This is a genomic window from Pelomonas sp. Root1217 (genome assembly GCF_001425705.1).
Classification (GTDB): domain Bacteria; phylum Pseudomonadota; class Gammaproteobacteria; order Burkholderiales; family Burkholderiaceae_C; genus Pelomonas.
Map to the genome: position 1 here is coordinate 130,804 of NZ_LMDC01000028.1, position 114,252 is coordinate 245,055.

103 protein-coding genes, 1 tRNA gene and 2 pseudogenes (2 of these 106 cut by a window edge) are annotated in these 114,252 nt (G+C 66.9%); 43 read left to right on the forward strand and 63 right to left on the reverse strand.

The features are described 5' to 3' along the window. The 14 genes from nuoH to rpsO form a co-directional block, all read right to left on the reverse strand. Positions 1-1,076 carry the 5' portion of an NADH-quinone oxidoreductase subunit NuoH gene (nuoH, locus tag ASC95_RS20675; protein WP_057299610.1) on the reverse strand. The gene continues 22 nt to the left of window position 1, outside the view, so only the first 1,076 of its 1,098 coding nucleotides appear in the window; it begins with the start codon at positions 1,074-1,076; the stop codon falls past the left edge of the window. Positions 1,077-1,090: 14 nt separating this feature from the next. Next, positions 1,091-3,397 carry an NADH-quinone oxidoreductase subunit NuoG gene (gene nuoG / locus ASC95_RS20680; protein ID WP_057299611.1) on the reverse strand — a complete coding sequence of 769 codons (2,307 nt, stop codon included), beginning with the start codon at positions 3,395-3,397 and terminating at the stop codon, positions 1,091-1,093. A 20-nt stretch (positions 3,398-3,417) separates the two neighbouring features. Then, entirely contained in the window at positions 3,418-4,758 is a 1,341-nt protein-coding gene (gene nuoF / locus ASC95_RS20685) for an NADH-quinone oxidoreductase subunit NuoF (protein WP_057299612.1), read from the reverse strand. 8 nt (positions 4,759-4,766) lie between these two features. Continuing rightward, positions 4,767-5,267 (reverse strand): NAD(P)H-dependent oxidoreductase subunit E, encoded by a 501-nt coding sequence (gene nuoE, locus ASC95_RS20690; RefSeq protein ID WP_057299613.1) that lies wholly within the window; start codon positions 5,265-5,267, stop codon positions 4,767-4,769. Beyond that, on the reverse strand, positions 5,264-6,517 hold the full coding sequence (locus ASC95_RS20695; RefSeq protein WP_057299614.1) for an NADH-quinone oxidoreductase subunit D: 1,254 nt from the start codon (positions 6,515-6,517) through the stop codon (positions 5,264-5,266). The genes nuoE and ASC95_RS20695 overlap by 4 nt, the downstream gene beginning before the upstream one ends. 3 nt (positions 6,518-6,520) lie before the next feature. Further along, positions 6,521-7,117, reverse strand: a complete 597-nt coding sequence (locus tag ASC95_RS20700) for an NADH-quinone oxidoreductase subunit C (protein ID WP_057299615.1) — start codon at positions 7,115-7,117, stop codon at positions 6,521-6,523. A 10-nt stretch (positions 7,118-7,127) separates the two neighbouring features. Then, entirely contained in the window at positions 7,128-7,604 is a 477-nt protein-coding gene (locus ASC95_RS20705) for an NADH-quinone oxidoreductase subunit B family protein (protein WP_046113908.1), read from the reverse strand. Positions 7,605-7,634: 30 nt separating this feature from the next. Continuing rightward, positions 7,635-7,994 carry an NADH-quinone oxidoreductase subunit A gene (locus tag ASC95_RS20710; RefSeq protein WP_057299616.1) on the reverse strand — a complete coding sequence of 120 codons (360 nt, stop codon included), beginning with the start codon at positions 7,992-7,994 and terminating at the stop codon, positions 7,635-7,637. A gap of 228 nt (positions 7,995-8,222) precedes the next feature. Further along, a tRNA-Leu gene (locus ASC95_RS20715) sits at positions 8,223-8,307 on the reverse strand. Positions 8,308-8,419: 112 nt separating this feature from the next. Next, on the reverse strand, positions 8,420-8,800 hold the full coding sequence (gene secG, locus ASC95_RS20720) for a preprotein translocase subunit SecG (RefSeq protein WP_057299617.1): 381 nt from the start codon (positions 8,798-8,800) through the stop codon (positions 8,420-8,422). 287 nt (positions 8,801-9,087) lie between these two features. Further along, positions 9,088-9,831: a triose-phosphate isomerase gene (tpiA, locus tag ASC95_RS20725; protein ID WP_057299618.1), complete on the reverse strand. Its 744-nt coding sequence runs from the start codon at positions 9,829-9,831 to the stop codon at positions 9,088-9,090. A 10-nt stretch (positions 9,832-9,841) separates the two neighbouring features. Then, positions 9,842-10,828 (reverse strand): NAD(P)H-quinone oxidoreductase, encoded by a 987-nt coding sequence (locus ASC95_RS20730; RefSeq protein ID WP_057299619.1) that lies wholly within the window; start codon positions 10,826-10,828, stop codon positions 9,842-9,844. Between the two features lie 11 nt (positions 10,829-10,839). Then, positions 10,840-12,990, reverse strand: coding sequence for a polyribonucleotide nucleotidyltransferase (gene pnp / locus ASC95_RS20735; RefSeq protein WP_057300442.1), 2,151 nt, complete (start codon positions 12,988-12,990; stop codon positions 10,840-10,842). Between the two features lie 209 nt (positions 12,991-13,199). Beyond that, complete coding sequence (rpsO, locus tag ASC95_RS20740; protein WP_057299620.1) at positions 13,200-13,466, reverse strand: 30S ribosomal protein S15; 267 nt, start codon at positions 13,464-13,466, stop codon at positions 13,200-13,202. Between the two features lie 368 nt (positions 13,467-13,834). Between rpsO and ASC95_RS20745 the strand changes: the two genes are divergently transcribed. Then, complete coding sequence (locus ASC95_RS20745; protein ID WP_057299621.1) at positions 13,835-14,230, forward strand: Hsp20/alpha crystallin family protein; 396 nt, start codon at positions 13,835-13,837, stop codon at positions 14,228-14,230. Here the strand turns inward: ASC95_RS20745 and tsaD are convergent. The 9 genes from tsaD to uvrB all read right to left on the reverse strand — a co-directional run bounded on the left by tsaD (position 14,227) and on the right by uvrB (position 22,863). After that, the gene (gene tsaD, locus ASC95_RS20750; protein WP_057299622.1) at positions 14,227-15,270 is read right to left on the reverse strand and encodes a tRNA (adenosine(37)-N6)-threonylcarbamoyltransferase complex transferase subunit TsaD; all 1,044 of its coding nucleotides are present in this window, start codon (positions 15,268-15,270) and stop codon (positions 14,227-14,229) included. The two genes, ASC95_RS20745 and tsaD, sit on opposite strands and share 4 nt — an antisense overlap. Further along, the gene (gene fdx / locus ASC95_RS20755) at positions 15,267-15,605 is read right to left on the reverse strand and encodes an ISC system 2Fe-2S type ferredoxin (protein ID WP_057299623.1); all 339 of its coding nucleotides are present in this window, start codon (positions 15,603-15,605) and stop codon (positions 15,267-15,269) included. Before fdx ends, tsaD begins: the two co-directional genes overlap by 4 nt. Before the next feature lie 12 nt (positions 15,606-15,617). Continuing rightward, positions 15,618-17,462 carry a Fe-S protein assembly chaperone HscA gene (gene hscA, locus ASC95_RS20760; protein ID WP_057299624.1) on the reverse strand — a complete coding sequence of 615 codons (1,845 nt, stop codon included), beginning with the start codon at positions 17,460-17,462 and terminating at the stop codon, positions 15,618-15,620. Positions 17,463-17,468: 6 nt separating this feature from the next. Further along, positions 17,469-17,987: a Fe-S protein assembly co-chaperone HscB gene (hscB, locus tag ASC95_RS20765; protein WP_057299625.1), complete on the reverse strand. Its 519-nt coding sequence runs from the start codon at positions 17,985-17,987 to the stop codon at positions 17,469-17,471. Positions 17,988-18,046: 59 nt separating this feature from the next. Further along, entirely contained in the window at positions 18,047-18,370 is a 324-nt protein-coding gene (gene iscA, locus ASC95_RS20770) for an iron-sulfur cluster assembly protein IscA (RefSeq protein ID WP_057299626.1), read from the reverse strand. Positions 18,371-18,374: 4 nt separating this feature from the next. After that, positions 18,375-18,767 (reverse strand): Fe-S cluster assembly scaffold IscU, encoded by a 393-nt coding sequence (iscU, locus tag ASC95_RS20775; RefSeq protein WP_057299627.1) that lies wholly within the window; start codon positions 18,765-18,767, stop codon positions 18,375-18,377. 19 nt (positions 18,768-18,786) lie between these two features. After that, positions 18,787-20,007 (reverse strand): IscS subfamily cysteine desulfurase, encoded by a 1,221-nt coding sequence (locus tag ASC95_RS20780; protein WP_057299628.1) that lies wholly within the window; start codon positions 20,005-20,007, stop codon positions 18,787-18,789. Positions 20,008-20,035: 28 nt separating this feature from the next. Next, on the reverse strand, positions 20,036-20,569 hold the full coding sequence (gene iscR, locus ASC95_RS20785; RefSeq protein ID WP_025563988.1) for a Fe-S cluster assembly transcriptional regulator IscR: 534 nt from the start codon (positions 20,567-20,569) through the stop codon (positions 20,036-20,038). Between the two features lie 185 nt (positions 20,570-20,754). Then, positions 20,755-22,863 (reverse strand): excinuclease ABC subunit UvrB, encoded by a 2,109-nt coding sequence (gene uvrB, locus ASC95_RS20790; RefSeq protein ID WP_057300443.1) that lies wholly within the window; start codon positions 22,861-22,863, stop codon positions 20,755-20,757. Between the two features lie 147 nt (positions 22,864-23,010). Between uvrB and ASC95_RS20795 the strand changes: the two genes are divergently transcribed. From ASC95_RS20795 to ASC95_RS20830, 8 genes are all read left to right on the forward strand, one after another. Beyond that, positions 23,011-24,198, forward strand: a complete 1,188-nt coding sequence (locus ASC95_RS20795) for an amino acid aminotransferase (RefSeq protein WP_057299629.1) — start codon at positions 23,011-23,013, stop codon at positions 24,196-24,198. Between the two features lie 131 nt (positions 24,199-24,329). Then, positions 24,330-25,649, forward strand: a complete 1,320-nt coding sequence (locus tag ASC95_RS20800; protein ID WP_057299630.1) for a polyhydroxyalkanoate depolymerase — start codon at positions 24,330-24,332, stop codon at positions 25,647-25,649. Between the two features lie 7 nt (positions 25,650-25,656). Continuing rightward, positions 25,657-26,301: an electron transport complex subunit RsxB gene (gene rsxB, locus ASC95_RS20805; protein ID WP_057299631.1), complete on the forward strand. Its 645-nt coding sequence runs from the start codon at positions 25,657-25,659 to the stop codon at positions 26,299-26,301. A gap of 10 nt (positions 26,302-26,311) precedes the next feature. Further along, a complete protein-coding gene (gene nth / locus ASC95_RS20810; RefSeq protein WP_056196885.1) occupies positions 26,312-26,953 on the forward strand; it encodes an endonuclease III in 642 nt (213 codons plus the stop codon). 13 nt (positions 26,954-26,966) lie between these two features. Further along, on the forward strand, positions 26,967-27,176 hold the full coding sequence (locus ASC95_RS20815; RefSeq protein ID WP_025563979.1) for a hypothetical protein: 210 nt from the start codon (positions 26,967-26,969) through the stop codon (positions 27,174-27,176). Continuing rightward, positions 27,173-27,460 (forward strand): cell division protein ZapA, encoded by a 288-nt coding sequence (locus tag ASC95_RS20820; RefSeq protein ID WP_056196881.1) that lies wholly within the window; start codon positions 27,173-27,175, stop codon positions 27,458-27,460. Before ASC95_RS20815 ends, ASC95_RS20820 begins: the two co-directional genes overlap by 4 nt. Positions 27,461-27,679: 219 nt before the next feature. Then, the gene (locus tag ASC95_RS20825) at positions 27,680-28,138 is read left to right on the forward strand and encodes an EVE domain-containing protein (RefSeq protein WP_057299632.1); all 459 of its coding nucleotides are present in this window, start codon (positions 27,680-27,682) and stop codon (positions 28,136-28,138) included. Next, a complete protein-coding gene (locus ASC95_RS20830) occupies positions 28,135-28,947 on the forward strand; it encodes a sulfite exporter TauE/SafE family protein (protein WP_057299633.1) in 813 nt (270 codons plus the stop codon). The genes ASC95_RS20825 and ASC95_RS20830 overlap by 4 nt, the downstream gene beginning before the upstream one ends. Here the strand turns inward: ASC95_RS20830 and ASC95_RS20835 are convergent. Beyond that, positions 28,944-29,957, reverse strand: a complete 1,014-nt coding sequence (locus ASC95_RS20835) for a sensor domain-containing diguanylate cyclase (RefSeq protein ID WP_157256436.1) — start codon at positions 29,955-29,957, stop codon at positions 28,944-28,946. The genes ASC95_RS20830 and ASC95_RS20835 overlap by 4 nt on opposite strands. 214 nt (positions 29,958-30,171) lie before the next feature. On the opposite strand from ASC95_RS20835, the gene ASC95_RS20840 reads away from it, so the two are divergent. The 6 genes from ASC95_RS20840 to ASC95_RS20865 all read left to right on the forward strand — a co-directional run bounded on the left by ASC95_RS20840 (position 30,172) and on the right by ASC95_RS20865 (position 35,086). Continuing rightward, positions 30,172-31,389, forward strand: a complete 1,218-nt coding sequence (locus ASC95_RS20840) for an NAD(P)/FAD-dependent oxidoreductase (RefSeq protein WP_057299634.1) — start codon at positions 30,172-30,174, stop codon at positions 31,387-31,389. A gap of 165 nt (positions 31,390-31,554) precedes the next feature. Beyond that, on the forward strand, positions 31,555-31,767 hold the full coding sequence (gene rpsU / locus ASC95_RS20845; RefSeq protein WP_056196873.1) for a 30S ribosomal protein S21: 213 nt from the start codon (positions 31,555-31,557) through the stop codon (positions 31,765-31,767). A 108-nt stretch (positions 31,768-31,875) separates the two neighbouring features. Continuing rightward, positions 31,876-32,322 (forward strand): GatB/YqeY domain-containing protein, encoded by a 447-nt coding sequence (locus ASC95_RS20850; protein WP_057299635.1) that lies wholly within the window; start codon positions 31,876-31,878, stop codon positions 32,320-32,322. Between the two features lie 9 nt (positions 32,323-32,331). Then, complete coding sequence (locus ASC95_RS20855) at positions 32,332-32,673, forward strand: TIGR01244 family sulfur transferase (protein WP_057299636.1); 342 nt, start codon at positions 32,332-32,334, stop codon at positions 32,671-32,673. 137 nt (positions 32,674-32,810) lie between these two features. Continuing rightward, the gene (locus ASC95_RS20860; protein ID WP_057299637.1) at positions 32,811-33,407 is read left to right on the forward strand and encodes a TRAP transporter small permease subunit; all 597 of its coding nucleotides are present in this window, start codon (positions 32,811-32,813) and stop codon (positions 33,405-33,407) included. Continuing rightward, positions 33,407-35,086, forward strand: coding sequence for a TRAP transporter large permease subunit (locus tag ASC95_RS20865; RefSeq protein ID WP_057300445.1), 1,680 nt, complete (start codon positions 33,407-33,409; stop codon positions 35,084-35,086). The genes ASC95_RS20860 and ASC95_RS20865 overlap by 1 nt, the downstream gene beginning before the upstream one ends. Before the next feature lie 78 nt (positions 35,087-35,164). On the opposite strand, the gene ASC95_RS20870 is transcribed toward ASC95_RS20865, so the two are convergent. Then, positions 35,165-36,247, reverse strand: coding sequence for a TRAP transporter substrate-binding protein (locus ASC95_RS20870; protein ID WP_057300446.1), 1,083 nt, complete (start codon positions 36,245-36,247; stop codon positions 35,165-35,167). Positions 36,248-36,354: 107 nt separating this feature from the next. After that, entirely contained in the window at positions 36,355-37,722 is a 1,368-nt protein-coding gene (gene pmbA / locus ASC95_RS20875; RefSeq protein ID WP_057300447.1) for a metalloprotease PmbA, read from the reverse strand. Between the two features lie 58 nt (positions 37,723-37,780). Here pmbA and yjgA point away from each other — a divergent pair, with 58 nt between their 5' ends. Together yjgA and mog are read left to right on the forward strand one after the other, a co-directional pair. Beyond that, entirely contained in the window at positions 37,781-38,317 is a 537-nt protein-coding gene (gene yjgA / locus ASC95_RS20880) for a ribosome biogenesis factor YjgA (protein ID WP_057299638.1), read from the forward strand. Next, positions 38,310-38,876 carry a molybdopterin adenylyltransferase gene (gene mog, locus ASC95_RS20885; RefSeq protein ID WP_057299639.1) on the forward strand — a complete coding sequence of 189 codons (567 nt, stop codon included), beginning with the start codon at positions 38,310-38,312 and terminating at the stop codon, positions 38,874-38,876. The genes yjgA and mog overlap by 8 nt, the downstream gene beginning before the upstream one ends. Here the strand turns inward: mog and ASC95_RS20890 are convergent. The 3 genes from ASC95_RS20890 to ASC95_RS20900 form a co-directional block, all read right to left on the reverse strand. After that, positions 38,873-42,070 (reverse strand): ligand-binding sensor domain-containing diguanylate cyclase, encoded by a 3,198-nt coding sequence (locus ASC95_RS20890; RefSeq protein ID WP_162250821.1) that lies wholly within the window; start codon positions 42,068-42,070, stop codon positions 38,873-38,875. The two genes, mog and ASC95_RS20890, sit on opposite strands and share 4 nt — an antisense overlap. A 190-nt stretch (positions 42,071-42,260) precedes the next feature. After that, positions 42,261-43,037, reverse strand: a complete 777-nt coding sequence (gene cysE, locus ASC95_RS20895) for a serine O-acetyltransferase (RefSeq protein WP_057299641.1) — start codon at positions 43,035-43,037, stop codon at positions 42,261-42,263. 40 nt (positions 43,038-43,077) lie between these two features. Further along, positions 43,078-43,815 (reverse strand): RNA methyltransferase, encoded by a 738-nt coding sequence (locus ASC95_RS20900; RefSeq protein ID WP_082567984.1) that lies wholly within the window; start codon positions 43,813-43,815, stop codon positions 43,078-43,080. Positions 43,816-43,923: 108 nt separating this feature from the next. Between ASC95_RS20900 and ASC95_RS20905 the strand changes: the two genes are divergently transcribed. Together ASC95_RS20905 and ASC95_RS20910 are read left to right on the forward strand one after the other, a co-directional pair. Then, a complete protein-coding gene (locus ASC95_RS20905) occupies positions 43,924-44,859 on the forward strand; it encodes an inositol monophosphatase family protein (RefSeq protein ID WP_057299642.1) in 936 nt (311 codons plus the stop codon). 226 nt (positions 44,860-45,085) lie between these two features. Beyond that, positions 45,086-45,400 carry an energy transducer TonB gene (locus ASC95_RS20910; protein WP_057299643.1) on the forward strand — a complete coding sequence of 105 codons (315 nt, stop codon included), beginning with the start codon at positions 45,086-45,088 and terminating at the stop codon, positions 45,398-45,400. Between the two features lie 70 nt (positions 45,401-45,470). On the opposite strand, the gene ASC95_RS20915 is transcribed toward ASC95_RS20910, so the two are convergent. Continuing rightward, positions 45,471-46,541: a porin gene (locus tag ASC95_RS20915; RefSeq protein WP_162250822.1), complete on the reverse strand. Its 1,071-nt coding sequence runs from the start codon at positions 46,539-46,541 to the stop codon at positions 45,471-45,473. Positions 46,542-46,706: 165 nt separating this feature from the next. Next, positions 46,707-47,702 carry a hypothetical protein gene (locus ASC95_RS20920; protein ID WP_235537998.1) on the reverse strand — a complete coding sequence of 332 codons (996 nt, stop codon included), beginning with the start codon at positions 47,700-47,702 and terminating at the stop codon, positions 46,707-46,709. A gap of 155 nt (positions 47,703-47,857) precedes the next feature. On the opposite strand from ASC95_RS20920, the gene mutS reads away from it, so the two are divergent. The 12 genes from mutS to ASC95_RS20980 all read left to right on the forward strand — a co-directional run bounded on the left by mutS (position 47,858) and on the right by ASC95_RS20980 (position 62,046). Continuing rightward, complete coding sequence (mutS, locus tag ASC95_RS20925; RefSeq protein WP_057299646.1) at positions 47,858-50,419, forward strand: DNA mismatch repair protein MutS; 2,562 nt, start codon at positions 47,858-47,860, stop codon at positions 50,417-50,419. 5 nt (positions 50,420-50,424) lie between these two features. After that, on the forward strand, positions 50,425-51,243 hold the full coding sequence (locus tag ASC95_RS20930; RefSeq protein ID WP_057299647.1) for an ABC transporter substrate-binding protein: 819 nt from the start codon (positions 50,425-50,427) through the stop codon (positions 51,241-51,243). 119 nt (positions 51,244-51,362) lie between these two features. Beyond that, on the forward strand, positions 51,363-52,166 hold the full coding sequence (locus ASC95_RS20935; protein WP_057299648.1) for an alpha/beta fold hydrolase: 804 nt from the start codon (positions 51,363-51,365) through the stop codon (positions 52,164-52,166). A 58-nt stretch (positions 52,167-52,224) separates the two neighbouring features. Then, on the forward strand, positions 52,225-53,856 hold the full coding sequence (locus ASC95_RS20940) for a CTP synthase (protein WP_057300449.1): 1,632 nt from the start codon (positions 52,225-52,227) through the stop codon (positions 53,854-53,856). Between the two features lie 12 nt (positions 53,857-53,868). After that, entirely contained in the window at positions 53,869-54,726 is an 858-nt protein-coding gene (gene kdsA, locus ASC95_RS20945; protein ID WP_057299649.1) for a 3-deoxy-8-phosphooctulonate synthase, read from the forward strand. Positions 54,727-54,731: 5 nt separating this feature from the next. Further along, a complete protein-coding gene (locus tag ASC95_RS20950; protein ID WP_057299650.1) occupies positions 54,732-55,019 on the forward strand; it encodes a DUF1330 domain-containing protein in 288 nt (95 codons plus the stop codon). Positions 55,020-55,024: 5 nt separating this feature from the next. Continuing rightward, a complete protein-coding gene (locus ASC95_RS20955; protein ID WP_057299651.1) occupies positions 55,025-57,685 on the forward strand; it encodes a DUF2339 domain-containing protein in 2,661 nt (886 codons plus the stop codon). Next, positions 57,666-58,928 (forward strand): DUF3999 family protein, encoded by a 1,263-nt coding sequence (locus tag ASC95_RS20960; protein WP_162250823.1) that lies wholly within the window; start codon positions 57,666-57,668, stop codon positions 58,926-58,928. Before ASC95_RS20955 ends, ASC95_RS20960 begins: the two co-directional genes overlap by 20 nt. A gap of 98 nt (positions 58,929-59,026) precedes the next feature. Further along, the gene (gene eno / locus ASC95_RS20965) at positions 59,027-60,313 is read left to right on the forward strand and encodes a phosphopyruvate hydratase (RefSeq protein WP_057299653.1); all 1,287 of its coding nucleotides are present in this window, start codon (positions 59,027-59,029) and stop codon (positions 60,311-60,313) included. A gap of 182 nt (positions 60,314-60,495) precedes the next feature. After that, entirely contained in the window at positions 60,496-60,789 is a 294-nt protein-coding gene (locus tag ASC95_RS20970; protein ID WP_057299654.1) for a septum formation initiator family protein, read from the forward strand. Then, positions 60,789-61,397 carry a nicotinamide riboside transporter PnuC gene (pnuC, locus tag ASC95_RS20975; protein WP_057299655.1) on the forward strand — a complete coding sequence of 203 codons (609 nt, stop codon included), beginning with the start codon at positions 60,789-60,791 and terminating at the stop codon, positions 61,395-61,397. Before ASC95_RS20970 ends, pnuC begins: the two co-directional genes overlap by 1 nt. A gap of 133 nt (positions 61,398-61,530) precedes the next feature. Continuing rightward, the gene (locus ASC95_RS20980) at positions 61,531-62,046 is read left to right on the forward strand and encodes an AAA family ATPase (protein WP_082567986.1); all 516 of its coding nucleotides are present in this window, start codon (positions 61,531-61,533) and stop codon (positions 62,044-62,046) included. Positions 62,047-62,049: 3 nt separating this feature from the next. Here ASC95_RS20980 and ASC95_RS20985 read toward each other — a convergent pair whose 3' ends face one another. The 4 genes from ASC95_RS20985 to ASC95_RS21000 form a co-directional block, all read right to left on the reverse strand. After that, positions 62,050-62,511, reverse strand: a complete 462-nt coding sequence (locus tag ASC95_RS20985; protein ID WP_057299657.1) for a hypothetical protein — start codon at positions 62,509-62,511, stop codon at positions 62,050-62,052. A gap of 188 nt (positions 62,512-62,699) precedes the next feature. Then, positions 62,700-66,290 (reverse strand): hypothetical protein, encoded by a 3,591-nt coding sequence (locus tag ASC95_RS20990; RefSeq protein WP_157256438.1) that lies wholly within the window; start codon positions 66,288-66,290, stop codon positions 62,700-62,702. Between the two features lie 141 nt (positions 66,291-66,431). Then, positions 66,432-67,391, reverse strand: coding sequence for an Hsp33 family molecular chaperone HslO (locus ASC95_RS20995; RefSeq protein ID WP_057299659.1), 960 nt, complete (start codon positions 67,389-67,391; stop codon positions 66,432-66,434). Beyond that, entirely contained in the window at positions 67,388-67,912 is a 525-nt protein-coding gene (locus ASC95_RS21000; RefSeq protein ID WP_057300450.1) for a gamma carbonic anhydrase family protein, read from the reverse strand. The genes ASC95_RS20995 and ASC95_RS21000 overlap by 4 nt, the downstream gene beginning before the upstream one ends. 50 nt (positions 67,913-67,962) lie before the next feature. Here ASC95_RS21000 and ASC95_RS21005 point away from each other — a divergent pair, with 50 nt between their 5' ends. The 9 genes from ASC95_RS21005 to ASC95_RS21045 are packed head-to-tail and all read left to right on the forward strand — an operon-like array spanning position 67,963 to position 76,270. Beyond that, positions 67,963-68,745 carry a ferritin-like domain-containing protein gene (locus ASC95_RS21005; protein ID WP_057299660.1) on the forward strand — a complete coding sequence of 261 codons (783 nt, stop codon included), beginning with the start codon at positions 67,963-67,965 and terminating at the stop codon, positions 68,743-68,745. Further along, positions 68,742-69,659, forward strand: a complete 918-nt coding sequence (locus ASC95_RS21010) for a DMT family transporter (protein ID WP_057299661.1) — start codon at positions 68,742-68,744, stop codon at positions 69,657-69,659. The genes ASC95_RS21005 and ASC95_RS21010 overlap by 4 nt, the downstream gene beginning before the upstream one ends. A gap of 36 nt (positions 69,660-69,695) precedes the next feature. Next, the gene (locus ASC95_RS21015) at positions 69,696-71,012 is read left to right on the forward strand and encodes an aspartate aminotransferase family protein (protein ID WP_057299662.1); all 1,317 of its coding nucleotides are present in this window, start codon (positions 69,696-69,698) and stop codon (positions 71,010-71,012) included. 55 nt (positions 71,013-71,067) lie between these two features. Next, positions 71,068-72,228 (forward strand): esterase-like activity of phytase family protein, encoded by a 1,161-nt coding sequence (locus ASC95_RS21020; RefSeq protein WP_057299663.1) that lies wholly within the window; start codon positions 71,068-71,070, stop codon positions 72,226-72,228. Next, positions 72,228-73,115, forward strand: a complete 888-nt coding sequence (locus ASC95_RS21025) for a DMT family transporter (protein ID WP_057299664.1) — start codon at positions 72,228-72,230, stop codon at positions 73,113-73,115. The genes ASC95_RS21020 and ASC95_RS21025 overlap by 1 nt, the downstream gene beginning before the upstream one ends. Before the next feature lie 9 nt (positions 73,116-73,124). Beyond that, positions 73,125-73,976: a PIG-L deacetylase family protein gene (locus ASC95_RS21030; RefSeq protein WP_057299665.1), complete on the forward strand. Its 852-nt coding sequence runs from the start codon at positions 73,125-73,127 to the stop codon at positions 73,974-73,976. Then, on the forward strand, positions 73,973-74,950 hold the full coding sequence (locus ASC95_RS21035; protein ID WP_057299666.1) for a succinylglutamate desuccinylase/aspartoacylase family protein: 978 nt from the start codon (positions 73,973-73,975) through the stop codon (positions 74,948-74,950). Before ASC95_RS21030 ends, ASC95_RS21035 begins: the two co-directional genes overlap by 4 nt. 4 nt (positions 74,951-74,954) lie before the next feature. Beyond that, entirely contained in the window at positions 74,955-75,851 is an 897-nt protein-coding gene (locus tag ASC95_RS21040; protein ID WP_057299667.1) for a transporter substrate-binding domain-containing protein, read from the forward strand. Then, positions 75,851-76,270, forward strand: a complete 420-nt coding sequence (locus ASC95_RS21045; RefSeq protein WP_057299668.1) for a DUF2809 domain-containing protein — start codon at positions 75,851-75,853, stop codon at positions 76,268-76,270. The genes ASC95_RS21040 and ASC95_RS21045 overlap by 1 nt, the downstream gene beginning before the upstream one ends. Here the strand turns inward: ASC95_RS21045 and ASC95_RS21050 are convergent. The 6 genes from ASC95_RS21050 to ASC95_RS21075 form a co-directional block, all read right to left on the reverse strand. Continuing rightward, on the reverse strand, positions 76,254-76,592 hold the full coding sequence (locus ASC95_RS21050; protein WP_057299669.1) for a hypothetical protein: 339 nt from the start codon (positions 76,590-76,592) through the stop codon (positions 76,254-76,256). The genes ASC95_RS21045 and ASC95_RS21050 overlap by 17 nt on opposite strands. Positions 76,593-76,628: 36 nt before the next feature. Further along, on the reverse strand, positions 76,629-77,258 hold the full coding sequence (locus ASC95_RS21055) for a glutathione S-transferase family protein (protein ID WP_057299670.1): 630 nt from the start codon (positions 77,256-77,258) through the stop codon (positions 76,629-76,631). Next, complete coding sequence (gene yghU, locus ASC95_RS21060; RefSeq protein ID WP_057299671.1) at positions 77,255-78,130, reverse strand: glutathione-dependent disulfide-bond oxidoreductase; 876 nt, start codon at positions 78,128-78,130, stop codon at positions 77,255-77,257. The genes ASC95_RS21055 and yghU overlap by 4 nt, the downstream gene beginning before the upstream one ends. Before the next feature lie 191 nt (positions 78,131-78,321). After that, positions 78,322-79,935: a sensor domain-containing diguanylate cyclase gene (locus tag ASC95_RS21065; RefSeq protein WP_057299672.1), complete on the reverse strand. Its 1,614-nt coding sequence runs from the start codon at positions 79,933-79,935 to the stop codon at positions 78,322-78,324. Continuing rightward, entirely contained in the window at positions 79,932-80,378 is a 447-nt protein-coding gene (locus ASC95_RS21070; RefSeq protein ID WP_057299673.1) for a hypothetical protein, read from the reverse strand. Before ASC95_RS21070 ends, ASC95_RS21065 begins: the two co-directional genes overlap by 4 nt. Positions 80,379-80,382: 4 nt before the next feature. After that, complete coding sequence (locus tag ASC95_RS21075; RefSeq protein ID WP_235537999.1) at positions 80,383-81,690, reverse strand: hypothetical protein; 1,308 nt, start codon at positions 81,688-81,690, stop codon at positions 80,383-80,385. Positions 81,691-81,822: 132 nt separating this feature from the next. Here ASC95_RS21075 and ASC95_RS21080 point away from each other — a divergent pair, with 132 nt between their 5' ends. After that, a complete protein-coding gene (locus tag ASC95_RS21080; RefSeq protein WP_057299675.1) occupies positions 81,823-82,482 on the forward strand; it encodes a DsbA family oxidoreductase in 660 nt (219 codons plus the stop codon). Between the two features lie 95 nt (positions 82,483-82,577). Continuing rightward, positions 82,578-83,570, forward strand: coding sequence for a recombination-associated protein RdgC (locus tag ASC95_RS21085; protein WP_057299676.1), 993 nt, complete (start codon positions 82,578-82,580; stop codon positions 83,568-83,570). A 100-nt stretch (positions 83,571-83,670) separates the two neighbouring features. Here ASC95_RS21085 and ASC95_RS21090 read toward each other — a convergent pair whose 3' ends face one another. The 21 genes and pseudogenes from ASC95_RS21090 to rimP all read right to left on the reverse strand — a co-directional run. Further along, a complete protein-coding gene (locus ASC95_RS21090) occupies positions 83,671-84,741 on the reverse strand; it encodes a type II asparaginase (RefSeq protein WP_200960200.1) in 1,071 nt (356 codons plus the stop codon). A 200-nt stretch (positions 84,742-84,941) separates the two neighbouring features. Then, entirely contained in the window at positions 84,942-87,011 is a 2,070-nt protein-coding gene (locus ASC95_RS21095; RefSeq protein ID WP_057299678.1) for a TonB-dependent receptor, read from the reverse strand. Between the two features lie 115 nt (positions 87,012-87,126). Beyond that, on the reverse strand, positions 87,127-87,681 hold the full coding sequence (locus tag ASC95_RS21100; protein WP_057299679.1) for a hypothetical protein: 555 nt from the start codon (positions 87,679-87,681) through the stop codon (positions 87,127-87,129). A 106-nt stretch (positions 87,682-87,787) separates the two neighbouring features. Beyond that, entirely contained in the window at positions 87,788-90,997 is a 3,210-nt protein-coding gene (locus ASC95_RS21105; protein WP_157256439.1) for a response regulator, read from the reverse strand. An 8-nt stretch (positions 90,998-91,005) separates the two neighbouring features. Continuing rightward, a complete protein-coding gene (locus ASC95_RS21110; protein WP_200960184.1) occupies positions 91,006-92,601 on the reverse strand; it encodes an ABC transporter substrate-binding protein in 1,596 nt (531 codons plus the stop codon). Positions 92,602-92,790: 189 nt separating this feature from the next. Further along, on the reverse strand, positions 92,791-95,262 hold the full coding sequence (locus ASC95_RS21115) for a TonB-dependent receptor (protein WP_082567988.1): 2,472 nt from the start codon (positions 95,260-95,262) through the stop codon (positions 92,791-92,793). A gap of 196 nt (positions 95,263-95,458) precedes the next feature. Further along, entirely contained in the window at positions 95,459-95,947 is a 489-nt protein-coding gene (locus tag ASC95_RS21120; RefSeq protein WP_057299682.1) for a CYTH domain-containing protein, read from the reverse strand. Positions 95,948-95,950: 3 nt separating this feature from the next. Then, positions 95,951-97,183 (reverse strand): DEAD/DEAH box helicase, encoded by a 1,233-nt coding sequence (locus ASC95_RS21125; protein ID WP_057299683.1) that lies wholly within the window; start codon positions 97,181-97,183, stop codon positions 95,951-95,953. Positions 97,184-97,189: 6 nt separating this feature from the next. Beyond that, on the reverse strand, positions 97,190-97,780 hold the full coding sequence (locus tag ASC95_RS21130) for a methylated-DNA--[protein]-cysteine S-methyltransferase (protein WP_235538000.1): 591 nt from the start codon (positions 97,778-97,780) through the stop codon (positions 97,190-97,192). Further along, positions 97,755-98,696, reverse strand: coding sequence for an MBL fold metallo-hydrolase (locus ASC95_RS21135; RefSeq protein WP_162250824.1), 942 nt, complete (start codon positions 98,694-98,696; stop codon positions 97,755-97,757). Before ASC95_RS21135 ends, ASC95_RS21130 begins: the two co-directional genes overlap by 26 nt. Before the next feature lie 44 nt (positions 98,697-98,740). Further along, positions 98,741-99,742 carry a tRNA dihydrouridine(20/20a) synthase DusA gene (dusA, locus tag ASC95_RS21140; RefSeq protein ID WP_082568106.1) on the reverse strand — a complete coding sequence of 334 codons (1,002 nt, stop codon included), beginning with the start codon at positions 99,740-99,742 and terminating at the stop codon, positions 98,741-98,743. A gap of 72 nt (positions 99,743-99,814) precedes the next feature. Then, entirely contained in the window at positions 99,815-100,393 is a 579-nt protein-coding gene (locus ASC95_RS21145; RefSeq protein WP_057299686.1) for a C-type lectin domain-containing protein, read from the reverse strand. Positions 100,394-100,479: 86 nt separating this feature from the next. Continuing rightward, positions 100,480-101,595, reverse strand: a complete 1,116-nt coding sequence (locus ASC95_RS21150) for an enoyl-CoA hydratase/isomerase family protein (RefSeq protein ID WP_057299687.1) — start codon at positions 101,593-101,595, stop codon at positions 100,480-100,482. Next, entirely contained in the window at positions 101,592-102,461 is an 870-nt protein-coding gene (locus tag ASC95_RS21155; protein WP_057299688.1) for a DMT family transporter, read from the reverse strand. The genes ASC95_RS21150 and ASC95_RS21155 overlap by 4 nt, the downstream gene beginning before the upstream one ends. 105 nt (positions 102,462-102,566) lie before the next feature. Then, a complete protein-coding gene (gene typA / locus ASC95_RS21160) occupies positions 102,567-104,390 on the reverse strand; it encodes a translational GTPase TypA (RefSeq protein WP_057299689.1) in 1,824 nt (607 codons plus the stop codon). 24 nt (positions 104,391-104,414) lie between these two features. Beyond that, positions 104,415-105,371 carry a tRNA pseudouridine(55) synthase TruB gene (gene truB / locus ASC95_RS21165; protein WP_057299690.1) on the reverse strand — a complete coding sequence of 319 codons (957 nt, stop codon included), beginning with the start codon at positions 105,369-105,371 and terminating at the stop codon, positions 104,415-104,417. Beyond that, positions 105,364-105,744, reverse strand: a complete 381-nt coding sequence (rbfA, locus tag ASC95_RS21170; RefSeq protein ID WP_057299691.1) for a 30S ribosome-binding factor RbfA — start codon at positions 105,742-105,744, stop codon at positions 105,364-105,366. Before rbfA ends, truB begins: the two co-directional genes overlap by 8 nt. Before the next feature lie 101 nt (positions 105,745-105,845). Beyond that, the coding region (gene infB, locus ASC95_RS32035) for a translation initiation factor IF-2 (RefSeq protein WP_235538001.1) at positions 105,846-107,270 on the reverse strand (1,425 nt) is incomplete at its 5' end. A 1-nt stretch (position 107,271) separates the two neighbouring features. Next, positions 107,272-108,907: pseudogene (locus ASC95_RS32040) on the reverse strand (translation initiation factor IF-2 N-terminal domain-containing protein); the annotation flags it as partial. Positions 108,908-108,954: 47 nt separating this feature from the next. Continuing rightward, positions 108,955-110,433, reverse strand: coding sequence for a transcription termination factor NusA (nusA, locus tag ASC95_RS21180; protein ID WP_057299692.1), 1,479 nt, complete (start codon positions 110,431-110,433; stop codon positions 108,955-108,957). Positions 110,434-110,561: 128 nt separating this feature from the next. Continuing rightward, positions 110,562-111,068: pseudogene (gene rimP, locus ASC95_RS21185) on the reverse strand (ribosome maturation factor RimP); the annotation flags it as partial. A 259-nt stretch (positions 111,069-111,327) separates the two neighbouring features. On the opposite strand from rimP, the gene fabI reads away from it, so the two are divergent. Continuing rightward, positions 111,328-112,113 carry an enoyl-ACP reductase FabI gene (gene fabI / locus ASC95_RS21190; protein ID WP_057299693.1) on the forward strand — a complete coding sequence of 262 codons (786 nt, stop codon included), beginning with the start codon at positions 111,328-111,330 and terminating at the stop codon, positions 112,111-112,113. 70 nt (positions 112,114-112,183) lie between these two features. Here fabI and ASC95_RS21195 read toward each other — a convergent pair whose 3' ends face one another. Beyond that, a protein-coding gene (locus ASC95_RS21195) for an arginine/lysine/ornithine decarboxylase (protein ID WP_057299694.1) crosses the window boundary here: on the reverse strand, positions 112,184-114,252 show its 3' portion. Its footprint extends 199 nt past the window's final position; only the last 2,069 of its 2,268 coding nucleotides appear in the window; its start codon lies beyond the right edge, outside the window; its stop codon occupies positions 112,184-112,186.

Consider the following 114,252-nt stretch of genomic DNA (forward strand, 5'->3'; position numbering starts at 1 on the left):
GTCTGCATCCAGGCACCGACAACGACCAGCCAGATCAGCGTGATGGGAATGAAGATCTTCCAGCCCAGACGCATGATCTGGTCGTAGCGGAAGCGCGGGAACGTGGCGCGCACCCACAGGAACGTCGTGACGACGAAGAAGGTCTTGCCGAACAGCCAGGCCCAGTTCCAGAACGCCATCGTGTGCTGGATGAAGGCGGGCGTCTCGATGCCGAACAGGCTCCAGGAGATCGGTGCGCTCCAGCCGCCCAGGAACATGAGGACGGCCAGCGCCGACACCAGGATCATGTTGGCGTACTCGGCCAGGAAGAACATCGCGAACGACATGCCCGAGTACTCGATCATGTGGCCGGCCACGATTTCCGATTCGCCTTCGACGACGTCGAACGGATGGCGGTTGGTTTCGGCCAGGCCCGAGATGAAGTAGACGATGAAGATTGGGAACAGCGGCAGCCAGTTCCACGACAGCAGCGGCACGCCGTGGGATGCAAACCAGCCGCGCTCCTGCACCTGCACGACCTCGGTCATGTTCAGGCTGCCCGTCACCATCAGCACGACGACCAGCGCAAAGCCCATCGCGATCTCGTAGGAGACCATCTGGGCCGAGGCGCGCAACGCGCCGAGGAAGGCGTACTTCGAGTTGGACGCCCAGCCGGCGATGATGACGCCGTAGACCTCAAGCGAGGTGATGGCCATCAGGTAGAGCAGGCCGGCATTGACGTTGGCGGCGGCGGCATCCGGGCCGAAGGGCACGACGGCCCAGGCGGCCAGCGCCGGCATGATGGTCATGACGGGGCCGAGGAAGAACAGGCCCTTGCTGGCGGCTGTGGGCTTGATGATCTCCTTGAAGATCAGCTTGACCGCGTCAGCGATGGGGGTCAGCAGGCCATAGGGGCCAACACGGTTCGGGCCCGGGCGGATCTGCGACCAGCCGATGGCCTTGCGCTCCCACAGCGTCAGGTAGGCGACGCAGATCATCAGCGGCGCGACGACTGCGATGATCTTCATCAGGCTCCACACCAGGGGCCACAGGGCCCCCAGCAGCGAGGCGCCGTTCTGGTAGAGGGTGTCGATCATTCTTGTCAGCTCCCTCAGACCTTGCTGATGTTGAGCGTGCCGAAGGCAGCACCCAGTGCGGCGGTTTGTGCGAGGCCGGCGGGCACGCGGGCCACGCCTTGCGGCAGGCCGGCTTCGAGGCGGGCGGGCAACTGGGCTGCGCCGCCGTCCTGCACGACGCGAACCTGGTCGCCGTCTTGCAGGCCAAGCTGTTGCCACAGGCTGCTGGGCAGCCCGACCGTGGCGGCTTCGCGGCCGTCGGTGGTCAGCTGCAGCGAGGTCGAGTTGCGCACCAGTGCGTCGGTCGCGTAGATGGGCAGGTTGCCGAAGCGTTCGATGCCCTCGCCCTTGGCCGCGACTTGCGGTGCGGCGGAGGTGACGTTGGACAGGCGGGCGGCGATGTCACCACCCAGGGCCTGTTCGCGGACCTGCTCGGAGCTGTCCTGGTCGAAGCCCGGCAGGCCCAGCAGATTGCCCAGCACGCGCAGCACCTTCCAGGCCGGACGCGTCTCGGCCAGCGGGCGCACGACGCCGACAAAGCTTTGCAGGCGGCCCTCTGCGTTGACGAAGCTGCCGGAGGTCTCGGTGAACGGAGCGACGGGCAGCAGCACGTCGGCGTACTCGAGGCCGGACTTGAACGGGCTCAGCACGACGACCATCTCGGCCGCGTCCAGCGCCTTGGCGGCGGCCGCGGCGTTGGCGGAGTCCAGCACCGGGTCGGTGTTCAGCAGCAGCGCCGCCTTCAGCGACGTGCCGTTCAGCATCTGGCCGGCGTTCAGGCCGTCGATCTGCGGCTGCGCCTTCACCAGCTGAGCGCCGACCGTGTTGGCGGCGGCGGTCAGGTAGCCGACGCTGGCGCCGGTCTGCTGGCCAATCCACTGCGCCAGCGCCAGCAGGCTGGCGGCCTGCGGGTGTTCAGCAGCGGCGTTGCCCAGCAGCACGGCCTTGGCTCGACCAGACTGCAGGCTGGCGGCGATGGCCTTGGCTTCATACGTTGCCGTGCCAGCCAACGGCGCACCAGCACCAATGGCGGCAGCCACATCGGCCAGGGCTTGCACCCAGCCCGAGGGCATCACGGATTGCGAAGCTGCGAGCGGCATCAGCCAGTCATCGTTGTTCACGCCAACGCGATGCACGGCGGCACCGCGGCGCGCGGCGTGGCGCAGGCGGGCGGCGAACAGCGGGTGATCCTTGCGCAGGTTGGAGCCGACGACCAGGGCGCGGTCCAGCTCGGACAGGCTCGCGATGCTGGTGCCCAACCAGTGCGCCTGGCCAGCCGAAGCGGCATTACCGAAGTCGCTGTGGCGCAGACGGTGGTCGATGTTGTCGCTGCCCAGGCCGCGCACGAGCTGTGCGAGCAGGTGCAGCTCTTCCACCGTGCTGTGGGCCGAGCCCAGCGCGCCGATGGCCGCCGCGCCGTGGTCGGCTTTGATGGTCTTCAGGCCGTTGGCGATGTATTCCAGCGCCGTCGTCCAGTCGACCTGCTTCCAGGCGCCGCCCTGCTTGATCATGGGCGCGGTCAGGCGGGCGTCGCTGTTCAGGGCCTCATAGCTGAAGCGGTCGCGGTCGGCGATCCAGCATTCGTTGACGTCTTCGTTCTCCAGCGGAACGACGCGCAGGACCTGGTGGTTCTTGACCTGGACGATCAGGTTGGCACCGGTCGAATCGTGGGGGCTGACGCTCTTGCGGCGCGACAGCTCCCAGGTGCGGGCGCTGTAGCGGAAGGGCTTGCTGGTGAGCGCGCCGACCGGGCAGATGTCGATCATGTTGCCCGACAGCTCGGAGTCCACCGTGCGGCCGACAAAGGTCTGGATCTCGCTGTGCTCGCCACGGTGGGCCATGCCCAGTTCCATCTGGCCGGCGATTTCCTGGCCGAAACGCACGCAGCGAGTGCAGTGGATGCAGCGGCTCATCTCTTCCATCGAGATCAGCGGGCCGACGTTCTTGTGGAAGACGACGCGCTTCTCTTCGGAGTAGCGGCTCTTGCCAGCGCCGTAGCCCACGGCCAGGTCCTGCAGCTGGCACTCGCCACCCTGGTCGCAGATGGGGCAGTCCAGCGGGTGGTTGATCAGCAGGAATTCCATGACGCCCTGCTGGGCCTTGATCGCCTTGTCGCTCTTGGTGCGGACGATCATGCCCTGCGTGACCGGCGTCGCGCAGGCGGGCATGGGCTTGGGCGCCTTCTCCACGTCCACCAGGCACATGCGGCAGTTGGCCGCGATGCTGAGCTTCTTGTGATAGCAGAAATGCGGGATGTAGGTGCCGGCCTTCTCGGCGGCATGCATGACCATGCTGCCTTCCTGGACCGAGACCTTCTGACCGTCGAGTTCGATTTCAACCATGGTGGTGTTTCTCTGGGCGCTCAGGTCGGAGCCACCAGGGGCTTCTTGTGTTCAATCAGGTGCACGAACTCGTGCTTGAAGTGCTTGATCATGGCGCGCACAGGCATCGCGGCAGCGTCGCCCAGCGCGCAGATCGTGCGGCCCTGGATGTTGTCGGCCACGGAGTTCAGCAGGTCCAGGTCTTCTGCCCTGCCCTCGCCGTGGTAGATGCGTTCCAGCACACGGTGCATCCAGCCCGTGCCTTCGCGGCAGGGCGTGCACTGGCCGCAGGACTCGTGGGCGTAGAAGTAGGACAGGCGCAACAGGCTCTGCACCATGCAGCGCGAGTCGTCGATAACGATGACGGCACCCGAACCCAGCATGGAGCCGGCCTTGGCGATGGAGTCGTAGTCCATCGTGCACTGCATCATCACGTCGGCCGGCAGCACCGGCGCGGACGAGCCGCCGGGAATGACGGCCTTGAGCTTGCGGCCCTTGCGCACGCCACCGGCCAACTCGAGCAGCGTCTCGAAGGACGTGCCCAGCGGCACCTCGAAGTTGCCGGGCTTCTCGACGTCACCCGACACCGAGAACAGCTTCGTGCCGCCGTTGTTCGGCTTGCCGATCTCGAGGTAGGCCTGGCCGCCGTTGCGGATGATCCAGGGCACCGCAGCAAACGTCTCGGTGTTGTTGATGGTGGTGGGCTTGCCGTACAGGCCGAAGCTGGCCGGGAACGGCGGCTTGAAGCGCGGTTGGCCCTTCTTGCCTTCCAGCGATTCCAGCAGTGCGGTTTCCTCGCCGCAGATGTAGGCGCCGAAGCCATGGTGGCCGTGCAGCTGGAAGCTGAACTCCGAGCCCATGATCTTGTCGCCGAGATAGCCCGCGGCGCGGGCTTCCTCCAGGGCCGCTTCGAAGCGCTCGTAGACCTCGAAGATCTCGCCGTGGATGTAGTTATAGCCCACCGTGATGCCCATCGCGTAGGCAGCGATGGCCATGCCTTCGATGACCTGATGCGGGTTGAACATCAGCAGGTCGCGGTCCTTGCAGGTGCCCGGCTCGCCCTCGTCGGAGTTGCAGACGAGGTACTTCTGACCCGGGAACTGGCGGGGCATGAAGCTCCACTTCAGGCCCGTGGGAAAACCGGCGCCGCCGCGCCCACGCAGTGCCGAGGTTTTCACTTCAGCGATGACCTGATCAGCGGTCAACCCTTCGCCACCGTCCTTGCCGAGGATCTTGCGCAGGGCCGCATAGCCACCACGGGCTTCGTAGTCCTTGATCGACCAGTTCTTGCCGTCCAGGTCCGCATAGATCTGCGGGCTGATGTGGCGGCCGTGAAAGCATGTCTCGGCGCCGGTGGCTTGGAATTTGGAAAGGTCCAGCATCGTCGTCCTTAGGCCTTCGCTGCTTCAGACCGCAGCACGTCGACGAGCTCGTCCAGACGCTCCATCGTCATGAAGCTCAACATCTGGCGGTCGTTGACCAGCATCACCGGCGAGTCGGCGCATGCGCCCAGGCACTCGCTCTTCTGCACGGTGAACAGGCCGTCGGCCGTCGTGCCGCCCTGCTCGATGCCGAGCTTGCTGCACAGGTGGTCCAGCGCCTTCTGGCCGTCGCGCAGCTGGCAAGGCAGGTTGGCGCAGACGTTCAGCTTGAACTTGCCAACCGGCTTCTGGTTGTACATGTTGTAGAAGGTCGTCACCTCGTACACGGCGATGGGCGCCATGCCGAGATGAGCAGCGATCGCATCTTCCGCTGCGCGGGACACGAAGCCCTCTTCCTGCTGCACGATGGCCAGGCAGGCCATGACGGCAGACTGGCGCAGCTCGTAGGGGTACTTGGCAACCTCGCGGTCGAAGCGAGCGCGGGTGGCGTCAGAGAGTTGGTAGCTCATCGATCAATCTCGCCGAACACGATGTCCATGGTGCCGATGATGGCGACGGCGTCGGCGATCATGTGGCCGCGACCCATCTCGTCCAGCGCTGCCAGATGGGCAAAGCCCGGCGGGCGGATCTTCAGGCGGTAGGGCTTGTTGGCTCCGTCGCTGACCATGTAGATGCCGAACTCGCCCTTGGGGTGTTCGACGGCCGCATAGGCCTCGCCCTCGGGCACGTGGAAGCCCTCGGTGAAGAGCTTGAAGTGGTGGATCAGCTCTTCCATGTTGGACTTCATGTCCACGCGCGAAGGCGGCGCCACCTTGTGGTTGTCGGTGATGACCGCACCGGGGTTGGCACGGAGCCAGGCCGAGCACTGCTGGATGATGCGGTTGGACTGGCGCATCTCTTCGACACGCACGACGTAGCGGTCGTAGGTGTCGCCGTTGGTGCCGATGGGGATGTCGAAGTCCAGCTTGTCGTAGACGTCGTAGGGCTGCTTCTTGCGCAAGTCCCAGGCGATGCCGGAGCCGCGCAGCATGGGGCCGGTGAAGCCCAGGTTCAGCGCGCGCTCGGGCGACACGACGCCGATGCCGACCGTGCGCTGTTTCCAGATTCGGTTGTCGGTCAGAAGCGTTTCGTAGTCGTCAACGTTCTTCGGGAAGCGCGCGGTGAAGTCATCGATGAAGTCCAGCAGAGAGCCTTGGCGATTCTCGTTGAGCCTGTCGATGGCCTTGGCATTGCGGATCTTGCTGGCCTGGTGCTTCGGCATCGTGTCCGGCAGGTCACGGTAGACGCCACCCGGCCGAAAGTAGGCCGCGTGCATGCGTGCGCCCGAGACAGCCTCGTACATATCGAACAGGTCTTCGCGCTCGCGGAAGCAGTAGATGAGCACATTCATCGCACCGCAGTCCAGGCCGTGCGCGCCGAGCCACATCAGGTGATTCAGCAGCCGCGTGATCTCCGCGAACATCACGCGGATGTATTGCGCGCGGATTGGCACTTCCAGCCCCAGCATCTTCTCGATGGCCAGGCAGTAGGCTTGCTCGTTGGCCATCATCGACACGTAGTCGAGGCGGTCCATGTAGGGCAGCGACTGGATGTAGGTCTTGCTCTCGGCAAGCTTCTCGGTCGCGCGGTGCAGCAGGCCGATGTGTGGGTCGGCGCGCTGGATGACTTCGCCGTCCAGCTCCAGCACCAAACGCAGCACGCCGTGGGCGGCCGGATGCTGGGGACCGAAGTTCAGCGTGTAGTTCTTGATTTCGGCCATTGCTTACAACCCGCCGTACTTGTCTTCACGAATGATGCGCGGCGTGATCTCGCGCGGCTCGATGGTCACCGGCTGGTAGATGACTCGCTTCTGCTCGGCGTCGTAGCGCATCTCGACATGCCCCGACACCGGGAAGTCCTTGCGCATCGGGTGGCCGATGAAGCCGTAGTCCGTCAGGATGCGGCGCAGGTCGTTGTGGCCGTCGAAGATGACGCCATACATGTCGAAGGCTTCGCGCTCAAACCAGTTTGCCGAGCTCCACACCTCGGTGACCGAGGCCACGACGGGAAAGTCGTCATCGGTGGCGAACACCTTCAGGCGCAAGCGCCAGTTTTTGCTGATCGACAGCAGGTGGCTGACGATGGCGTAGCGCTGGCCTTCCCAGGCGCCATCGCCATAGCTGCTGTAGTCGACACCGCAGAGGTCGATCAGCTGCTCGAGCTTGAGCTCGGGGTGATCGCGCAGCGTCGTCGCGACTTCGAGATAGTCGGCCGCACGAACCGTGAGCGTCAGTTCGCCCAGGGCGTTCTTCAGCTCCACGACGCGCTCGCCGAGGACGGCACCAACTTGCTGGGCCAGGGTTTCGAGATTCAGGCTCATACCTTGGCGCTCAGCGTGCAATGGTGTTTTCGCGGCGGATCTTGGCCTGCAGTTGCAGGATGCCGTAGAGCAGCGCCTCGGCCGTCGGCGGGCAGCCGGGCACATAGACGTCCACCGGCACGATGCGGTCGCAGCCGCGCACGACGGAATAGCTGTAGTGGTAGTAGCCGCCGCCGTTGGCACAGGAACCCATCGACAACACCCAGCGCGGCTCGGCCATCTGGTCGTAAACCTTGCGCAGCGCCGGCGCCATCTTGTTGCACAGCGTGCCGGCCACGATCATCAGATCGGACTGGCGCGGGCTCGGGCGGAACAGCATGCCGAAGCGGTCAATGTCGTAACGCGCGGCACCCGCATGCATCATCTCGACGGCGCAGCAGGCCAGACCAAAAGTCATCGGCCAGAGTGAGCCCGTCTTGGACCAGTTGATGAGCTTGTCGACCGAGGTGGTGACAAAGCCCTCTTTCAGGACGCCTTCAATACCCATTTGGAATTCCCAGCTTGTGTCGGCGGACGGTCATTCCCAATCGAGGGCGCCTTTTTTCCACTCGTAGGCGAAGCCGACGACCAGAATGCCGAGGAAGATCATCATCGCCCAGAAGCCCGTCGCACCGATCTCTCTGAGCGCCACGGCCCAAGGGAACAGGAAGGCAATTTCCAGGTCGAAAAGAATGAACAGAATGGCGACGAGGTAGTAGCGCACATCGAATTTCATGCGCGCGTCTTCAAAGGCCTCGAAGCCGCATTCGTAGGGGGAGTTCTTGGCCTGATCTGGCCGATTGGGGCCCAGCAGAGCGCCGAGCACCTGGGGTGCAATCCCGACCACTGCGCCGACCAAAATGAAGAGGATGACGGGCAGGTATTGTTCGAGATTCATCTTGGCTTTCCCGGGTCGACTTCAACGTCTTCGTCCACTTGGGCCGCTACGCAAGCCGACCACAAAAGCAAACAGGCGCGCCACCAGCGAATCGAAAGATCTCGCTCGCGGATCGCGCCCGCCTTGAACCTTGCTTCAATCGCCCCAGCTCAAGGCCGGGCGACGTCGGCGACAGGCCGCTCTGGCTGATTCCCGCATCAGGACCAACGGGAATCCTAGCCGATGTTCTGGTGCCGTCGGCGAGACTCGAACTCGCACAGCTTTCGCCACTACCCCCTCAAGATAGCGTGTCTACCAATTTCACCACGACGGCAGGTACTCAAATTTGCCTGGCAGCTAGTGAGGGTTTGCGTGCCAGACAGCCTCGAATTCTATACCGGGAATTAGGGGTCTCCCGATGAGGAAGCGAGGTTTTTAGTCGGACTTCAGTTGGTCGCGGCAGACCCAGCGGCCGAGGCCGTTGCAGCCGGCGCAACGACGGCGCCAGGGATAGCGGCAGCGCCCGACGCGGCGGGGGCGACGACGGCGGCGCGGTCCAGCACGCTGTCGGCAGTCGGTGCGGCTGTGCGGCCGTTGGACAGGAAGGCCAGGCCCAGCGTGCAACCGAAGAACAGCGTGGCGGCGACGGCCGTGCTGCGCGACAGGAAGTTGGCACTGCCAGTGGCACCGAACAGGCTACCCGAAGCGCCGCTTCCGAAGGACGCACCCATGTCGGCGCCCTTGCCGTGCTGCACCAGCACCAGACCGATGATCACCAGGGCCGAGAGCAACTGAACGATCAACACCAGATTCGCAAAGAACTGCATTCCAAACACTCCATCAAAACTCAATGACGCCGCCGCTCCATGCGACAGGCGCCGGGATACTTCACCTATTTCCGGGTCGAGCGCTGGGCCTGCCATGGGCCAGAGGCCCAGGCGTTCCGTAGGCACAAGCAGTCCGCAGGGACTGCTTGTGTCCGACTCCACCTCGCCGAGCCGGCCCGCCTGAGGCTGCTTGCAGCTCAATGCCGCAAGCAGCCTCGTCCCCGTGGGGGACCGACCAGGTTGGCGCGCGTTCAGCGCCGCAAGACTGGGCGAGGGGCAGCTTCATTTCAGTGGGCCGCGGCCAGGCAGATGGCGGCGAAGTCCGCCACCTTCAACGACGCGCCGCCAATCAGGCCGCCGTCGATGTCGGGCTGCGAAAACAATTCGGCCGCGTTGTCCGCCTTGACGCTACCGCCGTAAAGGATGCGCATGATGCCGGAACGGTCAGTCGCCGCATGAAGCTGGGCGCGCAGCACGGCATGCACTGCCTGCGCTTCAGCGGGCGTGGCAGTCAGGCCGGTACCGATGGCCCAGACGGGTTCATAAGCGACGACCATCTCGCCGCAGCAATGTCCGAGCGTGTGGATGACAGCCGCCAGCTGGCGCTTGACGACGGCCTCGGTGTGGCCGGCCTCGCGCTCGGCGCGGGTTTCACCGACACAGACGATGGGCGTCACGCCGTGGGCCAGTGCGGCCTTGGCCTTGTCGGCGACAAGCTGGTCGCTCTCCGCGTGGTAGGCGCGGCGCTCCGAGTGGCCAACGATGGCATAACGACAACCCACATCGGCCAGCATCGCGCTCGACACCTCGCCGGTGTAGGCGCCCTGCTCGTGCGAGGAGCAGTCCTGCGCGCCATAGACGATGGTCGTGCCAGTCAACGCAAGCGCTGTTTCGGCAATGTAGAGGAAAGGCACGCAGACGGCGACGTCGGCGTTCCACGGGCCGGCCTCCTTGAGGCCAGCCAGCAACTGGGCATTGGCAGCGCGGCTGCCATGCATCTTCCAGTTGCCCACGACGAGTTTTCTTCTCATGTCAGCTCCGTCACCAGTTCAGCACGATCTTGCCAATGTGCTCATTCGATTCCATCAGCGCATGCGCTTCGGCGGCCTTGGCGGCCGGCAGTTCGCGGTAAACCACGGGCTTGATGCGACCTGCCTCGATCAGCGGCCAGACCTTGTCGCGCAGCGCGCGCGCCAGGCTGGCCTTGAAGGCCGCAGACCGCGGGCGCAGCGTCGAGCCGGTGATCGTCAGGCGTTTGCGTAGCACCAGGCCGGCGTCGATCTCCGACTTCACACCGCCCTGCACGGCGATCAGCGCCAGCCGGCCGTCCTCCGCCAGCGCCTGCACGCCGCGGCCGATGTAGTCGCCGGCCACCATGTCCAGGATCACGTCGACACCGCGCCCGCCGGTGGCGGCCCTGGCTTCGGCGACGAAATCCTGTTCGCGGTAGTTGATGGCCACGTCGGCGCCCAAGGCCTTGCAGGCCTCCGCCTTGTCGGCACTGCCCACCGTCACGAGCACGCGGGCACCCAGCGCCTTGGCAATCTGGATGGCCGTCACGCCGATGCCGCTGGAGCCACCGTGGATCAGCAGCGTCTCGCCCGGCTGCAGAGCCGCGCGCTCAAAGACATTGGCCCAGACGGTGAAGCTGGTCTCCGGCAAGGTCGCGGCTTGCGCCAGCGTCCAGCCTTTGGGCACCGGCAGACATTGGCCGACCGGCGCCGTGCACAGCTCGGCATAGCCGCCGCCGTTGACCAGCGCGCAGACCTGGTCGCCCAGCTTGAAGCCACGCGCAGCCAAAACGCCAGCGTCACCGGCGACGATCTCGCCCGCGACTTCCAAGCCCGGCAATTCGCTCGCACCCGCCGGCGGCGGGTAGGCGCCCTTGCGCTGCAGCACGTCCGGGCGGTTGATGCCCGAAGCTGCAACACGGATCAGGCACTCACCCAGGCCCGCGACTGGATCCGGCCTGTCGGCCAGCTCCAGCACCTCGGGCCCGCCGGGGCCGGTGATCGCGATGGCTTTCATCGCTGCAGCAATTACTCCGCGGCCGGCGGAGTGTCGTCAGCGGCCGGCGCGGCCGGAGCCGGCGCGGCGTCGCGGTCGATCAGCGCCTTCATCGACAACTTGATGCGGCCCTTCTCGTCGGTCTCGAGCACCTTGACCTTGACGATCTGGCCTTCGCTCAGGAAGTCGGTGACCTTCTCGACGCGCTGGTGGGCGATCTGGCTGATGTGCAACAGGCCGTCCTTGCCGGGCAGCAGGTTCACGAGGGCGCCGAAGTCCAGGATCTTGGTGATCGGGCCTTCGTAGACCTTGCCAACTTCGACTTCGGCCGTGATCTCCTGGATGCGCTTCTTGGCCAGTTCGGCCTTGTCGGCGTCCGTCGACGCGATCGTGATCGTGCCGTCTTCGCCGATGTCGATGGTCGTGCCGGTCTCTTCGGTCAGCGCACGGATGGTCGAGCCACCCTTGCCGATGACGTCACGGATCTTCTCCGGGTTGATCTTCATCGTGTACAGGCGGGGTGCGAACTGCGACACCTCGGTGTTGGCCGTGCCCATGGCTTCGACCATCTTGCCCAGGATGTGCAGGCGGGCTTCCTTGGCTTGCGCCAGGGCGACCTGCATGATTTCCTTGGTGATGCCCTGGATCTTGATGTCCATCTGCAGGGCGGTGATGCCGGTCGTCGTGCCGGCCACCTTGAAGTCCATGTCGCCAAGGTGGTCCTCGTCACCGAGGATGTCGGTCAGCACGGCGAAGCGGTTGGCGTCCTTGATCAGGCCCATGGCGATGCCGGCCACGTGGGCCTTCATCGGCACGCCGGCGTCCATCAGCGCCAGGCAGCCGCCGCAGACCGAAGCCATCGACGACGAGCCGTTGGACTCGGTGATTTCCGAGACGACGCGCAGCGAGTAGGGGAAGTCTTCCTTGCTCGGCAGCGCGGCGATCAGCGCGCGCTTGGCCAGGCGGCCGTGGCCGATTTCGCGGCGCTTCGGGCTGCCGACACGACCCGTCTCGCCGGTGGCGAAGGGGGGCATGTTGTAGTGCATCATGAAGCGGTCTTCGAACTCGCCGTCCAGCGCGTCGATGCGCTGGGCGTCGCGGTCCGTGCCCAGCGTGGCGATGACCAGCGCCTGGGTTTCGCCACGCGTGAACAGCGCCGAGCCGTGGGTGCGCGGCAGGATGCCGTTGCGGATCTCGATGGGGCGCACGGTGCGAGTGTCGCGGCCGTCGATGCGCGGCTCGCCGGCGAGGATCTGGCTGCGCACGATGCGGGCTTCGATCTCGAACAGCAGGCCTTCGACCTCGACCTTGTCGAACTCGACGCCTTCGCCCTTCAGCGCGGCGAAGACGCTGGACGTCACGCTGCGGCAGGCTTGCGTGCGGGCTTGCTTGGAGCGGATCTGATAAGCCTCGCGCAGCGGACCTTCGGCTAGGCCGTTGACCTTGGCAATGAAGGCCTCGTCCTTGGCGGGCGCGGTCCAGGTCCAGGTCGGCTTGCCGGCGTCACGCACCAGATCGTTGATGGCGGCGATGGCGACATTGCCCTGCTCATGGCCGTAGACGACGGCGCCGAGCATGATTTCTTCGGACAGGCCAGCGGCTTCGGACTCGACCATCAGCACGGCAGCTTGCGTGCCGGCGACGACGAGGTCCATCTGACTGTTGGCCAGTTCGGACTTGCTGGGGTTGAGCACGTATTCGCCATTGACATAACCGACGCGGGCAGCGCCGATCGGGCCGTTGAACGGGATGCCGGAGATGGCCAGCGCAGCGGACGTGCCGATCAGCGCGGCGATGTCGGCCTGCACTTCGGGGTTCAGGCTCACCACGTGGATGACGACCTGGACTTCATTGAAGAAGCCTTCGGGGAACAGCGGGCGGATCGGGCGGTCGATCAGGCGGCTGGTCAGCGTCTCGTGCTCGCTCGGGCGGCCCTCACGCTTGAAGAAGCTGCCGGGGATCTTGCCGGCGGCATAGGTCTTCTCGAGGTAGTCGACGGTCAGCGGGAAGAAGTCCTGACCGGCCTTGGCTTCGGTCTTGGCGACAACGGTGGCCAGCACGACGGTGCCTTCGATGTTGACGAGGACGGCGCCGGTGGACTGGCGGGCGACTTCACCCGTTTCCAGCACGACGTTGTGGCGACCCCATTGGAAGGACTTCGTGACCTTGTTGAAAATGGACATGCTCATCTCCTGGTTGTGGCGGGTGCGGGGGCACCCTGGGGGAACCGGGAACGAGACTGGGTTTGGTCCAGATGCCATTCCAGGGCGGTTCGGTGAAGAGCCGTCTTGGAATGATCCGACACCACGTCAGCTCGGTTCCGGTAGTTAAATGGACAAAGAGCCTGTACTGGGCGAATGGACCAGACAGGCTCCTCGTGGAAGGAAGCGAATTACTTGCGCAGACCCAGCTTGGCGATCAGCGCGACATAACGGCTGGAATCGACGCGCTTCAGGTAGGCCAACAGGCTCTTGCGAGTGTTGACCATCTTCAGCAGACCGCGGCGGCCGTGGTGGTCCTTGGCGTGGGTCTTGAAGTGGGGGGTCAGATCGTTGATGCGGGCAGTCAGCAGGGCGACCTGGACTTCCGGCGAGCCGGTGTCATTGGCGCTGCGGGCATTGGCCTTGACGATCTCGGCCTTCTTTTCGGCGATGGACATTTGTTTTCCAAAAGGTTTCGGAAGTCCGGCCGGGCGAGACGCACTACTGGAGCGCTGCCGCAGACGGTTTCCGGGTTGACTTGCGGACACGGGGGAAACCGCCCCGAGCCGTGCTTGACGTTCTGCTTGCGCAAAACCAGCGGATTCTAGCCTAAAGCGCCAGAAGTCCCCAACTTGCTGCAGACCAAGCGGGCGGACGTGGGGCTCTCCCAAGGGGTTTCAAGAGACCAGGCCGCCCTGCCCTGCGAATGCGTGACTTCTCTGCATCAACTCGAGAAAGGCTCTTGAAGCGCTGCCTCGCCGCCACATCTCCGGGTCATCGGGTGCTGCTCCCGACCGGTTCAGCAGCGCAACCACTGGAGTTACCCATGTTCTATCTGACTCATCCCCGCCAAGTCGTCCGCGCCCTGCGCCAGTTCGATGCCGACAGCAACGCTGCCCGTACCCCGGCGCTGGACGTCTCCGAGGACGACAAGGCCTACCGCGTCACCGTCGACATGCCTGGCGTGGCCAAGGAAGCCGTCAAGGTTCGCGTTGAAGGCCGCCGCGTCAACGTCGAGACCGTCACGCCGGAAAGCGAAGCCGCCACCGACGGCTCGCGCCTGCTGTACAGCGAGCGCCGCGCCGCCCGATACGCCCGCAGCTTCTCGCTGCCGGTCGAGATCGACCAAGGTCAATCGGAAGCCCGCTTCGAGAACGGCGTGCTGACCTTGAACCTGGTCAAGCGTGTCGCCGAAAACGGTGGCCAGCTGACCGTCCTCTAAGCCGCAGACAGATCCCAGCGGGGGCGGACTGCAAAGCCGCCGTCCTGGCTGGGATGGGCCAGGCCGCGCTGCACGCGCAGCGCGGCGGCCATTGCGATCATGGCGCCGTTGTCGGTGCAAAGAGCCAGCTCGGGGTAGTGCACGCGCACGCCCCGTTTGGCGCATGCAGCGTTCAACTGCTCACGCAGCTTCGCGTTGGCACCGACGCCACCGGCGACGACGAGGCGCTTCAGGCCGGTCATCTTCAAGGCCAGCAGCGACTTCTTCACCAGCACTTCGACGATGGCTTCCTGCGTCGCCGCAGCGAGGTCGGCCTTGGTCTGCTCGCAGGGCGAGTCACCGATCTTCTTGACCTGCGTCAGCACCGCCGTCTTCAGGCCGGCAAAGCTGAAATCCGGCTTGCCGCTGTGCAGCAGCGGGCGCGGCAGCGCAAAGGCTTCCGGGTTGCCGAACTCGGCCATGCGCGCCAGATGCGGGCCGCCGGGATAAGGCAGGCCCAGCAGCTTGGCGCTTTTGTCGAAGGCCTCGCCCGCGGCGTCGTCGATGGTCTCGCCCAGGATCTCGTAGCTGCCGACGTCGCCCACCCGCATCAGCTGCGTGTGGCCGCCGCTGACGAGCAGCGCGACGAAGGGAAACTCCGGCGGATCGGCCGACAGAAAGGGCGACAGCAGATGCCCTTCAAGGTGGTGAATGGGCAGGGCCGGCACATCCAATGCCGCAGCCAGCGACACCGCCACGCCAGCGCCCACCAGCAGCGCGCCTGCAAGGCCCGGGCCTTGTGTGTAGGCGATGAGGTCGACGTCCTGCAGCGACAGGCCGGCCTGCGACAGCACCAGTCGCGTCAGCGGCAGCACGCGGCGCACGTGGTCGCGCGAGGCCAGCTCGGGCACGACGCCGCCGTAGGCCTGGTGCATGGTGATCTGGCTGTGCAGCGCCTGCGCCACCAGCCGCGGCGGCGCATCGCCTGCCACCTCGACAAGCGCCACCCCGGTCTCGTCGCAGGACGACTCGAAACCCAGGATGCGCTGAACGGCTGTCACTTGCCTTCCTTGGCGTGGTTGATCGAGTACTTGGGAATCTCGACCGTGACGTCCTGCTGGCGCAGCAGCGCCTGACAGGACAGGCGCGAGTCGGGCTCCAGCCCCCAGGCGCGGTCCAGCATGTCCTCTTCATCTTCTTCCATCTCGCTCAGCGAACGGCCGCCCTCGCGCACGATGACGTGGCAGGTCGTGCAGGCACAGACCTGGTCGCAGGCATGCTCGATGTGGATGTCGTTGGCCAGCAGCGCTTCGCAGATCGACGTGCCGGGGGCTGCGGTGATGCTGGCGCCGTCGGGGCAGTACTCGGCGTGCGGGAGGATCTTGATGACGGGCATGTCGTTGTTCTCTTAAAGGGCCGAGACGTTGCGGCCGGTCAGCGCGCGGGCGATGGAACGGTTCATGCGCTCGGCGGCAAAACCTTCGGTCGCCTCGGCCAGCGCCCTGACGGCCGCATCGATGGCATCGGCATCGCCGTCCATCCTTGCCAGGGCAAACAGGCGCGCCTCTAACTCCTCACGCTCGGCTGCGGGCAGCAGATCGCCGTCGGCGGCCAACGCGCTGCGTGTGGCGAGGACCATGCGCTCGGCCTCGACCTTGGCCTCGCGCAACTTGCGCGCCGCCATGTCGCCCTCGGCGCTGGCAAAGCCGTCCTTCAGCATGTTGGCAATTTCATCATCACCGAGGCCGTAGCTGGGCTTGACGGTGATGGCCGCCTGCACGCCTGAAGTCAGCTCCTCGGCAGACACGTTCAGCAGCCCGTCGGCATCGACCTGGAAGCTGACGCGGATGCGCGCCGCACCGGCCACCATGGGCGGGATGCCGCGCAGCTCGAAGCGCGCCAGCGAACGGCATTCGCTGACCAGCTCGCGCTCGCCCTGCACGACATGGATGGCGAGCGCGGTCTGGCCATCCTTGAAGGTCGTGAAGTCCTGGGCCTTGGCGACCGGGATGGTCGAGTTGCGCTCGATGACGCGCTCGACCAGGCCACCCATGGTTTCGAGCCCCAGCGACAGCGGGATCACATCTAGCAGCAGGATCTCGCCGTCGGAGGCATTGCCGGCGAGCTGGTTGGCCTGGATAGCGGCGCCCAGCGCAACGACCTCATCCGGGTTCAGGTTGGTCAGCACCTCGCGGCCGAACAGCTCGCTCACCGCGCTGCGAACGATGGGCATGCGCGTGGAGCCGCCGACCATGACCGTGCCCACCACGTCGGCCGCCTTGACCTTGGCGTCGCGCAGCACGCGCTTCACCGAAGACAGGGTCCTGGCGATCAACGGCTGGGCGAGCTCTTCGAATTGAGCGCGGGTGACGGTCACACGCAGTTCGCCGGCATCCAGCGCGGCCACCAGTTCGGTCGAGTCCGCGTCAGACAGGGCCTCCTTGGCGGCACGCGCCGCGACGAGGACAGCGCGCTTGTCGTGGGCCGATTCCATGGCACGGCCCGCGAGCGCCCAGTCGGCCAGCACGCGATCGAAGTCGTCGCCCCCCAGGGCCGCATCGCCGCCCGTCGCGACAACCTCGAACACGCCGCGCGTCAGGCGCAGCAGCGAGATGTCAAAGGTGCCGCCGCCCAGGTCGTAGACGGCGTAGAGGCCTTCGCTAGCGTTGTCCAGGCCGTACGCAATCGCGGCGGCGGTAGGCTCGTTGATGAGGCGCAGCACCTTCAGGCCGGCCAGCTCGGCAGCGTCCTTGGTGGCCTGGCGCTGGGCATCGTCGAAATAGGCGGGCACCGTGATCACGGCGCCGAACAGGTCATCGGCGAAGCTGTCCTCGGCGCGGAAACGCAGCGTCGCGAGGATTTCGGCAGATACCTCGACCGGGCTCTTCACGCCATCACGCGTGGCGATGGCCAGCATGCCGGGGCGGTCCTCGAACTGATAGGGCAGGTGTTCGCGGTTGGCCACGTCAGCCAGGCCACGGCCCATGAAGCGCTTGACCGAGACGATGGTGTTCTCGGGATCCTCGGCCTGGGCAGCAAGCGCATCGGCGCCGATCTGGCGGCGGCCTTCGGGCAGGTAGCGCACGGCGGACGGCAGGATCACGCGGCCTTGCTCGTCGGGCAGGCATTCGGCCACGCCGTGGCGGACGGCCGCGACGAGGGAATGCGTCGTGCCGAGGTCGATGCCGACGGCGATGCGGCGCTGGTGCGGGTCGGGTGACGCGCCGGGTTCGGAGATCTGAAGGAGGGCCATTTTTTTTTAGGCGTCAAGCGCGGCGAGGCGTTGATCGATATCGGCGCGGAAGCGCTGGATGAACATCAGCGCGCGGACCTGGGATGCAGCGGCCGGCGCGTCGCCAGCCTCGTCGAGCAGGCGTTGCACAGCTGCCAGTGCAGCGGCTTGCGCATGGGCCGCCTCGTCATCAAGGGCCGTCAGCGCGCCCTCGTCGCTGGCGTCGTCCAGCGCCTCACGCCATTCCATCTGCTGCATCAAAAAGGACGACGGCATGGCCGTGTTGTTTTCGGCCTGCAGGGGTGCGCCGCGCAGCTCACAAAGGTAGGCGGCGCGCTTGAGCGGGTCCTTCAGGCGCTGGTGGGCCTCGTTCACGCGCATGGCCCACTGCATGGCCAAACGCTGGGCGGCAGCGCCTTCAGAGGCGAAGCGGTCCGGGTGGACTTCGGCCTGCAGCGACTTCCAGCGCGCGTCGATGTCGGCGCGGACCTGAGCCTGCTGCTCAGGCAGGCCGAAGAGTTGGAAGTCGTTGTCGGTGAGGCGCATGGCGGGTGGAAAAGCAAAAGGCGCGGTTCACACCGCGCCTGTCGTCGAGTCAGCGGGTTTCAGACACGGAAGGACTCACCGCAGCCGCACTTGTCCTTCTCGCGCGGGTTGCGGAACTTGAAGCCTTCGTTCAGGCCTTCGCGGACGAAGTCCAGCTCGGTGCCGTCGAGGTAGGGCAGGCTCTTGGGGTCGATGAGGATCTTGACCTCATGGCCTTCGAAGACCACATCCTCGGGCGCCACGTCGTCGGCGTACTCCAGCTTGTAGGCCAGGCCCGAGCAACCCGTCGTCTTCACGCCCAGGCGAACGCCCACGCCCTTGCCGCGCTTGGCGATGTAGCGCTTCACGTGGCGGGCGGCGGCTTCGGTGAGGGTGACGGACATGGACTCAGGCGACGCTTGCGTGCTTGGCGCGGTAGTCGTCCACCGCGGCCTTGATGGCGTCTTCGGCCAGGATGGAGCAGTGGATCTTGACCGGCGGCAGGGCCAGTTCTTCAGCGATGTGCGTGTTCTTGATCGTCAGCGCCTCATCCAGGCTCTTGCCCTTGACCCATTCGGTCACGAGCGAGCTGGAGGCGATGGCCGAACCGCAGCCATAGGTCTTGAACTTGGCGTCCTCGATCAACCCCGTGGCCGGGTTGACCTTGATCTGCAGCTTCATCACGTCGCCGCAGGCCGGGGCGCCGACCATGCCGGTGCCGACGTCATCGTCGCCGTTGTCGAACTTGCCGACGTTGCGGGGGTTCTCGTAGTGGTCAACGACCTTTTCGCTGTATGCCATGGTGTTCTCCTTGCCGCGCTCAGTGAGCGGCCCACTGGATGGTCGAAATGTCGACACCATCCTTGTACATATCCCACAGCGGGGACAGCTCGCGCAGCTTGGCCACGCGGTCCGTCAGCACGCTGATGGCGTAGTCGATCTCTTCTTCGGTCGTGAAGCGGCCGATCGTCATGCGCAGCGAGCTGTGCGCCAGCTCGTCGCTGCGCCCCAGGGCGCGCAGCACATAGCTGGGCTCGAGGCTGGCCGACGTGCAGGCCGAGCCCGACGACACCGCCAGGCCCTTCACGCCCATGATCAGGGACTCGCCCTCCACATAGTTGAACGAGATGTTCAGGTTGTGCGGCACGCGGTGCTCGAGGTCACCGTTGATGAAGGTCTGCTCGATGCCGGACAGCCCCTTGATCAGCTTGATGTGCAGCGCGCGGATGCGCTCGTTCTCGGTACCCATCTCCTCGCGGGCGATGCGAAAGGCCTCGCCCATGCCGACGATCTGGTGCACGGGCAGCGTGCCCGAGCGCATGCCGCGCTCGTGGCCACCGCCATGCATCTGCGCTTCCAGGCGCACGCGCGGCTTGCGTCGCACGTACAGCGCGCCGATGCCCTTGGGGCCGTAGCTCTTGTGCGAGGCCAGGCTCATCAGGTCGATGGGCAGCTTGGCCATGTCGATCTGGACCTTGCCGGTGGCCTGGGCCGCATCGACGTGGAAGATGACGCCGCGCTCACGGCATAGGTTGCCCAACGCGACCACGTCCTGGATGACGCCGATCTCGTTGTTGACGAACATGACCGAGGCCAGGATGGTGTCCGGGCGCAGCGCGGCCCTGAACACTTCCAGGTCCAGCAGGCCGTTTTCCTGCACGTCGAGATAGGTCACCTCGAAGCCCTGGCGCTCCAGCTCACGCATGGTGTCGAGCACAGCCTTGTGCTCGGTCTTCACCGTGATCAGGTGCTTGCCGCGCGTCTTGTAGAACTGGGCGGCGCCCTTGAGTGCCAGGTTGTTGGACTCCGTGGCGCCGGACGTCCAGACGATCTCACGTGGGTCAGCCCCGATCAGCTCGGCGACCTGCACACGCGCCTTCTCGACTGCCTCTTCCGCTTCCCAGCCCCAGGCGTGGCTGCGTGAAGCCGGGTTGCCGAAGTGTTCGCGCAACCAGGGAATCATCGCGTCCACCACGCGGGGATCGCACGGCGTCGTCGCGCCGTAGTCGAGGTAGATCGGGAAGTGCGGGGTCATGTCCATGGAACGACTTCTTTTGAGTTCTTCTGACTTACTTGCTGAACGCGCCACCCAGGGCGAAGACCGAGTTCGGCGCCGTCACGCGGATGGGCTTGAGCACCGGCTGGCTGGAGATGGCCCGCTTGACCGGCGCCGCCTCGACCTCGAAGCCCTTGGCCAGTTGTTCGTCGGCCAGCTTGCGCAGGGAGACGGAATCGAGGTACTCGATCATCTTGGCGTTCAGGTTGGTCCAGAGTTCATGAGTGATGCAGCGGCCGCTGTCCTCGCCCATGCAGTTTTCCTTGCCGCCGCAGCCGGTGGCGTCGAGCGCCTCGTCCACGGCGACGATGATGTCCGCGACGGTGATGTCCTCAGCCTTGCGGCCCAGCGAGTAACCGCCACCCGGGCCGCGGGTGCTTTCCACCAGTTCATGGCGGCGCAGCTTGCCGAAGAGCTGCTCCAGGTAGGAGAGCGAAATCTGCTGCCGTTGGCTGATCGCCGCCAGGGCCACGGGGCCCGTATTCTCGCGCAGCGCCAAGTCCAGCATCGCGGTGACTGCAAACCGGCCTTTGGTAGTGAGACGCATAAAAACTCCTTAGCGAGTGGCACGACCAGGATTTGTCCTGGACAAACGATTTCGGGTTAACCCGGGCACTCCTGGACAATACCCGAGCGAATCATTTCCGATGATTTTACTCGACTACTCCGCCACGTCCTATGGCCGTGAGGTATCCCTAGGTTTCGGCAGGTTTTTGCTGCGCCGCAGTACTCTCAACGAGGCGAACCCGCCTTTCGGGCACTGTCCAGGGGCACGATGTTGTCGTGCACGCGCGCGCCAAAGGCCTGTTCCCGCAGTTGCCCCAGCTGGTCGCGGATGCGGGCCGCCTGTTCGAACTCAAGGTTGCGGGCGTGCTCCAGCATCTGCTTCTCGAGCTGGGCGATGCGTTTGGCCAGATCCTTCTCCGACATGTCCTCCACCTTGGCCGCTGCCAGCAATTTGGCGTCATCGCGGCCAGATTCGGCGGAATAGACGCCGTCGATCAGGTCCTTGATGCGCTTTTGCACGCTGCGCGGCGTGATGCCGTTTTCCTCGTTGAAGGCGATCTGCTTGGCGCGGCGACGCTCGGTCTCGCTGATGGCCTTGCGCATCGACTCGGTGATGCGGTCGCCGTAGAGGATGGCCTTGCCGTTCAGGTTGCGCGCGGCGCGGCCGATGGTCTGAATCAGGCTGCGCTCGGCGCGCAGGAAGCCTTCCTTGTCGGCGTCCAGGATGGCCACCAGCGACACCTCGGGAATGTCCAGGCCTTCGCGCAGCAGGTTGATACCCACCAGCACGTCGAAGGCGCCCAGGCGCAGGTCGCGCAGGATCTCGACGCGCTCCACGGTGTCGATGTCCGAGTGCAGATAGCGCACCTTGACGCCGTTGTCGCCCAGGTAGTCGGTCAGCTGCTCGGCCATGCGCTTGGTCAGCGTCGTGATCAGCACACGCTCGCCGACTTCAACACGCAGGCGGATCTCCTGCAGCACGTCGTCGACCTGGTGCGTGGCGGGACGCACTTCCACCAGGGGATCGACCAGGCCCGTCGGTCGCACCACCTGCTCGACCACCTGGCCGGCATTGTCCTGCTCGTACTGCGCGGGCGTGGCCGAAACGAACACAGCCTGGCGCATCTTGCGTTCGAACTCGGCGAACTTCAGCGGCCGGTTGTCCAGCGCCGACGGCAGGCGAAAGCCGTACTCGACCAGCGTCGTCTTGCGCGCCCGGTCGCCGTTGTACATGCCGCCGAACTGGCCGATCAGCACATGGCTCTCGTCCAGGAACATGATGGCGTCCTTGGGCAGGTAGTCCACCAGCGTCGGCGGCGGGTCGCCCGGCTGGGCGCCCGACAGATGGCGCGTGTAGTTCTCGATGCCCTTGCAGTGGCCCACCTCCTGCAACATCTCCAGATCAAACCGTGTGCGCTGCTCGACGCGCTGGGCCTCGACGAGCTTGCCCTCCTTGACGAAGAAGTCGACGCGCTCGCGCAGCTCCGCCTTGATGGCATCCGTCGCTGCCAGCACCCGGTCCCGCGGCGTCACGTAATGGCTGCTCGGGTAGACCGTGAAGCGCGGGATCTTCTGGCGGATCTGCCCGGTCAGCGGGTCGAACAGCGACAGGGTCTCTATCTCGTCGTCGAACAGCTCGATGCGGATGGCCAGCTCGGAGTGCTCGGCCGGGAAGACATCGATGGTGTCGCCCCGCACGCGGAAGTGCCCGCGCACGAACTCCATCTCGTTGCGCGTGTACTGCATGCGGATCAGGTGGGCGATGACGTCGCGCTGGCCCATCTTGTCGCCGACCCTCAGCGTCATCACCATCTGGTGGTAGTCGCTCGGGTTGCCGATGCCGTAGATGGCCGAGACGGAGGCGACGATCACCACGTCGCGCCGCTCCAGCAGGCTTTTGGTGCAGGACAGGCGCAGTTGCTCGATGTGCTCGTTGATCGCGCTGTCCTTCTCGATGAACAGGTCGCGCTGCGGCACATAGGCCTCAGGCTGGTAGTAGTCGTAGTAGCTGACGAAATACTCGACGGCGTTGTTCGGAAAGAAATCCCGGAACTCGCTGTAGAGCTGCGCCGCCAGCGTCTTGTTGGGGGCAAAGATGATGGCCGGCCGCCCCAGGCGGGCGATGACATTGGCCATCGTGAAGGTCTTGCCCGAACCCGTCACGCCCAGCAGCGTCTGGTAGCTCAGGCCGTCGTTGATGCCCTCCACCAGCTGCGCGATGGCGGTCGGCTGATCCCCGGCCGGCGGGAAAGGCTGGAACAGCTGGAACGGCGAGCCTTCGAAGCTGACGAATTCGCCCTTGCGTTCCTCCGAGTCACTTTCGGAGCCAGGCATGGCGTTCAAGGCTTCTTGCATGGGGAATTCCCTGGGTTCGGCGGCAAAATTGCTGCACTGCATGTGCGATGCAGAACCAGTCAGGTTAGCGCAGACCCTGATTCTTCAAGCCTCCCCTACTGCCAACGTCCTTTCAGGAATCCCGTCATGTCTTTGTTCGCCGATGTCGCCCTTGCCCCCCGTGATCCCATCCTCGGCCTGAACGAGCAGTTCAACGCCGACACCCGCCCCGGCAAGGTCAACCTCGGCGTCGGCGTCTATTACGACGAGAACGGCAAGCTGCCGCTGCTGAAATGCGTCCGCGAGGCCGAAGCCGCCATGGCTGCCGCGCCCAAGCCGCGCGGCTACCTGCCGATCGATGGCATCGCCGCCTATGACAAGGCGGTGCAGAAGCTCGTCTTTGGCAGCGAGCTGAAGAACGTCGCCACCGTGCAGGCCATCGGCGGCACCGGCGCGCTGAAGATCGGCGCCGACTTCCTCAAGCAGCTCAACCCGGCCTCCAAGGTGCTGATCTCCGACCCGAGCTGGGAAAACCACCGCGCCCTGTTCACGCAGGCCGGCTTCACGGTCGAGGCCTACCCCTACTACGACGCCGCCAAGAAGGGCATCGACTTCGACGGCATGCTGGCCGCGCTGAATGCCGCGCCGGCCGGCACCGTCGTCGTGCTGCACGCCTGCTGCCACAACCCCACCGGCTACGACATCACCGCCGAGCAATGGGCCCAGGTGGTCGCCGCTGTCAAGACGAAGGGCCTGACGCCCTTCCTGGACATGGCCTACCAGGGCTTCGGCTTCGGCTTGAAGGAAGACGGCGAGGCGGTGCGTCAGTTCATGGCCGCCGGCGTCGGCTTCTTCGTGTCGACCAGCTTCTCCAAGAGCTTCTCGCTGTACGGCGAGCGCTGCGGCGCGCTGAGCGTCGTCTGCAGCAGCGACGAGGAAGCCGTGCGCGTGCTGTCGCAGCTGAAGATCATGATCCGCACCAACTATTCCAACCCGCCCACGCATGGTGCCCAGGTCGTCGCCCAGGTGCTGTCCGACGACAAGCTGCGCGCGCTTTGGGAGGAGGAACTGGCCGGCATGCGCGTGCGCATCAAGGCCATGCGCGGCGCGCTGGTCGCCGCGCTGAAAGCTGCCGGCGTGACCCAAGACCTGTCCTTCGTCACTGAGCAACTGGGTATGTTCAGCTACTCGGGCTTGAACGCCACCCAGATGCAGCGTCTGCGCAGCGAGTTCGGCGTCTATGGCGTGGACTCTGGCCGCATCTGTGTCGCCGCACTGAATGAGGGCAATCTGCCCACCGTCGCCAGCGCGATGGCGGCGGTCATCAAGGGCTGAAAGCCCTTCAACGCACCAGCCAAGTGCGCAGGATTGGCGGTTTGACCGCCCATCCGATGCTGCAGCGCACAAGGCCGAAAGCGTTTTCTGGCACCATCGGGGCGTCCCGGCCCCTAGTTCAAGGTTTGCCAATGCTGTATCAGTTCTTCGAAACCCAGCGCGCGCTGCTCAGTCCCTTCTCTGAGTTCGCAGCCGCGTCGGCCAAGCTCTACAGCCACCCGCTGTCACCGTTCACCCACACGCCGATGGCGCAGCGCCTGTCCGCCGGCCTGGACTTGATGCACCGCCTGGCCAAGGATTACGAAAAGCCCGAGTTCGACATCAAGTCCGTGGAAGTCGACGGCGTCGACGTCGCGGTGCAGGAGCTGGTGGCGCTCGAGAAGCCGTTCTGTCGCCTGCTGCGCTTCAAGCGCTACACCGACGACCTCAAGGTGTTGGCCAAGATGAAGGACCAGCCTACGGTGCTCGTCGTGGCGCCGCTGTCGGGCCACCACAGCACGCTGCTGCGCGAGACCGTCAAGCAGCTGCTGAAGGACCACAAGGTCTACATCACCGACTGGACCGACGCGCGCATGGTGCCGCTGGAAGTCGGCCCCTTCCACCTGGACGACTACATCCACTACGTGCAGGAGTTCATCCGCCACGTCGGCGGCGCCGACAGCCATGTGATCTCCGTCTGCCAGCCCACCGTGCCTGTGCTGGCTGCCATCTCGCTGATGGCCAGCGCCGGTGAAGCCACGCCGCGCAGCATGACCATGATGGGTGGCCCCATCGACGCCCGCAAGAGCCCGACGGCCGTCAACAACCTGGCCATGAACCGCAGCTACAGCTGGTTTGAGAACAACGTCATCTACCGCGTGCCGACCAACTTCCCCGGCGCTGGCCGCGAGGTCTACCCGGGCTTCCTGCAGCACACCGGCTTCGTGGCGATGAATCCGGACCGCCACCTGTCCTCTCATTACGACTACTTCCTGGACCTGGTGCGCGGCGATGATGACAGCGCTGAAGCCCACCGCAAGTTCTACGACGAATACAACGCCGTGCTGGACATGCCTGCCGAGTACTACCTCGACACCATCAAGACCGTCTTCCAGGACTTCGCGCTGGTGAACGGCACCTGGGCAGTCGACGGCCACTTCGTGCGCCCGCAGGACATCAAGACCACCGCGCTGCTGACTGTCGAGGGCGAGCTGGACGACATCTCTGGCGCCGGTCAGACCAAGGCGGCACACGACATCTGCTCGGGTGTTGCCAAGCAGCACCAGTACCACTACGACGCCATTGGCGCCGGCCATTACGGCATCTTCTCGGGCCGCCGCTGGCGCGAGAAGGTCTATCCCGAAGTGCGCGACTTCATCGCCAAATACGAAGCTGCGCCGCTGAAGAAGACCGCCAAGGTGGCAGTGGCCAAGACCACAGCCAAGCCGGCAGCCCGCAAGCGAAAGGCTTGAATCCAGCGTGAACCTCGCGGAGCTGATCGACGCCGCACTGCCGCAGACCCAATGCACTCGCTGCGGCTACCCGGACTGCCGCCGCTACGCCGACGCCATCACCGCGGGTGAGGCCGAGATCAACCAATGCCCTCCTGGCGGTGCAGAGGGCATTGCACGACTCGCCGCGATCACCGGACGCCCTGGCCTGCCATTGAATCCCGTCAACGGCATTGAAGCCACGCGTGGCGTCGCCGTCATCGACGAAGCCTGGTGCATCGGCTGCACCCTCTGCATCAAGGCCTGCCCGGCCGACTGCATCGTCGGGGCGCCCAAAGCCATGCACGTGATCGTCACTGCTCAGTGCACCGGCTGCGAACTGTGCGTACCGGCCTGCCCGGTCGACTGCATCTCCATGCCCGAGGTCACCACTGCCACCGGCTGGGCGGCCTGGAGCCCGCCGCAGGCCGCCGAGGCGCGCGAGCGCTACGCCTTTCGCCAGTTCCGCCGCCATCGCGAAGCCGAAGAGAACGCGGCGCGCCTGGTTGTCAAGGCCGAAGCCAAGCTGGCGGACCTGCCGACGGCATCTGCGATCACCGACCCCGCGCAGCTCGACCGCAAGCGCGCGGCCATTGAAGCCGCGCTTGCCCGCGCCAGAGCCAAACGGACATGACAATCGCGGCATGAACGCGAGCCAAGTCGAACGCTTCTTCGCCATCCTCAAGGCTGCCAACCCGGCGCCCCAGACCGAACTGGAGTTCACCAGCGTCTTCGAGTTGCTGACCGCCGTGCTGCTGTCCGCCCAGGCCACCGACGTTGGTGTCAACAAGGCCACCAGGCGCCTGTTCGCGGTTGCCAACACACCCGCGCAGATCCTCGCCCTTGGCCAGGAAGGCCTCGAGTCGTACATCAAGACCATCGGCCTGTACCGCAGCAAGGCCAGGCATCTGCTGCAGACCTGTCGCATGCTGATCGACCTGCATGGCGGCGAAGTGCCACGCTCACGCCCCGATCTCGAAGCCTTGCCTGGTGTCGGCCGCAAGACGGCCAACGTCGTGCTCAACGTTGCTTTTGGCGAGCCGACGATGGCGGTTGACACGCACATCTTCCGCGTCAGCAACCGCACCGGCCTCGCACCAGGCAAGACGCCGCTGGCCGTCGAGCTGGGCTTGCTGGACCGCGTGCCAACCGACTATCTGGTTGACGCCCATCACTGGCTGATCCTGCACGGCCGCTATGTCTGCCAGGCGCGCAAGCCACTGTGCAATGTTTGCGCGGTCATCAACGAATGCGACTACGGCCGGAACCTAAAATCCGCCGCCTGAACCCTCACACGCCATGGCCCAACTCAGCGACCTCACCGAACGCGTCGAACGCCTGCTGCTGCGCCACGACGAACTGACCCGAACCAACACCCTGCTGCTCGAGCAGGTGGCGGCCCTCACGCAGGAGCGCGACAGCCTGCGCTCGCGGCTGAATGCGGCGCGAGCGCGCGTCGACGCGCTGCTGGAGCGCCTGCCCGTCGAGACGCCCAAGGAAGACGCATGAAGCAGATGGAAGTGACCATCATGGGCCAGAGCTATCTGCTCGGCTGCCCCGAAGGCGGCGAGGCTGCATTGAGCTCCGCCGTGGCCCAGGTGGACCGCGAGATGAGCGCCATCCGCGACGCCGGCAAGGTCAAGGCACGCGAACGCATCGCCGTATTGGCCGCGCTGAACCTGGCCTATCAGCTCGCCGACACCTCGCGTGAGACGCCGGTGTCAACGCCCGAAATCGATACCCTCGTCAAGCGCCTGGATGAAGCACTCGGTCACGACGGGCAGCTGCTCTAAGACTTAGAATTCACGCCGTCCACCGCTTTCCCCGGGGCTTTATTTCCTTCATCCGATGCTCTATGAGCAAGGGCTTGGAACATGCCGGACGGGCGTGATCGTCTCGCGTCAGATGAACCCGAAGTCCGGCTGACCTCGCCCACCTGATTACCCCTGGGTGTTCAGGATCTCGGCCCCCCGGATTGCGGTGGACACCTTCTTCCCGCTTAGCATCAGCTGATGAACTACTGGCTGATGAAATCAGAGCCCGACGAGGCTTCGATCCTCGACCTGCAACGCGCCGGCACTTTGCCATGGACGGGCGTTCGCAACTACCAGGCGCGCAACTTCATGCGCGACGACATGCAAGTGGGCGATGGCGTGCTCTTTTATCACTCCTCCTGCCCTGAGCCTGGCATCGCCGGGCTCGCCGAGGTCAGCAGCGCGGCCTATCCGGATGCGACGCAGTTCGACGCGAGCAGCCATTACTACGACGCCAAGTCCAAGCCCGAGGCACCGCGCTGGGTCCATGTTGACGTGCGCTGGCGCGAGACGACGCGGTTGCTGAGCCTGAAGGAAATGCGCGAGGCGCCGGAGCTCGCGTCGATGCGCGTGTTGGAGCGCGGCAGCCGGCTGTCGATCACGCCGGTCACGCCGGCCGAATGGCAAGCCGTGTTGAAGCGCCTGCACGGCAAATGACAGCCACCCTCGCCGCGGAACTGCTCGCACTCGGCCTCGCGGCTGGCTTCCTCGCGGGATTGCTCGGCATCGGCGGCGGCATGCTGATGGTGCCCATCCTGACCTTCATCCTGAGCCAGCGCGGCGTCGAGCCGGGCCTGGCGGTCAAGATAGCCATCGCGACGTCCATGGCCACCATCATGTTCACGTCGCTGTCCAGCGTGCGCGCCCATCACCAGCGCGGCGCGGTGCGCTGGGATCTCGTCAAGGGCTTGGCGCCCGGCATCCTCATCGGCGGCCTGCTGGCGGGTGCCGGCCTGTTCGCCCTTCTCAAAGGCGCCTGGCTGGCCTTGGTCTTCGCCGCATTCGTCAGCTTTTCGGGTTGGCAGATGCTGCGCAACAAGCGCCCGGCGCCCAGCCGGCAGATGCCTGGCACGACCGGCCAGTTCAGTGCGGGCGCGGGAATCGGCCTGCTTTCGGGCATGGTGGGGGCTGGTGGCGGCTTTGTCAGCGTGCCCTTCATGGTCTGGTGCAATGTGCCGGTGCACCTCGCCGTCGCGACAAGCGCCGCCCTGGGCTTCCCGATCGCAGTCGCGAACACGCTTGGCTACGTCATTGGTGGTTGGGGGCTGACGCCAGCCCTGCCGGGATCGGTGGGCTACCTCTATTTGCCAGCGCTGGCGTTGATTGCCGTGGCCAGCGTGACGATGGCACCGCTCGGCGCACGCGCGGCCCATGCCATGGACGTGGCTCAGCTGAAAAGGGTCTTCGCGATGCTGTTGTTCGCGCTCGCGGCCTACATGCTCTACAAGGGGCTGTCGGAGCTTTAGCCGAAGGCAATGGACGCCAGCACGACCTGGTTGCCACCGCGGCGCTGCGCCTCGTGGACGGCCGCTTCGCTGGCGGCCATCAGCTCGTCCTGGCGCGAGGCGGTATGCGGGAAGCTGGACACGCCCATCGAGATGGACAAGCCCAGGTCCTGGCCATTCAACACGACGATCTGGGCCGCGCACTGGCGGCGCAGTTGCTCCATGCGTGCATGGGCCGTCGCCAGGCCCACGCCGGACAGCAGCACCGCAAAGCGCTGCGGCCCAATGCGGCAGGCCGAGTCCATCGCCCGCGTGTTGGCGCGCAGCATGCGACCGATGCCCTCGAGCAGGCGCTGCTGGGCGTCATCACCCAGGCCGGTGATGGCCGGCGAGGCATCCAGCGCAATGATGACGAGAGCGAACTCACGATGCTCACGCGAAGACAGGTCGATTTCACGCAACAACTGGTCGTCGAACTGCGCCCGCATGTAGAGGCCCGAAACATCGTCCCGCCCTGAGCCCTGCTGGAGCTCGCGGCGGATCTGCTCGATGGAGGACTGCTGCTGCTCGATCTGGGCCAAGGCGCGCTGCAGATGAGCCTCGCGGTGGCGCTCCTCGGTGCGCTCATGCCATACGGAGAGCAGGAAGTCGGCACTCAGAGCCAGCCGGGTGACGCTGAACTCGCGGCGGCGGCCGTTGATTTCCAGCTTGTGCTCGCTGACGACCGGGTGACGCTGGGCCATGACCGTCTGCTCGACACGGCGCAAGGCCGTCGTCTCGTCAGCCTTGAGCAACTCGGCGTCCGTGTGGCCGACCACCGCTTCACGCTCGAACATCTGCGCCAGGCCTGTGCTCGCAAACACGTATCGGCCGGTGGACATCGCCTTGATCGCCGCCTGGCTGCCCAGGGGTTCGATCAACGAGATGAGGCCGGCCAGCGTCTCGCCGCCCAGCTCTCCGTGGCCTGCCAGCCAATGCGCCAGGCTGCCGGGCGGCGGCTGCATCGCGGTCTGGTCAGCGGTCATGTCCATGAGATCGTTGTGATGCCATCGTGTATTCGCGGCGCAATGCCGCGAATACCAAAGGTGTCGGGGGACTGTAGTGGGGCCAAAGCAGCACCAGCAAGGCCGTGCCACCCCATGAATCGGGCCTCCCCCCTAGAAGACCCTTTTGCTACCCGGCGTGAATCCTAACGAGTTTCGATGCGCCCACCCACGACAATGCCGCCCCATTCACGGGAGGTCTATGCGGGGATTCGATGCGGTGGTGGTGGGCGCGGGGGCGGCAGGGCTGTTCTGTGCTGGCCTTGCGGGCCAGCGGGGTCTCAAGGTACTGCTGATCGACCACTCGCCCAAGCTGGCCGAAAAAATTCGTATCTCCGGCGGCGGCCGGTGCAATTTCACGAATCGCGAGGCCGGGCCGGCCAATTTCCTGTCCGAAAACCCCGCCTTCTGCCGCTCAGCCCTGGCCCGCTACACCCCGCAGGACTTCATCAAGCTCGTGCAGGGCTACGGCATCGCCTTCCACGAGAAGCACAAGGGCCAGTTGTTCTGCGACGACTCCGCTGAGCAGATCATCCAAATGTTGGTCAAGGAATGCGAGGCGGGCGGCGTGACGCGCTGGCAGCCCTGCACGGTGGCGGACGTGCGCAGGCTGCCCGAAGGCGGGTTCGAACTGGATACCAGCCAGGGCCCGGTGCTGACGCCGCGCGTCGTCGTCGCGACTGGCGGGCTGCCCGTGCCAAAGATCGGCGCCAGCGACTGGGGCCTGCGACTGGCCAAGCGCTTCGAGCACGCCATCGTGGAGCCGCGCCCGGCGCTGGTGCCTTTGACCTTCGATGCGGACGCCTGGGCGCCCTTCGCCGCCTTGGCTGGGTTGTCGTTGCCGGTGGAAGTCAGCGTTGGCAGTGGCAAAGCGCGCACGCGGTTCCTCGAAGACCTGCTGTTCACACATCGCGGCCTCAGCGGCCCGGCCATCCTGCAGATCTCAAGCTACCGCGCCGATGATCAGGCACTGCAGCTCAATCTGGCGCCCGATCTCCAACTGGAGAAGGAACTTGTCCAGGCCAAGGCCACCTCACGGCGCCAGCTCGGCAACGAATTCGCGGCACGCCTGCCGCAGCGCCTGGCGGCCGCCTGGCTTGAGCGCGCAAACCTGGATGCCACCAAACCGCTGGCCGACTGCCGCGACGCCGACCTGCAGCGCCTGGGCCGCAGCGTGCACGAGTGGCAGTTGATGCCCGACGGCGACGAGGGTTGGCGCAAGGCCGAAGTCATGCGCGGTGGCGTCAGTACCAAGGAACTGAGTTCGCAGACGCTCGAGAGCAAGCGCGTCCCGGGCCTGTATTTCATCGGTGAAGTCGTGGACGTGACCGGCTGGCTGGGCGGCTACAACTTTCAATGGGCGTGGGCCAGTGCAGCTGCCTGCGCCCGGGCCATGGCGGACACCGCCACAACAGCTTGAGCGAATCTTGGCAAGTCGTTGATTTTCTGGCTACAATCCCCGGCTTTGCTGGCAAACCTGCGCGTCGATTCGCTGCACTTCTCGAAGAAGACTCAAGAGAAGCAGTAATCCGGAACCTGCTGCTGATCCCAGCCGCGAACACCGAGCGCAATCTGAAGGAAATAAATGACCACCATCCGCGTCAAGGAAAACGAGCCGTTCGACGTCGCCCTGCGCCGTTTCAAGCGCACCATCGAAAAACTGGGTCTGCTGACCGAACTGCGCGCCCGCGAGTTCTACGAGAAGCCCACCGCCGAGCGCAAGCGCAAGAAGGCTGCCGCCGTCAAGCGCCATTACAAGCGTGTGCGCAGCATGCAGCTGCCCAAGAAGCTGTTCTGATCGTCTCTGACGCGACCCGGAGCCTGTTTCCATAGCAGCTCCGATTGACACCAAAACCCGCCACAGGACGCTGTCGCGGGTTTTTGTTTTTTTCATACCCTCTACGCCATGAGCCTCAAAGACCGCATCACCGAAGACATGAAGGCCGCGATGCGCGCCAAGGAAGCCGACCGCCTGCTGACCATCCGCGGCCTGCTGGCTGCCGTGAAGCAGAAGGAAGTGGACGAGCGCGTCGTCGTGGACGACACCGCCCTGGTGGCCATCGTCGACAAGCTGATCAAGCAGCGCAAGGACTCCATCAGCCAGTTCGCCGCTGCCGGCCGCGACGACCTGGTCGCCAAGGAAACCGCCGAACTGGCCGTGCTGCAGGCCTATCTGCCCGAGCGCCTGTCAGCCGAGGCCGTGGCGGAGAAGGTCGGAGCAATCGTCGCCGAGCTGGGCGCGAGCGGCCCCAGCGACATGGGCAAGGTCATGGCAGCAGCAAAGGCCGCCCTCGGCGGCATGGCCGAAATGAGCACGGTCTCAAGCGCGGTCAAGGCCGCGCTGGCCAAGTAAGGAGACTCCATGAGCCTGCCGATGCAAGCCATCGCCCCCGACATCTGCGCCGCCCCTCAGCTGACGCCCGAAGCCATGGCCGAAGCGGCGGTGATGGGCTTCAAGAGCGTCGTCAACAACCGGCCCGATTTCGAGCACGGCCCCGACCAGCCGACGTCAGCCGCCATCCAGGCTGCTGCTGAGGCTGCTGGCCTGGAATACCGCCATCTGCCGGTGGCCGGCGGCTACCAGTCGCCGGAAGAGATCGCCGCCTTCGCCGATCTGCTGGCCGAGTTGCCCCGCCCGCTGCTGGTCTTCTGCCGCTCGGGCGCCCGTTCGACGCGCCTGTTCTTGCAGGCACAGCAACTCTGAACCTCCAAAACTCGCCGGGGTTTACCCGGTCCGAGCGCTGGCCGTAAGGGAAACGCGGCCAGGTCTCCGTACAGTGTCGCCCGCTGTGGCCTGCGGATTCGTCCGCCGACCTTTTCGATTCGAATGACGGAGACGACGTGTCCCTATTACTCCAAATATCCCGCGCCATCGACCGGCTCAATGAATGGGTCGGGCGCTGGGTCTCCTGGCTGGTGCTCGCTGCCGTGCTGATCAGTGCGGGCAATGCGGTCGTGCGCAAGGTGTTCAACAACAGCTCCAATGCGCTGCTCGAGATCCAGTGGTACCTGTTTGCGGCGGTCTTCCTGCTCGCCGCCGGCTACACCCTGCTGCGCCAGGAGCATGTGAAGATCGACGTGGTGCTGGGCCGCTTCTCCAAGCGCACCCAGATCAAGATCGAGATCTTCGGCATCCTGGCCTTCCTGCTGCCGTTTGCCGCAACCGTGATCACGCTGGTCTGGCCCCTGGTGGTGAAGGCCTATGTCAGTGGCGAGGTGTCGGGCAATGCCGGCGGCCTGATCCGCTGGCCGGTGTTCGCGCTGGTGCCCGCCGGCTTCGCGCTGCTGGCCCTGCAAGGCCTGTCCGAGCTGATCAAGCGCCTGGCCTTTCTGCAAGGCCTCATCGACGATCCCACACGCAAGGCCCAGGCCAAATCGGCTGAAGAGGAACTGGCCGAAGCCATCCGCGCCCAGGCCGCGGCGGGAGGCCAGAAGTGATCGAGTTCCTGCAAGCCAACATGGCACCACTGATGTTCGGTGGCCTGATCGTCTTCCTGCTGATGGGCTATTCGGTGGCCTTCTCGCTGGCCGCCGCCGGCCTGGCCTTCGGCTTCATCGGCGTCGAACTCGGCCTGCTGCCCGCGACGCTGATGCAGGCCTTGCCGCTGCGCATCTTCGGCATCATGCAGAACGACACGCTGCTGGCCATTCCCTTCTTCACCTTCATGGGGCTGATCCTGGAGCGCTCGGGCATGGCCGAGGACCTGCTCGACACCATCGGCCAGCTGTTCGGCCCCATCCGCGGCGGCCTGGCCTATGCGGTGATCCTCGTCGGCGCGATGCTGGCCGCCACCACCGGCGTGGTCGCCGCGTCAGTGATCTCGATGGGCCTGATCTCCCTGCCGATCATGCTGCGCTACGGCTATGACCGGCGCCTCGCCTCGGGTGTCATCGCGGCATCCGGCACGCTGGCCCAGATCATCCCGCCCAGCCTGGTCCTGATCATCATGGCCGACCAGCTCGGTCGCAGCGTCGGCGACCTCTACAAGGGCGCCTTCATTCCCGGCTTCGTGCTGACCGGCCTGTATGTCGGCTACGTGCTGCTGGTCACGCTGATCAAGCCCCACTGGGCCCCCGCCCTGCCGGCCGAGGCCCGCACCATCCGCGAAGACAACGGCGACGCGGGCCTGCGCTCGCTCGGCCTGCTGACGCTGCTGTCGGTGGGATGCGCGATCGCCTTCGCTCGCAGCCGCCCCGAAGGCACGCCGACCGACGAGCTCATCGTCACGTCGATGTGCGTGGGCGTGGGCATCGCCTTCGTCCTCGCCGTCGTCAACCGGGTGCTGGGCCTCAAGCTGCTGTCCAAGATGGCCGAAAAGGTCACCTTCGTGCTGATCCCGCCGCTGGCGCTGATCTTCCTGGTGCTGGGCACGATTTTCCTGGGCATCGCGACGCCGACGGAAGGCGGCGCCATGGGCGCGGTGGGCGCGCTGGCCATGGCCCTGGTGCGCCGGCGCCTGTCCATGCCGCTGCTGCGTCAGGCCATGGACTCGACGATGAAGCTGTCCTGCTTCGTCGTCTTCATCCTGCTCGGCTCGACGGTGTTCTCGCTGAGCTTCCAGGGTGTCGACGGCCCGCTGTGGGTGGAGCATCTGCTGTCGGGCCTGCCCGGCGGGCAGCTCGGCTTCCTCATCGTCGTCAATCTGCTGATCTTCTTCCTGGCCTTCTTTCTCGACTTCTTCGAGCTGTCCTTCATCGTCGTGCCCCTGCTGGCGCCGGTGGCCGAGAAGCTGGGCATCGACCTGGTCTGGTTCGGCGTGCTGCTGGCGGTCAACATGCAGACCTCCTTCATGCACCCGCCCTTTGGCTTTGCGCTGTTCTACCTGCGCAGCGTTGCCCCCACCGAGGATTTCAAGGACAAGCTGACCGGCCGGTTGACTCCACGCGTGACGACGGGCCAGATCTACTGGGGCGCGGTGCCTTTCGTCGGCATCCAGATCATCATGATCGGCCTCGTGATCGCCTTCCCCAATCTGGTCTCTGGCGGGTTGGACAAGAAGATCGAGATCGACACCAGCAAGGTCATCCTCGAAGCCCAGCCGGCCGAGGAGAAGAAGGACATCGACATGAACCAGCTCTTCGGCCTGCCCGAGGCCGCCAGCGCCGCCTCGAAATAAGCTGCGCTCCAAAAAAGCAAAGCCCCGCGGCCAGCCGCGGGGCTTTCTTGTGGGCGGGGCGTCAGCCCCAAGCCGAACTCAGAGCTTCTGCGATTGCATGAAGTCGTCGAAGCCCGCCTCCGCGAAGCGGAACCACAGGTTCTGGTCGCGGCGGAAGTTGGCCATGTCCTCGTAGACCTTCTTCCAGTTGGCGTTCTTGGCCGACAACTCGCCGTAGATGGCCATGGATTCCTTGAAGGCAGCGTCCATGACGTCCTTGGGGAAACGGAACAGCTTGGTGCCGGAGCCCACCAGCTGCTTCAGCGCGCCAGGGTTCTTGGCGTCGTACTTGGCCTGCATGTCGACGTGGGCGACGTGCGTGGCCGCTTCAAGGATGGCCTTGTACTCGGCGCTCAGCGAGTCATAGGCCTTGGTATTGACGTAGAAGTCCAGCTGCGGGCCGCCTTCCCACCAGCCGGGGTAGTAGTAGTTGGGGGCGACCTTGTTGAAGCCCAGCTTCTGGTCGTCGTAGGGGCCCACCCACTCGGCCGCGTCGATGGTGCCCTTTTCCAGCGCCGAGTAGATCTCGCCGCCCGGGATGTTCTGCGGCACGCCGCCCATGCGCTCGAGCACCCGGCCGGCGAAGCCGCCGATGCGCATCTTCATGCCCTTGATGTCGGCGACGCTCTTGATTTCCTTGCGATACCAGCCGCCCATCTGCGCGCCGGTGTTGCCACCCATGAAGTTGATGATGTTGTAGTTGCGATAGAACTCGCGCATCAGCTTCAGGCCGTTGCCCTCCACCATCCAGGCCGTCATCTGGCGGCTGTTCAGGCCGAAGGGCACGGCGCAGCCGAGGGCGAAGGTCTCGTCCTTGCCGAAGAAGTAATAAGGCGCCGTGTGCGCAATCTCCACCGTGCCGGCCTGCACGCCGTCGACGACACCGAAAGCGGGCATCAATTCGCCACCCGCGTGGATGGAGATCTGGAACTTGCCTCCAGTCATCTCGGCCACTTTCTTGGACATCACGTCGGCCGCGCCGAAGATGGTGTCCAGCGACTTCGGGAAGCTTGACGCGAGGCGCCAGCGCACTTGCGCCTGGGCATGCACGACAGCCGGCGCAGCGCCTGCAGCCAGCACGCCAGCCAGGCCGGCGTGGCGCACGAAGGAACGGCGTTCCATGGTCATAGATGTCTCCTGTTTTCGGGGTTTGCGAAGAGAAAAATGCTGCGCGATTCTAGGAATCGCCTCGCCACCGGTTGGCCGGGATTTACCCAGGCGCTGACGCTTCAGCTCCCTGCCAGCTTCATGCCGGTGACCAGTACCGAGCCGATGGTCTTGGTGCCCATCGTGTACTCGTCAGCGCCGATGCCGACGATGTTGTTCAGCATGTCCTTCAGGTTGCCAGCAATGGTGACCTCATGCACCGGGTAGGCGATCTCGCCGTTCTCGACCCAGTAGCCGCTGGCGCCGCGCGAATAGTCGCCGGTCACGTAGTTGACGCCCTGCCCCATCAGCTCGGTGACGAGCAGGCCGCGACCGAGGCGCCGGATCATTGTCGGCAGGTCGTCGCCAGGCGCAGTCGCGCGGCTGCTCATGCGCAGGTTGTGCGAACCGCCGGCGTGGCCCGTGGTCTTCATGCCCAGCTTGCGCGCCGAGTAGCTGGACAGGAAATAGCCCTGCAGCACGCCACCTTCCACCACCGAGCGCGAGCGTGTCACGACACCTTCGTCGTCGAAAGGTGAGCTGCCCTTGCCCTTCTTCACATGCGGATCCTCGGAAATGTCGATATGCGGCGCCATGACGGACTTGCCCAGGCTGTCGAGCAAGAAGGTAGTGCGGCGGTACAGCGCGCCGCCGCTGGTGGCCTGCACCAAGGCGCCCAGCAGGCCGATCGCCACCGTGCTCTCGAACAGCACCGGCACCTCGGCCGTGGCCACCTTGCGCGCCTTCAGGCGGGACAGCGCCCGCTCCGACGCGTAACGGCCCACCGCCTCGGGCGAGGCCAGGTCGGCGGCGTCGCGCATGGAGCTGTACCAGGCGTCGCGTTGCATGCCCGCACCGCGGCCCGCAATCGGCGCAACCGACAACGAATGGCGAGAGCTGGCATAGCCACCGCGGAAGCCGCGGGTGTTGCCCATCCAGAAGTGTGATTGCTGGGCCGAGACGGCGGCACCTTCGCTGTTGGTGATGCGCTTGTCCACGCCCAGCGCCGCAGCTTCACAGCGCAATGCGATCTCGGCCGCCGCGGCAGCGTCAATCGCCCAGGGATGGAAAAGATCCAGCTCGGGGCGCTGCGCTGCGTCCAGGGCCAGGTCGGCCGCATCGGGCAGGCCGGCGAACTCGTCCTCGGCGGTAAAGCGGGCAATGTCATAGGCCGCTCGCACCGTGTCGCGGATGGCCTGGGGCGAGAAATCCGAGGTGCTGGCATTGCCACGGCGCTGGCCGAGGTAGACCGAGATGCCCAGCGACTTGTCGCGGTTGCGCTCCACGTTCTCGAGCTGCCCCAGGCGGGCCGAAACCGACAGGCCGCAGCCCTCGGACACTTCGGCGCCGGCATCGCTGGCGCCCAGTTTCTTCGCCTCTGACAACGCGTCCTCGATCCACTGCTGGAACTGCTCGGGGCTGTAGGCGAAACCGTCTTGGGCTTGGGACATGAATACGAGGCAAATCGAGTGGGCGACAATCATAGGACTCGCCTGACCATGGCCCCCAATGCAAGAAAACATCCCTGAATTCGAAGACGACGACGACTTCGACCGCCCCAGCAAGTCCCAGCTCAAGCGCGACATGACCGCCCTGCAGAAGCTCGGTGACGATTTGCTCGCCCTTCCGGAATCGCGCTGGGAACCCTTGGCTCTGCCTGAGATCCTCTACGACGCGCTGCGCGCCGCCAAGAAGATCACCAACTTCGAGGGCAAGCGCCGACAGATGCAGTACATCGGCAAGCTGATGCGCAAGATTGACCCCGAGCCGGTGCGCGAAGCCGTCGCTGCCTTCAAGCTCGGCCACGCACAGGACAGCCTCAAGCTGCACCAGTCCGAGCGCTGGCGCGAGCGTCTGCTGGCGACCGACGATGCGCTGCAGGAGTTCCTTGCGGAACACGCCGAGGTCGACATCCAGCAACTGCGCAACCTCGTGCGCGCCGCGCGCAAGGACGCGGCCAACGAGCCCGAGAAGCGCAGCGGGCGCGCGTTCCGCGAACTGTTCCAGTTCATCAAGGCCTCGGAAGCCGCGGACAAAGATGAGTGACCAGGTCCGCATCGGTGTCGTGTCCATCAGCGACCGGGCATCTGCCGGTGTTTACGAAGACAAGGGACTGCCTGCCCTCAAGGACTGGCTGACGGGCGCGCTGCACAACCCCATCGACTTCGTGTCCCGCCTGATCCCCGACGAGCAGGCCGGCATCTCGGCGGCTCTCATCGAACTGGTCGACAGCGAACACTGCGACCTCGTGCTGACGACCGGCGGCACCGGCCCGGCGCCGCGCGACGTGACGCCCGAGGCGACGCTGGCCGTGGCCGACCGCGTCATGCCGGGCTTTGGCGAGCAGATGCGCCAGATCTCGCTGCACTTCGTGCCGACGGCCATCCTGTCGCGCCAGGTCGCCGTCATCCGCGGCAAGGCCCTCATCATCAACCTGCCCGGCCAGCCCAAGGCCATCGCCGAGACTCTGGCTGGGCACGAGAAGGCCAGCGGCATCTTCGCCGCCGTGCCCTATTGCATCGACCTCATCGGCGGCCCCTACCTCGAAACGCGCGACGAGGTCTGCAAGGCCTTCCGGCCCAAGAGCGCGCAGCGCCCCGTCTAGCCTTCGACCGTTCCCGGCTCGGCCAGCGCCGCGGCCACGTCATCCAGGCTGCGATTGCTGCTGAGGCCGAACCCGCCCACGACGCGCTGGCCGGTGGCGCCGCGCCCCGAGGCCGTGTGCACGCCCACCCAGGCATTGCGACCGGCACGCTTGGCGGCATAAAGCCCCAGGTCGGCCAGGTTGACGACCTGCTGCCAGCTGCGCGCCTGTGGCCGCTCCGGCTCGAAGGGCACGCAGGCAAAGCCGACGGAACAGCTGACATCGAGGCGGCTGCCGTCATCGAGGACGAACGGCGTGGCGGCGATGACGGCACGCATGCGCTCGGCCAGTTCCTCGGCGCGCAGGCGATCGGTGTCGCGTGCTACGGCCAGGAATTCCTCGCCGCCCCAGCGCACCAGGTAGTCGGACTCACGCATCACCGAACGCAGCCGGGCGCCGAACTGCACCAGCACCGCGTCGCCCGCTGCATGGCCGTGCCGATCATTGATGCGCTTGAAGGCATCGATGTCGAGCAGCAGGAAGACGTTGTCCGTATCTAGCGGTTGGCCCCCGGCGGCCAGCGTCTCCTGGGATCGGCGCAGGCTGGCTGCCAGGTCCTGCTCGATGTGGTCACTCAGGAAGCGACGGTTGTGCAGGCCCGTCAGCGGGTCGGTCACGCTGCTCAACTGCAATTGCGCCGACTTCTCCTCCAACGCGTGATGCATCGCCCGCAACTCGACCGTGCGCTCGCGCACCTTGTGCTCCAGCTCGAGCTGACGGTGGCGCAGCAGCCGTGTGCGCCCCGCCACCGCCGCGAGCACGAGCAGGCATAGCGCAAGCACCAGGGCGGCGCGGAACCACCACGTCTGGTGCCAGGCCGGCCTCACCGTCACCGCCAGGGTCAGCTCACGCTCGCCCCATTGGCCGTCGCGGTTGGAGGCGCGCAGGCGCAGCCGATAGTCACCGGGTGGCAGATTGGTATACGCAGCCACCCGGCGCGCCGCGTCGGCCGGCATCCAGCCGGCGTCGAAGCCTTCGAGCTTGTAGGCATAGCGGTTGCGTTCTGGCGCCGAGAAGTCGGTGGACGCGAACTCCACCGCCAGGCTGTTGCCGTCCGCCGGTATGTCCAGCGCAGCACCGCCCGGGGGCAGCGCGACGGAGCGGCTGGCGATCTGCACGTCTGCCACCAGCACCTCGGGGCGGTAGGTCCATGCCTGCAGTTTCTCGGGCAGCACCACGGTCATGCCACCGGCGCCGCCGAACAGCAGTTCACCACGCTCGGTGCGCGCTGCCGAGCCCGTCCAGTAGGTCGGGAAGACCACGCCCTCGGCGCGGCGCAGGGCGCGCGCCGTCATGCGGACGGGGTCGATGCGCGCCAGACCGTTGTCGGTGCTGGCCCAGACCTGCCCTTGCAGATCCTGAAGCAGCGCGTTGACGGTGCCGTCCGGCAGGCCTTGCGCAGTGCCGACGCGCAGGATGGCCTCGCCCTGCCCGGGCGCCGGCAGCACATCGATGCCACCCCCATAGCTGCCCACCCAGAGCCTGCCTTCGCCGTCGAGCATCAGCGTCGTGACGAAACCAGCCGACAGGCCGCGCGCCAGCGTCGGCCCGGCCGGGTATTGCACGACGCCACCGCTCAGGGGATCGATCCGGTTGAGGCCGTTGCGCGTTCCGACCCACAGCTCACCCGCCGCGCCGCGGGCCAGCACCATGATGCGCTGGTCGGTCAAGCCCGGTGCAGGGAGGGTGACGGGCGTGGCACGGCCGCTGGCAATGTCCAACCGCCACAGGCCGTCAAACTGGCCGCCTATCCACAGCGTGCCGCCATCGGCCAACAAGGCCCAGGTGGAGGCCGCAGGATCACGGCCTGCCAGGCTCACGCGGCGCAGATGGCGCCCGTCCACATCGGCGCGATAAAGGCCACGCTTGGTGGCAATGAAGACGCTGCCATGGGCCGCTCGCACCATGCCGAGCACGATGTCAGGCGGCAGCGCAGCCTCGAGCCGACTCGCGTCGGGCCGCAATGCGCCGGTGCGGGCACCAGTGGCGTCGAGGATGTCTATGCCGCTCTTGTGCGTGGCCAGCCACAGGTGGCCCTCGGGCATCGGCAGGATCCAGCTGATCTCGGCACTGATGAAACGCGAATCAAGCGCATCGCCGACCTCAGCGCTGGCGCCCAGGCGCGTCAGCACTCCGCCCTGGCGAGGGTCGTGGCGGCTCAGGCCGCGGTTGGACGCAGCCCAGATCAGCCCGGATCGGTCACGGTACAGGACGCGCAATGCGTTGTCCGCCAGGCTGACCGGCCAGGCCGGCACGTGGCGGATGCGCCGGCTGTCACGCCGCTCGACATCGACGGCTACGACGCCCTGGCCCAGCGTCGCCACCCACATCTCGCCCGGCTGTGTCTCGAGCAGGCTGGTGATCTGGCTGTTGCCCAGCAAGTCCTCGTTCGTGGCGACGCCGGCCTCCCGCATCTCGACGGCCGGCGCCTCGCCTTCGTCGGCGAGCACGAAGACGCCTTCATGCATGCCGCCAGCCCAGATGCGCCCGGCGCTGTCCTGGGCCAGGGCCTGCGGTTGAACGACACGGCCCGGCACCAGAGGTACGGCCTGCAGCGGCGCACCCGGCGCGGGTCGGCGGAACAGACCCGCGGCGCTGCCGACCCACAGTTGGCCACGACGGTCGCGCAGCACCGCCCAGACATGAGCGCCGGCGGCTTCGGCCCAGTTTCCCGCGGCGCTGGCATGCTCGATGCGCCCGCTGTCCGGGTCCAGATGATCCAGACCGCCGTCGGTGACGACCCACAGCCCACCCCCACCGTCGTCGGCGATCTGCCGCACGCTGACATGGCTCAGGCCCTGGGGCCCGCCGACCGGGATGGCGACAAACTGATCAGCCGCCGGGTCATGCCTGAGCAAGCCCGCCGCACTCGTGCCCACCCAGAGCCGCCCCTTGGCGTCGCCGTGCAGCGACTGCACGTAGTTGTCCGGCAAGGCGCCGGGACGCTGCGCGTCGGCCTTGTAGACCTTGAAGCGGTAGCCGTCCCAGCGCGCCAGGCCGCCGAGCGTGCCCACCCACAGAAAGCCCTGGCCATCTTCGGCCATGGCCGTTGCGATGGCATTGGGCAGGCCCTGTTCCTGGCTGAGATGCTGGAAGCTTATGTCGGCGAGGCTGGACCAGCGCTTGGGCGCTGGTGCCGCAGTTGCCTCGGCCATGCAGAGGGCCATGACCAGGCACAGCGCGAGGCACCAGCCGGAGGAAAGCCGCAGTCGAAACTCGCGCAGGAACACAGCAGGCCGACACAGGGCGGGCCATCGTGGCCCGGAACCGGCGATTCTCATTCACGCCGGGCCGGCTGGCGGCAAAGACGTGACCGGCTGACGGCCTATTTCGCCGGCGCGGTCGCTACTTGACCAGCCGGTTCATCTGCGCCGCGTCAAAGGCCTCGTCGCGCTGGGCGTCATCGGGTACGCAGTCACCGATCGGCCGGCCGGCCTGGGTCGACAGCTTGCAGACCGCGCTCCAAAGCAACGCGATCTGGTGCTCGTGACCGGAGGCGCTGTCGATGAGGCCGCGCATGGCCATGGCAACCGGGTCGTCGCCCTGGGTCACGCCATAAGCTGAGAAGCCCATCTTCGCCGCAGCCTCTTCGCGGGCCTGCTCGCTTTCGGCCTCGATGATGCGGGCCGGGTTGCCCACGGCCGTTGCACCTGCCGGCACCGGCTTGGTGACGACCGCACCCGAGCCGATGCGCGCACCGGCACCGACCGTGAAGCCGCCCAGCACGCTGGCATTGGCGCCGACGATGACGCCCGGGCCCAGCGTCGGGTGCCGCTTGGCACCCTTGACGAGCGAAGTGCCGCCGAGCGTGACGCCCTGGTAGATGGTGCAGCCTTCGCCGATCTCGGCCATCTCGCCGATGACGATGCCCATGCCGTGGTCGATGAAGACCTTGCGGCCGATGCGTGCGCCGGGGTGGATCTCAATGCCGGTCAGGAAGCGGCTCCAATGCGAGACCCAGCGCGCCAGCCACTTGAAGCCACGCTGCCAGAACCAGTGGGCGCGGCGGTGGAACATCAGCGCATGCAGGCCCGGGTAACAGGTCAGCACCTCCCACGCCGACCGGGCGGCCGGGTCGCGTTCGAGGATCAGGGCGATGTCTTCGCGCAGGCGCTGGAACATGGTGCGGCCACAGGAGAAAGGCAGGCCAGTTTAGGTGGGGCTACTTTGAGCCTGCTGGCACTACGGTCTTCTGCATCTGGCGTGCGATGCCGCGCAGGATGTGAATTTCCTCGTTCGTGAGCCCGGCGCGGTTGAAGAGCTGGTTCAGGCGCGGCATCAGCTTCTTGGGTGCGGCGGGATCGAGGTAGTCGATGTGCACCAGCGCTGCCTGCAGATGCTCCAGCAGGCCCTGCACGGCACGCGCGTCGGCCAGTTGCGGGTCAGGCGTGCGCGCCTGCACGCCGAAGCCGCCGAGGGCCTGGCGCAGGTCGTAGGCCAGTAACTGCACGGCCTGGGCAAGGTTGAGCGAGCCGTAGTCTGGATGCGTCGGGATGCTCAGCACGGCATGGCAGCGGTAGACGTCCTCGTTGCTCATGCCGTAGCGCTCGGAGCCGAACACCAGGGCCAGGCGCGGCGCCGCCTCACGCGCGGCGAGTTCACCGAACAATGAACGCGGCTCACGCGTCGGCGGGCCGAAGTCGCGCGGCGTCATCGCGGTGGCGCAGGCGAAGTCCACGCCGTCCAGCGCCTCGGCCAGCGTGGGCACGACGCGGGCGCGTGCCAGGATGTCGGCCGCGCCGCTGGCCATGGCCACCGCCTCCTCGTGGCAGAGCACATCGGCAAAGCGCGGCGCCACCAGCACCAGGTCCTGAAAACCCATCACCTTCATCGCCCGCGCCGTCGCGCCGACGTTGCCGGCATGGCTGGTGTTGATGAGAACGAAGCGTGTGGATTCCACGGGTTTGTACGGAGGCTGCGGCTAGAATCGCGCGATTATCCGGGCCGCCTCCATGGGTCCCGCCGCTCTTTCCTCCCGTCAGCCCCTTCTTCCCAGCGAGTGCCACGCATGCTGCAAACGTCTCACCATCCCATGCTCAATGTCGCCATCAAGGCGGCGCGTGCGGCTGGCGCCATCATCAACCGCGCCTCGCTGGACCTCGAAGCTCTGCGCATCAACACCAAGAGCCCGAACGACTTCGTGACCGAGGTCGACCACGCCGCAGAAGGGGTGATCATCGAGACGCTGCTGGGCGCCTATCCGGACCACGGCATCCTCGCCGAAGAGTCGGGCCGCACCCACGGCGCCAAGCATTCCGAGTACGTCTGGATCATCGATCCGCTGGACGGCACCACCAACTTCATCCACGGCCTGCCGATGTACTGCGTGTCCATCGCGCTGGCGCATCGCGGCGTCGTGCAGCAGGCCGTCGTCTACGACCCGACCCGCAATGATCTCTTCTATGCCAGCAAGGGCCGCGGCGCGTTCCTGAACGACCGCCGCCTGCGCGTGTCCAAGCGCACCCGCATGAGCGACGCGCTGATCGGCACCGGCTTCCCCTTCCGCCGTGGCGACAACTTCAAGCGCTATGTGAAGATGTTCGAGGAGGTCATGCAGCACTGCGCCGGCCTGCGCCGCCCCGGCGCCGCGGCACTGGACCTCTGCTACGTCGCAGCCGGCTACTACGACGCCTTCTTCGAGACCGGCCTGCAGCCGTGGGACGTGGCAGCGGGCTCGCTCATCATCACGGAAGCCGGTGGCCTGATCGGCAACTTCACGGGCGAGGCCGACTTTCTGCACCAGCGCGAAGTGGTGGCCGGCAACCCCAAGATCTACGCGCAGCTGGTGACGATGCTGGCGCCCTACACCCGTGTCATCAAGGAAGAAGAGGCCGCTGCTACCACGCTCAATGGTGACGCTGCGCCTGCGCCTGCGCCGGCAGAGCCGAAGAAGCGTGGCGCCGTGCGCATCAAGAAGGATGAAAGCGGCGACGCAGCGTCCTGATCAGCGCCGCCCGCTCCCTTCGAAGCCCTCCTCGCGAGGGCTTTGTCATTTCCTGGCTGTGAAGGAATTGGCAGCGGCGGTGACCCAGGGCTAACCCGGTCATGCGTGCGTGACTTCTGCACGGCCACACCCCTTACCCGTGGGGGCTTGCCTCGCCAGAATGCGTGCTGCAACGCGGCCATAGCCGCTCTGTTCCTCCAATCAAACCGCCCGAAAGACGCTCCTGATGTTTGCCCGCTCCGCTGTCGCTCTCGCCCTCGTCGCCGCTGCCTCCCTGGCCCACGCCGACGCCAAGGTTCTGAAGAAGGTCGCTCCCGAGTACCCCAACGAGGCCGTCAAGAAGAACATCAGCGCCGGCAGCGTGCGCGCCAAGATGACCATTGCCGGCGACGGCAAGGTCTCGGAGGTCGCCATCGTCGAAGCCGAACCCAAGCGCGTGTTCGACCGTGCCGCCACCGAAGCCCTGAGCCAATGGAAGTTCGAGGGCACCGGCGCCGCCCAGACCCACGAAGTCAAGCTGGTGTTCAAGTCGGAAGATTAATTAGACGCTTTGCTGAATCAACAAGGCCCGCAGTGCGGGCCTTGCTCTTTATGGGTGTTTCTTGCGCCGCTCAGAAGCTGTGGCGAACGCCGAGTTCGGCACCGCGGCAGTTGCCACCCGGCACCGTCGTCGCCATGCCCACGTTGAAGCGCACGCCAGTGCCCTTGTTGTTGACGCGGGCGGCGTTGCCATAGAGCGCGGTACGCTTGGACAAGTCGTGCACATAGCCCAGCGCGATATGACTCGCGTCGCTGGCCACCCCCTTGGCGCTCAAGGTCGTGTAGGCAAAGCGGACTTCGCCCTGCGGGCCTACCTGCCAGCGCGCGCCCGCCATGCGCGCCGTCGTCTTCGTCGTGCCGACCTTGTTCTCGCCCCACAGCCCCATCAGCCTGACCGGGCCGAACTGCCAGGCCACGCCGGCATTGCTCTGCTTGTAATTGCCCGTCGCGTAGCGGGTGCGCGTAGTCGCGACCGAGGCGTTGAAGGCCTCGTTGCGCCAGCCGATGCGGATGCCCTGCAACTGGCCGTCGCTGTGTGTCGGCCCATCGCCCTGCTCGCCCAGGGCCAGCATCACCTGCGCATAGACGCCACCAAGGCCCGGCGGCAGGAAGTAGCTGATGGAGTTGGACGCCCGCGCATTGGTGCGCGGCGTCGTGCCATTGGCGGGCACCGGATAGAACAACAGCCCGGAGCTGCCAACGCCATTGGGGCCGAAGGGATGCAGGGACACCGTCAGGTTGAGGAAGGAGGGCACGTAGTCGCGACCCAGGCGCAGTTCGCCCCAGTCACCGGACAGCTGCACCGTCGCGCGGCGCCCCCAGGTCAGGCCGCCGCCGATGGAGTCCTTGTTGTTGCTGCTTATCGTGCCGCTGGTGCCGTCGTCCGCCAACACGGCCGACTCCAGCCAGAAGCCAACCTTCAGCCCTCCACCCAGATCCTCGTTGCCACGCACGCCGATGCGGCCAGAAGCGTTGCCGTCGCTGGTGACCAGGTGGCGCTTGCCGGCGCCGTCGGCCTTGAGCTGCTGTACGCCGACGTCCACCAGGCCAAAGAGCTGCACGCTCCCCGTCTGCTGCGCCTGCACGCCCGCCGCCGCAGCGGCCAGGGCCACAAATTCCACCCTCCAACGTCCTGTCTTCATGGCGGTCTCCATGTGTTGTTGTGCAGGATCCGGGGCACACCCTGGTGACGGGTATTCATAGCACCAAATACACCGCCCCAGCAACATAAAACATTCGGTGGGAACTGCTCTGGTGCCGGCATCGCCAAGAAGGGGGCGCCAGCGTGTGCTGGCAGGCGGAATCGATCAGCGTGGCTCGTCCACTGCCGTCGCGTCGAGCAGGCCGGCCGGCTCGATGCCGAACTGGTAGGACGCCACGGCGTCGACCGCTCTCCCGGGCGGTGCAAAGAATGCGACGTTGACGGCGGCACCCGTGCGCCAGCCGATCCCGGCACGCCCGACGACGGCCAGCCACCAGCGGCCGCCAATGAAGACAGGCAAACGCTCCCCAGCGGCGTTTGAAAATTGCATGAGGAAGCCATTGCGACGGCCATCCTTGGCGCCAAAGGTTGGCAGCGGCAAGTTGGGATCTCCCACTGCGCCTGGCTCTTGCAGCGGTGGGTTGAGAGCGGCCAACACTTCGTCGTCCGGCTGACGCGCCGCGAAACCCGCTTCTGCAGCGCCCGCTGCCTCCGAAGCCGTGGCCAGCCCAAGCGCGACCGCTTGACCCGCCCCGCAGACGGCGGATCCCGGCGCGCAGAACCGCTGCACCGGCGTCAGCACGGTGCGCAAACGCAATTTCAGTCCACAGGGCGGCTCCCAGCCCCTACCGGTCCAGACAGCAACTCGATACTCGCCTTCCGGAAAGCCCGCGGACGGCGCTGCGCCGGCCACCAGGGCTGGCCGATTCATCACCCGGGCCAGCCGGGCCCAGCCGCCCATGCACAAGGCCGCGGTCGGCTGGAAGGGCGACGCCAACTCTTTCGGGAGCTGCCCCTGCCGCACCTCGGCCAGCGCATATTGCTGGCAGTGCGCCGCGCCGGTGACGAAGTCCAGGAGATAGAGCGGCGTGCCCTGCAGATGATGGACCCCAACATGCTCGGCCGAGGGCGCCGTGAGCAGTTCGCGCAGATAGGCGTCGATTGCCAGCGCCTGCTCGGTCGGCGACCGCGTTCGGCCGGTCGGACGCGAAGGCCGAATCCAGCGCGCCAGCGGCTCGCTCTTGTCCCAGGCCGTGGCTGGCAGGCGGCGCGCCTCGCCGGCCAGCTGCGCGCAAACCGACGGCTCGGCGGCGTCCGTCACACCGCCGGCCAGGCTTCCAACACAAGCCAAGGCGGCCCACAAGGTTCGCTTCATCCTCTGCTCCCTGTCCCGGCGCCGACCCAACCAGACCGCCGCTTAAACTGCCGCCCATTCTGAAGCCCTCCGCCGAGGGCTTTGCTGTTCCTGAGCTTGTAATGACCCAGCCCGCTGACTTCAGCGCCCACACCCCGATGATGGCCCAGTACCTGGGCCTGAAAGCCGACTTCCCGGACACGCTGCTGCTGTACCGGATGGGCGATTTCTACGAGGTCTTCTTTGATGACGCCCGCAAGTGCAATGCGCTGCTGGACATCACGCTGACCCAGCGCGGCCAGAGTGCTGGCCAGCCCGTCGTCATGGCCGGCGTGCCGGTGCATGCGCTGGAGAGTTACCTCGCCAAGCTGATCAAGCTGGGCGAGGCCGTGGCGATTGCCGAGCAGGTCGGCGAGGTCGGCGCGGGCAAGGGGCCGGTGGAGCGCAAGGTGGTGCGCGTCGTCACCCCCGGCACCATCACCGACACCGAGCTGCTGGCCGACAAGCAGGACGCCGTGCTGCTGGCCGTCTCCGGCCACGGCCGCCGCCATGGACTGGCCTGGCTGTCGCTGACCCAGGGTGAGATCGGCCTGGCCGAGTGCAGCGACGCGGAGCTACCGGCCTGGCTGGCGCGGCTGGCGCCGGCCGAGGTGCTGGTGAACCGCGAGCAGCAGCCAGCCGGCGTCATGAAGGCGCGTTTCCCGGTCACAAACCGGCCGAGCTGGCAGTTCGACGCCGCTTTGGGCCAGCGCAAACTGTGCGAGCAGTTGGCCGTGGCCAGCCTGCAAGGTTTCAATGCCCACGAGCTGACTCTGGCCCATGCGGCCGGGAGCGCGCTGCTGGCGTTTGCCGAACACACGCAAGGTCGGGCACTCGCCCATGTGCGCTCACTGCGCGTGCAACGCAGCGGCGAGCTGCTGGACCTGCCGCCCGCCACCCAGCGCAATCTGGAGCTGACACAGACGCTGCGCGGTGAGCCCAGCCCCACCCTGTTCTCGCTGCTGGACACCTGCAAGAGCGGCATGGGCAGCCGCACGCTGCGCCAGTGGTTGCTGAGCCCGAAGCGCGACCGCGCCGAGGCCGTCTCGCGTCACGACGCCATCGCGGCGCTGCATGCGGAGGGCTTCGAGCCGCTGCGCGAAGCCCTGAAATCGGTCAGCGACGTCGAGCGCATCTCCGCCCGCATCGCCCTGCGCCAGGTACGCCCCCGCGAGCTGACCGGCCTGCGCGCTACGTTGCAGGCTTTGCCCCAGCTGCGCGCCACCACGCCCGTCGCCTTACGCGATGCGAGCCTGAACCCACCGGCCGACATCCTCGAACTGCTGGAGCGCGCCATCGCGCTGGAGCCGGCCCTTCTGACGCGCGATGGCGGTGTCATCGCCGATGGTTTCGACGCCGACCTGGACGAACTGCGCGGCATCCAGCAGAACTGCGACGGCTTCCTGCTCGACCTGGAAACCCGTGAACGTGCCCGCACCGGCATTGCCAACCTGCGCGTGCAGTTCAACCGTGTGCACGGCTTCTACATCGAGGTCACGCAGGGTCAGGTCGACAAGGTGCCGATGGACTACCAGCGCCGCCAGACGCTGAAGAACGCCGAGCGCTACATCACGCCGGAACTCAAGGCCTTCGAGGACAAGGCGCTGTCCGCCAACGAGCGGGCGCTGACGCGCGAGAAGCTGCTGTACGAGCAGGTCATCGACGCCCTGATCAGCCGCCTGGCGCCGTTGACCGCGCTGGGCCGCACGCTGGCCGGCCTGGACGCGCTGGCGGCGCTGGCCGAACGCGCCGTCACGCTCAACTGGTGCCGGCCGGAGATCGTCTCCCAGCCCTGCCTGGAGATCGAAGCCGGCCGCCACCCCGTCGTGCAGGCCCGCCTGCATGAGACCGGCGGCACGGAGTTCATGCCCAACGACTGCAAGCTGGACGCACGTACCAGGCTGCTCGTTATCACCGGGCCGAACATGGGCGGCAAGAGCACCTTCATGCGCCAGGTGGCGCTGATCGCGCTGCTGGGATCAATAGGCAGCTATGTGCCCGCCACGAGTTGCCGCCTGGGCCCGATGGACGCCATCCACACCCGCATCGGCGCGGCGGACGATCTCGCCAACGCGCAGTCCACCTTCATGCTGGAAATGACCGAAGGCGCGGCCATCCTGCATTCGGCGACCGACCAGTCCCTCGTGCTGATGGACGAGATCGGCCGCGGCACCTCGACCTTCGACGGCCTCGCGCTGGCGTCGGCCATCGCCAGCCATCTGCACGACAAGACGCGCGCCTTCACGCTGTTCGCAACCCACTATTTCGAGCTGACCGAGTTCCCCGCCAAGCACACGATGGCGCAGAACTGGCACGTCTCCGCCGTGGAGAGCGGCGAGGACATCGTCTTCCTGCACGAGCTGCAGCCCGGCCCGGCCAGCCGCAGCTATGGCGTGCAGGTCGCCAAGCTGGCCGGCATGCCCGCCAGCCTGGTGCGCCAGGCCCGCGCGACGCTGGAGGCTCTGGAGGCGCGCCAGAACGCGGCCGACGATCAGTTCGACCTCTTCGCCGCCCCGCCCGCGCCACCGTCCCTGCCCGAGCCGAGCGAGCTGCTGCAGGCGCTGGCCAAGGTCGACCCGGATGCACTGTCGCCGCGCGAGGCGCTGGAGGCGCTGTACCAACTCAAGCGCCTGGCGGGCGGCTGAACGGCATGACCCGGCGGCGTGCCGCGTTGGCGCTGTTGTCCACGTTGGGCATGCCTGTCGCTCAGGCTGCGCAACCGCTGCTCGTCACCATCCCGCAGCTGTCGCCCAGCTCCCAGGAGCACGCGAGCTATTTCCCACGCCTGCTGCGCCTGGCGTTGGAACAGACGCAGGCCAGCGACGGCCCCTTCGAGATCCAACATCACGAGCAGCCGATGAGCGGCCAGCGCCAGTTCGTCGAGTTGAAGAACAGCGGCGCCATCAACGTCATCTGGGATGGCAGCAACACCAGGCGCGAGGCCGAGCTCCTTCCTGTGCGCTTTTCGCTGCTGCGCGATCTCAACGACTATCGCGTCTTCCTGATCCGCAAGGGCGACCAGGCGCGTTTCCGGGCCGTGCGCACGCTGACCGACCTGAGCCGCTTCACGGCCGGGGCCGGCGAGGGCTGGCCGTCGACCGACGTGCTGCGCGCCAACGGCCTGCCCGTGGTCACGTCCGTCAACTACGAACAGCTCTTCGCGATGCTGGGCGCCAGACGCTTCGACTACATGCCGCGCGGCGTCTACGAGGCTTGGTACGAGCAGCAACAGCACAGCGGCCTGGTCATCGAGCAGACCCTGTTCCTGCACTACAGCGTGCCCTTCTACTTTTTCACCAGCCGCGACAACCCCGCATTGGCGGACCGCATCGAGCGCGGCCTGCGCGCAGCCTTGGCGGACGGCAGCTTCGACCGCCTGTTCCGCAGCATTCCCAGCTTCAGGCGCAGTCTCGATGAGATCCACGCCGGCAGGCGCCGCGTGCTGGAGCTTGAGCTGCCGCCCGACTGACGGCCACGTCTGGACTCGGCACTCCAGAACTGACGCTGAACAGGTTGCCCGACGCAGGCAAACTGCGCGCCCATGACAACTCGCACGCTGGTCTTTTGCAGAAACACTCGGGGCCTGCCATGAGCCTAGGCACCCTCGTGTTTTCTCACGCCAACAGCTATCCCGCCGGCTGCTACCGCGTGCTGTTCGAGCGTTGGCGCGCCGCCGGCTGGCGCGTCGAGGCGCTGGATCGCTTTGGCCACGACCCGCGCTTCCCCGTGACTGGCGACTGGCGCCGCCTGCGTGACCAGTTGCTGCATTTCATCGAGCATGAAGTGCGCCCGCAAGGCCAGGTCGCCCTTGTCGGCCACTCGCTGGGCGGCATGCTGAGCCTGATGGCCACCTGCCGCCGACCCGACCTCGTCAGCCGCCTCGTCATGCTGGACTCGCCCGTCGTCTCCGGCATGAAGGCGGCCGTTGTCGCCATGGCCAAGACGACGGGGCTGATCCACCGCTACGGTCCGTCCAAGATCGCCCGCGAGCGCCGCCATGTCTGGCCCGACCGGGAAGCCGTCTATAAGCATTTCTCGGCCAAGAAGCTCTTCGCCCGCTGGGATCCGCGCGTGCTGGCTGATTACATCGACGCCGGCTTCGAGGAGACCGAGGACGGGCAGGTGCGGCTGCGCTTCACCCGCGAGGTCGAGGCCCACATCTACCGCACCCTGCCCCACCACCTGCCGCTGCTGCTGCGCCTGCGCCCGCCGCAGTGCCCGGTCGCCTTTGTCGGCGGTACGCGCTCGGCCGAGCTGCGCCAGGCGGGCGCCGCAGCATCCAGGAAACTGGCCGGCGAAAACTGGCGCTGGATGGAGGGCTCGCATCTGTTCCCCTTCGAGAAACCTGACGAAACGGCCGGCTTGGTGCTGGAGTTGCTGGGGCCCATTTGACGGGTCTCGTACAATCGCAATTTCCACCTCAGCATGCTGTTCTGGCGTGCTGCAAGACATGACCAAATTCGTCTTCGTCACCGGCGGTGTGGTGTCCTCCCTGGGCAAGGGCATCGCGTCGGCCTCCCTGGCTGCCATCCTCGAATCGCGCGGCCTCAAAGTCACCCTGATCAAGCTGGACCCCTACATCAACGTCGATCCCGGCACGATGTCGCCCTTCCAGCACGGTGAAGTCTTCGTCACCGACGACGGCGCCGAAACCGACCTCGACCTCGGCCACTACGAGCGCTTCATCACCACGCGGATGAAGAAGGCCAACAACTTCACGACCGGCCAGATCTACAAGACCGTGCTCGAGAAGGAACGCCGCGGCGACTACCTCGGCAAGACGGTGCAGGTGATCCCGCACATCACCAACGAGATCCAGGAATACATCAAGCGCGGCGCCGAGGGCGTTGACGTGGCCATCGTCGAGATCGGCGGCACGGTGGGCGACATCGAGTCCCTGCCTTTCCTCGAAGCCGTGCGCCAGATGAGCCTGCGCGCCGGCCCGACCAACACGGCCTATGTGCACCTGACCTATGTGCCCTGGATCGCCGCCGCTGGCGAGCTGAAGACCAAGCCGACCCAGCACACGGTGCAGAAGCTGCGCGAGATCGGCATCCAGCCCGACGCGCTGCTGTGCCGCGCCGACCGCCGCATCCCCGACGACGAGCGCGAGAAGATCTCGCTGTTCACCAATGTCGCCGAGTACGGCGTGATCTCGATGTGGGACGTGAACACCATCTACAAGGTGCCGCGCATGCTGCACGAGCAGGGCCTGGACCAGCTCATCTGCACCAAGCTGCAGCTCAACACCAAGAGCACGGACCTGAGGCGCTGGGACACGCTGGTCTACGAGGTCGAGAACCCCAAGACCGAGATCACCATTGCCATGTGCGGCAAGTACACCGACCTGTCGGACTCGTACAAGTCGCTCAACGAGGCGCTGCGCCACGCCGGCATCCACAACCATGCTGGCGTGAAGATCGAGTACGTCGACAGTGAGACCTTGACGCCCGAGACGGTCGACACGCTGGCCAGGTTCGACGCCATCCTCGTGCCCGGCGGCTTCGGCAAGCGCGGCGTGGAAGGCAAGATCCTCGCCGCCCAATACGCCCGCGAGCACAAGACGCCCTACCTTGGCATTTGCCTGGGCATGCAGGTCGCGACCATCGAGTACGCCCGCCACATGGCCGGCCTCACCAACGCCAACTCCACCGAATTCGATCCCGAGACGCCCCACCCCGTCATCGCGCTGATCGACGAGTGGCAGGACGCCGACGGCAGCATCCAGAAGCGGGACGCCAACTCCGACCTCGGCGGCACGATGCGCCTGGGTGCGCAGAGTTCCGACGTCAAGGATGGCACGCTGGCCCGCGACATCTACGGCCCGGTCGTCACCGAGCGCCACCGCCACCGCTACGAGGCCAACGAGCACTACCTCGACCGTCTGCAGAAGGCCGGCCTCGTCATCTCGGCCATCACCCAGCGCGAGAAGCTGACCGAGATGGTTGAACTGCCGCGTGAGGTGCACCCCTGGTTCGTCGGCGTGCAGTTCCACCCCGAGTTCAAGTCCACGCCCTGGGGCGGCCACCCGCTGTTCACGGCCTTCATCAAGGCTGCGCTGGAACACCACCAAAAGGCCTAAGGTAAGACTGTCATGAAGCTTTGCGGATTCGACGTCGGCATCGACAAGCCGTTCTTCCTGATCGCCGGCACCTGCTCGATCGAGGGCCTGCAGATGTCGCTCGACGTTGCCGGCCTGCTGAAGGAAGCCTGCACCACCCTCGGCATCCCGCTGATCTACAAGGGCTCGTTCGACAAGGCCAACCGGTCCTCCGGCACCACCAAGCGCGGTGTCGGCATGGAAGCCGGCCTGAAGATCCTCGACGAGGTGCGCCGCCAGACCGGCCTGCCAGTGCTGACCGATGTGCACGACGCCTCACAGGTGGCCGAGGTCGCCAGCGTGGTGGACGTGTTGCAGACCCCGGCCTTCCTGTGCCGCCAGACGGATTTCATCCGCGCGGTCGCGCAAAGTGGCAAGCCGGTCAACATCAAGAAGGGCCAGTTCCTCGCGCCCTGGGACATGAAGAACGTCATCGACAAGGCCCGCGCTGCCGCGCGCGAGGTGGGCTTGTCCGAAGACCTCTTCCTCGCCTGCGAGCGTGGCGTCAGCTTTGGCTACAACAACCTGGTCGCCGACATGACCAGCCTGGCCGAGATGCGCAACACCGGCGCGCCGGTGGTGTTCGACGTCACCCACTCCGTGCAAAAGCCCGGCGGCCTCGGTGGCTCGAGCGGCGGCGCCCGTGAGATGGTGCCCGTGCTGGCCCGCGCTGGCGTTGGCGTCGGCGTCGCGGGCCTCTTCATGGAGACCCACCCGAACCCGGCCGAAGCCTTCAGCGACGGACCGAACGCCGTGCCGCTCAGGCACATGAAGACGCTGCTGGAGCAGTTGGTGGCGCTGGATCGCGTCGTCAAGCAACAGCCTCTCTTGGAAAACGACTTTTCCTGCTGAGAAACATGGCCGCCTACATCCTCGCCAACGTCAAGGTCACCAACCCCACGCAATACGAGGATTACCGACGGCTCTCGACACTGGCCATGAAGGAACACGGCGCCGAGGTGCTGGTGCGCGGCGGCAAGACCACCGTGCTTGAAGGCGACTGGGCGCCCGAGCGCGTCGTGCTGTTGAAGTTCCCCACGCCCCAAGCGGCGCAGGCCTTCTACGACTCGCCCGAGTACGGCGCAGCACGGCAGGCCCGCGAGGGTATCGCCGTCATGCGCATGGTGTTGATCGAAGGCGTCTGAGCCTCGTGGCCATCGTCGCATTGCTGCTGGGCGCGCTGTTCGGCGGCTTCGCCTCGGAGAGTTTGATCGGCGCGTTTCTCGGCGCCGCGGTGGGCTGGCTGGGCTGGCAGCAGATGCAACAGGGGCGGCGCATCGCCGACCTCGAAAAGCGGCTGACGGCCCGTGCGCCGGCGCCGACAGTATCTGCGCCCACGCCCGTTCCATCGCCTGTGCAGGTAGCCGTTGCCGCACCGCAGCGAGACGAACCGGCAATCGTTGCGCCCTTGCCGCCTCCCATCGCAGTGTCCGTCGCTGCGCCTACGCCCAAGCCACAACCGTCCCCAGCGCCACCGCCCGCGCCGCGCCGCCCCATCCCCATGCCTGCCTGGGCGCAGCGACTTGCTGCAGCCAACACCATCGTCAAGGTCGGGCTGGCCATGCTCTTCCTCGGCCTCGTCTTCCTCGCCCGCTTTGCGGCAGAGAACATCACGGTGCCACTGGAAGTGCGCCTGGCCGGCATCGGTGCCACCGGTATTGCGCTGCTGGTCATTGGCTGGCGCTTGAGGCTGCGCTCGCGCGGCTACGGGCTGCTGCTGCAGGGCGGCGGCGTGGCCGTCGTCTACCTGACGCTGTTCGCTGCCGTGAAGCTCGCAGGGCTGGAGCCCCTCGCGCTGGTGTTCGGGCTGATGCTGGCCGTCTCGCTGCTGTCAGCGCTGCTGGCCGTGAAGCAGGACGCCCAGGCGCTGGCCGTGGTCGCGGCCCTGGGCGGCTATGCCACGCCGCTGCTGCTGTCCACCGGCGGCGGCGCCATCGCCACGCTGCTGGGCTATGACTTCGTGCTGGGCCTGGGCGTGGCGCTGGTGGCCTGGTTCAAGCACTGGCCGCGCCTGAACCTGATCGCCTTCGGATTCACGGCCCTCATCGCCAGCGCCTGGGGCCTGACCGGCTACACCACGGCCGACTACGCCGTCGCCCAGGGCTTCCTGATTGCCTTCTGGCTGCTGTTCACTGCCGTGTTGCTGATGCCCGGCCGCCGTGCGCAGACGCCCGAGCCCTGGCTGCAAGCCACGCTGCTGTTCGGCGTGCCCGTCTTTGGCTCGGCAATGCAATACGCGTTGCTCAAGCCTGACTCGATGGCCATCGCCCTGGCTGCCTTGCTCGTCGGCGGGGCCTATGCGGGCCTGGCCGCCTGGGCAAGGCGCCGCCCGGCGCACGCCCTCGTGTTCGAAGCCTTTATTGCGCTGGGCGCCGTGTTCGGCACGCTGGTCATTCCATTCGCGCTCAGCGCCGAGGCCACCGCCGGCGCGTGGGCGCTGGAGGGCCTGGGCGCCGTTTGGCTGGGCCTGCGCCAGGCTCGGCTGCGCGTGCTGGCCAGCGGCCTGGCGCTGATGGCGCTGGGCGGCTTCACGCTGATGATGTCCCTGTCCCGCGGCGACCCTGCCGGCCTGCATGCGCCGTCGCAACTGCTGAATGCGCTGCTGATCGCCGCCGCCGGGCTGGGCGCCTCGCGCTTCCTGGGCCGTGACGGCAGCCGGCCGTGGCATGCGGCGGTCGCGTTCACGCTGGTCGGCTGGGGCACCGCCTGGCTCGCCGTCGCAGCAGGCATCGTGCTTGACCGGTGGGTGACGGCACCGCACGAGTGGACCGTCAGCGTCGCACTGATCGCCGCCATCGGCTTCTTGCTGCTGGGCCTGCAGGCGCTGTGGCGCTGGCCCACGGTCGCGTGGCCGACCGCGCTGCTGCTGCCGGCTTGGGGCCTGCTCGGTATCTTGGGCACCGCACTGCACGGCGCGCCGCTGTCGGCCGGCGGCTTGTGGGCGCTGCCGCTGGCCTGGGTGGCACAGGGCCTGGTGCTGCAACGCACGGCGCCGCACTGGCCCGAACACCTGCGGCGTGCCACGCATGCCTGCAGCCTGCTGGCGTTTGCACTGCTCGGTGCACTGCAAGGCCGCTACTGGACGGCCGACCTGGGCGACCCCGGCAGCGCCTGGGGCTGGCTGGGTTGGTTGCTGGTGCCGGCCGTGCTGCTGGCCGCGGTGCTGCGCCAGCAGCGCCGCCCAGCCGATCAACAAGCCTGGCCACTGCGCCTGGCGCCCACCGCCTATGCACAGATGGGCGCCGCCGTGCTGAGTCTCGCACTGTCAGCCTGGGTGCTGATGGCCAACTGGGCCAGCCCGGGCAATGCCCAGCCCCTGCCCTACATCCCGGTGCTGAACCCGCTGGATCTTGGCATCGCCGCGGCGCTGCTGGCCGTCGTCGCCTGGTTGCGCAGCCCTGCTGCTGCCGCGCTCAAGCTGCCGCCTTCCTCGCTGGCTGTGCCGGCAGCCCTGGCCTTCCTGTGGCTCAACGGCATGCTGATCCGCTGCTTCCATCACTGGGGCGATGTGCCCTATCACGTCGACGGCTGGCTCGAGTCCCGCGGCGTGCAGACCGGACTGGCACTGCTGTGGAGCGCCCTGGCCCTGGTGCTGATGCTGCTGGGCACGCGCCGCCACCAGCGCGCGCCCTGGCTGGCCGGCGCCGTGCTGCTGGGTGCCGTCGTGCTGAAGCTGATGCTGTTCGACCTGCAGGGCAGCGGCACCGTGCTGCGCATCGTCTCCTTCATCGGCGTGGGCGTGTTGATGCTGGTCATCGGCTATGTCGCGCCTCTGCCCGGTTCGTCCCGCGATGACAAAACGTCTCCTTGAATTGCTGATGGCGCTGGCCGCCGTGTCAGCCGGTGCCGCGCCTTACCGGGCGCCGGTGCAGATCACTGAAGCGGCGCCCTTCCTGAGGCTGGATGCCAGCACCGAGGCATGGCAGCACGGCCTGGGTTCCGACCTGCGCGACTGGCAATTGCTCGACGCCCAAGGCCGCCGCGTGCCCTTCGCACTGCTGCCGGACGAGCTGCGCGCCACGCCCGAGCGCGAATTGAAGCTGGCCGCACTGCCGCCGCCCCCAGCGCCCGCATCAGCGCCACGCAACCGGCTGCCGGCCGGCTGGTTGCTGGATCTGGGCGAGCCCACCCAATGGCCGGCCGAGCCCCGCCAGCTGCGCCTGCGCTGGCCCGCCGATGCCGCGCCCTTCCAGGCCGGCTACCGGCTGGAGACCAGCCCTGACCTGCAAGCCTGGCAAACGCTGGGAACGGGCCAGTTGCTCGGGCTGCGCACAACGGACGGCGCACCGCTGGCCCAGCCCCTGGTGACACTGCCGGGCCGCCCGCAACGCTATCTGCGCCTGATATGGGACGACGCCGCGCGTGCGGTGCAGCCGGAGGCTGTCACCTTGCTGGCCCAGCCCGCTGGCGCGGCGCCCCAACAGCTGACTCGCACCTCGCCTTTGCCCGCGCCGGACGCCGATGGCGGCTGGGTCATCCCGCTCGGCGGCCCCCAACCGCTGCTGAATCTGGCGCTGGCAGGTAACCAGGGCACCTGGGTCCTGCCGGTGCAGGTGCAGACGCGCTCCAGCGCGAAAGCGCCTTGGCAGACCATCGCCCGCAGCGTGTTCTACCGCGTGGACCGAGGCAACGCCCCCGCCGACACCGCACCGGCACTGCCGCTGGACATCAGCGCCAGCGAGCTGCGGTTGCTGCCGCCGCATGGCACCGCATTGCCGCCCCCCGGCAGCCTGCGTCTGGATTGGACCTTGCGTGTCATCCGCCTCGTCTGGGCTGCCCAGGGCGAGCCGCCATTCAGCCTGCAGGTGGGCGCGGCAACGCCGGAGACAGGCCCACGCCCCCTGGCCGACGTGGTACCCGACTGGCATCGCGAGCAGTCGCGCCTGGGCCGCGCTCAGCTCGGCGCTTTCACGCCGCAAGCCATGCCGCCGACAGGGCCAGCGCTGCCGCCGCGTCGCCTGCTGCTGTGGGCCGTGCTGGGCGTGGGCGTCGTGCTGCTGGCGGCCGTCACCTGGCGTCTGTGGCGCCAGGGACCGCAGACCACCAGCACTTAAACTCCCGCCCCAACGCACCGGCCGCTTGTTGTGACACGGTAACGCCCGCTTGGCACACTTGCGCCCGCCCGAATTTTTCACTTCCTGGAGACAACCCCATGAGCGCAATCGTTGACATCGTTGGTCGAGAAATCCTCGACAGCCGCGGCAACCCCACCGTCGAATGCGACGTGCTGCTGGAGTCCGGCGTCATGGGCCGCGCGGCCGTGCCATCTGGTGCGTCCACCGGTTCGCGCGAGGCCATCGAGCTGCGTGACGGCGACAAGGGCCGCTACCTCGGCAAGGGCGTGCTGCGCGCCGTCGAGCACATCAACACCGAGATCTCCGAGGCCGTGCTGGGCCTGGATGCCTCCGAGCAGGCCTTCCTGGACAAGACGCTGATCGACCTGGACGGCACCGAGAACAAGAGCCGCCTGGGCGCCAACGCCATGCTGGCCGTCTCCATGGCCGTGGCGCGCGCCGCGGCGGAAGAGTCCGGCCTGCCGCTGTACCGCTATTTCGGTGGCATGAATGGCTGCCAGCTGCCGGTGCCGATGATGAACGTCATCAACGGCGGCGCGCACGCCAACAACTCGCTGGACCTGCAGGAACTGATGATCGTCCCCGTGGGCGCGCCGAGCTTCCGCGAAGCGCTGCGCTGGGGTGCCGAGGTTTTCCACGCGCTGAAGAAGATCCTGCACGACAAGGGCATCTCCACCGCTGTGGGCGATGAAGGCGGTTTCGCGCCCAGCGTCGAAAGCCACGAAGCGGCCATCCAGCTGATCCTGCAGGCCATCGACAAGGCCGGCTACCGCGCCGGCGACCAGATCGCCATCGCGCTGGACTGCGCCGCCAGCGAGTTCTACAAGGACGGCAAGTACGTGCTCGAAGGCGAAGGCGGCATCCAGCTGAGCTCGCAAGAGTGGACCGACATGCTGGCCACCTGGGTCGACAAGTACCCCATCATCTCCATCGAAGACGGCATGGCCGAAGGTGACTGGGACGGCTGGAAGATCCTGACCGACCGCCTGGGCAAGAACGTGCAGATCGTCGGCGACGACCTGTTCGTCACCAACACCAAGATCCTGCAGGAAGGCATTGCCAAGGGCATCGCCAACTCGATCCTGATCAAGATCAACCAGATCGGCACGCTGACCGAGACCTTCGCCGCCATCGAGATGGCCAAGCGCGCCGGCTACACCGCCGTCATCTCGCACCGTTCGGGCGAGACCGAGGACAGCACCATCTCCGACATCGCCGTCGGCCTGAATGCCGGCCAGATCAAGACCGGTTCGCTGTCGCGCTCGGACCGCATGGCCAAGTACAACCAGCTGCTGCGCATCGAAGAGGACCTGGGCGATGTGGCCTTCTACCCCGGCCGTGCCGCCTTCTACAACCTGAAGTGACGTGACAAGGCCCCTCGCCCACCCTCGCATCGCTGAACGCGTGCGAGTCTGGTCGGTCCCCCGAGGGGACGGCGATGCTTGCGGCATCGAGCCGCAAGCACATCGCCAACGCGGGCCGGCTTGGGAGCGGCCCGGCGCTCGGCCCGCAAATTCGTGCGCCCTTGGCGCCTGCCTGCTCTGACATGAAAGCACTCGCTGCTGTCCTGGCCATCTTCCTGGTGGCCATCCAAGCCCAGCTCTGGGTGGGCCGGGGCAGCATTCCGCACGTCGCTCAGCTCCGGGAGGAGCTGAGCCAGGCCCAGGCCGACAACGACAAGGCCCGGGCCCGCAACGCCCAGTTGCAGGCCGAACTGCGTGATCTGCGCGAGGGCCTGGAGATGGTCGAGGAGAAGGCCCGCTTCGAGCTGGGCATGATCAAGTCCGACGAAGTCTTCGTGCCGCTGGCGCCGGCTGCAGCGTCTTCCATCAAGCGCTGATGCTCGCCACCATCTGGGCGGCGCTTCTTGCGCCGGCCTTCTCAGCATTCGGCAGCCCCATCTCCTGGCTGGAGCTGGTCGCCTTCGTGCTGGCCGTCTGGATGGTCGTGTGCAATATGCGCGTCCACCTGCTGGCCTGGCCGCTGGCCCTCATCAGCTCGTCGATGTATTTCGCGCTGTTTCTGGACGGCAAGCTCTACGGCGAGGCCGGGCTGCAGCTGGTGTTCGCAGCACTGGCGCTGTGGGGTTGGTGGCAATGGCGATTCGGCCGCACGCGCGAGGGCGAGGCGCTGAAGGTACGCCGCCTCGGCCTGCAAGGCCTCGTCAAGCCCGCGCTGCTGACGCTGGCCGCCTGGCCCTTGCTCGGCGTCTTTCTGGCGAAGAACACCGACAGCCCCCTGCCCTACTGGGACGCCTTCCCCACCGTCGCCAGCCTCCTCGGCCAATGGCTGCTGGCGCGTAAGTACGAGGAGAACTGGCCGACCTGGATCGTGGTCAATGTGGTCAGCGTCGTGCTTTTTGGCCTCAAGGGCTATTGGCTGACCGTCATCCTCTACGCCGGCTTCATCCCGATGAGCGTGATCGGCTGGCGCGCCTGGAGAAAATGAGCTCACCCCCTACGCGCTGCGCGCGCCCCCTTCGAGGGGGCACTGCCAGTGGCCCGGCAAAGCCGGTTCCACGGCAGTCGCTTGGCCAGCCACCACACGGCGAACTTGGCCACGCACAATTTGCGGAGCCTTCATGGCAAGGATGATTGCCTTGTTGGGTGCCGAATGCACCGGCAAGTCCACGCTGGCCGAGGCATTGGCACGGCAATTCAATGCCGGACTCGTCAGCGAATACCTGCGCGAATGGTGCGACGCCCATGGCCGCACACCGCTGCAGCACGAGCAGGCCCACATCGCTGCCGAGCAGGCCGCGCGCATCGAAGCCGCGGCGCGGGCGCATGAACTGGTGTTCTGCGACACCACGCCGCTGATCACGGCGCTGTGCAGCCAGCACTACTTCGGCGACGACAGCCTGCTCGTCCCCGCGCTGGCCTTCCAGCGCCGCTGCGCGCTGACGCTGCTGTGCGCGCCTGACCTCCCCTGGCTGGCCGACGGCATCCAGCGCGACGGCCCGGAGGTGCGGTCACGCTTCGACGGCCGGTTGCGCGCAGCACTGTCGGCCCAGAGCCTGCCCTGGGTCGACATCTGCGGCGACGAAGCGAGCCGTCTCGCTCAGGCCGCGCAGGCCGTGGGCGCACCGGCCCGCTGAGCTTCACTTCGCCTGCAACTGCGACAGCGCGTCGACCGAGCGATTGACGGCGCGGTCCAGCGTCGCAGCCAGCGGCGTGCCGGCCTGGTCGGCCGAGATCGCGGCCAGCTTGGCCGCAAAGCCCAGGTGCAGTTCGGCGAACCAGTTGGGATGCGGATCGGGCTCGGGAACGGGCGGCCAGCCGACCGGGAACTTGATCTTGCGCGGCTGCGTCGGGCACCAGTCGTCCAGGTCCTGGCTCATCGTCTTCCAGTTCAGGCCCAGGCGGTCGCTGACCCAGGCCATATGGGCGAATTCCTGCGCCAGCGCCGCGCCAATCTGCTCGGGCGGCAGCGGCTGGGGATTCAATGCCACGGCGCTGACGCGATCATGCACGGACAGGCCCTGAGGCCCGCGTGGGATGACGTCGAAGATGGCCGGTAGCCGGCGGCCGATGAGGGCCAGCAGTCGTTGATCGGATGTCATGTTCACTCCAGTGACCGGCATGGAACGGCGATGCCGGGAGCGCCCGACGGGGGCCTCGAATCGGGGCGGCCGCTCTAACAGGCTAGTCGCCCGGACTGCAAACACCATCGTACGAAGGGAGGAAGTGCAGACCGGTCGACCCGCGGTTCTAGGGCTTGAATTTGCCGGAACGCATCAGCGCCGCTGTTTCAGCGACCGAGCAGCAGGTAGTCGAACAGCTGCGTGCCGCCCGCGCCACCCAGCGGCACGAGGATGGCCTTGAGCAGGGGCTGGTCGAAGAAGGAGGCGAACGCGCCGCACTGCTCGTTCTCGACCGACGCGATCAGCCGCTTGTACGGCTCGACAAGGTCGGACAGCGGTTTGCCGCTGCCCGCCAGCCAGCGCAGATCGGCCTGCATGGACGCCAGCGCCCGGCGGCGCGTCGTCTCGGCGGCGCGCTTGAGCAGCAGCGTCAGGCCGATCAGCGCGGCGACGTAGAAGCTGACGCCGACGGCGATGGCCGGCGTCAGCGACCAGTTGTCGAACAGCCGGCTGCGCGCGACGACCAGCAGGGCCAGCACGACGAAGGGGCCGATGACGAGGCGGGCCACCGGCGTGCTGCGCCGGGCCACGACCTGCACGTCGATCCAGTCGTCGAGCAACGTGTGCACCGCGAAACCAGCGCCGTCCTTGCTGCGGTCCTCGGGCCGCGCGCAGAAACGCTGCGCCCACAAGGCCCTGTGCTCCTCGCCCAGGGACTTGGCAAACATCTCGATGGTGGTCTCGGGGTAGAAGCTGCGCCCGGCATTCATGTGATGCACGAAGCGCACCAGCAGCACCGTCGCGTCGGCCACCGCGACGATGAGCAGCGGCAGCAGCAGCAGGATGGCGTAGAGCGTGGCGCTCACCATCTGGCGATGCTCGTCGCCACGCACCGGCACCACGGGGATCTGCCCCTCGGACAGGCACAGGAAGAGCAGCCCGACGCAGCTCAGCGTAAGCCCGTACCAGACCAGGGTGCGTGCGGCGCGCGGGCGGGCCTCGCCGCGCTCGCCGTACTCCTGCCAGAGCTCGTCGAAGTCGCAGCTGTAGCCCACGCCGGGCTTCCAGAACAGCACGCTGACATGCTCGAACCAGCCGCGCAGCAACTGGCGCATGTCGCTGCGCACGACCGGCTTGGGCACGGGCCGCGGCAGGCGCAGCCAGTCGGAGTCGTGGCGCAGCTGGCAGAGCGAGTCGGCCCAGGCCCAGTCCAGCGTCCACAGGATGGCGAACAGCGCCAGCAGATGGATGAGGTGCGAAGGCCAGGCACTGACGCCTTCCAGCCAGGCCACCGGCTCGCAGCTGTCGCAGACGCCGGCGTGGTTCCAGCCGCCGGCCGGCCAGGCCAACCACAGCCAGACCAACACCACCAGCAGCACGATGACGAGGTGCAGGCGGTCGACGCCGGCGCGCTGGTCGGGCGGCGCCGGCTGCTCGCGCCGCGCAAGCAGCAAAGCCGGCAGCACGGCCAGCAGCGCCCCGAAAGCAGCCAGGCTGGCCAGCAGCAGTGCATGCACGAACCCGAGCTGGCTGGGTAGCAGGAATTCGATGAGGCTGGCCAGCACGTAGGCGAACACGCCGGCATGCAGGGCCACCAGCACGATGGACGTCATGTCCATCTGCGGCTGGTTGTCCATCGTCGGCTCGCGCAGGAAGACACGGCGCGCCTGCCGGATCGCCGGCGTGGACGGCCAGACAAGCAGCGCGCAACTCATCACGACCACCATCAGCACGGCCAGGCCGTGGCGCCCCGCGCTCGGTGGCGTCGGCTGGGCCTCCAGCGCATAGCCGGCCAGCGGCACTGCGCTGGAACGGCCCACCTCGTACAGCGAGGGCTTCTGCAGGGCCGGCTCCAGCGACAGCCTCTCGTCGCGCTTGCAGCTTTCGCTGCGGCAGCCGGCCCGGCGGGCGGCGGCATAGGTGCTGGCCTGGTAGATGTCTCGCAGCGGCGGCGTGCCGGCCTGCAGGTCGACGGCGCCGTGCGGCGCCCCCGCCGCGGGCGGATAGAAGGCCAGCGGCAGGCTGCTGGCAACGACCAGGTTGCGCGTGAAGGCCTGGGTGCGTGGGTGCAGATAGCGCGCGTCCATGTCCGTCGTGAAGAACATGCGGTCGGAGAAATCCTCGTGCAGTGCCTGCAGAACGAGCAGCTTGTCGTGCACGTCGTTGGCAAAGATGCCGATGGCACCGATGGGCAGGCGGCTTGAGTCGGCCTCGCTGCGCTTGAGCCCGGCCCCGAGGCGGCGCAGATAGTCGAGCTGATCACGGCTCTCGGGCCATTCCAGCGGGGCGCTCTTGGCCGCCGGCCCGGCTGCCGCGGCGTTGCCGGCCTCGCGCGTAGTGATGCCGTCGATGCCGCGGAAGAAATAGATGACCTCGATCTTCAGCGGCTGGCTCTGCGGCCGCCCCTCGGGCAGGCGGTAGCGCAGCTCGCTGACGAGGGACTGGGCATAGAGCGAATCACGCTCGGCGACGATGACGACACGCCGGCCCTCATGCGGCAGGCGCAGGCCAAGTTCGGCAACGATGCGCTTGATGAGCTCGGCATCGGTGCCGATGGTGCGCACCATCTGCACCGGCCGCGCCGGGTTGACGCCGGTGATGCGGTTGAACTGGTCGGTGACGAAGGACTCGAGCTTCTGGTCGCTGAGCTCCGCGATCATGCTGTTGGGCGCCGTCGAGGCCGAGTTGTAGAACTCGGCGCGCGACAGCAATTCGTAGCCCTCCTGCAGGTCGGGCGCCAGGCCCCGCACGGCACCGGCCACACCCGAGCTGCAGCGTGCGGCCGCCGCGCTGGCCGCAGGGCTGAGGGCATCGGCGGCGGCGTTCTTGCGATCGGCCGCACAGCGCAGGTCCATCAGCGCGGCGCGCAGCGCGTCGGTCGACGACGGGCCGATGACGGCCAGGCTGGGCAGGCGCTGCCCGTCGAGCCCGCCCAGTGCTGCAAGGTTACGGGCGGGCCTGCCCATCAGCTGCTGGGTCAGCCGGGCCAGGGCATCCAGCTTGCGGTTGGGCAGGGAGTTCTCGTCCACCCACAGCAAGGCGATCTGGCCATAGCGACGCGGCTTGTCGGCCTTGGCATCGCCCTCGCCGTCGGGCTTGCGGCGGTGCTCCGAGCGCGCCGACAGCAGCTCGTAGGGCACGACGAAGTTGTCCTTGGCCGCGCGCGCCTGCTTGTCGGCGGCAGCGGGCCGGGAGGCCGCCGATGCTGCTGAAGCCACTGACGCCGCCTCGGCCGGAGCGGCCGCCTCCAGCAGGTTGAACTCCAGCAGGCTGAGCCGCTCCGCGTTGTCGGGCACATAGTCCTGGGCCAGCAGGCCGGCCAGCGTCGCGTAGCGCACACGCCGCCGCGCCTCCTCGGCACCCACGAAATCGGCGCCGGGCAGCAGGCCCATGATGATGAGGGTGTCGTCCAGGCGCTGGTCATGGTCGCGGTCCAGCTTGGCCAGCATGCGCTGTGGATCACGCACCTCGGCCACGCGGTCGCGGCAGTCGATGTCCAGGGTTTGCGAGGTTTGCTTGCGCACGCGCTCGCAGCGCTCCGCCCGCTCGGTCTCGTAGCGGCGCAGGGCGGTGAAAGGGTCTTCCCAGAGACGGGCGTTGACGTCCAGATCCGGGTCCAGCGGCGCCTGGGCGCGGGCCTTCTCGGCGGGCCGCAGCGGCTCGAAGGCATGGGGCACGAGCTGGGTGCTGGCCACGAAAGCCACCAGCACCGCGGCGCTCGCCCACGGGAAGCTGCCCAATCCGCCCTTGTCGGCCACTGTCGCCTCCAGGCCCATTCAGGAAGGGGCCAAAGGGCGAAAGTCTCAGCTCGGGGCGGTGGCGTCAATCACTAGAGCGCCGGGGCATCCTCAGAAGGCATGAGGCCCGTTGCGCAATGGAAACGCTGAACGACCTCAGAACTATTGAAGCGTGCCTTCGGCGCCGTCCGGCTGGCGCCCGGGCGGCGTGAACAGCGCGCCGACGTCCACCGCGTCGAAACGGTAGTGCCGGCCGCAGAAGTCGCAGCCGATCTCGATCTCGCCGCGCTCGGCCAGCACGCTGTCGGCCTCGTCGCGGCCCAGGCCGCGCAGCATCTGGCTCACGCGCTCACGCGAGCAGGTGCAGGCGAAGCGCGGAGACTGCGGCTCGAAGCGGGTCACCGTCTCCTCCCAGAACAGGCGGCGCAGGATGGTGTCGGCGTCCAGCGTCAGCAGCTCGTCGGCAGTCAACGTGCCGGCCAGGATGGCAACGCGGTTGAAGCCTTCGGACAGGCCGATATCGTCTTCATTGCGCTTGCCCTCGAGGTTGCCCTCACCCTCGACCGGCAGCCGCTGGATCAGCAGGCCGGCGGCGATGTCGCCATTGGCGGCCAGCACGAGGCGCGTGTCGAGCTGCTCGGACTGCAGCATGTAGTGCTCCAGCACCTCGGAGAGCTTGTACAGCGGCTCGCGGTGGTCGCCGTGCAGGGGCACGACGCCCTGGTAGGGCTGCTGGCCGGGGAACTTGTCCTTGGGGTCCAGCGTGATCGCGCAGCGGCCCTGGCCGTGCACGTTCAGCATGCTGGGCAGGTCGGCCCCGGGAGCGAGCTCGCCGATGCACTTGGCCGTCGCGCGAAAGCTCAGATCGGGCTGAGCCTCGGCCACGGCGAGCTTGACCGGGCCGTCGCCAAAGATCTGCAGCACCAGCGCGCCGTTGAACTTGATGTTGGCCTGCATCAGCACCGCTGCGGCGCTCATCTGGCCGAGCAGGTCGCGCAGTTCGGGCGGGTACTCCTGGCCGGGCTCGCGGCGGCTCAGCACCTCGCGCCAGGCGTCGGTCAGCCGCACCAGCATGCCGCGCACCGGCAGGCCGTCGAACAGGAATTTGTGCAGTTCACTCATCGGATTCTTTTCAGGCCGGCCGCATAACGGCGGCCGTTGTTGACGTAATGGGCCGCGCTGGCCTTGAGCCCGGCGATCTGCGCTTCGCTGAGCTCGCGCACGACCTTGGCCGGCGCACCGACGATCAGCGAGCCGTCGGGGAATTCCTTGCCTTCGGTCACCAGCGCGCCGGCGCCGACGATGCAATTGCGGCCGATGCGCGCGCCATTCAAGACCACCGCGCCGATGCCGATGAGGCTTTCGTCGCCGACCGTGCAGCCGTGCAGCATGACCTGATGGCCCACGGTGACGTTCTGGCCGAGGACCAGCGGGAAGCCATGGTCGGCATGCAGCACCGAGCCGTCCTGGACGTTGCTGCCCGCGCCAATCGTCAGCGCGTCGCTGTCGCCGCGCAGCACGGCGTTAAACCAGATGCTGACCCCCTCCCCCAGCGTCACACGGCCGATGACCTCGGCGCTGTCGGCCACCCAGGCGGAATCAGCCACGTCGGGGAGGTGCTCGTCGAGCTGGTAAATCGCCATCGCGGCCTCGCGCAAAACGCGCAAAAGGGCGGATTTTAGAATCCCGGGCAATGTCCGACCTCCGCCTGGCCACGCTCGGCCCCCTCCTGATTGCCGATGCGCCCGCCAAGGCCGCCGCCACGCTGACGCTTGACGCCGCCCTGCCCGTCGATACCGGCGCGCTGATTCCCGAGCCCGGCGGCATTCCGGGGCGGCCCGCACGCCCGCGCCTGGTCGAACACATCACGCTCAAAGGCCCGTCGCTGCGCACGCCGGCCGGCATCGCGGCCCTGGTGCACGCCATCGCCCACATCGAGCTGAACGCCATCGACCTGGCCCTGGACATCTGCTGGCGCTTCCCCGGCATGCCCGAGGCCTTCTACCGCGACTGGCTGCGCATCGCCCAGGAAGAAGCCAAGCACTTCACGCTGCTGCGCGAGCATCTGCTGACGCTGGGCTTCGACTACGGCGACTTCGACGCCCACAACGCGCTATGGGACATGGCCGAGCGGACAAAACACGATCTGCTCGCCCGCATTGCCCTCGTGCCGCGCACACTGGAGGCACGCGGGCTGGACGCCTCGCCCGCCGTCAAGCGCAAGCTCGTCGGCGCCGGCGACAAACGCGCCGGCGAGATCCTCGACATCATCCTGCACGACGAGATCGGCCATGTGCTGGCCGGCAACCGCTGGTACCGCTTCCTGTGCGAGCAACGCGGGCTGGACCCGATCGCGACCTACGCCGAACTCGCCACCCTTCATCAGGCGCCCAAGCTGCGTGCGCCCTTCAACCTCGAAGCCCGCCGCGCAGCCGGCTTCGACGAAGCGGAACTCGCCGCGCTGGCTCGCCCATGACGCGGTTCCATGCCAATCTGCTGCTCACCTTCGTCGCGCTGATCTGGGGCTCGGCCTTCGTCGCGCAGAACCGCGGCATGGCCGACGTCGGCCCCCTGCTCTTCACCGGCGTGCGCTTCCTGATCGGCTCCGTCGTCGTGCTGCCTTTTGCCCTGCTGGAGTGGCGCCGCCTCGGCCGCGCAGGCCGGCCGCTGGTGAAGCTGGACGGCCTGCACATCGCCGGCCTGGGCTTCTTGATGACGCTCGGCGCCGTCATGCAGCAGGTCGGCATTCAGTTCACCAGCGTGACCAACGCCGGCTTCCTGACGGCCGTCTATGTGCCGCTGGTGCCGGTGCTGGCCTGGCTGCTGCTGCGGCAGGTCGCGCACTGGTCGGTCTGGCCCGCGGCGGCGGGTTGCCTGGTGGGCGCCTTCCTGCTGTCGGGCGCGCATGAGCTGCGCATCGGCCTGGGCGACCTGTGGGTGGCCGGCTCGGCCATCCCCTGGGCGGTGCATGTGCTGATGGTGGGCCGCTGGGCCGACCGTATGGGCGCGCCCTTCCTGGTTGCCAGCGGCCAGTTTGCTGTCTGCGGTGTGCTGTCGCTGATCGCGGCATTCGGCATGGAGCCGGTGCACTGGAGCGGCCTGGTCGCTGCCGCTTGGCCCATCGCCTACACCGGCGTCATGTCGGTCGGCATCGCCTTCACGGCCCAGGTCGTCGCACAGCGCTACGCGCATGCGTCGGATGCGGCCATCATCCTGTCGGCCGAAACCCTGTTCGCCGCCGCCTGCGGTTACTTGATGCTTGGCGAACGGCTCAACACCGCCGGCCTGATCGGCTGCGGCCTGATGCTGGCCTGCATCCTGCTCGTGCAGTTGATGCCGCTGGTGAGAACCCTGAGGCGGCGCCAAATTCTGACCAACCCGTCAAATTGACTCTAGACTTTGGGATCCTTTGTCGAGGAGCCCCGCATGAGTGCAGACGTTTCCAAGCTAGACGCCTACTGGATGCCCTTCACTGCCAACCGGCAGTTCAAGCAGGCGCCGCGTCTGCTGACCCAGGCTGCCGGCATGTTCTTCCGCGACGACAAGGGCCGCGAGATCCTCGACGGCATCGCCGGCCTGTGGTGCGTCAATGCGGGCCACAACCGCCCCAGGATCGTCAAGGCCATCCAGGAGCAGGCCGCGGAGCTGGACTTCGCACCGCCCTTCCAGATGGGCCACCCCAAGGCCTTCGAGCTGGCCGAGCGGCTGGCACAGATCGCCCCCACGGGCATGAACCGCGTCTTCTTCACCAACTCGGGCTCCGAGTCGGTGGACACCGCACTGAAGATGGCCATCGCCTACCACCGCGTGCGCGGCGAAGGCGCTCGCACCCGCCTCATCGGCCGCGAGCGCGGCTATCACGGCGTCAACTTCGGCGGCATCTCGGTGGGCGGCATGGTGGCCAACCGCAAGATGTTCGGCAGCCTGCTGGCCGGCGTCGACCACATCCGCCACACCCACGACCCGGCGCGCAACGCGTTCTCGGTCGGCATCCCGCCGCATGGCGCCGAGTTCGCCGATGACCTGGAGCGCCTGGTCGCCCTGCATGACGCGTCGACGATCGCCGCCGTCATCGTCGAGCCGGTGGCCGGCTCCACCGGCGTGCTGATCCCGCCCCAAGGCTACCTGCAACGCCTGCGCGACATCTGCGACAAGCACGGCATTCTGCTGATCTTCGACGAGGTCATCACCGGCTTCGGCCGCACCGGCAACCCGTTCGGCGCCCAGACCTTCGGCGTGACGCCCGACCTGATGACAGTGGCCAAGGGCATCACCAACGGCTGCGTGCCCATGGGCGCGGTGTTCGCGCAGCAGAAGATCCACGACGCCTTCATGACCGGGCCCGAGCACCTGATCGAGTTCTTCCATGGCTACACCTACTCGGCCCACCCGCTGGCCTGCGCGGCCGGCATCGCCACGCTGGACACCTACGCCGACGACGACCTGCTCACGCGCGCCGCACGCATGCAGGACGAGTTCGCCAAGGCCCTGCACTCGCTGCGCGAGGAACCCAACGTCATCGACGTGCGCAACATTGGTCTCGTGGGCGGCGTCGAGCTGAAACCGCTGGACGGCCAGCCGGCCAAGCGCGCCTTCAACGTCTTCCTGGACTGCTGGGACAAGGGCCTGCTGATCCGCACGACGGGCGACACCGTCGCTCTCTCGCCGCCGCTCATCATCGAGAGCGGCCACATCGAACGCATCGTCGACACGCTCAGAGGCGCGCTGCGACGAGCCGCATAATCCGCGCCCCGTGGCGGCAGTACCGGCGCCGCGGCCCCGCCCTGGAGTTTTCCCAATGAAATGGCTACTCGCCCTGCTGCTTGCAGGGTCCGCCCACGCACAGACCCTGAACTACATCGGCCAGCAAATCGTGCCGACGAGTGCGAGCTTCCGCGGGGTGCCGGTCGGTGGCCTGTCCAGCATCGACTATGTGCCCGCCACCGGCCGCTACCTGGCCATCTGTGATGACCGCAGCGACCGCGCGCCGGCCCGCTACTACGAGCTGAGCCTGGACCTTTCCAAGTTCCGCCGCAGCGCCAACCCCGGTGAGGCCGGTGTGGCCTGGGTCAACATGACCAGCATCCTCGACCTCGACGGCCAGCCCTTTGGCCGCAACCAGGTCGACCCAGAGAGCCTGCGCCTGGACGCCAGGCGCAACTTGATCTACTGGGCCAACGAGGGCCAGCGCGTTTCCAGCTCCTTGCAGAACCCGACCGTGCGCCGCATGAGCCCCGACGGCAAGCCGGCCGGCGAATTCCCGGTGCCGGGCTACTACAACCCCCTGGGCAGCGCCGGCGGCATCACGCCCGGCGACGTGGGCGTCTACAACAACCTCGCCTTCGAGAGCATCGCCATCACGCCCGACGGCAAGACGCTGTGGACCATGAGTGAAAACGGCCTGGCCCAGGACAGCCTGCCCACGGCCGTCGGCCGCGGCAGCCGCGCGCGCATGCTGTCCTTCGACCTGGACAGCGGCAAGGCCGGCGCCGAATACATCTACGACGTCGGCCCGGTGCCCTTCCCGCCGGCGCGCCAGGGCGATTTCGCCACCAACGGCGTGCCCGACATGCTGGCCCTGTCGGCGCATGAGTTCATCGTCATCGAGCGCGCCTTTGCCGTCGGCGCCGTGACGCCGGGCATTGCGGCGCTGACCAAGCAGCCCACCAGCAACACCATCAAGCTCTACCTGATCGACACACGCGGCGCGACCGATGTGTCGGGTTGGGCCAGCATCAAGGGCCGTGAGGTCGTACCCGTCAAGCGCACCATGCTGCTGGATCTGTCGTCGCTGAAGAACGACGACGGCAGCGTGCTCGCCCTGGACAACATCGAGGGCATCACGTTCGGCCCGACGCTGGACGGCAAGCGCACGCTGATCCTCGTCTCCGACAACAACTTCAACCCAGCCCAGTTCACGCAGTTCATCGCCCTCACCATTGACGGCACGCTGAACTGATGCACCCCGTGCCCTGGCGGGCCTATGCGCTGCTCGCGGCCAGCACCAGCCTGGTCGGCAGCTATGTCGGCCTGTCCAAGCTGCTGGTCGCGGCCTTTCCCGTCTTCCTGCTCGCCGGCCTGCGCTTCGGCTTCGCGGCCGTGCTGATGCTGCCCTGGCTGAAGAAGCCCGCCCACGAAGCGCCGCTGGATGCGCGTTCGCGCTGGTTGCTCTTCCTCGAATCCTTCCTCGGCAACTTCCTGTTCTCCATCTGCATGCTGTTCGGCCTGCGGCAGAGCTCGGCCGTGGTCGCCGGCGTCATCATGGCCGGCATCCCGGCGGCCGTCGCGCTGCTGAGCTGGGCCTTCCTGCGCGAGCGTTTGGGCGGGCGCGTGCTGGCGGGCATCGCCTGCGCAGTCGGCGGCATCGCCTTGGTAGCCATTGGCAAGCAGGGAGGTGCGCAGACGACACCGGTGGGTGCCCTGCTGCTGCTCGCGGCCGTGTTCTGCGAGGGCTGCTATGTCGTCATCGGCAAGAAGCTCACCGCCGGCCTGGGGCCGAAGCGCATCAGCGCCCTGATCAACCTCTGGGGCCTGGTGCTCGTCGCACCGTTGGCCGTCTGGCAGGCCCTGAGCTTCGACTTCGGCGCGCCGCGCGCGCTGGACTGGGCGCTGCTGGGCTACTACGCCGCCACGGCCAGCGTCATCACCGTCTGGCTGTGGATGGCCGGCCTGAAGGGTCTGCCGGCGGCCAAGGCGGGGGTCTTCATGGTCTTCCTGCCGATCAGCACAGCCCTGATCGGCCTAGCTCTCGGTGAATCCATCTCCGCCATTCAGGCCCTGGCCTATGGCCTGGCCTTATTGGGTGTGCTGCTGGCGACATGGCCGGCCCAAGCCCGCTCTCGGTAGGATGCCGGCATGTCCCTGGATGCAGACCTCGCGCGCTGGCGCGAGCACCTTTCCCGCTTTGCCGAGCTGTTGGGCAACCCGCCCGACCGCGTGACCGCGCCCGGCCGCGAGCCAAGCCCCGGCCATTGCCTGATTTTCGCGCCCCACCCCGACGATGAATGCATCGTCGGCGCCCTGCCCTTGCGCCTGCAGCAGGAGGCCGGCTGGCACGTCGGCAATGTCGCCGTGACCCTGGGCAGCAATCCCGAGCGCCGCGAGTCGCGCTGGGCCGAGTTGCAGGACGCCTGCGGCGTGCTCGGCTTCGACTGCATCCGCGTTGGCGAGGACGGCCTGTCGGACGTGCGCGCCGACACGGCCGAACGCGAGCCGCAGCTGTGGCAGGCCCATGTCAACACCATCGCCGCGCTGCTGGCCCGGCACCGCCCGGCGCTCGTGCTGGCGCCACATGCGCTGGACGACAACCCCAGCCACCGTGGCGTCTACCGCCTCGTCGCCCAGGCCCTGGCCGCGGCGCGGCTGGACACGGTGCTGGCCCACACCGAGTTCTGGTCCACGCAGTCGGCACCCAATGCGCTGGTGCAGACCAATATCGCCGACACCGCCCGCCTCATCGCCGCGCTGGAGCGCCACACCGGCGAGATCGAGCGCAACCCGTATCACCTGCGCCTGCCCGCCTTCCTGGCCGACGCCGTGCGCCGCGGTGGCGAGCTGGTGCTGGGCGCCGGCGAGGAGCCGCCCGACTTCGCATTCGCCACCCTCTATCGCCTCGTTGCCTACCGCGCCGGCCAGCCCGCCGCCGAACTGCCGCGCCGCGTCTTCTCCGCCGACAAGGCCCTGTCTTCCGCCCTGCTCCAGTCATGAACCAGCCCACCCACATCCGTGTCCACCAGTTCGCCGGCCTGCAACCTGGCCCGCGTTTCCTCGTCACCGGCGCTGTGCATGGCAACGAAATCCATGGCACCAAAGCCATGGCCGAGATCATTCGCCAGCTCGATGCCGGCGAGCTGACGCTGCTGCGCGGCACGCTGACCCTGGTGCCCATCGTCAACCCGCTGGCCCACCAGCTCAACCGCCGCGAGGGCGACCGCAACCTCAACCGCAACCTGCGCCCGCCCGTCATCGCGCATGACTTCGAGGACCGCATCGCCCGCCAGCTCTGTGCCTTGATCGCACAGCACGACGGCATCCTGGACCTGCACAGCTTCCAGGGCCAGGGCCCGGCCTTCGCGATGATCGGTCCGCGCAACAACAGCGGCGAGCTGGAGCCCTTCACGCAGGAGGCGACCGAATCGGCGCTGGCCGCGCGCCTGGGCGTGGGCCGCATCGTCGAGGGTTGGCTGTCGACCTATGCCCTGGGCCTGCAGCGCCGCCAGCAGCGCGAGCACGACGGCTCGCGCCGCGCCTCACTGATCTCCGACCCGCACTACGGTGTCGGCACCACCGAATACATGCGCTCCACCGGCGGCTGGGCCATCACGCTGGAATGCGGCCAGCATCTGGACCCGAACGGCCCCGAGGTCGCGCGCCTGGCCATCCTGCGCTCCCTGGTGTTCCTGGGCATGCTCCATGAAACCGCCGTCGAGCCGCACCGGCCCACACAGGCGCCTGAGCTGCTGCAGCTCTACGACGTCATCGACCGCGAAGCCGAAGGCGACCAGTTCGAACAGAGCTGGGCCAGCTTTGACGCCATCGAGAAGGGCCAGCGCATCGGCACTCGCGCCAGTGGCGAGGCTGTGCTGGCGCCGAGCGAGGGGCGCATCGTGTTCCCGAACACCAAGTCGCTGCCCGGCACCGAATGGTTCTACCTGGCAAGGCCGAGCGACCGCCAACTGTGAACGCATGAAGCTGCTGCCGGCGCCGCTGATGCTGCTGGCCGCGCTGCCGGCCACTGTCCATGCGGCCATGCCCACGCCGCTGGTCGTCACCATTCCCTTCATGGAGCGCGAGGCGCCGCACCGCGCCTATGCCGACGAGCTGCTGACGCTGGCGTTGGAACAGTCGCGCGACAAGTACGGCCCCTACCGCATCGTCCAGCAGCGCGAGGAAACCGTCATCCGACGCCAATTGCTGGAACTGCAGGACGGCCACAGCCTGTCCGTTGCCGTGGCCATGCCGACACAGGAATGGCTGGACGGTGCGCTGCCGGTGCGCGTGCCCATCATGCGTGGCCTGCCCAGCTTCCGGTTCTTCCTCGGCCGCCAGAGCGATGTGCCGCTCCATGAATCAGTCAGCACGGTCAACGACCTGCGGCGCTTGAGCATCGGCCAGGGCCCCGGCTGGTCCACCGCCCGCCTTCTCGAGGACAACGGCTTCAACGTCGTCTACGGCGGCGCCCACCCCACGCTGATTCCGATGCTGCATTCGGGGCGCTTTCAGCTGCTGATGCGCGGTATCTACGAGGTCGAGCCCGAACTGCAGGCCCAGCAGCATGCCCATTCCGGCCTGCTCGTCGTCAAGCAGTTCGCCATCTACACCTACATGCCGATGTATTTCTTCGTCGCCAGGAACCAGCCCCAGTTGGCCGAACGGCTCGAGTACGGCTTGAAGAAGGCCTATGCCAACGGCCAGGCGGACCGGCTCTTCAAACGCAGCTTCGGCGACAGCCTCAAGTTGTTGCGGAACAGGCACCTGAAGATCTTCCATCTGCCCAACACCAACATCGACAAGAGCTTTTTCGAGCACGACCGGCCGTATCTGCTCGATGCGGTCGTTGCGCTGGAGAAGCAGGCCTGGTGATGGAGGCCATTCCCCGCAGCATGCACCGTCGAAGCCGGCCGCTCTATGCCTTTCTGGTGCTGGCGGTCATTGCTGCGGGGCTGGCCTCACGCCGGTACCCCTTTCTGCTCCCGGCGCAGCTCGACAAATATCCCGGCGATGCGCTGTGGGCGCTGATGGTGATGATGCTTTGCGGGTTTGCGAAGCCCGGCTGGCCCATCGCCCGCACGGCCGGGGCCGCGCTGGCGACTTCTTTCGCGGTCGAGTTCAGCCAGCTCTACCAGGCGGACTGGATCAACGCGGTGCGGCACACCACGCTCGGCCACCTCGTGCTGGGCTCGGGCTTCAACGCCATGGACCTGCTGGCCTATAGCGCCGGCGTGGCGGTGGGAGCGGCGGCCGAATTGCTGATGTGGCGCCGCGCTAGTACTGGCCAATGAACTGGAAGTGGAATGCGGGAGGCTCGGGAAAGCCCGCCGCCTTCAGCTTCGCCTTGACGTCGGCCGCGACCGAGGACAGCTGCTCGGCGGAATGAGCCGCGTATTGATCATGCTCGATGCCCAGCGAGGCCAGTTTTTTGCCGACGTACAGGAAGTAGTCTTCACCGTCCGTCATGCGTCCGGTGTAGGTTTGCAGCCCGGCCGACCTCGCCTTCTGGCAACGGACATCGCTGCCCGTATCGCATTCGTCGAGTCCGTCTTCGTCGTCAGGGTCAAGTCCGAACTTGACGCCATAAAAGGCGATGAATGCGTCAGCTCCCATGGTGCTGCCTTTCCATGTCTGAAGGTGATCGATGGCCTACGCCATCGTGCCTCTAGTCTCCATCGCCGCTCGCCAGCGCCGCAGATGGGGATGTTCATCGCCCGGCTTCATCTTCACGACCCGCGCAAAATCCACCGCGACGACGGCCGTGATGTCGGCAATGCTGAACTGCCCGGCGGCGATGAAGTCGCGTTCGGCCAGATGCGCGTTCAGCATTGCGAAGAAGGCCTGCACCCGCGCCAGCCCGCGCTCGGCCAGCGCGGGGATCTGCGCGTAGTCCAGCGGCCCTGCCAGCGCGCGACCCACCATGGCCGGGCTGCTGTTGCGAAAAGCCTCGGCAATCGCCAGCAGGCCTTCGAACTCGACGCGCCACTGCCAGCCCGCGATCTCGGCTTTGTCCAGAGGGCTGCGGCCGAGCAGCGGCGGTTCGGGGAAACGCGCCTCGATGTAGGCCGCGATTGCGGCGTTGTCGGTCAGCACGGGGCCCTCCTCCGTCACCAGCGCCGGCACCGTGCATTGCGGGTTGATGCGCCGAAACGCCTCGCCCAATTGTTCGCCGCTGCGCAGGTCCACCTGCACGGTCTCGTGCGGCGCCCCTTTTTCGGCCAACAGGATGCGGGCGCGGCGCGGGCTGGGTGCGGTGGCGCAGTCGTAGAGGGTGATCATGGCGCCGCCAGCTTGTCCTGGGTCTTGGTGTCGAAATCGCTGGCTTCGTGGCGCTCGTGCAGCTGGCTGCTGGGTTCGCCCCAGGTGCGATTGACCTTGCGGCCGCGCTGGACGGCCGGGCGGCGGGCGATCTCGTCGGCCCAGCGGATGACATGCGTGTACTCCTGCACCGACAGAAACTCGCCCGCGCCGTAGAGCTGCCCCTTGGCCAGGGCGCCGTACCAGGGCCAGGTGGCCATGTCGGCAATGCTGTAGCTGTCGCCGGCCAGGTAGCGGCGTTCGGCCAGATGGCGGTTCAGCACATCGAGCTGGCGCTTGACCTCCATGGCATAGCGGTCGATGGGGTACTCCTGCTTGGTGGGCGCATAGGCGTAGAAGTGCCCGAAACCACCGCCCAGGAAGGGCGCGCTGCCCATTTGCCAGAACAGCCAGCTCAGGGCCTCGGCGCGCGCCGCGCCACTTTCGGGCAGGAAGGCACCACCGAACTTCTCGGACAGGTAGACGAGGATGGCGCCCGACTCGAACACCCGCACCGGCGGGCTCCCCGGTGGCCCGCTGCGGTCCACCAGGGCCGGGATTTTGGAGTTGGGGTTGGCCTCGACGAAGCCGCTGCCGAACTGCTCGCCCTCGTTGATGCGGATCAGCCAGGCGTCGTACTCGGCGCCGGCGTGGCCCAGGGCCAGCAGCTCCTCCAGCATCACCGTGACCTTGACGCCATTGGGCGTGGCCAGCGAATAAAGCTGCAGGGGATGACGGCCGACCGGCAGCGCCTTGTCGTGCGTCGGCCCGGCGATGGGGCGGTTGATGCTGGCGAACTGGCCGCCGCTGGCCTTGTCCCAGGTCCAGACTTGCGGTGGGATGTAGTCTGTCATAACGGGTTTTCTACAGTCGTTGCGCCCCCAACGCATGAAACAGGGGAATTCCGGGCCGAGCGCCGGGCCGCTCCCAAGCCGGCCCGCGATGGCGATGTGCTTGCGGCTCGACGCCGCAAGCATCGCCGTCCCCGCGGGGGACCGACCGGGCTGGCACGCGTTCAGCGCAGCCAGACTGGGCGAGGGGCAGCTCAGATCGGCAACGCTAGCGCAAAAGCCGATTTCCCGTTGCGCTTGACGTGATAAAGCGCTTCGTCGGCCGCCCGAACCAGGCCCTGCGGGTCGCTGCCGTGCGTTGGCAGGCAGGCGACGCCGATGCTGACGCCGACCCTGACCACCTCGCCGGTCGAGAGCCGTACCGGCAGCGACAGGCCGTCCAGCAGGCCGCGCATGACCTGGATCAGCACGGCATCGGCCGGGCCGACATCGCGCAGCGCGATCAGGAACTCGTCGCCGCCCAGGCGCGCCACCAGGTCGGACGAGCGCCGCACTGCCGTGCGCATGCGGTCGGCGCAGGCGACGAGGACTTCATCGCCGCAGGCGTGGCCATGGGTGTCGTTGATCTGCTTGAAGCCGTCCAGGTCGACGCAGGCCACGCTGACAGACGTGCCACGCGCCTGCGCATCGGCCAGGAAGCGCTCCAGCGTCGCCTGGCCGGCCGCCCGGTTCTTCAGCTGCGTCAAGGCGTCGTGCTCGGCGCGATGGCGCACCTCGTTCTCATCGGTCTTGCGCTCGGTGATGTCGTAGATGACGCCCTCGACCGTCTGGCCATCCACATGCTGAACCGAGATCAGGCAATGCACCCAGCGCCGCTCGTCGCCCAGTTGCACAAGCTCCAGGTCGGCGGACACCGTCTCGCCGCGCCTGACCGCATCATCGATCATCTGGCGGACCTGCTCGGGCCGGTTGAAGACACGGGCGATGAAGTCGTCCTCGCTGAGGATACGCAGCTCGTCCATGGAAACACCCACGACGCGCGACACCGTCGGGTTGCCGTTGATGAGGCGGCCGCCCTCGTTGAGCACGAAGATGCCGGCGCTGCTGGAGTCGAAGATCTGGCGGTACTGGGCCTCCATGGCCTCGACCTCGGCACGCAGCTTGCGCTCGACCTTGAGCTGGCGCTCGTTGCTGTCCAGCAGCTCGTTGGCGCCCGCGATCAGCATGCCGATCTCGTCACCGGCATGGCTCGTGGGCGTCTCCAGCCGCTCGCCCGAGCCCGGCGTCATGCGCCGCAGCGCGCTGGCCATGCGCACAATGGGGCTGGACACCATTCGTGCCGCCACCAGGTAGAGGATGAAGGCCAGCAACGCCGCCTGCCCCGCCATGGCCGCCGCCAGCGTGTAGGCCTCGCGGTCGGCATCAGCCCTCACCTTGGCGTCGTTCAGGTCGATGCGCAACTGCCCCAGGGATTCCTTGGCGTCGAAGGGCGACATCAGCGGACGCGTCAGCAAGGTGGCACCCTGGCGCTCGACGGCGCCGGGGCGCAGCACCTTGACGAGCGCAGTGCCGTCGGCGTTCACGACGGCCACGGCGTCCACCAGCTCGTTGCGCACCAAGCCCCCGGCCACCTCCTGCAACAGCACCTCGTCGCGGGCATAGGCGCCGATGGCCAGTGTCTTCTCGACGGCCGTGGCCAGCGCCTCCACGCTGCTGCGGCCGCTGGCCAGCGCGCGCGCCTGGCTGAGCTGGTAGGCCACGGTGGCCACGACCACAGCGAGCAGCGTGGCGCTAGCGAACACCACCAGCATGAAACGCAGCTGCAGGCTGTTTGCGCCGCGGACGCGGGGCGCTGCGGTCTGCGTCATGGGTTCGCGGCTTCCTTGATGACCAGCACGGCACGCAGGCCCGGCTCGGTCGGCTCGCGGCTGAGCCAGCCCAGGGCGCCGGGGTTGCGGCGCAGCATGCCCGCCATGGCTGCCTCGTCCGCCAGCGCCTGCGGCGGCACGCTCTGGCCGGAGAACATCAACCGTGACCAGTAGCTGTTGACCTGGGCCACGCTCATGCCCGTCAGCGCCTTGTAGAAGTCACCCCGGCGCGGGTTGTCGCGCGGCAGGTCGAAGATCAGCGCGAAGTCGCCATTGGCGAACGCACGGCTGCGGCCCATGAAGAGGTCGACGGCCTCCTTCTGCGTCAGGCTGCGTTGCGGGTTGCTGGCGTGCACGACGATGTAGAAGTCGGCGTGTGCCGGCAAGGCACAGGCGAGCAGCGCCAGAGGAGCGAACTTGCGGAATAGCTTGCGCAGGGCCATGGCTTCAGAAGATGAAATCCACGACGGCGGTTGCCACCGACGCCCTGCCCGCCATTGAGCCGCTGGCATCCGTCCACAGCCCGGGGCCGCCAGCCTGCACGTGGACGCGATCCCATTGCAGCTTGAGTGCCGCCTGCGGATGGAAGTCCCAGCGCGTGCCGATGGACCAGCCCGACTGCTGCACGCGCGAGCGGTTCACCGATTCCGTCACCAAGCTGCCCAGCATCTGGGTGCCGACGGCACCGGCCGGGCCGAGCACCGGCGTCAGCGCGGCCTGCCAGATGGGTGTGCCCATCATCGGCATGGCGTCGCGGGTGCGGCCATAGCCGATGTAGGGTGTCCAGTCGCCCACGCGATGGCCGACAGTGGCATAGGCCGAGGTTTGCCTGACCAGCGGTGCGGCGGAGATGCGCACGACCTCGGCGCTCCACTGCCAGTCAGCCAGTTCGTAACGCAGGCCGAGTTCGAGGAAGGTGGCCCAGATGTCAGACGCGCCCAGGCGGTCACGCAGCAACCGGGCCTGATCGGCCACCACCGGGATGGGCAGGCTACCAAGTTGTGCCAGCGTATCGACGGCGGCCTGGGCGCTCGTGAGGTCGAGTTCGATGCGCGTGCGCGAGGCGCTGGCACGCATCAGCAGGCCGCCCTCCTCGCGCGCCAGCATGAGGCCTGCGATGTCACGCACGCGGCCTGGGTCGGCGGTGGCGAAATCTCCGATCTGGGCGCTGCCCAGCATCAGCTTGGCGCGCCACTGCGCATCGCCCTGGAACCAGCTGCGAGCGACGTCGACACCGTCCAGCGTCGTCGGCAGCATGGCGTAGAGCTCGACCGGCGGCCGGGCCGCCGTGAAGCCGTAACCGACGTTGCGGTAGTCGGCCATCAGGAAGGCGTCGAGATTGACTCGGCCGGCGCGCAGCGTCCAGTCGGCATTGGGCCGGTAGCTGGCGTAGGCCCACTCCAGGGCATCGCTGTCATGCGAATAGCTGCCACGCTTCTTGGCAATGGCCTGGGCGACCAGTTCGAACTGGCTGCCGACGCTGTAGTTCAGCTGCACGCCGAGCCGGGTGTCGACATCGTGCCGCCAGTTCGCACCGCTGCCGCCTTGCGTCAGCTCACGCCGATAGCCCCAGCCATCAGGCGCGTCGACGTGCACCAGTCCAAGGCTGCCGAAGCCGCTGAGCCTGAGGCTGGCCACACCGGCGGGCCGGTCGGTTTCCTGGGCCTGGGCGGCCGCCATCGCAACAAGAGGAAGGAGGCCGGCAAGCAGGCCGCGTTTCCAGCGGGTGAATCTTTCCAGAGGCTGAACGGACATAGCGAAATAGGTACTGCAAACCGATTATTGGCCGCGCGCCGCCGCCTGCGACAAGCGCTGCCGCGATCAATTGCAACCCCATCACGCTTGGCTCAACCTTGCAAACGTAAGGGTCGCCTCGAGCCCGTGAAAATGCCACGCATGCGTATCGACTTCATCTCCGACATCGTCTGCCCGTGGTGTGCCATCGGCCTTTATTCGCTGGAAGCGGCGGCCGCCCGCGTCCCCGGGCTGGCACTGGACCTGCACTTCCACCCCTTCGAGCTGAACCCGGGCATGGCACCCGAGGGCCAGGACATCGAGGAGCATCTGGCCGAGAAGTACGGCGCCAGCCCTGCGGCCCTGGCCGGCACGCGACAAGCCATCCGTGAGCGCGGCGAGGCGCTCGGCTTTGAATTCCGGCCCGGCGCGCGCAGCCGCATCTACAACACGCGCGACGCGCATCGCCTGCTGCACTGGGCGGATGCAGCCTTTGGCGGTGCCGTGCAGCGCACGCTGAAGGTGGCGATGCTGAAGGCCTATTTCACCGATGGCCGTGATGTGTCCAGTCACGAAGTGCTGCTGAGCGTGGCCACCGCCGCCGGCCTGCCCGAGGCCGAGGCGCGCGACCTGCTGGCGGGCAAGCGCTACGCCGAAGAGGTGGCTGCCGCCGAAGCCGAAGTGCATGCCCAGGGCATCCACGCCGTCCCGGCCATCATCGTCAACCAGCGCCACCTGATCCAGGGCGGCCAGTCGGTCGAGGTCTTCGAGAAGCTGCTGCGCCAGGTCATGGACGAACCACGCCTGGCCTGAGCGAAGCCCCTCGCCGGCGCTGCTGCGCGACCTGAGACAATCGCGATCTGTTTCCGAAGCCCGCCGCTGGCGGGCTTCTTGTTTGTATCGAGCCCATGTTCAAGAACCTCATCGTCTACCGCATCGGCGAGGGCTGGCAGCCCGACGCCACCCAGCTGGCCGACAAGCTGGCCAAGGAACCCTTCCTGTCCTGCGCCCCGACGCAACCTCTGGCCGTCGGCTGGGCGCCGCCGCGGGACATCGAGCACGCCCCCCTCGTCGAAGTCATCGACGGCCACTGGCTGCTCAAGCTCAAGCGCGAGCAGCGCCTGCTGCCTTCCTCCGTCGTGCAGGAGCGCATCGACGAGCTGGCGGAGCAGATCGAGGCCCAGACCGGCCGCAAGCCGGGCAAGAAGGCCAAGAAGGACCTCAAGGAACAGGCCACGCACGAGCTGCTGCCGCGGGCCTTCACCAAGACCTCGGCCACGCGCGTCTGGATCGCGCCGGAGCAGCGCCTGCTGTTCGTTGACGCAGGCTCCGCCAGCCGCGCCGACGAGGTCGTCACGCTGCTGATCCAGGCCGCCGACGGCCTGTCGCTGCAGCTGGTGCAGACGGCCGAGAGCCCCGCCGCCTGCATGGCCGCCTGGCTGCTGGATGGCGTCACGCCCGAGGGCTTCCAGATCGAGCGCGAGTGCGAACTCAAGGGCAGCGATGACGAGAAGCCCGTCGTGCGCTACGCCCGCCATCCGCTGGACATCGACGAGGTCCGCGCCCACCTGACCAGCGGCAAGATGCCGACCCGCCTTGCTTTGAGCTGGAACGAGCGCGTCGCCTTCACGCTGACCGAGGGCTTTGCGATCAAGAAAATCAGCTTCCTGGACCTGGCCTTTGAAGGCCGGCCCGAAGCAAGCGGCGACGAGGCCTTCGACGCCGATGCGGCCCTGGCGACCGGCGAACTGGGCCGGCTGATCCCGGCGCTGATCGAAGGCCTGGGCGGCGAGCATGACTTCGCCGCAGCCGGTGCACCCGCCTCAGCGCCCGCGCCCGCCATCGCCTCTCTGCCGGCGAACGTGCCTGAAGACGCGCTCAGTGAGTCACCGCCCTGGTGACACCCCAGGGCGTCGGATCGCTTGGGTAGCTGGCGCAGTACCGGCAGGCACGCCACAACGGCGCCGTCAGCCGCGCAAGCTCTCGGCGCGCTCCGTTAGATCAATATTCCCAGAAGATGCGCTGCAGCTCAGCGGTGGTCTGCGGCTTGGTCAGGGCCACGGCGGCCAGGATCTTGGCCTTCTGGGGGTTCAGGTCGTGGGCCACCACCCAGTCGTACTTGTCGTCGGGCTGTTCGGCGTTGCGCAGCACGATGCCGTCAGCCACGCGGCTGGACCGGATGACCAGCACGCCCTTGTCGCGGATGGCCTTGAGCTTGTCCACCGCATAGTTGGGCACCGAGCCATTGCCCGTGCCGGCGTTGATGATGGCCTTGACGCCCGGCGTGGCCGCCGCGTCGTACAGCGCCATGTTCATGCTGCCCGAGCCGTAAACGATGGACACGTCCGGCAGCGCGTCGATGGTGTCAATGTCGAACTCGGAGTTGACGGTGTGGCGCTTGGCCAGGCTGCGGAACCAGAAGGTCTTGCCCTCGACCACCATGCCCAGCGAACCCCATTGGCTGCCAAAGGCACTGGTCTTGATGTTCACGCGCTTGGCTGTGTCACGGCCGGACAGAATGTCGTCGGCCATGGTGATCAGCACGCCCTTGCCCTTGGCGCTGGGCGAAGCCGCCACCACCACCGCGTTGTACAGGTTCAGCATGCCGTCGGCCGACATCGCGCTGCCCGGCCGCATCGAGCCGACCACCACGATGGGCTTGTCGCTCTTGATTACCAGGTTCAGGAAGAAGGCGGTCTCTTCCAGCGTGTCGGTGCCATGGGTGACGACCACGCCGCCCACTTCCGGGTCCTTCAGCAGCGCGGAAACGCGCTTGCCCAGGGTCACCAGCTTGTCGTTGGTGAAGCTCTCGGAAGCGATCTGGAAGGCTTGCTCGCCGCGCACGTTGGCCACGCTGGCCAGTTCGGGCACACCGGCGATCAGCTTGTCCACCGGCACCTTGGCGGCCTGGTAGGTGGCGCTGTTCAACGCCGAGGCGCCAGCACCGGCGATGGTGCCGCCGGTGGCGACGATCACCACGGTGGGTTTGGCGGTCTGGGCCAGCGCCGGCAAGCCGGCGAAGGCGCTGACCGCCAGCAGCGCGGCGCAGGCGGCGCGCAGGCCGAAGTTCATGGGTTGCATGCAGGGTTCTCCTCTGGTTGTAAATAAACCAGCGCGAGTAGATGCGAGAAACGGACCAGCATGAATACCGATCCGGCATCCGTGCTTTCAGAAGGCGCATGACTCCAGTGCATTGCCCGGGCCGGGCCGCGTGCAAAAGCGCTTCAAGAGCCCGGATCAGCAGCGGGGCAGCAACGCGCGCATCGTCGTTTTCAGAACCCCATCTTCAGCGTCACCCGCACCGTGCGCGGCTCGGCCGGGTGGACGTGACGGTCGGTCACCGCCGCCGCCTCGCCGGGCAGTTGCGACTCGTAGAAGTACTCGATGTCGTTGAGCTTGCGGTCCATCAGGTTGAACACGTCCACCGTCAGCTCGGCCTTCTCCCACAGCTTGCGGCTGACGCGCAGGTTGGTCGTCAGCGAAGGGCGCGAGCGCACGCTGTTGTCCTCGACCAGCGAGCCCGAGCCGAGGTAACGCCACTGCAGGCTGGCCGACCAGGGACCAAGGTCGCGCAGCGTGACGGCGATCGATCCGACCTTGTCGACGGCATTGGGAATGCGGTTCCCCGCGGGGTTGAAATCGGCAAAACGGGCACGCGTCCAGGCCAGGTCGGCGTCGATGAGCAACCAGGGCACAGGGACATAGCGGTTGTTCCACTCAAGCCCATGACGTTTGCTGGGCCGGGTGGCCTCGGTCGCGCCCGCGTCACCCACATAGACGAGTTCGGAGTCGAAGTCCAGCTTCCAGACCGCGACCGAACTCTGCAGGCCCGGCACCCATTCGGTCCGTGCACCCAGCTCCAGGCCGCGCGCCGCGACAAGGCCCGGCACCTTGTCGACAGCGTCGCCGGTCTTGGGGTCGATGGCAGCCGTCGTGCCGCGCGCGTCATTGCTGTGAAAGCCGCGGCCGGCGTTGAAGAAGAACTCCGTCTTCGCCCACGGGCCGGCGATCAGCGAGAACTTGGGCGACAGCAGGTGGGCCGAGGCGCTGCCGGAGTTGGCGGCGTTGCTGTAGCTATGCACCTTGAAGCGCGCCTGGTCTGCCCGCAGGCCGACGACGCCGCGCAGCCAGGGCGTCAGCTCGACCGAGGTCTGGCCGTAGGCGCCAAGCTCGGTCTCGCGCACCTCGTCGTCGCGCGTCGTTGCGGTGATGCGGCGCTCCATGGTGTCGTGGAGGCCAACGCGCACACGGTCATGGCGCAGTTGCAGGCCCAACTCGCTTCGGGCCGGCAGCCCGCCCAGATTGTGGTCGACCGCATGGCTGGCGCTCCCGCCGTAGACGCAGCGCCTGTCCTGCTGCAGGAACTGGTCGCCATCGGGCCGCTCCAGCGCGTAGGTGAAGTTGGAGAAGAGATTGAGCCGGTAGTTCATTGCATAGGCCGCGACGCTGGTGGCCTCTGCGCCGGTATTGCGATGCCATTCACCGGACAGGCTGCTGCGGCGCGTCTCGCCGCCGTCGCTCTTGTCGATGGCATCGAAGCGGCCGAAGGGCTGGCCGTTGAAGCTGCCAGCCGTGATGAGGCGCTCGGGCACCTGGTCGGTCGAGGTCCACCGGGCGTCATAGGCCATCAGACTGGTGCTCCAGCCCTCGGCGCGCGTGCCGCCGGAAAGAGTCAGCACACCGTTGGTCTTGCGCAGGCGTTCGGGCAATTGCCACGGGCCGTCGTTGTGCTGCACTTCGATGGCGCCCAGCAGACGCAGGTCGCCCAGATGCCCTGAGCCGCCACCGACGAAGCGCTGGAACTGCCGCTGGCCTAGCGTCAGCGCGGCGAAGTCCTCGTCCAGCGTCGTGCGGTAGGCGATGTCGGCCGAGCCAGCGGCGGCGAAATCGCCGTTCCTGGCGAAGTACGGCCCCTTGCGGTACTCAATGCGGTCGACGAGCTCGGGGATCAGGAAGTTCAGGTCCGAGTAGCCCTGGCCGTGGCCGTGGGAGGGCATGTTGACCGGCAGGCCGTTGACGCCGGTCGCGAAGTCGGTGCCATGGTCGAGGTTGAAGCCGCGCAGGAAGTACTGGTTGGCTTTGCCGTCGCCAGAGTGCTGGGTGACGATGAGGCCGGGCACGAACTCCAGCACCTCGCCCGGGCGCAGAGCGGGGCGGCTCTTCAGCAGCTCGGCGCGGATGGTGCCTTGCGAGGCAGCGTCGGTGCTGCCGATGGCGTTGTCGTAGTGGCGGCCACTGATCTCGACCTTTTCAAGCACGGCGGGCTCGGCCTGGGCAGTGGAGGCGGCAAACAGGCAGACGACGGCCACCAGCGTCGGCTGGCAGCGGCGATGTTTGGGCATGGGTGCTCTCGGCAAGCCTGCGCGCACGCAGGCACCGGCAGTCCGGTCAGGACGGGCGGAAATCAGGGGGTCGGACTGGCGCAGCAATCGCCAGGTAGACGAAGGCGCTTGGCGATCAGCCGCGAGGAGGTGTCAGCGGCGGCGCCACGGCACGATCGCGCCAATCGACGCGAGTCGCGACGGGGTGGTCACCGCCCTCGCCCACCGGCAAGGTCAAGCCGGCCGGTAGCCAGGCGAGAAAGGCCGTCACACCGCCCTGGGCGGCGTCGTCGGCCGGATCGCCGATCTCGAGCACGTCGGCGTCGTGCTGGGCGTGCTTGTGAAAGACGCCACCATGCTCGTGCATCTCCGCGCCAGGCCCCTTGCTCAGCACCCCATGGTGCTTGGAGCCCTGCAGCCGTGGGTCCTGTGCGGCGTGCAGATGGTCCAGCAGGGCGCGCAGTGGCTGGGTCAAACCCGCCAGCGCGGCGTCATGCCGCGTCGCCGCGCCGACATGCACATGCCTGTGACTTTGGAAGCCTGCAACGAGCTGCACCACACCCTGAAGCGGCAACGCGACGAGCAGCAGCACAAGGACGGCGGCGCGTGTTCGATGGAGCAGCGATGACAGGGTGGGTGGCACGGGCGTGATGACGATGGAAACGGGGCGGACGCAGGCCAGGCGACGCATCTTCGATTGCCAGCATTGCCTGCGTATGACATGCGCTTGCTTGTCCTACGCGCGCCATCGGTGGCCGGATTCACTGAAGGCGGCGGCGGCGGCCTCGCAATGTCGATCACGCGGCCTGCGCGGTCTCGCTCTCGATGGCCCTGAGTTCGTCGACGACCATGTCGAGGTGATTCGCCACGTCGTGCACCATGGCGTCCATCTCGGCGTCGCGCGCGCCGTGCAGGCAGCCGCGCTCCAACGCGGCAGCGGCGGCCTGCACCGCGTGCATGCCAAGCGTCCCGGACAGTCCCTTGAGGTCGTGCGCGGCACGCAGTGCGGCGTCGGCGTCGCCCGCCCGACGTGCGGCGTTGAAACGCTGCGCGAAGTTGGCCTCGCGGTCGCGGAACATGCTCAGCACACGGCGGTACAGCACGCCGTTGCCGCCGACGTTGGCCAAACCGCAATGCGTGTCGATGCCGTTCAGCGCCTGCAACGCGTCGGCGCCGCTGCCGTTGCCCACCACCACCAACCCGCTCGGTTTGACCCATTTCGCGAGGGTGGCGAACATCTCATCGACCTTGATCGGTTTGGCGATGTGGTCGTTCATGCCCGCCGCGATGACGGCTTCACGGTCGCCGACCATCGCATTGGCGGTCATGGCGATCACGGGTAGCGCCCGCAGCGCCGGCTGCTGGCGCAACGCCCGTGTCGCCGCATAACCGTCCATGACGGGCATCTGGCAGTCCATGAGCACCGCATCGAAATGCTCGCTGGCCAGCTTGCGCAGCGCCTCCTCGCCATTGCCAGCGACGCTGACGACGATACCGGCGCGGCTGAGCAGGTCGACGGCGAGTTCCTGGTTGATCGCGTTGTCCTCGACCAGCAGCACATGCGCGCCGGCCAGCGCCTTTCGATGGTCGAGCTGGGCTTCTTCGCGCCGCGCACTGCGCGTGGGGACGGCGAGCGCGCGGCCAAGTGCGGCAGCACAAGCATCCAGCAAGGTCGAGGGCGTGACCGGCTTGGTCAGCAGCGCGCCGGCCCGCAGCTTGCGCTCGGCCAGGCGCTGCCTCACCTCCTCGCGGCTGAAGGCCGTGGCCAGCATCACCAGGGGTGCCGGGTGGCGCAGCTCGGTCTGCTCGGCCAGCGCCTGCGCGCAGGCCACGCCGTCCATGCCCGGCATCTTCCAGTCGAGCAGCAGCAGTTGGAAGGGTGCGTCGCCCGCGTCGGCCTGCATCACCAGGCGCAGGGCTTCTTCGCCACCTGCGGCGGTATCGACCTGCAGGCCCAGCGTGCCGCACATCGTCGCGAGCAGCTCGCGCGCGGCGGCGTTGTCGTCGACGACCAGCACACGCGTGCCACGCAGACTGGTATCCATGGCCGCGTCCGCAGCGCCGGGCTGCAACCCGAAATGCAGCTCGAAGTGCAGACGGCTGCCGCGGCCCAGTTCGCTCTCGACGGTGAGCTCGCCGCCCATCAGTTTCACCAGATGGCGACTGATCGCCAGCCCGAGGCCGGTGCCGCCATAGCGCCGACTGGTCGAGGCATCGGCCTGCGTGAAGGGCTGGAACAGGCGTTGCAGCTGTTCCGGGCTCATGCCGATGCCGGAATCGCCCACGGTGAAGCGCAGCCGGGCCGATTCGCCGTCCTGTTCCACCACCTTCACAGCGACGATGACCTCGCCGCTGTCGCTGAACTTGACGGCGTTGTTGCCCAGGTTGAGCAACACCTGGCCCAGGCGCGAGGGGTCGCCCACCAGCGCCCGCGGGACCGCGAGCGGCAGGTCCAGCAGCAGCTCCAGGCCCTTCTCGTCGGCCTTCAGGCCCACCACGTTGCTCAGGTTGTCCAGCACGTCACCCAGGCTGAACGGGATCGTCTCGATGTCGAGCTTGCCGGCTTCGATCTTGGAGAAGTCGAGGATGTCGTTGATGATGACCAGCAGCGATTCCGCCGCCGCATGTGCCTTCTGGATGTAGTTGTGCTGCTGCGGGTTGAGGCCGCTTTGCAGCGCCAGGTGCGACATGCCCAGGATCGCGTTCATCGGCGTGCGGATCTCATGGCTCATGTTGGCCAGGAAGCTGCTCTTGGCCTGGTTGGCAAGCTCGGCAACATTCTTGGCCTGCTGGGCTTCGGCGTAGGCGGCTTCGAGGTCGGTAATCGTGTGGGCCAGGCGGGCCGTCATCAAATTGAAGCTGGTGGCCAGCATGCCGGTCTCGTCGCGCGCTTCGACAGGCGCCTGGGCGGTGAGGTCGCCAGCGGCGATCCGTGCCGCCACTTGGGTCAGGCGCTGTACCGGCCCGACGATGCTGCGCCGAAGCAGGAACGCCAGGGCTGCACCGAATGCCAGCGCGGCCAGGCCACCGACAGCCGTCTGGGCACGCGAGCGGGCCAGGCTGTCCCGGGCCCGCGACAGCTCGGTCTGCAACTGCGCCTGCTGCTCGGCGGTGATCTGGTGCAGCAGGTCGAGAAGCCCTTGCGCTTGCGGCACGACCTCGGTCCGGTAAAGGTAGAGGTCCTCGTAGGCATGCGCACTGTCCTGGATCGTGCGGATGCGCAGGGTCAGCTCGGTCAGTGCGGCGCGCGCCGCCGCGATGCGATCCAGGTGGGCGCGCTGTGCAGGCGTGAGCAACGGGCGGCGGGCGTAGAGCCCGTCCCACAAGGCCGCATTGGTGACCAGCTGTGAGCTGTAGGTCAGCCTGAAGTTGCCTTCGCCCGAGGCGCCGAACGCCATCACGTTGGTGGCCAGCACATCGAACGAACTCTGGAAGGTGAGCATTTCCGCCAGCACTTCGCGGTTCACCGCGTCGGCAGGGCGCGAATTCTGCAACTTGATCATCGCCTCGGTCTCGGCCAGCACACGCACCCGCTGCGCCTGCACGTCGATGCTCGACAGACGCAGCGCGGGCCGGTTGCGCAAGATGTCCTCGTGCAGTTCGAACAACTGCGGCGGCAGGCGTTTCCAGCGCGCGTAACGCTCGTTCAGGGCCTGCACCTGCTTACGTTCGCCCTCCTCCCAGCCATCGGCCAAGCCCTCCAGCGAGGTCAGCGCGCTCTCGAATGCCCCCCGCGCCGCGTGGTAGTGGCCGATGTCTTCGCGATCAGAGAGCACCAGGAAGCCGCGCAGATGCAGCTGCATGCTCAGCAGCGCCTCCTGCGCCTGGGCCGACGCCCGCGAGGCCGGCGCCCTCAGGGCTTCGCTGATTTCGATGTCCCGGCTGGCGTTGCGACCGGCCAGGATGGCGAGTGCCACCACCAGCAGCGTCAGCCCGACGAGGACCCCGACGCCGACGGTCAGCTTGGTGCCGATGCCCAGTGACGCTACCCGGAAATTCCAGCGCATGCCCGTGATCAATAGCCCAGTGAAGTTCGATACGACTCGCGTTGCCGCTCACGGCCGAGCCGGATCGTGATCTCTTCGAAATCGACGGCAGCGGCCTCGAGTGCGGCTGCCGCACTCAGCTGCCCGCCCGCCGCCTGCATGAGGCGCAGATCCAGTGCCAGCCAATAGCTGTAGGTCCCCGGGATCCGCAGGTAGGGGATCTGCTGCTTGTTGCTGAAAGTGCGCTCGAACGCGCTGAGATAGTCGCGGACATCGGCCGGGTCCCAGTTCGCTCGCAGATACGGCGCCAGGCTGCCCGTGCCCTCGGGCGGCAGCATCTGGGATTTGCGCCCCGGATCGACGCCGTCCCAGCCACGCGCCGCATAGACCTGCGACTTCTCCTTCGCCGCCAGCAGCGCCAGCAGGAAGTACGCGGCCTCGGGCACCTTCGAATACTTGGAAATCACGCCGGCCCAGGAAGCGCCGCTGGTATTGCCGACTTGGTTGACGCCTGCGGTGCTGGTCCATTTGCCCCGCGCGATGTCGTAGTAGGCGTGCGTTCCGGGCGCCGGCGCAACGCCGGTCTTGCCCCTGACCTTGCTGCCCTGTTGCTGAGCCAGCGCGCCGAGGTCGCCCCAGGTGAGCGCGAACGCCGCGCGGCCCGCCAGGAAATGGTCCCAGCCACGGCCATGGTTCCAGGTCAGCATCTCGCGCGGGCCGAACTTCACCAGTTCAACGAACAACTCGAGGGCACGCACGTGGCCGGGGCTCTTGATCAGCGGCTCCATCGTGCGCGGGTCGAACCAGTACAGGCGCGCGTTGGCGGGGCCGATGACGAAGGAGGCCGACAGCGTCATGTAATTGAACATGCCCTGGCTGCCCGGCTGCAGCGCCAGCACGATGCCATGGTCCGGCGTGCCGTCGCCGTTCAGGTCCTGACCGTTGAAGTACTCGACCTCATCGCGCAACTGCACCCAGGTCTGCGGTACCGCCAGCGGGTAGCCGTACTTCTGCCGGAACACTGCCTGGTGCCGCGGATCGTTCAGCAGGTCGCGTCGGTAGTACAGCACCTGGCCGTCGTGGTCGTAGGCGACCATGTACTTCTTGCCGCCGTAGGACAGCAGGTTGCGCGGGCCGGGCAGCACGTCGTCGATGTCCCACTTCGGAAATCGCGGGTCGTCGTAGAACTTCTCGTACGACAGCAGGTGGCCGCCGGCCACCATGTCCCCGACCCACCAGGCAGCGGCAATCGACGCGTCGTATTTGCCGGTGTGGTTGGTCATGTCCGAGATGATGGTCGGATAGTGCTCCACACCGGGCAGGCGCAGGATGTCCAGTTGAGCGCCGGTGGCCGCCTCGAACTCTGGCTTCACTTCGAGCAACGCCACGCTGATCGCGCTCTTGGTGGCGATCACCGTCACCTTCTGGCCCGCAAACAGGCACTTGCGCGGCGCGCAGGCCGGCAGGACGCGCGGCACGGGCACGTCGTTGGCCTGGCCGATCGTGACGGTGGTGCTCTCGGGCCTGACGGGCGCGTTGGCATCCGGGCCGTCGACAGCCAGTGCCAGCGGGACCCAGGCGGTCAACAGCACCAGGCATGCACCCATGAGCCTGCTCTGAGTCATGTCGCCTCCATGAGGCCGGGGGTGCGTCGACATCCGCGGGCGTTGCGTAACCCATCGAATCGGGCCAAGCCGTGCTCACCAACCTCGATCCCACTCTATTCCACATCGCCAATGCACGGATCGGTGTTTGGCCGCATCAGGCCCCTCCAGCGCAGCCCGCGCCGCACCTCGCCGACCGGACTCGACGCGTCACCAGTCCTGCGTCAGCGTCAGGCGAACATTGCGGCCAAACAGTGGTCTGCCATAGATGGCATCGGCTGAACCCTGCCCCGCCACCGCATCTGCGCGCGGGTTGCCTTCGGTCAGGCCCTTGGCATTGGTGGCGTTGTCCACCATCAGCTGCACGTTGGTGCCGCCCCTGCTGGCCGACGTGCCCAGCGCGAGGGTCCGGTAGGCAGGCAGCGCCGTCGTGTTCTGCAGATCGACGTAACGCCTTCCGGTGAAGTTGAAGCGGGCGTAGGCGCTGGCCTGCCAGTCCGCCACAGCGAAGTGGAGTGCTGGCCGGATATTGCCCCAGGCCTTGGGCTGGCGGATGGGCAACTTGCCTTCGGTCGTCAACGACTGGTTGCCAGCAGCGCTGACCATGTTGCCGGACTTGGCCGGGCTGTAGGTCGCAGCGCCGTCCAATGTGAAACTTGAAATGAGGCGCCACGAGAATTCGAACTCCACGCCAGGGCTCTTCACGTTGCCGATGAAGACCTGATTCGTGATGGTTCCAGTGGCGGGGTTGATTTCGGCCACCGTCGTCGCAAAGGGCTTGAACTGGCTCAGGAAGACAGTGGCGAAAGCCGAGAACGGCTCGGTCGAGTACTTCAAGCCGGCCTCGTACTGCTTGGCCTTGGTCGTCGTCGGCGCTGCGAATGTGTAGACGTTGATCTCGCCCGGCAGACGATAGGCCACGGAGGCGCGCGCATACACGCCCATGGCTCGCGTGAGCTCCTGATTGACGCCGACCGTCCAGGAGGTCGGGTGGCCGTCAATCGGGCGCGGGGCGTTGACGCCGGTGTAACCCAGCGTCGAGTTGTCGGCCAGCGTGGTGCTGTTGCCCAGGTCGTACCGGGCCGTGTTCTTGCTGTAGCCGTCGCCCTTGTAGCCGCTGCGCCGGACACCGAAATCCAGCGTGGTCTGCTGCGCTGGCTTCCAGGTGTCGGCCAGGTAGACCGAGGTCTGGGTGACCGTCGATTCGCCACCGATCAGCGTGGACGAGTAGCGCAGCACGCCGTTGTCGGTGACGCGGCCCAGCACGGCGCCGCCGGCGTCGTAGGCCACCAGGTCCAGCGGCCGGGGCTTGCCAGCCAGTTCCAGCAGCATGTCCTGGAAGCGCAGGTTCATCGTGGACTTGTAGCGCGACAGCAGCAGGCCGCCGGTCAGGCTGTGCTTGCCTGCAAGATCGAAGTCGCGGGTCACACGCAGGTCGTTGGCAATGGTGTTGAAGTCGTTCTGGATCGAGCGGTAGCCCGCTTGCGCGACCAGGCCCGATGCGCCGTACGGGTCGTAGGCCGCAGGCTGGCCGGCGTAGGTGTAGCCCAGGCGGTTGACGCCGGCACCGAACGCCGTGCGCGAGGCAGTCAGGAAGCTGGCGGCAAAGGCGTTGGCGTCTGCCGGGTTGACGGTCGAGTACAGGGCATCGAAGTCGAGCTTGCCTTTGGTCAGCCTCAGCTTCTCGCTGAGCTGCCACCCACCCAGGTTGAGGTTGAGATCAACGCCGGTGTTGAAGTAGCGCAGGTGCCGGCCATTGGACAGGTCTCGGCTTTCGGTCGCGCTGCCGGCGCCGCCGACGTTCGGATAGATGAACTGAACGCTGCGCAGAGACGGCGAATTCAGCGTACCTTTGAAGTAGTCGATGTAGGGATTCAGTGACTTTGACGGATCGCGTGGGTCTGCCACTGGAATGGGCAGCAGGAACACATTGCTGTCGTCAAAGACCTTGGCAAAGAACCTGGCTTCACCGTTGTCCAGCCTGTGCCGGATGTTCAACCGCAACTGGCCGCCGGTGTCGCTCGGAAAACCGTTGTCACGGTAGCCCCGGTGCTTGCGATAGAAGCCGCCGAAGGCGTAGTAGGTGCGGTCGGCCAGCTTGCCGGAGGCGAAACCGTCGAAGCGGTACAGCCCAGTGTCACCCACGGTGAGCCGGGCGCCGTGCTCCGCCACTTCACCGCCCTGGCGCGTGATCAAGTTGAGGATGGCGGCCGCGTTGTCAGCAAATATCGGCGCCGGCCCGCCGCGGACGACTTCGACGTTCTGGGTCATCAGGTCGGGGCGCAGCATGACGTCGCCCTTGAAGAAGTACCCGTCGTTCTCCCCGTAGATGAGCATGCCGTCTTCCAGGAACGTGAAGAAGTTCGACTCGTTCGGAATGCCGCGCACCCGATAAATATTCTGGGCCTCGCCGCCGGTGGCCTCGGCCTGCACACCCGGCACCTGGCCGAGGAGGTCCGCCGTGTTCAGCGGCCCGAGCTTGTCGATGTCCGACGCCGACAGGCTCGAAACGGCGTACGAGGTGTCGAACTTTCGGCGGGCCACACCCGTGCCGGTGACCACCATCCGATCCAGGCTCAGGCGGTTACCGGCTTGGGGAGCCGACGGAGCCATCGCCGAGGGTGCGCTGGCGGCGGGTTCGGCGCTCGAAGGCGTGCCCTGTGCGTATGCGGTGACAGCCATCGCTGCAATGGCTAGCGCGACTGCTGTCTGCGGGAGCCTCGGGCGGAGTGTTGGAGCGTGTTTCACGTTGTCTCCAGATGTATCGCCGAACTCTTGCAGTGTAGGCAGGCCAAAGGCGGGACGCCAGACGAGGATGAGCGTCCCGCTTGATCTGCGTCATGGCCCGCGGCGGGCCGCGGACGTCGAACTCGCCGTGTTACGGGTTCGGGGTCGGGCCGGCCATCCAGCGCGTGAACGGGTTCACCGCCAGGTTGGCATTGACGTAGCGGCCATCGCCAGTCACTTCGGCACCCAGCCAGTCCGGCCGGGCAAAGACCTGGCCCTCGGCGGCCAGCTCGATTTCCGCGACCACGAGGCCGGCATTGGCTCCAAGGAATTCGTCAACTTCCCACGTCATGCCCTCATGCGGGCACAGGTGGCGGATCTTTTCAACGACCGGGCCATCGCTCAGCGCCAGCAGCTGTTGGGCGTCAGTGAGCGGAATCTCATATTCAAACTCGGCCCGCGTGGCGCCCTGGGTTGCGCCTTTGATGGTCAGGAAGGCCTGTTCACCGGCGATGCGCACGCGCACCGTGCGCGCTGGCTCACGGCTCAGATAGCCCTGGCTGAAGCGGGTTTGAGCCGCGGCCGGCTGCCGCCAGCCGTCGCCGGTAACGAGGAACTTGCGTTCGATCTCAATGCCCATCGGTCATTCCCCACGCGCCGCGGCCTCGCGCAGCTTGTCCTTCTTGCTCTTGCGCGTCGTGCTCTTGATGCCGCCGGTGGCCTGGGCTTCGGTGGCGACTGCCTCGGGCTCGAAGCCTTCCAGCCGCTCGCGTGGCACGCGCTGGCCCTGGCGCTTCTCGATGAGGCGGAAGTGGCTCTCAGCGTTCTCGGCGCTGTCTGCGCAGATGAAGCTGACTGCCACGCCGGTGGCGCCGGCGCGGCCGGTGCGACCGATGCGGTGGGTGTAGTCGGCGGCCGAGCGCGGCAGCTCGTAGTTGACGACGGCGTCCAGCGCATCGACATGCAGGCCGCGCGCGGCCACGTCGGTCGCGACAAGCACCTTGACACTGCCGTTCTTCAGCGCAGCCAGCACGTCGCTGCGTGCACCCTGGCTCAGCTCGCCATGCAAGGCGCCAGCCTTGAAGCCGTGGGCGAAAAGCTTGTCCGATACCAGCTCGGCCGTGTAGCGGCTGGCGACGAAGACCAGCGCGCGATCCCAGGCCTCGTCCTTGAGCAGCTGCCGCAGCGCAGGCAGGCGCTGGGCGCGGTCGAGCTGGATGGCACGCTGCGTGATCTGCGGCGGTGCCTCCTGGATGTCGATGCGCACCGGCTCGCGCAGCAGCTGTTCGGCCAGCCCCTGCACGGCCGGCGGGCAGGTGGCGGAAAACAGCAGGGTCTGGCGTCGTGCGGGCACCAGCGCCAGCACGCGTTGCAGCTCGTCGGCAAAGCCGGCGTTGAGGAGCCGGTCGGCTTCGTCCAGCACCAGACATTCCACGCCGGCGAGCGTGAGGCCGTTGTGGTCGATCAAATCCAGCAGGCGGCCCGGCGTGGCCACCATCACGTCGCAGCCGCCGCGCAGGGCCATCAGCTGAGGGTTGATGGACACGCCGCCAAAGGCCAGCGCCACCTTGGGCCGGTGCATCAGCAGCGCGGCGACGTTGCGCATCAGCTCGGCGGTCTGGGCGGCCAGCTCGCGCGTCGGCGCCAGCACCAATGCGCGCGGGCCTGGGCGAGGTGGCGCGGCGACCAGGCGTTGCAGCAGCGGCAGCACAAAGGCCGCGGTCTTGCCGGAGCCGGTCTGCGCCAGCGCCAGCACGTCGGCACCAGCCAGGATGGGGGGCAGCGCGGCCGACTGCACGGCGGTCGGCGCGTGATAGCCCTGTTCGCGCACGGCGCGTAGCAGGGCGGGCGAGAGGCCCAGGGAAGAAAAGGACATGCGGGATTAGAACAGCGGCTGCTGATCGCCCGCGAGCTGGCCGACGGCGCGCGCCTCGATGAGCAGCATGCGTCGCTTCGTCTCGACGCCGCCCGGCGCCGAAAAACCTGTGGGCTCGCCGCCCGCGCCCATCACGCGATGGCAGGGCACGATGGGCGGAAACGGGTTGTCGCCCTCGGCGCGGCCAACCGCGCGCGCCGCACCGGGCTGGCCGAGTGCCGTGGCGATCTCGCCATAGGTGCGCGTCTGGCCGGGCGGGATGGCGCGGGTCAGCGCATGCACCTGGCGGCGGAATTCGGGGATGCCGCGCTCGTCGAGGACGATGTCACCGAGGTCACGCGCCTCGCCGGCCAGCAGCGCGCGGATGCCGTCGACGGCATGGGCGATGTGGGGCGGCAGTTCGTCGACGAGCCGGGCTGTCGGGTGGCGCCGCACTAGGCGCGCGGGGCTGGCATCCGGCAGTAACGACGCGACGATGCCGCGCTCGCTCCAGACGACGCCGCAGCGGCCCAGTGCCGTGTCGAAGCTGTGGGCCCAAAGCGGCTCGCCAGCCGGCAGCACCGGGCCGATGTCAGGGTCGTCGGCAAAATCGCTCACGTTGTTCGGTCGGTGCTTGCAGCAGGGTCTTGAAATAGTAGCCAAGCATGCCATTGACGCGAGCGCGGCCGGCGTCATCCGGCCAACGGTCCACGCGTGAACGCCAGACGGCGGCGCAGGCTCCGGGATGCAGGCCTTGGTCGGCGCAGTCGAGCAAGGCCTCGAAACCGCCGCGCCAGCGCTTGAAGTCATCGCGACTCATCACCGGGCCATGACCAGGGACAAGGCGCTGGAAAGGCTGGGCGGAGATGCGCGCCAGCGCCTCGCGCCAGGCCGGTGGGCAGGCGGTGTCCATGAAGGGCACGGGCAGCGTGACGAGATCGCCGGCGGCCAGCGTGCCACTGGCCTTGTCCAGCACCCACAGGTCGCCACCGCTGACGGCCGTCTCGACGCCGATCTGCAGCCGTCGGCCCGCGATGGTCTGGAGCGATGCAGCCGGAACCTCATGATCGGGTCGCAGCGCTTCTGCCTGATTCAGCAGGTCCAGATCCACGCGCATGACCGCCGCCTGTTCAGGCGGCGCTGTGGGAATGGCTTCGACAAGCTGGCGGCGGTAGCGGTCCAGCCAGCCATCGGCCGCCAGCGACTTCGCGACAGCGGGCGAGGCCCAGAACTTGAGATCAGGCCTTTGCGACTTGAGCCAGGCGTTGCCACCCAGATGATCGAGATGCCAGTGCGTGTTCAGCACCGCGCGCAACTCACCGCCTGCGGCCGACAACGCGGCTTCGGTGTGGGCGCGGTGACGGCCGCTGTCGATCAGCAGCCAGCCCTGATCGCCCTTCAGCAGCAGGCTGTTGCCATCAGGCTGGCGACCGGCCTCGAAGCCGCCGGAAACGAAGACGACGCCCGGCGCCAGCGTCTGCTGGGCCTGGGCGCCGGCGCAGAGGAAAGCGAGCGTGAGAAGAAGGCGACGCATGCCTCGATGCTCGCGGATGCCGGCGCAACGGCCGGTCGTCATGCTCAGGCGGCGACGGCAATGCCCGACAAGCGCGCCGCGGTGGCACGCTCGGCCACCTCGCGCGGCGGCAGGGTCTTCAGGCGATGGTCGCTCCAGACCTGGCGCCAGCGGCGCGCACCCGGCGTGCCATTCCACAGCCCCAGCGCATGGCGCATCGCATGCGGCCAGGAGCGGCCGGCGGCATGCAGGCGCTCGAGGTAGTCCAGCCACGCGTCTTCGACCTGCTCGCGCGATGCCGCCGGGTCGGGCTGGCCGAAGAAGCGCGAGTCCCACTGGGCCATGCTCCAAGGCTCGTGATAGGCCTCGCGGCCGATCATGACGCCGTCCAGCACGGCCAGTTGCCCAGCGATCTGGTCGGGCGTCTTCAGGCCGCCGTTGATGGCGATGGTGAGGTGAGGAAATTCGCGCTTGAGCTGCTCCACGAGTTCGTAGCGCAGAGGCGGGATCTCGCGGTTTTCCTTGGGGCTCAAGCCCTGCAGCCAGGCATTGCGGGCATGCACGATGAAGACTTCGCAGCCGGCCTCGGCGACCGTGGCGACGAAGTCGCGCACGAAGTCGTAGCTCTCAATCTTGTCGATGCCGATGCGGTGCTTGACGGTGACCGGCAGCGAGGTCGCGTCGCGCATGGCCTTGACGCAGTCGGCCACCAACTGCGGCTCCGCCATCAGGCAGGCCCCGAAGGCGCCCTTCTGCACCCGCTCGCTGGGGCAGCCGCAGTTCAGGTTGACCTCGTCATAACCCCAGCGCTCCGCGAGCTTGGCGCAGGCAGCCAGGTCGGCGGGTTCGCTGCCCCCCAGCTGCAGCGCCACCGGATGCTCGCTGTCGTTGAAGTCGAGATGGCGAGGCTGGTCGCCATGCAGCAAGGCGCCAGTCGTCACCATCTCGGTGTAGAGCAGCGCACGGCGGGTGATGAGCCGATGGAAATGGCGGCAGTGGCGGTCGGTCCAGTCCATCATCGGCGCGACGGACAGGCGCCAGGGAGAAAAAGCAGTCACGCCAGCGATTATCCCGGCCCGCAAATGGCAACGCCCGCGTCGGGCCGACGCGGGCGTTGAGAAATGCTGGACTGCGAGCGCTTAGCGGTTGCGGCGGCGAGATACGCCGACGCCGGCCAGGGCCGCTGCCATCACCAGCGCAAGGCTGGCGGGCTCGGGCACGGTGCCGGGTGCGCTGAATTCGACCAGATAGCCGTTGACTTGGCCGGCATTGCCCGGGCCGCCATGGTCGTTCCAGCCCATGACGGCGCCGAAATTGGTCTGCAGGTAGTTCTCGCCACCGCAGCAGTTGTTGGGCTCGCCCGGGTTCCAGTTGGTGTAGGTCAGGGCCTGGCCGGTTTCGGGGCCGTCACGCCAGGTGAAGGTGCCCTCGTTGCCGGCGTCCGAGGCGCCCAGCCAGGCGAGGATGCCGCCGGCGACGGTGACAGAGGCGAAACGGTTTTCACCGGCGCTGGTGATGGTGGCCAGATAGCCGGTCATCCCCATGAAGCTCACGCTCTGGGCGGCCTTGAAGGCATCGTCCCAAGTGACGTTGGCATCGAAGAACTCGTAGTAGTGGTCATTGCCGCCGGAGGCGGAGTCCCACAGCACGGGCACTGCGTTGGCAGCCTGGCCGAACAGGCCGCTGGCCAGCAGGGCGGTCATGAGCACTTTGCGCATCGATGTCTCCGTCAGAACGTGAAAATTTTCGCGAGTGTGTGGAGATACGCCTGCCGGGCCTACCCCCATTCCGGGGGGCGACAGCTTCAGCTCAGGTCCCGCAGCGGGTGCTCGTTCGCAGGCCAGGGACTGACGAAGAAGGCCGCCACCTCCCCCGCGTCCACATCGGCAACCGAAGCTGGGCTCCAGCGCGGCGCGTGATCCTTGTCGACTGCCAGCGCACGGATGCCTTCGACGGTCTCGCTGCGGGCTGCGCCGCGCAGATGAAAGGCGTGGTGCACCAGATCGCGCTCCAGGCGCAGGTCGTCGGCCAGGCTGAGCCTGCGGCCGCGGCGCACGAGCTCCAGGGTCACGGCCAGCATCAATGGCGAGCGGGTCAGCAGCGTCTCGCGGGTCTGGCGCGCCCAATCGTCGTCGGCCGCGGCCAGGGATGCCAGGATGCCGGCCAGCGTCGGCTCGCCAAAATGGCGGTCGATGCGTTCGGCGGCAGCCTTGGGGTCGGCGGTGGGGGCGAGGTCAGCGCACTCCATGACGGTCGCGACGACGTGCTCGGCACTGGGCTGTGGGCTGGTTCTGAGCGCTTCGACGAGGCCTGCCCATTGCGCCGCGGGCACATAGACGTCGCCCAGACCCCATTCGATGGCGTCACCGGCCGCGATGGCCTGCCCCGTCAGCGCCAGCCATTCGCCGACGTGGCCGGGACATTGGGCGAGGAAGTAGCCCCCCCCGACGTCGGGAAACAGTCCGATGCCGGTCTCGGGCATCGCCAGCTTGGAGCGCTCGGACAGCACGCGCAACTTGGCGCCTTGGCTGATGCCCATGCCGCCGCCCATGACGATGCCATTCATCAGCGCGATATAGGGCTTGGGGTAGTGGTGGATCAGGTGGTTGAGGCGGTATTCCTCGGTGAAGAAGGCTTCCAGCGCGGGGTCCCCGGCATGTGCGGCCTGGTGGAAGAAGCGAATGTCGCCACCCGCGCAGAAGGCCGGCGCCTTGCCTTCGCGGCCCGCGCCGAGCACTGCGACTGCCTGGATCTCCGGTCGAGACGCCCAGTGGCGCAGCAGCGCCGTCATGTCGCGGATCATGGCCAGCGACAGCGCATTCAGCGCTTGCGGGCGGTTCAGCGTGATGAGGCCGAGGCAGCCGTTGACGTCGGCCAGGATATGGCCCTCAGACACCAGGGTCGGGATCAGGTCACTCATGCGTTATTCAAGGAGGCGGGTTTGACAGTGGGAGGCGCCAGCGCTTCGTTGGCGATCAACGCCGCAAGCACGAGGCTACCGCCGATCAGGGCCGCGCTGCCTGGGTGTTCGCCCGCAAAAGCCCAGGCCCACAGCACGCCGAGCAGGGTTTCCGCCTGGCCAAGCAACGCCAGTTCGTGGCCCGGCAGCTCGCGCGCCAGGCGCACGGCCAGCAGGCAAGGCACGGCGAGCTGGAAGACGCCAAGGAAGGCGAGCAGACTCAGATCGTGGGTGCTGGCCTGCATCGGCCAAGCCAGCGGCAGCGTCGCGGCCATGGACATCAAAGCACCGATCAGGACGGCGGGGAGCATGTCACCGTCCTGCCCTACTTTCTGAAGCAGGCACCAATTGGACGCGGCGGCCAGTGGCACGCCCAGTGCAACGAAGACGCCCAGCAGCGGCCCGCCCAGTTGGCCGCCGAACATCCAGGCGATGCCGGCGCCGGCCAGCGCAATCGCCCACCAGGTGCGCGCGGGAATCGGCTGATGTAGAAAGAGCCGCGCAAATATCGCCGTGAACAGTGGCGACAGCGACATCGTGACCAGCACATTGGCCACCGTCGTCAGCGACAGCGCCACCATGAAGGCCGTGAACATGACGGCCCAGCACAGGCCCGAGGCCCAGACCGCGCAGCCTTTCAGGCTGGGCAGCAACGCCCTGCCCCGCATCAAGCCCAGGATCACGACCAGTGCCAGCGCATTGAAGGCGCTGCGCCAGAACGTGATCTCGAAGCCTCGCGCCGCATCCAGATGCCGCGTGACCACGCCCGCCGAACTCCACATCAGCGTGACCAGCAGCATCAGCAAAACGGCGCTACGGTGGCTCATCAACGAAGAGCGCCCCTTTCGGGGCGCGGTCAATCAACTGGCTAGCGCCCCCTCCTGGAGGGGGCTGGGGGAGCACAAGGTGCCGCGCCAGCGTGTGTCGCGAGCTTAGGCTCGCGACGCACGCTTCCGCTCGTTCTCGCTGAGGTGGCGTTTGCGAACGCGAACACTCTTGGGCGTGATCTCGACCAACTCGTCGTCGTCGATGAAGTCCACGCCGTACTCCAGCGTCAGCTCGATGGGCGGCGTGACCTTGATCGCGTCTTCCTTGCCGGAGACACGGAAGTTGGTCAGCTGCTTGGTGCGCGTCGCATTGACGACGAGGTCGTTGTCGCGGTTGTGGATGCCGACGATCATGCCTTCGTAGACAGGGTCGTTGGGCTTGACGAACATGCGGCCACGGTCGTCCAGCTTGCCCAGGGCGTAGGTGAAGATTTCGCCGTCGTCCATGGAGATCAGCACGCCGTTCTTGCGGCCGCCGATGTCGCCCTTGTGGGCTTCGTAGCCGTCGAAGATCGACGAGATCAGGCCCGAGCCACGCGTCAGGTTCATGAACTCATTGCTGAAGCCGATCAGGCCGCGCGCAGGAATGCGGTACTCCAGGCGCACGCGGCCATGGCCGTCCGGCTCCATGTTGAGCATTTCGCCCTTGCGCAGGCCCAGCGCCTGCATGACGCCGCCCTGGTGGATTTCTTCCACGTCGGCGGTCACCAGTTCCATCGGCTCCTGCTTCTCGCCGTCCACTTCCTTGAACATCACGCGCGGCTTGGAGACGGCCAGCTCGTAGCCTTCACGGCGCATGTTCTCCAGCAGGATGGTCAGGTGCAGTTCACCGCGGCCGCAGACCTCGAAGATGCCGTCTTCATCGGTCTCCTTCACGCGCAGGGCCACGTTGTGCTGCAGTTCCTTCTGCAGGCGGTCCCAGATCTGGCGGCTGGTGACGAACTTGCCTTCGCGGCCAGCCAGGGGGCTGGTGTTGACGCAGAAGTTCATCGTCAGCGTCGGCTCGTCGACCTTCAGCATCGGCAGGGGTGCCGGGTTGGCCGGGTCGGTCACGGTGACGCCGATGCCGATGTCCTCGATGCCGTTGATCAGCACGATCTCGCCGGGGCCGGCTTCGGTGACCTGCACGCGGTCCAGGCCGTGGAAGGTCAGCACCTGGTTGATGCGGCCGTTGACGCTCTTGCCGTCAGGGCCTTCCATGACGGCGACCTGCATGCCGGGCTTGATCGTGCCCTGGCTGATGCGGCCCACGCCGATGCGGCCGACGAAGGTGGAGAAGTCCAGCGCCGAGATTTGCAGCTGCAGGGGTGCGGCCGGGTCGCCGGTTTGCGCCGGCACATGCTTGAGCACGGTGTCGAACAGGGCCGACATGTCGGGGCCCCACTGCTCGCCCGGCGCGCCTTCGGTCAGCGAGGTCCAGCCATTGATGCCCGAGGCGTAGACGACCGGGAAGTCGAGCTGCTCGTCGGTGGCGCCGAGCTTGTCGAACAGGTCAAAGGCGGCATTGATGACGGCGTCGGGCTTGGCACCCGGCTTGTCGACCTTGTTGACGACCACGATGGGCTTCAAACCCAGGGCCAGCGCCTTCTTCGTGACGAAGCGGGTCTGCGGCATCGGGCCTTCCTGGGCGTCGATGAGCAGCACGACGCCGTCGACCATGGACAGCGCGCGTTCGACTTCACCGCCGAAGTCCGCGTGTCCGGGCGTGTCGACGATGTTGATGTGCGTGCCACCCCACGACACGGCGCAGTTCTTGGCCAGGATGGTGATGCCACGCTCGCGCTCGATGGCGTTGCTGTCCATGACGGTGTCGACGACCTTTTCGTGGTCGGCGAAGGTACCGCTCTGGCGCAGGAGCTGGTCGACCATGGTGGTTTTGCCGTGGTCGACGTGGGCAATGATGGCAATGTTGCGGATCGGGGTGGTCATGGTGATGCTTCGAAAAAAACCGGTTCAGGCAGAGATGAGCGCCTGGACCTCCGGCGGGGTCAACAGGCGGTCGGCGATCAGCTCGCCAGAGGTGATGTGGGCGCTGCCGAGGAAGGCACGCGGTTCGGGGCCGTAGACGCGCACGCGCCCGGTGTCGGCGGCCGTCACGCGGCGGCGCAGGCCGGACAGGAAGCGGGCAGCTTCGTCGGCAGGCAGGCGCAGCTCGGGGGCTTCGGCCAGCAGGCGGTCCGGTGAAGTCAGCAACGCGGCGCGTTGTTCTTCGGGAAGGGCTTCGAGGCCGCTGAGCGTGATGCTGCCGTCCAGCGTCAGGCTGCCGGAGCCCGTGCGGCGCAGTGCGGCCAGCGAAGCACCGCAGCCGAGTGCAGCGCCAATGTCTTCGGCCAGCGTGCGGATGTAGGTGCCTTTGGTGCAGCGGACGTCGAGAGTCACGGTGCCAGCCTGCACGGCGACGATGTCGATGGCATGAATCGTCACGCGGCGGCTCTTGCGCTCGATCTCGACACCGGCGCGGGCGTACTCGTAGAGCGCCTTGCCTTCGTGCTTGAGCGCCGAGTACATCGGCGGCATCTGGTCGATCTCGCCGGTGAAGGCGGCGCAGGCGGCGGCGATCTGCTTGGGTGTGATGTGGTCGGCGTCACGGCGCTCCAGCACCTCGCCTTCGGCATCACCGGTGGTCGTGCGGACGCCCAGCGCCAACGTGGCGAGATAGCGCTTGTCGGCGTCCAGGCTGACCTGGCTGAACTTGGTCGCGGCGCCAAAGCACAGCGGCAGCAGGCCGGTGGCCAGCGGGTCCAGCGTGCCGGTATGGCCGGCCTTCTCGGCGCGCAACAGCCACTTGGCCTTCTGCAACGCGTCGTTGCTCGACAAGCCCAGCGGCTTGTCGAGCAACAACACGCCATGCAGCGGGCGGCGCTGGATGCGTACCCGAGCGGGCCTCGCGGTGACGACGGCCTCAGTCATTCGGCTCCTCGTCTTCCAGCGCACGTGTTGCATTGGCCCTGTTGATCAGCGCACTCATCTCGGCAGCACGCTCGATGGTGCGGTCGAACTGGAAGTGCAGCGTCGGCACCGTGTGGATCTGCAGGCGTTTGAACAGGCCATTGCGCAGGAAGCCCGCAGCCTCGTTCAGCGCTTCCTGGGTTTCCTTCGGGTCACCGACCAGCACCGAGAAGAACACCTTGGCATGGGCGTAGTCCGGCGTCACCTCGATCGCATTGATCGTTGCCATGCCGATGCGCGGATCCTTGAGCTCGCGGATGAGCTCCGCCAGATCGCGCTGGATCTGGTCGGCGACTCGGAAAGCTCGGTTGGGGATGGCGCGTTTGTGTCTCATGGCAGGTTTCCTGATCAGGCTGTTTGCGCGGTTCACGCGCGGACAGCCAACAAAGAACAAACCCCGCCCCGAGGGGCGGGGTTAACCCTCGGGGCTGAAGTTCAGAGCGTGCGGGCCACTTCCTTGATCTCGAAGAATTCGAGCTGATCACCTTCCTTGATGTCGCTGTAGTTCTTGAGCTTGATACCGCACTCGAAGCCTTCCTTGACCTCGCGGACGTCGTCCTTCTCGCGACGCACCGAGTCCACCTCGCCCGTGTAGACGACGGTGTTCTCGCGCAGCAGTCGGAAGCGCGCGCCACGGCGGACCAGGCCGCTGGTGACCATGGAGCCAGCCACCGTGCCGATCTTGGAGGCGACGAACACGACACGGATCTCGGCCGTGCCCAGTGCTTCTTCGCGCTGCTCGGGTGCCAGCATGCCGGACATTGCCTTGGTCACGTCATCCACAGCGTCGTAAATGATGCTGTAGTAACGCAGATCGACGGCATTGCCTTCGGCCAGCTTGCGCGCACCGGCGTCGGCGCGCACGTTGAAGCCGATGATGACGGCCTTGGACGCGATGGCGAGGTTGACGTCGCTCTCGCTGATGCCACCGACCGCCGCGTGGACGATCTGCACCTTGACCTCGGCGTTGCTGAGCTTGAGCAGCGAGGCGGCCAGCGCTTCCTGCGAGCCCTGCACGTCGCTCTTGATGATCAGCGGCAGGGTCTGCACGTCGCCGGCGCCCATGTCGCTGAACATGTTCTCCAGCTTGGCGGCCTGCTGCTTGGCCAGCTTGACGTCGCGGTACTTGCCTTGGCGGAAGGTCGCGACCTCGCGGGCACGGCGTTCATCGCCCAGCACCATGAACTCGTCACCGGCTTGCGGCACTTCGGTCAGGCCCTGGATCTCCACCGGGATGGACGGGCCGGCCTCGTTGGTCGGCTTGCCGTCCTCGTCCAGCATGGCGCGCACGCGGCCGAAGGTGGAGCCTGCCAGCACGACGTCGCCGCGCTTCAAGGTACCGCTCTGAACCAGGACGGTGGCCACCGGGCCGCGGCCCTTGTCCAGCTTGGCTTCGATGACCAGGCCCTTGGCCATGGAGGCCACCGGTGCCTTCAGTTCCAGCACTTCGGCCTGCAGCAGCACCTGCTCCAGCAGGTCGTCGATGCCCTGGCCGGTCTTGGACGACACGCCGATGAAAGGCGACTCGCCACCGAATTCTTCCGGCACGACCTGTTCGGCCACGAGCTCGCTCTTGACGCGCTCGACGTTGGCATCCGGCTTGTCGATCTTGGTCATCGCGACCACGATGGGCACGCCAGCGGCCTTCGCGTGGTGGATGGCTTCCTTGGTCTGGGGCATGACGCCGTCGTCAGCCGCGCAAACGAGGATGACGATGTCGGTTGCCTTGGCGCCGCGAGCCCGCATGGCCGTGAAGGCCGCGTGACCCGGGGTGTCCAGGAAGGTGATCATGCCGCGCGGCGTGTCGACGTGATAAGCGCCGATGTGCTGCGTGATGCCACCCGCCTCGCCCGCTGCAACNAATCAAGATGCAGAGCCAAACCGCGCGTGGACGCAATGTGGGCCTCGCCCGCTGCAACGCGGGCACGGCGGATGTAGTCCAGCAGCGAGGTCTTGCCGTGGTCGACGTGGCCCATGACGGTAACGACCGGGGCGCGCGACAGCGACTCGTGCTGCTGCTCGGTGATGCCCTCTTCTTCGAGGAAGGCGTCCGGATCGTCCAGCTTGGCCGGGAAGGCCTTGTGGCCCATTTCCTCGACCAGGATCATGGCCGTCTCTTGGTCCAGCTGCTGGTTGATGGTGACCATCTGGCCCAGCTTCATCAATTGCTTGATGACCTCAGCGGCCTTGACGGACATCTTGTGCGCCAGATCGGCCACCGAGATGGTCTCGGGCACATGCACTTCCTGGATCTGCATTTCTGCAGGCGCCTGGAAGTTGCCCTGGCCATTGCCGCCACGGTCGTTGCCGCCACGGCGGCCGCCGGCGCCACCGCGCGCCGGAGCACGCCAGTTGCCGCCGCCACCCGGGCGGTTGGCGCCAGCGGGGCCGGCACCGATGGTCTTGAGGCCACGCTTCTTGGCGGCGTCATCGGCCCAGCTGGACGACAGCTTCTCGGACTTGACCGACTTCTTGTCGCCCGGCTTGCCAGCGCCCGCACCGGCTGCAGCAGGTGCTGCGCCCGGCGTGCCAGCCTTCTTGTGGATGGTGCCCTTGATGCCCGCGGCGGCTTCGACCGGCTTGGGCTCTTCGGGCTTCTTCGCGACCAGCACCTTCTTGGGTGCATTCATCATCGCGCGGATCTTGGCGGCCTCGTCCTCGGCGGCCTTGCGGCGGCGGGCCAGGTCGTCCTGCTTCTGCTTCTCTTCGGCAGCGGCATCGACGGCCTTGACGACGCGCAGAGCCGGCTTGGCCACTTCGGGCGCGGGCGGCGGCGGCGCGACGACTTCAGGCGCCGGCGCGGGCGGCGGCGGGGCGACGACTTCGGGCTCGGGTGCAGGCGCAGCGGCCTTGGCACCGCGCTTGGAAGCGGCCTTGTTGATGGCGGCAGCTTCGGCAGCGGCAGCAGCGGCATTGCGCTGGCGCGCCTCGGCCTGCTCGACGGGCGTGACCTCTGGCTTGGCAGCGGCAGCCGCAGCGGCAGCTTCGGCAGCGGCCTTGGCGGCGGCTTCGGCGGCAGCCTGCTCCTCGGCGCGGCGCGCCTCGGCAGCTTCACGCGCGGCGCGTTCGGCGTCCTCGCGAGCCTTCACCTTGGCGGCGAGTTCCTCTTCCTGGGCACGCAGTGCAGTGGCCTGGGCCTGGGCTTCTTCCTCGCGGCGCACCAGTTCGGCATCGTCGGGGCCGGCAGCGGCCTCGTCGTCGCGCTTGACGAAGGTGCGGGTCTTCTTGACCTGGACCTGGATCGTGCGGGCCTTGCCACTGGCATCGGCCTGCTTGATTTCGGTGGTCGACTTCTTGACCAGCGTGATCTTCTTGCGTTCGGCGCCAGCGGTGCCGTGGGAAGAGCGCAGGTGGTCGAGCAGGCGTTCCTTGTCGTTCTCGCTCAGCGAGTCGTCGACGGAAGACTTCTTGACGCCCGCGGCATGCAGCTGCTCCAGCAGCGTGCCCGCCGGCTTGCTCAGCTCGGCGGCGAATTGGGCGACGGTAGTCACGGCCATGTGGGGATCCTTCAAATTACTTTCGGTGCGGCGCGGCGTGTGGTCGATCAGGCGTTGAACCAATGTTCACGGGCCTTCATGATCAGCGCGCGTGCCGCGGCCTCGTCTTGGCTGGTCAGCTCGACCAGCTCGTCGACAGCCAGGTCGGCCAGATCGTCACGGGTGTTGATGCCGCCTTCGGCCAGCTTGCTCAACAACTCGGGGGTCACGCCTTCCAGATCGCGCAGGTCTTGCGAGACCTCCTCGACCTTCTCTTCGCGGGCGATTTCCATGGTCAGCAGCGCGTCCTTGGCGCGGGTGCGCAGCTCGTTGACCGTGTCCTCGTCGAAGGCCTCGATCTCGAGCATTTCCTGCATCGGGACATAGGCAACTTCTTCCAGGCTCGTGAAGCCTTCGGCGATCAGGATGTCGGCGACTTCGGCGTCGACGTCGAGCTTCTCGACGAACAGCTTGCGGACGCTTTCGGCCTCGACCTCATGCTTGGCGGCCGATTCCTCGGCCGACATGATGTTGATGCGCCAGCCGGTCAGCTCGGACGCCAGGCGCACGTTCTGGCCGCCGCGACCGATGGCGATGGCGAGGTTTTCCTCGTCCACAACCACGTCCATGGCATGGCGCTCTTCATCCACGACGATGGACTGCACGTTGGCCGGTGCCAGCGCGCCGATGACGAACTGCGCCGGGTCTTCACTCCACAGCACGATGTCGACACGCTCGCCGGCCAGCTCGGTCGTCACGCCGTTGACGCGCGAACCGCGCACGCCGACGCAGGTGCCAATGGGGTCGACGCGGCGGTCATGGCTGACGACGGCGATCTTGGCGCGGCTGCCGCTGTCGCGGGCGCAGCTCTTGATCTCCAGCAGGCCTTGCTCGATCTCGGGCACTTCCTGCGCGAAGAGTTCCTTCATGAACTCGGGCGAGGAGCGCGACAGCATGATCTGCGGGCCACGCTGGGTCGGGTCCACGCCGAGGATGACGGCACGCACACGGTCACCGGTGCGCAGGTTCTCTTTCGAGATCATCTCGCTGCGCTTGAGACGCCCTTCGACGCGGCCGCTCTCGACAATGATGTCGCCCTTGTCCAGGCGCTTCACCGTACCGACGAAGATCTTTTCGCCGCGCGACATGAAGTCGTTAAGCAACTGCTCGCGTTCTGCGTCGCGGATCTTCTGCAAGATCACCTGCTTGGCAGCCTGCGCGCCGATGCGGCCGATGGGCAGGGACTCGACGGGTTCCTCGATGTGGTCGTCCACCTCGATGTCGGAGATCTGCTCCTGGGCTTCAAACAGCAGGATCTCGGCGTCGGCGTTCTGCAGGCCGGCCTCGTTGGGCACGACATGCCAGCGGCGGAACGTCTCGTACTCGCCGGATTCGCGATCCACACTGACGCGGATGTCGGCCTCAGCGCCGTAAATCTTCTTGGTGGCCGATGCCAGCGCGGCTTCCACCGCACCGAACACGACATCGCGTTCCACGCTCTTTTCGCGCGAGATCGCGTCCACCAGCATCAACATTTCACGGTTCATTGCTTGAGACCTCCGTCAACCTTGTCTTGGCCGGGCGCCGCATCACTGGGCGCGCCCGCTTGTTTCTTGAGTGCTGCCTCTTTCGGCTGCTTCTTCGGCTTGATGACACCACGCTGGCCCGGCTTGCGGTCGGGCGCCGGCTCGCCACCACGACCCTTGAAGCTGAACGACGGCACGAGGCGTGCCTCGCGCACCTCGTCGAGCGTGAAATCAAGCGCCTGATCGGCCTCGCCGTCGTCGAACACCAGGCGCCAGGCCTGGTCGTCCGCCGCGTCCGGCTGGGCACTGAGGACGCCGCGGTACTTCTTTCGTCCCTGAAAAGGGGACTTGAGCGTGATTTCGACTTCCTGGCCGGCAAAGCGCGCGTAATGCGCGGCCTTTTTTAACGGTCGATCCAGGCCAGGCGAAGACACTTCGAGCCGGGAATATTCCAAACCCTCGACCTCCAGCACATACTGCAGCTGCCGTGTGACCTTTTCGCAGTCATCCACATCGATCAACTCGCCGGCATCCGCTTGCGCCTGCAGCTTGTCGATCGTCACGCGCAGCGTCCCACCACTGGCACTGCGTTCGCAGTCCACGAGTTCGTAACCGAGTCCGGTCACGGTCGTTTCCACAGTGGTTTGCCAACTCATTCGGGGTATGCGGGCGTCTAGCGAAAGAAAATCGAAAAAGCAAAAAAAATGGGCTGGATGAATCCGCCCACTCGTTCACTGGATATCGCGCCCCGGGGGATGTCGTCCGGAGCTCGTTGAGAGCCTCCCACGCAGTTGCACGGAGTTCTCTCATTTCTGGTGAAGCTCGGATTGTACTGTGCAAGTCCCATGCCGGCAAGTCGCTACGCCCTGCGCGTGCCAGAATCCGAGGCTGTTTGAGACCTCACAGGAGACAAGAATGGGCTTTCTCGCCGGCAAGCGGCTGCTGATCACAGGTGTGCTGTCCAACCGCTCCATCGCCTACGGCATTGCCCGTGCCTGCCACCGCGAAGGTGCCGAGCTGGCTTTCAGCTATCAGGGGGAACGTTTCAAGGACCGCATCAGCGAGTTCGCTGCCGAATTCGGCTCCAAACTCATTTACGACTGCGACGTGACCAGCGATGAGCAGATGGAGGCGCTGTTCAACCAGCTCGGCGAGGTCTGGCCGGAGTTCGACGGCTTCGTCCATTCCATCGGCTTTGCGCCTCGCGAGGCGATTGCCGGCAATTTCCTGGACGGCATGACGCGCGAGAACTTCCGCATCGCCCACGACATTTCCGCCTACAGCTTCCCCGCCATGGCCAAGCTGGCCGCCCCGCGCCTGCGCCCTGGCGCCGCCCTGCTCACGCTGAGCTACCTGGGCGCCGAGCGCTACGTGCCCAACTACAACACCATGGGCCTGGCCAAGGCGGCGCTGGAGGCCAGCGTGCGTTACCTGGCCCACGACCTCGGCGCCAAAGGCGTGCGGGTCAACGGCATCTCCGCCGGCCCCATCAAGACGCTGGCAGCCTCCGGCATCAAGGACTTCGGCAAGCTGCTGAGCCAGTTTGCCGCCTCGGCGCCGATCCGGCGTAACGTGACCATCGACGACGTCGGCAACGCCGCTGCCTTCCTGCTGTCCGACCTGGCCGCCGGCGTCAGCGCCGAGATCATGTATGTCGATGGCGGTTTCAGCCATGTCGCACTCGCCGGCGGCGGCGAGTGAGCAGTTCGGCGCGCCGCGCGCCCTGACGTACCTCGTGAACCTGCGCCGACAGATGGGCGCAGGGGCCTGATCAGGCCTTCACGCAGTCCACGTAATACCGGCCGCGGCCGGTCTCCTCGTCCACTTCATGGACAAGGCCATGGACGTCGGTCGCGAAGCCCGGAAACTTCGCGTTGAAGCTGCGCGTGAACTTCAGGTAATCGACGATCTTCTTGTTGAAGCCTTCGCCCGGGATCAGCAGCGGAATGCCGGGCGGATAGGGCGTCAACAGAGAGGTCGTGATGCGCCCCTCCAGGTCGTCGATGCCGACGCGTTCGGTCTTGCGCTGTGCGATGTGGGCATAGGCTTCCGTCGGCGTCATCAGCGGCTGCAGATTGGACAGATACATGTCCGTCGTCAGGCGTGCAATGTCGCCTTCGGCATAGGCCCTGTGAATGGACTGGCAAAGGTCGCGCAGGCCCATGCGCTCGTACTTCGGAAACTTCGCGCAGAACTCCGGCAGGATGCGCCACAGCGGCGCATTCTTGTCGTAGTCGTCCTTGAACTGCTGCAATGCGGTCAGCAGTGTGTTCCAGCGGCCTTTGGTGATGCCGATGGTGAACATGATGAAGAAGGAATACAGCCCTGTCTTCTCGACGACGACGCCATGCTCGACGAGGAACTTGGTAACCACCGAGGCCGGGATGCCGGTGGTGGCGAAGCGCCCCTCCATGTCCAGCCCAGGCGTGATGATGGTGGACTTGATCGGGTCCAGCATGTTGAAGCCCTCGGCGAGCGCGCCGAAGCCATGCCACTCTTCGTCGGCATGCAACATCCAGTCGGCCGACATGGGTTCGCCGCCCTCTTCGGCGCGCAGATGATCGGGGCCCCAGACCTTGAACCACCAATCGTCGCCGTAATCGCCCTCGACCTTGCGCATGGCACGCCGAAAGTCCAACGACTCGCGAATGCTTTCCTCCACGAGCGCCGTGCCGCCGGGCGGCTCCATCATCGCGGCAGCCACGTCGCAGCTTGCGATGATCGAGTACTGCGGCGACGTCGACGTATGCATCAGGTAGGCCTCATTGAAGAGGTGCTTGTCGAGCTTGACGCTCTGTGAGTCCTGCACGAGCACCTGCGAGGCTTGCGAGATGCCGGCCAGAAGCTTGTGCGTGGACTGGGTCGCGTAGACCATGGCTTCCTTGGGGCGCGGGCGGTTCTTGCCCATCGCGTGAAACTGGCCGTAGAAGTCGTGGAAGGCCGCGTGCGGCAGCCACGCCTCGTCGAAGTGCAGCGTCGGGATGTAGCCGTCGAGCTTTTTCTTGATGGTCTCGGTGTTGTAGAGCACGCCGTCGTACGTGCTCTGCGTCAACGTGACAATGGCAGGCTTGACCGTGGCGGGGTCGATATGCGCGAGAAGCGGGTTGGCGGCAATCTTGGCGCGAATGGTCTCGGGGCTGAACTCGCTCTCCGGGATGGGGCCGATGATGCCGTAATGGTTACGCGTCGGCGTCAGGAAGACAGGGATGGCGCCGCACATGATGATGGCGTGCAGATTGCTCTTGTGGCAGTTGCGGTCGATGACGACGACATCGCCGGGCGCCACGGTGTGGTGCCAGACCATCTTGTTGGACGTCGACGTGCCGTTGGTGACGAAGAAGCAGTGATCGGCGTTGAAGATGCGCGCCGCGTTCTTCTCGCTGGCCGCAACCGGGCCGGTGTGGTCCAGCAGCTGGCCGAGCTCTTCAACGGCGTTGCACACGTCGGCGCGCAGCATGTTCTCGCCGAAGAACTGGTGGAACATCTGGCCGACCGGGCTCTTCAGGAAGGCGACGCCGCCCGAGTGGCCCGGGCAGTGCCAGGAATAGGACCCGTCCTGCGCGTAGTCCATCAGCGCCTTGAAGAACGGCGGCGCCAGGCCGTCGAGGTAGCTCTTGGCCTCGCGAATGATGTGGCGGGCCACGAACTCGGGCGTGTCCTCGAACATGTGGATGAAGCCATGCAGTTCGCGCAACACGTCGTTAGGCAGATGCTGGCTGGTGCGCGTCTCGCCGTAGACGTAGATGGGGATGTCCGGGTTGCGGTTGCGGATCTCCTGGATGAACTTGCGCAGGTTCAGCACGACAGGGTCCATCTCTGGTCCGGCGGTGAACTCCTCGT

Coding starts and splice junctions, on each gene's coding strand:
- yghU (WP_057299671.1), bottom strand. CDS start 78,130: ATGACAGACTACATCCCACCGCAAGTCTGGACCTGGGACAAGGCCAGC.
- ASC95_RS21005 (WP_057299660.1), top strand. CDS start 67,963: ATGTCCGACCTCCGCCTGGCCACGCTCGGCCCCCTCCTGATTGCCGAT.
- nth (WP_056196885.1), top strand. CDS start 26,312: ATGAACGCGAGCCAAGTCGAACGCTTCTTCGCCATCCTCAAGGCTGCC.
- ASC95_RS20995 (WP_057299659.1), bottom strand. CDS start 67,391: ATGAGTGAACTGCACAAATTCCTGTTCGACGGCCTGCCGGTGCGCGGC.
- ASC95_RS20815 (WP_025563979.1), top strand. CDS start 26,967: ATGGCCCAACTCAGCGACCTCACCGAACGCGTCGAACGCCTGCTGCTG.
- ASC95_RS21085 (WP_057299676.1), top strand. CDS start 82,578: ATGTTCAAGAACCTCATCGTCTACCGCATCGGCGAGGGCTGGCAGCCC.
- cysE (WP_057299641.1), bottom strand. CDS start 43,037: ATGTTCCAGCGCCTGCGCGAAGACATCGCCCTGATCCTCGAACGCGAC.
- ASC95_RS20970 (WP_057299654.1), top strand. CDS start 60,496: ATGAAAGCACTCGCTGCTGTCCTGGCCATCTTCCTGGTGGCCATCCAA.
- ASC95_RS20985 (WP_057299657.1), bottom strand. CDS start 62,511: ATGACATCCGATCAACGACTGCTGGCCCTCATCGGCCGCCGGCTACCG.
- ASC95_RS20850 (WP_057299635.1), top strand. CDS start 31,876: ATGAGCCTCAAAGACCGCATCACCGAAGACATGAAGGCCGCGATGCGC.
- ASC95_RS20800 (WP_057299630.1), top strand. CDS start 24,330: ATGCTGTATCAGTTCTTCGAAACCCAGCGCGCGCTGCTCAGTCCCTTC.
- kdsA (WP_057299649.1), top strand. CDS start 53,869: ATGAAGCTTTGCGGATTCGACGTCGGCATCGACAAGCCGTTCTTCCTG.
- yjgA (WP_057299638.1), top strand. CDS start 37,781: ATGCAAGAAAACATCCCTGAATTCGAAGACGACGACGACTTCGACCGC.
- rpsO (WP_057299620.1), bottom strand. CDS start 13,466: ATGTCCATCGCCGAAAAGAAGGCCGAGATCGTCAAGGCCAATGCCCGC.
- ASC95_RS20890 (WP_162250821.1), bottom strand. CDS start 42,070: ATGGCCGAGGCAACTGCGGCACCAGCGCCCAAGCGCTGGTCCAGCCTC.
- ASC95_RS20710 (WP_057299616.1), bottom strand. CDS start 7,994: ATGAATCTCGAACAATACCTGCCCGTCATCCTCTTCATTTTGGTCGGC.
- ASC95_RS21045 (WP_057299668.1), top strand. CDS start 75,851: ATGGAGGCCATTCCCCGCAGCATGCACCGTCGAAGCCGGCCGCTCTAT.
- eno (WP_057299653.1), top strand. CDS start 59,027: ATGAGCGCAATCGTTGACATCGTTGGTCGAGAAATCCTCGACAGCCGC.
- rbfA (WP_057299691.1), bottom strand. CDS start 105,744: ATGAGACACAAACGCGCCATCCCCAACCGAGCTTTCCGAGTCGCCGAC.
- nuoE (WP_057299613.1), bottom strand. CDS start 5,267: ATGAGCTACCAACTCTCTGACGCCACCCGCGCTCGCTTCGACCGCGAG.
- ASC95_RS20830 (WP_057299633.1), top strand. CDS start 28,135: ATGACAGCCACCCTCGCCGCGGAACTGCTCGCACTCGGCCTCGCGGCT.
- typA (WP_057299689.1), bottom strand. CDS start 104,390: ATGACCACCCCGATCCGCAACATTGCCATCATTGCCCACGTCGACCAC.
- ASC95_RS20935 (WP_057299648.1), top strand. CDS start 51,363: ATGAGCCTAGGCACCCTCGTGTTTTCTCACGCCAACAGCTATCCCGCC.
- ASC95_RS21055 (WP_057299670.1), bottom strand. CDS start 77,258: ATGATCACCCTCTACGACTGCGCCACCGCACCCAGCCCGCGCCGCGCC.
- ASC95_RS21155 (WP_057299688.1), bottom strand. CDS start 102,461: ATGAGCCACCGTAGCGCCGTTTTGCTGATGCTGCTGGTCACGCTGATG.
- ASC95_RS21040 (WP_057299667.1), top strand. CDS start 74,955: ATGAAGCTGCTGCCGGCGCCGCTGATGCTGCTGGCCGCGCTGCCGGCC.
- iscR (WP_025563988.1), bottom strand. CDS start 20,569: ATGCGTCTCACTACCAAAGGCCGGTTTGCAGTCACCGCGATGCTGGAC.
- ASC95_RS20730 (WP_057299619.1), bottom strand. CDS start 10,828: ATGAAAGCCATCGCGATCACCGGCCCCGGCGGGCCCGAGGTGCTGGAG.
- iscU (WP_057299627.1), bottom strand. CDS start 18,767: ATGGCATACAGCGAAAAGGTCGTTGACCACTACGAGAACCCCCGCAAC.
- ASC95_RS21065 (WP_057299672.1), bottom strand. CDS start 79,935: ATGACGCAGACCGCAGCGCCCCGCGTCCGCGGCGCAAACAGCCTGCAG.
- ASC95_RS21095 (WP_057299678.1), bottom strand. CDS start 87,011: ATGCCCAAACATCGCCGCTGCCAGCCGACGCTGGTGGCCGTCGTCTGC.
- ASC95_RS21035 (WP_057299666.1), top strand. CDS start 73,973: ATGAACCAGCCCACCCACATCCGTGTCCACCAGTTCGCCGGCCTGCAA.
- ASC95_RS21135 (WP_162250824.1), bottom strand. CDS start 98,696: ATGCGTCGCCTTCTTCTCACGCTCGCTTTCCTCTGCGCCGGCGCCCAG.
- ASC95_RS20745 (WP_057299621.1), top strand. CDS start 13,835: ATGTTCTATCTGACTCATCCCCGCCAAGTCGTCCGCGCCCTGCGCCAG.
- ASC95_RS21015 (WP_057299662.1), top strand. CDS start 69,696: ATGAGTGCAGACGTTTCCAAGCTAGACGCCTACTGGATGCCCTTCACT.
- ASC95_RS20870 (WP_057300446.1), bottom strand. CDS start 36,247: ATGGAACGCCGTTCCTTCGTGCGCCACGCCGGCCTGGCTGGCGTGCTG.
- pmbA (WP_057300447.1), bottom strand. CDS start 37,722: ATGTCCCAAGCCCAAGACGGTTTCGCCTACAGCCCCGAGCAGTTCCAG.
- ASC95_RS20820 (WP_056196881.1), top strand. CDS start 27,173: ATGAAGCAGATGGAAGTGACCATCATGGGCCAGAGCTATCTGCTCGGC.
- ASC95_RS20905 (WP_057299642.1), top strand. CDS start 43,924: ATGCTGCAAACGTCTCACCATCCCATGCTCAATGTCGCCATCAAGGCG.
- mog (WP_057299639.1), top strand. CDS start 38,310: ATGAGTGACCAGGTCCGCATCGGTGTCGTGTCCATCAGCGACCGGGCA.
- ASC95_RS21070 (WP_057299673.1), bottom strand. CDS start 80,378: ATGGCCCTGCGCAAGCTATTCCGCAAGTTCGCTCCTCTGGCGCTGCTC.
- ASC95_RS21145 (WP_057299686.1), bottom strand. CDS start 100,393: ATGCGCAAAGTGCTCATGACCGCCCTGCTGGCCAGCGGCCTGTTCGGC.
- pnuC (WP_057299655.1), top strand. CDS start 60,789: ATGCTCGCCACCATCTGGGCGGCGCTTCTTGCGCCGGCCTTCTCAGCA.
- ASC95_RS20840 (WP_057299634.1), top strand. CDS start 30,172: ATGCGGGGATTCGATGCGGTGGTGGTGGGCGCGGGGGCGGCAGGGCTG.
- ASC95_RS21090 (WP_200960200.1), bottom strand. CDS start 84,741: ATGAACTTCGGCCTGCGCGCCGCCTGCGCCGCGCTGCTGGCGGTCAGC.
- rpsU (WP_056196873.1), top strand. CDS start 31,555: ATGACCACCATCCGCGTCAAGGAAAACGAGCCGTTCGACGTCGCCCTG.
- ASC95_RS20795 (WP_057299629.1), top strand. CDS start 23,011: ATGTCTTTGTTCGCCGATGTCGCCCTTGCCCCCCGTGATCCCATCCTC.
- fabI (WP_057299693.1), top strand. CDS start 111,328: ATGGGCTTTCTCGCCGGCAAGCGGCTGCTGATCACAGGTGTGCTGTCC.
- ASC95_RS21030 (WP_057299665.1), top strand. CDS start 73,125: ATGTCCCTGGATGCAGACCTCGCGCGCTGGCGCGAGCACCTTTCCCGC.
- ASC95_RS20705 (WP_046113908.1), bottom strand. CDS start 7,604: ATGGGTATTGAAGGCGTCCTGAAAGAGGGCTTTGTCACCACCTCGGTC.
- ASC95_RS20930 (WP_057299647.1), top strand. CDS start 50,425: ATGACCCGGCGGCGTGCCGCGTTGGCGCTGTTGTCCACGTTGGGCATG.
- ASC95_RS20910 (WP_057299643.1), top strand. CDS start 45,086: ATGTTTGCCCGCTCCGCTGTCGCTCTCGCCCTCGTCGCCGCTGCCTCC.
- mutS (WP_057299646.1), top strand. CDS start 47,858: ATGACCCAGCCCGCTGACTTCAGCGCCCACACCCCGATGATGGCCCAG.
- ASC95_RS21010 (WP_057299661.1), top strand. CDS start 68,742: ATGACGCGGTTCCATGCCAATCTGCTGCTCACCTTCGTCGCGCTGATC.
- truB (WP_057299690.1), bottom strand. CDS start 105,371: ATGACTGAGGCCGTCGTCACCGCGAGGCCCGCTCGGGTACGCATCCAG.
- ASC95_RS21050 (WP_057299669.1), bottom strand. CDS start 76,592: ATGGGAGCTGACGCATTCATCGCCTTTTATGGCGTCAAGTTCGGACTT.
- ASC95_RS20940 (WP_057300449.1), top strand. CDS start 52,225: ATGACCAAATTCGTCTTCGTCACCGGCGGTGTGGTGTCCTCCCTGGGC.
- fdx (WP_057299623.1), bottom strand. CDS start 15,605: ATGCCCGTCATCAAGATCCTCCCGCACGCCGAGTACTGCCCCGACGGC.
- ASC95_RS21150 (WP_057299687.1), bottom strand. CDS start 101,595: ATGAGTGACCTGATCCCGACCCTGGTGTCTGAGGGCCATATCCTGGCC.
- ASC95_RS20960 (WP_162250823.1), top strand. CDS start 57,666: ATGACAAAACGTCTCCTTGAATTGCTGATGGCGCTGGCCGCCGTGTCA.
- uvrB (WP_057300443.1), bottom strand. CDS start 22,863: ATGCCTGGCTCCGAAAGTGACTCGGAGGAACGCAAGGGCGAATTCGTC.
- hscB (WP_057299625.1), bottom strand. CDS start 17,987: ATGCGCCTCACCGACAACGACTTCCAACTCTTCGGCCTGCCTGAGCAG.
- secG (WP_057299617.1), bottom strand. CDS start 8,800: ATGCAGTTCTTTGCGAATCTGGTGTTGATCGTTCAGTTGCTCTCGGCC.
- ASC95_RS20780 (WP_057299628.1), bottom strand. CDS start 20,007: ATGGACATGACCCCGCACTTCCCGATCTACCTCGACTACGGCGCGACG.
- ASC95_RS21115 (WP_082567988.1), bottom strand. CDS start 95,262: ATGGCTGTCACCGCATACGCACAGGGCACGCCTTCGAGCGCCGAACCC.
- ASC95_RS20855 (WP_057299636.1), top strand. CDS start 32,332: ATGAGCCTGCCGATGCAAGCCATCGCCCCCGACATCTGCGCCGCCCCT.
- ASC95_RS20915 (WP_162250822.1), bottom strand. CDS start 46,541: ATGAAGACAGGACGTTGGAGGGTGGAATTTGTGGCCCTGGCCGCTGCG.
- ASC95_RS20980 (WP_082567986.1), top strand. CDS start 61,531: ATGGCAAGGATGATTGCCTTGTTGGGTGCCGAATGCACCGGCAAGTCC.
- ASC95_RS21105 (WP_157256439.1), bottom strand. CDS start 90,997: ATGCGCTGGAATTTCCGGGTAGCGTCACTGGGCATCGGCACCAAGCTG.
- ASC95_RS21100 (WP_057299679.1), bottom strand. CDS start 87,681: ATGCGTCGCCTGGCCTGCGTCCGCCCCGTTTCCATCGTCATCACGCCC.
- ASC95_RS21000 (WP_057300450.1), bottom strand. CDS start 67,912: ATGGCGATTTACCAGCTCGACGAGCACCTCCCCGACGTGGCTGATTCC.
- nuoF (WP_057299612.1), bottom strand. CDS start 4,758: ATGCTGGACCTTTCCAAATTCCAAGCCACCGGCGCCGAGACATGCTTT.
- ASC95_RS20950 (WP_057299650.1), top strand. CDS start 54,732: ATGGCCGCCTACATCCTCGCCAACGTCAAGGTCACCAACCCCACGCAA.
- ASC95_RS20835 (WP_157256436.1), bottom strand. CDS start 29,957: ATGGACATGACCGCTGACCAGACCGCGATGCAGCCGCCGCCCGGCAGC.
- nusA (WP_057299692.1), bottom strand. CDS start 110,433: ATGAACCGTGAAATGTTGATGCTGGTGGACGCGATCTCGCGCGAAAAG.
- nuoG (WP_057299611.1), bottom strand. CDS start 3,397: ATGGTTGAAATCGAACTCGACGGTCAGAAGGTCTCGGTCCAGGAAGGC.
- ASC95_RS21075 (WP_235537999.1), bottom strand. CDS start 81,690: ATGTCCGTTCAGCCTCTGGAAAGATTCACCCGCTGGAAACGCGGCCTG.
- ASC95_RS21025 (WP_057299664.1), top strand. CDS start 72,228: ATGCACCCCGTGCCCTGGCGGGCCTATGCGCTGCTCGCGGCCAGCACC.
- tpiA (WP_057299618.1), bottom strand. CDS start 9,831: ATGAGAAGAAAACTCGTCGTGGGCAACTGGAAGATGCATGGCAGCCGC.
- ASC95_RS21110 (WP_200960184.1), bottom strand. CDS start 92,601: ATGACTCAGAGCAGGCTCATGGGTGCATGCCTGGTGCTGTTGACCGCC.
- ASC95_RS21020 (WP_057299663.1), top strand. CDS start 71,068: ATGAAATGGCTACTCGCCCTGCTGCTTGCAGGGTCCGCCCACGCACAG.
- ASC95_RS21080 (WP_057299675.1), top strand. CDS start 81,823: ATGCCACGCATGCGTATCGACTTCATCTCCGACATCGTCTGCCCGTGG.
- iscA (WP_057299626.1), bottom strand. CDS start 18,370: ATGTCCGTCACCCTCACCGAAGCCGCCGCCCGCCACGTGAAGCGCTAC.
- ASC95_RS21125 (WP_057299683.1), bottom strand. CDS start 97,183: ATGTCCTTTTCTTCCCTGGGCCTCTCGCCCGCCCTGCTACGCGCCGTG.
- ASC95_RS20825 (WP_057299632.1), top strand. CDS start 27,680: ATGAACTACTGGCTGATGAAATCAGAGCCCGACGAGGCTTCGATCCTC.
- ASC95_RS20700 (WP_057299615.1), bottom strand. CDS start 7,117: ATGAGCCTGAATCTCGAAACCCTGGCCCAGCAAGTTGGTGCCGTCCTC.
- pnp (WP_057300442.1), bottom strand. CDS start 12,990: ATGTCCATTTTCAACAAGGTCACGAAGTCCTTCCAATGGGGTCGCCAC.
- hscA (WP_057299624.1), bottom strand. CDS start 17,462: ATGGCCCTCCTTCAGATCTCCGAACCCGGCGCGTCACCCGACCCGCAC.
- ASC95_RS21120 (WP_057299682.1), bottom strand. CDS start 95,947: ATGGGCATTGAGATCGAACGCAAGTTCCTCGTTACCGGCGACGGCTGG.
- ASC95_RS20695 (WP_057299614.1), bottom strand. CDS start 6,517: ATGGCCGAAATCAAGAACTACACGCTGAACTTCGGTCCCCAGCATCCG.